Raw genomic sequence first — 108,957 nt, 5'->3', positions numbered from 1 at the left:
GGTCGACAGCCTGTACCAAGTGATCGTAGCGGCTGCGGCGCATGGTTCGGGCAGTGAGCAGAACGCTCTGATGCCGACCGTCCGTGCCACCGATTCACTTCGTGCCCCGCTAACCATCATCACGGCCGATGCGGGCTATCACAGCGAAGCCAACCTGCGCGAGCTGCACAACGCAGGCATTCCGGCGATGATTGCCGATGGCCTGATGCGCCGCCGCGATGAACGCTTCAAAGGACAGGAGAAGTACAAGAATAAACCCGATCCGCTTTACGACAAACGCGCAGCGCAGCAAACCAAGCGAGCAGGCCACTTCCGGCCGGACGACTTCCAGCTTGATGAGAGCACCAATACCTGCATCTGCCCAGCCGGGGAGCGCTTGTATAGCAACGGCACGAACTGCACCGTCAACGGCAGGCAGCACCACAAGTTCACCGGCGCCAAGCAAAGCGGCGTGCCATGTACGTTGCGGGATAAGTGCTTACGCCATCCGGAGCGAACTAAGGTTCGGCAGGTGGCGTTCTTCTGAAAGGGCCAGGCATCGCCACTTACCTACACACAGCGCATGCGGCAGGCCATCGATACGCCGCGCGGACGTGCCATATACAGCCAGCGCATGGCGACCGTGGAGCCGGTCTTTGCCAACCTGCGATTCAACAAGCGGCTCGACCGCTTCACCTTGCGGGGGCAGCCCAAGGTGAACACGCAATGGCAGCTTTACTGCCTGGTGCACAACATAGAAAAACTTGCGCGGAGTGGCTACGCGGTCTGAAAGGTAATTAGCAGGCTATTTCTCGCCTTTTCTTGCCTTAAATGCAGCGTTTGGGGCAAACTGCTGGAATGTTTAAAAAATCAACTGAGCTGAAACGAAGAATCAAGACTTGGGGCGCTGCTGTGCGCCAAATCGGGGTTTTTCTACAGCCTCGTTAGGTTCGTTATGAGTCTGCGCCCCATTGATCGGAAGCTGCTTGCCTCATTCATTGAATACGCGGCAAACGGAGTTGTAACGAACGCCGAGTGGAGCCGCTTCGCGGTCAATCACTATGTAGATAATTTGATGGAAGATGCCCGTGTAGAATGCGTTCGAATTTTTTGCGCCAACCCAGATCCACAGACGCTGGGGGTTGAAGATCGACAACGATTACACCAATTGGCGAGGCGGCTTCGTGATTCGACCTAACCTCCTAATCCAGCGGACGCCTGACGGCGCCGCTGATCATGCACGTTAGCCTATGACCCTTCACGAATTGGTCGAGAGACTTGCTGACCTTTCTGAGGATGCGACGTTATTCGTTGAGCGAATAGACGGGTCGTTCACTCCCTTGTCACGGGCTGCTCAAGTTGTCATCCCTGAAGAAATGACCGCTAAGCCTATTCGAGAGGTCGCGGCTCAACTAGCCCCGGGCCTTGAATACTTCTTGGAGGTTTTTATTATTCGAGAGGTACTAGAAGATTGGATTGAAAATACCGTTGGGAGCAGACCGTCGCTGGAACAGGCTCTTGAGAGAGTTATTTACTATGCTGAAAATGACGCCTAGCCAATTCCCTATTCTGGCTAACACAGCAGTCAGCTGGACTGCCTTCACGCTGCGCGTTCCGACAGCCAGTTACTTTGCACGTTATGCCCCGCTTTGACTTTGACATTGATGCGCGCTTCTGCCACTTCGCTTAGCTCTTGGCCCACCGTCAAATCGGCCAGCGTGACTTGCGGTGGCATTTGGGCCGCTGGCAGCGCCGCCTTATGCAGCAATGGTTGGCAGTTGCGGTATGCTGCTGTTCGCGTCGGCGCTATCGCGGACGCAATAGCAGTGGCGCTTTCGTGGCAAGTTCACGCGCGTCGCATAACATTTCGTTCGAGCGGACGCGCTAAAGCGCACCGCTCAACTCAACGTTGGGCGAACTAACATGCGCAGCGTCGATATATTCTTCAACCTATGTTTACTGGTCTTCTGCTTGTTGTTTGTGTTGAATTGGGGAGGACTGATTAGCTCGATCATTCTGCGTAGGACGTATTCCTTTGCGCCACCGTTCATTGCGGGATTCGCTGCATGCGTTGCGCTCGCGTTTCATTCGAATGATCTTTTCAGATCATTGTTTTGGGTTCCGCTGATCTTCGACCCAAGTATTGGCTTCGTGCTTGTTATGACACTATGGCAGTTTATTCGGGCTCGAAAGATATGATGATTGAGCGAGAATTGCCCAACATTGCAGTCAACTGGACTGCCTCCACGCTGCGCGTTCCGGCAGCTAGTTACTTGTCACGTTGGGCCCGACAAATATGAATCTTTCATTGAGACTACTTACTGCGGTCTTTTCTTTCCTTGTCGGGGTTAATGCCCTGGCTGATGAGTCTCGCCCAAGCGGGCCTTCGAAACCCACCCATTCTGAGTATTTTGTGTCTGTCGGGGCTGGTGTGATTCAGAATCGGGAGGACCCGACTTCGACTTTCGTAATCGCGTTGGCCCCGAATAAGCCTTTGCCACCAAATTCGACACTGCTCATTGAATTCGAAAATCCTTCAAATCCAGAGTCTCCTTTCGTGGTCGTAGACAAGCTTGACGAAAAAGGCGAGTTACATGCTCGGTCACCGAAGGTTGATCGCATTTATAACAAGCGTGCCTACCTCGTTCGAACGAAGTTGATTGGCGAAGGGCAGAAAATTCTCTCTATACATGACCAATGGATTTGGTTCGAGTTGCCGAAGGAATTGCGAAATGGCTATGCAACTAATATCGTTGACTAATTCGCCCAACCATTCCGTCAACCGGACCACTGCATCGCTACGTGCTGCAGCGTCCGGTTACGTCCAACGTTAGTCTCTCTATGCGCCGAAACATTCTTGCCGCTTTCATTGGATTAGCTTCCTTGGTAGCGTTTGCGTTTTGCTTCATCGAGAAAGTCGATGACGGATTTATCATCGTCGTCGGTCAGCACGTCGTAGACCCAATCGGAGAAATGCACGTTGCCGTGACCCGAATCAGTAGAGACTGCACTCGTGTATTGCGACGTCCTACGAACTCCCCCCTGGTCGAATCGTTGAAGAAGTTCATTGATGGAGAAACGGCGGACGAAAAATCCATTCCTCGTGCGGCATGGACGTCAGGGGATTGGATACTAATTGAGTCGGATTTCGTCAACCGTGAGCCCGCTATCATTCTGTTAAGACATGACGGCAAATCTCAATATTTAGTTACCGCCACCTACGGAGGTACGGCGGCTCCCTTTAATGATGTTCAGGCCATACATGAATACTTCCGCAAGTCGGCACCGGCCGCACCGGCACAACTGCTTTACTGTTACGAACCCGTCGGGGCACCTTTCAACAGTGCATTCGAATGACCATTTACTAACTGATAGAATGGCCTAACTTTGCAGTCCACTGGACTGCCTCCGTGCTGCGCACTCCGGCAGCCAGTGACTTTGAACGTTGGGCCGACAGCTAAATGTCAACGATTCTGAAGATTATTTTCGCCTTTGTGGGTGTGATTGCCTTGGTCGTCGCCGTTGGCGTCACTGGACTCTCGTTCTATCTTTGGCCGACCTCCGTTGGTGACGGCGCTATTGCTGTTACGCCGCAGACTATGGAGGCGCTAACTCGACTCCGCGGAGAACGGAAGTTCGTGGCGGATCAATCCAACCTATATTTTGGCGCCCCCAATGAGACCGTGCGCCTATCGGCGCAGCGCTCTGTAGACGTGCTCTTGGATTCACTGGTCTCGGAACTGCCGAAGAACCCAAAGCGCTCTATGGTCCTGGCAAAGTTCAAAGCTGCTATGGAATCATTTTCAGTTTCAGAGTCAGAGGAACGAGATCAGTTTCTGGTCTACTTGCAACGCATCATGAGAGTACTTGGCATGCCGAGCTCCGGTGAACTGATGAACGTCTGGCGCTACGGCTTTCCCTATGGCTGGTTTTTCTAAGCCCAACCATTCCGTCAACCGGACCTTCGCATCGCTGCGCGCTGCTACGGCCGGTTGCGTCCAACGTTCGGCGTATGGAACTCCACATCATTTACACTGAAACGGATATGCTCCTATCCAAGGTCCATTTCAATTCGTGGCGCGAGGTTCAGGACCAATATCCCGACTATCAGGCTTCGCTTGGCCCGTGGGCACCTGAGGCGGTGATTGATTATCTGGCGTTCGACTACCCAAATCTTGCTCCTTCGGCTGCTACGCAGGTAGCTGCAGTGCTTGCTGGCGAAAGCCCAATCCATGTGCTCACCTTCAAATGACGCAATTGGCCGAACAATTCATTCAACCGGACACGCTAAAGCGCGCCGGTTAATTCAAGCACGTTGGACCACGCGCTAATTTATGAATCGCACTTCGCCCACTTCGCTTCACGTTCGAGCCGCTGGCAAATCCGCCAGCCCGGCTCGCGGTGGCGCTTGGGCCGTCGGCAAATCGAATTCAGCATCAAGCGCTCGCTTTATCGGCTGGCCGCTTGCCGCCGCGCGCGCATTCGCGGACACGCTGGTGGCTTCGCATTCATTGCAAGTTCACGGGCTTGTCCAACCTTCCAGTCAACCGGATGGCTACGGCGCTGCGCGCTTCCGCCGCCGGTTACCAGCACGTTGACCATCGCTTTGAACATGATGCACGCTTCGACTCCTACGCTCGGCACCTGGGCCGCTGGCAAATCTGCCAGTGCGGCTGATGTCGGTGTTTGGGCCATCAGCTCCACGCAGTTCTGTGGCAGGGGCCAGCATACGAGGTTTGCCGCCGTTCGTGCGAGCGCGTTCGCGGACACGTTGTCGTCTGAGCCTTCGCGGCCAATTCACGCGCGTGGCCAACACTTCATTCAACCGGACGTTGGGCATTGATATAGAAAACAATACATGTCCGCAGCGATTAGGTATTTTTCGAAGCAACGCTTAGAGAGCGACAATGGATAACGTGGCTGTAATTGTTCTTGTTGTTGGTGGAATTGCGTACGCAGCTTACGCTATCCCTGTCATTTTCCAGTTCTTGGCATACTGCGAGCGTGTTGCCGCTGCCTCTGGCAGAACTAAAGAAAACGCCAGTTTGATTAATCAGGACGACGGAGGGCTCAACACGTTCCAGTGTGAGCAATTCTGTATGCTTCGAAGCGGCGAGTTTATGAATTTCGGCGACTCTGCACTCATCAATCTAGGTGCAATTGTTGCGCGAAAACTTAAAGTGTCATTCTGGGGTGCCGTGCTATTGATTCTTTCTGCGGCCGCCGCAGACATATGTGCAAAATGAGCCCAACCTTTCATTCCGGCGGAACGCCTGCGGTGCCCGCTGAATTCTCACGTTAGGGGACCCTATGCGCGGTACTGCTCTAAAATTTGCGTTGGTGTTTTTAATGTCCGCCTTGCCTTTTTCTTCCATGGGTTCAGTTCCACCCGAGATCGTTGAATTGACGCCGACGAATATGAAGTCTCTGGGCTTCGCTTATTCTTTATCTCGATCCGGCGAAAGCACTGAATTTGAACTGGAATTCCCGGCAGCAGTAGGTGCCAACTTGACGCCGCATTCTTCGCAACTGGAAACTAAGAGTTTGGGTGGCGAAACAATTCAGAACTCGACGCTCTGGGTAGGAACAGCGCATCGCTATGTGCAAAGCAAGTTCAAGCATACTCAGTTCGATATTTCGATTTCTGTGTTCTTTTGCAGGCAACCTGGATCGAACTCTTGTAAGGAGTTCCGGCTTAGTTCACTTTCAAAGCTCCCTCCGCGAGCTAAGCCCTAACACGGCAGTCAACTGGACTGCCTCCACGCTGCGCGTTACGGCAGCCAGTTGCTTTGTACGTTGGGCCAACAAACGATGAATCGGACACGAAAACTTTTTGCTGTTATAGCGATCGTATTTGCCTTCGCTACTTCGGCCGCAGAACCGTCTCGGCCGACTGGGCCAACGCGTCCGGTTCGTTCCGAATTCTTTGCGTCGCAGGTCGCAATGGTACTGGTCGAGCGGGACGCCTCTACTGCTATCTTTGCGCTAACACTGTCACTAGAAAAAGTATTGCCACCAAACTCATCTTTACAAGTTGAGTTCGAAGACCCTACGGCTCCAGATGCGTTGTTTGTGGTCTCTGGATCAGTTAACGAGAAAGGACTTTTGCTTGCACAATCCCCGAAATTCGAGGGACTTCGAAACAAGCGCGCGTACCTGGCGCGAACCAAAGTTCTGGGAGCAGACCAACAGGTGCTTTCGATTCATGACCAGTGGATTTGGTTCAATATGCCGAACGAACTGCGAAAATTTTATGCGACTAAAATCATCGACTAACTTGCCCAACAATTCCGTCAACCGGACCTCCATCGCTGCGCGCTGCTGTGGCCGGTTACGTCCAACGCAGGGCTAGCGAATGAGCGGTGACATTTTCTTTAGCAGTGGAGCTCTCCGGCTTGCCATGGACTTCGTTGAAGTCCATGAGCGGAGTGGTGCTGTACACGCGAAAATTCTCGTCGAGTACATTGGCCTTCGGCAACAGGCTAGTTGGCTACTTGACGGTGCTTGGATTGAGTATCCTGCGTTATCTGCTTTTGAAGAACAACTACGCGATGGCGAGGAAGCCACGCTAATTGATATGAGCGATTATGTCGTGCTTACGTTTTTCCGCGAGTCCTCAGTCGAACGACTGCTTATCAACCCACCTTCTAAAAGGTCGTCGACTGATGGTGCATTGATCTCGCTGGATTTGAAACTTGAAAGTGGAGCTATGCGATCGTTTAATAGTGCCTTGGCGGAGTTTCCAAAATGGTGGTGACTGCGGTCGAGAGTTTGTTGCCCAACCACTCAATCCAGCGGACGCCTGACGGCGCCTCTGAATAACGCGCGTTGGGCCGCATGCTTATACGCACTGCCTCAGTTCTCGCACTACCGTTGTTGATCTCTGCATGCGCAACGTCCACAACAGAGAGTGACTATTCCCTTCAATGGAAAAAAGACTCGGTGCGCCTTGTGGTGGTGGATGATGAGGGGAAGCCCGTTTCCGCCTTCGGCGGGAAATACTTTGGCGTTCCCGGGTATCTTTTCTTAGGGACAGAAGTTGCCTTTCATCCTGGCGTGAGGCGTATTAGTCATATCTGCCCTCGTCCACCTGGATCTATTGAGGTGCTTGATATTGCCCCCTCAGTTTCATTCGACTTCAAAGCGGGTCACAGCTATGAGCTTTCTTGCAGGGCAGGCCTACCCCACATCCGGGAGTTAAAATAATGCCCAATCATTCCGTCAACCGGACCTCCGCATCGCCACGCGCTGCTGCGGCCGGTTACGTCCAACGTTAGGCTGGAGGACTGTTTGGCTAACCTGGTTCAACTCTTGACTGTGGAAGATCATTTCTCTATTTCCGAAGCAGGTCTTACGCTCGTGCCGGATTTCTCCATGCCCCAAGGGACTGGGTGGAAGAAATTTAGCTTCATGGTGGTTGTTCGCGCTGTTGGAGCAGCGGATCGTCGATTTCGTGCTCTTGCGAGTCCCATGCACTTTCACGTTCGAGATCCGTCTGTTGCTAGGTCTGGTTGGCGGCTTCTTGTAGTGTTACCTTCCGCTACAATGAACGACGTTCCAATTGGAAGCACCGTTCTATGTGAGCCTCAAATCATTCAACGACTTTTTGCCGAAAATGGCCTAACAACTCATTCAACGCGGACGCGCACCGGTTAATTCAAGAACGTTAGAGCACATGCAGCATCTCCTTCGCATCCTCGCGCTTGTAGTCATCACTGTCGTCGCGTTTGTCGCGAATGCATACGCACAGGATTACTGGGCAGGTTATCTATTTCCCCGAGTTTATCCGCGCCCTTACTTGGAGATGGTCAGTGCAGCAATCGTCGGCGCGGTTGTAGCGGCTATCGTTGCGGCCTTGCCGTTGGCGATGCTTTTTCGGACGAAGGCGTGGCTCGCCGGGCTATTTGTTGCGCTTCCGGTCATCACACTGCGTACACACGAAATTGTAACTAGCGACAATCAGACGCAACAATCAGTTGTCGACATGGCTTGGGTGGAAATGCTTTCGTACACATTTCTAATCGTTTGTGCCGTCTTGCTGGTATCGCACCGAATGCGAAAGGACAGTTGTGCGCTCTAACATTCCGATTCAGTGGACGGCTGACGGCGCCGCTGATCAATCACGTTCGGCTTAGGAAGAGATCTTGGACGCACAACCTAAACACATTTCGCTAGAGGGCTTAAGCGAGGCGGAACAAATACAGTGCATGTTTCCAAGCGCACCTGATTGGGAGACTGTTCCTGACGAGGTCTTGCTCGAACTCGTTCGAACTTATTTCCAAGAGCCTTCATGTGCCACCTCTGCGTTAGGTTACCTTTGGCGGCGAAATCATCCGGCCGCACGAGAATTGGCGTTATGGCTTCTTTCTGAAGAAAATGCCGATCAATGGCTGAAAGAGAGTGCGCGAGAGTATCTTGAGGAATCCGACGATGAGCGATAATTTATTGGTCCAACAATCCACTCCAGCGGACGCGCACACTAATGCCACAGCCTCTGTCAATCAACGAAGCGCTTGATCGAATCGACGAACTTGCGGGTTCCGACATCTGTGTTCGAGGTATTCTGTCTTTTGAGTTCGAAGACGTCTCGATTACACATCTGCCGCGCGCCGAGCGGCGCGAAGGCGAAATGTCTTCGATTTGGATTTCGACTGGCGATGGCTCTCTCGGTTTCGATCAAGAAGTCTGCAAATCTCTGAGCGGCAAGGTCGTAGTTGTAGAAGGTATGCTGCTCAAACCCGCGCCGCCATTTGAAGGTTGTGGTCATATGTGTTTGTGGCCAGCGGAGATTCTGGCTCACACACTGGAGCGGGAATGAAGGTAAATGCTTAAGCAACCGGACGGCTTCCGCGCTGCGCGCTGTAGACCGGTATCGCAAACATTAGGCGCAGGACTCATGGAAAAGTACAAAAATCTGAGCGGCAACTCTGGCGTTACCTTTTATGAGATGTCCCGCGACGCCATCACCGTTCAATTCAATGACGGCTGGAAGTACCTCTACACGGCACAAAGTGCTGGCGGGGAAAACGTAGGTAAAATGCACCGTCTTGCCACTGCTGGACGAGGTCTCGGCACGTTTATTAGCCAGACAGTACGCGAGAAGTATGCACGGAAATGGCACTAACGATCCAATGCCTAACCTTCCAATCGACTATGAGCAATTTCTCGCACTGCACGGGCCTTTCGAGGTCTTCGTTCGTGGTGACAACGAGCCCGGGGGTATGTGGCCCTTGGGATGCTGGAAGAAATCCCCGGCAATAATGTCGACATCGAAATCAACAAGAACGCGGTGGGCTTCCTGGCGTTCGCCGGGGATGATGGTAGTGAGATCTTGGCCAATCGCTCCACCGGACGGCCTTCGTCGACCGGGGAGCTTCAACCTTAAAATTCTATGATGCACTTGCTGAATGTGGCATTTTGCTGGGATTGAAGCGCGTTGGGAATCGATATGAACGAAGCTTGGGAGCAGTTAATTGCTGGGGCTGTCATTTTCGCGGTTTGCGTTGCCTTCGGGCTGAAAAGAAAGATTGAATGGGAAGGTGGCACGGACACCAATGCGAGTGAACACCCCATCTTATTTTGGTCGTTCGTTATCGGCTTTGGTTGCGCAGGCGCTGTCGCCGCCGCAATGGGTATCTTCGTATTGCTTGGCACGCGCCACGGCTAACTTATGGCTCAACCCAGCAATCACTGACCTGAAAGGAAAACACATGGCCAAGTATCTGATCTCCTTTCCCAGCGCGGCGATGGTCGTGCCAGACAGCGAATTCGAAGCAGTCGGCCGCGACGCGCATGCCGTGATCGACGAGGCGAAGGCCGCGGGGGTTTATGTCTTCGCGGGGGGCATCGACGAAAGCGTGCCGCCCGTTCTCGTCTCGGCCAACGGCCTGGTCTCGGAAGGCGGCTATCCTTGGGCGCCCGTTCTTGACGGTGGATTTACCGTACTTGAACTGCCGTCGCGCGAAGATGCAGTCGCGTGGGCCGCGCGCATTGCGAAAGCGTGCCGGTGCGAGCAGGAGTTACGCGTCTTCAGCTTCGACCCGCGGGCCTGACTGCGGTACCGAAATGACCCTGTCTAAGCTATGTCTTTGATGATCCGATCAATTTGAACCTTTTGCGCCCATCTATGAAAGTGCTCGATCACGAACCCCAATGCTGGTTCTTGTTGGAAGATGAGGGGAGTCTGCTCCTTGACGCTAACTGCAACCACAGCTTTATTGGCTACGACTTCCTGCTCCGTTTGAATTCTGAGGAGCTCGCCCAGTACAAGACCAAAGGACATGACTACCTATCCTGGCTGGCGGACGACATCCAGAACTCTGCGCCGATTCTCGCCGCCAGCACATCGAAATATAAGGACCGCAATCTTTCGGAAGCGTATTCGGGACGGGTATTGGCAGCTATCCGCGCCTGGAGAGGAGAATAAGTGCACTCTGCTTCGCTTGATCATTCTGCCAATGGGAGATGTGCGCAAAATCGAATAGCTCAATAATTGATGTATATTTGCCAACCATCGCAGTCGCCTTCGATGTGCCGCTGCGTGTCGACTATCTCAATTGTTAGACCTTTGGGAGCTATCAACAAATGAAGACAATCCTCGCAGTTTCCGCAGCATTGCACTTCTCGGCCGCATCGGCTGTTACCAGCGAAATCCCTACTGTCCTGGCTCACCCGATATTCGGACAACCGTTCGCATGTACCGAACATTGGCAAGGGAACGTCAAGGAATTGGGCGATTCCCTCGGCACGGATTGCGTGATCCAGCAATTGGTCGAGGACCATGGCCGCACCTGGATGCGTTCCTACAAGCGAGACGGAAGCCGCAATGAGGACTGGTATGTCTGGGACAAGGAGGTGCTTTCGCCGTGTTCCTGCGAAGTTCAAAAAACCGGCGAGAATCCAACGCCCAACCGGCCGGGAGTCTTGGGGAAACCGCCCGCATCATATGTGGAGCTGAAAAGAGATGACGGCGTGACTTTCGTCCTGGCGCACGTTGCGAAGCTTGCCGTAAAGCCCGGCGATAAAGTCGAAAGCGGCCAGGTCATCGCGCGCGTGGGAAACAACGGATATTCGCGCCATCCCCACATTCACATGGGTGCATACAAAGGTAATGAACCGATGCAGATTCACTTCGACCAGGTTGCCATGGGAAGACTGTTCGAGAAATGAGGATAGCGCCCAACACAGTGTCGTAAAATCCTTCGGCGCTGCTGATGCCATTGCTCGCGGCGAGAAAAATAATCCATAAACATAAGGAGATCAAATGAAACGAGTTACTGGTGTCGGCGGTATTTTCTTCAAGGCCAAAGATGCCCCAGCGCTGCGGGCTTGGTACAAGCAGCACCTGAGCGTTGACGTTCAGTCCTGGGGCGGCGCTGCCTTTGACTGGACCGATGACGAAGGCAAGCCGGTTGCCGGCACAACTGCATGGTGCATCAATTCGCAAGAGAGCGACCACTTTGCGCCAAGCACGTCCTCGTTCATGGTGAACTACCGGGTCGCCGATCTGCACGGCCTGGTCAAAGCCCTGCGCGAAGAAGGCTGCAACGTCCTCGATAAAATCGAAGAATCCGAATACGGCAAGTTCGCCTGGGTTGTCGATCCAGAGGGGAACAAAGTCGAACTCTGGGAACCACCTGCCGGTCAGTGACCGCGACATTTGTTGAGGTAATCTGCTTTGGAAAGCATCGGTCTTATCGCATTTTTGGGTACGGTCTCCACCGTTGCGCTTGGAATCCTGTCGATTTTCAGGCGGTGGCGCCCTTACGCCTCATTCGTACTGGGCGCTTCGGTGCTGGTCGGCCTTTCAGTAGCGAGGCAGGTCACTGAAGGTAAAACCAGCGTCCTGGAAGTCTGGGTGACGTGCTTCTTCATCATGCTGGGTGTCCAGGTTTTGTTGGCGCCGGTGGCTCTCGTGACATTCCTCTTCACGCAAAACAAAAATCCATAAAGTTCCCCGGCCTTTAATACAGGCCAGGGCAAGCGCCATGTTTTCTGCCGACTCCATCTACGTCCAGGTTTTTTCCAATCGATTCGTCGTAAAGAATGTCGATACCGATCATTCGATAGTCGTTGATCGCAACCTTGAGTTTGCGTCGCCGCGCATGCTCATCGCGGACTTCACCATGGCGCAGCATCAGTTGAAGGCAGCGGTCAAGTCGCTGCGCCGGGGCGTCTTCGCACCTGCTCCCCAGATTCTGATTCATCCAATGGAGCAAATTGAAGGCGGGGTCACGCAAGTTGAATACCGCGTGTTTGTCGAACTGGCGCTGGGTGCAGGCGCCGCCAAGGCAGGCGTTCACGTTGGGCCGATTCTGTCGGGCGATGCCATCAAGCTCGCTATTCGTGAGTACAACAATGGCAAACGTTGAAATCCAGGAGGCATCATGACTGTTAAGCGTATGGATAACGTTGGGATTGTGGTGGAAGACCTCGATGCGGCGATTGAGTTCTTCGTCGAGCTTGGGCTCAGGCTCGAAGGACGCGCGCCGATTGAAGGCGACTGGGCAGGCAAAGTCACGGGCCTGCCTGGCATGCGCGTGGAAATTGCCATGATGCGGACCCCCGATGGCCACAGCAGGCTTGAGCTGTCGCGCTTCCTTGCGCCGCAGGTGGCTGCCGATCATCGCACCGCGCCAGTAAACTCGCTGGGCTATCTGCGTGTCATGTTCGCAGTCGAGGATATCGACGCAACCTTGACCCGCCTCGCCAAGCTCGGTGCGCAATTGGTTGGCGAAGTGGTCGACTATCAGAACATTTACCGGCTCTGCTATATCCGCGGCCCCGAGGGGATTCTCATCGGCCTGGCGCAAGAACTTTCACACTGAAAAACCAAAAGATGGATGACGTCACGAGAAAGGAAATCCTGTCGCTGGGCCGAGCCGCTCACGACTTGACCGAGCAGTCGTATCAACAGAATTTCGCTAAACGGGGCGAGGCGGAATGGGCTGAGAAGCAGCGAATCCTGCTGGCCGACATGGCCCTTCATTTATTGCAGACCGCGTTGAAGGATGGCGAATTTTCGGAAGATGGACTGAAGAGAAATCTGTTCTCGATCCTGACCATTTCAGACCAATTTATTCAAGGGCATGAGCTCAAGGCTATTGCGGAAAAACTGTATTCGTCATGCTAAGTAAATTTCGCCTCAGTCTTTTAGCGGCAGCCCTGCCCTTCGCGGCTAATGCAGCCGCGACGCCGACTCCGCAAGTTGCGGCAGTGAGCAGGCTTTACGAAGCCTTCGCTTACGAGGCGGTGGTGAACTATCCTCTCGCTCCCGGGTTTATCGACGAGTCGAAAGAAGTACTGCTGCGCTATATCACCCCGGAACTGTACGAACTGATTCATCGCGACCGGCTCTGCACGATGACCAAGCATGAGATTTGCCGGCTTGATTTTTTGCCTTTATGGGGCAATCAGGATCCCATGGGAACGGAGGTGGCATTCGAACCAGGAGCGTCGGCCAATACCGTTATTGCGCACATGCGCATTGGCGACGCTTCGCACCAGCTCACATACACTCTGGTGCAGACCAATGCCGGCTGGCGCGTCGACAATATCGCTTATGATGAATGGCACACGAACCTGAAGAAGATCCTCGGCTCAAAGTAACGACGAAGGGAGAAATCATGAATAAGTGGATCGCCTCCGCGGCATTAATGCTTGCTCTGCCTTCGGCCAGTATGGCCGCGCAGCCTTCCCTGAAAGAGCAGATTGTAGGTACCTGGACCTACGTTTCCGTCGACCTCATTCGCGCTGATGGAACACGCGAGGCTCTTTTCGGACCTGATCCCCAGGGGCAGGCGAGCTTTGACGCAAATGGCCGCTACATCCTGATGACTTCCCGCGCAGGCCAAGCCAGGTTCGCCTCCAGTAATCGCATGGAGGCCACACCGGAGGAAAGCAAAGCCGTCGTGCAAGCGACGATCGCGCACTTCGGCAGCTACTCGGTCGACGAGGCGAATCAAACTATTACCTTCCATATTCAGACCAGTACTTTCCCCAACTGGAATGGCACGGAGCAGAAGCGCCCATTTACCATCTCAGCAGACGAACTGCGATGGAAAACGCCGGCATCAACTGGCGGCGGTACCGCTGAGGTGGTATTGAAACGAGCAAGATAATGGAGACCCTGATGGTAAGAAAACTCATTGCTTTGGCCGTGATCAGTTTGTCGCTGGGCGCTTGCGACATGGTCGCCGCAGTCAAGGATGGAATGGCGCAATCGGAAGCAGCAGCGGAGTCCATCGAGAAGCAAGTCGGCGTGAAGCCGCAAGTTGGGTTCAGCTACCACAATGGCTCGTTCACCGCGGCGACTATTCAGTTCCCATCCATCCCGTCGGCGAGCCTGCCCGAAGTCGAAAAAATTACACGCAAGGCGGTGTTGGATTCCTTTAAAGGCGAGCCCGAAAACCTGGTGGTCTCGTTTGTGTTCAAAAAGAACGGCTCTTGAAAATGGACAGGCCAGAAGACGCGGCTGCAGCATTCCAGGCAGCCTGGAATGCGCATGACATGGCGGCACTTGGCGCCTTGATCGATAAGGATGCAACGTTCGTCAACCGCTTCGGCCACTATGTGCGCGGCGTTGATGAAATCGTGGCGCTTCACGTCCCGATCCATGAAACGATTTATCGCGACTCAACGCTTGAGAATGAGCTGATTGATGTCGACCATATCGCGGAAGGCGCGGCCGTCATTCATTTCTGGAGCCGACTCTCCGCCGGAACCGCCCATCCGGCAGGCCCGCATCAAGTCGATACCATGATCCTCGCGGTGCTGACGAAAAAAGACGGCAGCTGGCGCATTCGAGCATTGGAAAACGTCACGCTGTCAAATCCCCGCACCGGTGCGGCGATGCTGCGCGACCTGGGCCGGCCATGAATGATCAAGTCTCAAAAGCCCTCGCTGCGCGCGAACCGCTTTTTCATCGTCCGGAGTTTGGAACTTCGCGTGCCGATTTCGAAGCAATGATGGCGCCTGAATTCTGGGAAATCGGCGCTTCCGGAGCCCGTTATAGCAAAGCGTTCGTCCTCGACGCACTGGCGGAGCGGCATGCCAGGCCGGTTGCCGAATCCTATGTGCTGACCAGCTTCGCCTGCCAGGAACTCTCTCCAAACCTGTACCTGGCCACATATCGCCTCGATCAAGGTGGGCGCCACAGCCAACGTTCGACCATCTGGCGTTACAGCGGCGATGCCTGGCAGGCGGTCTTTCACCAGGGGACTTTGATCGCAGGTTAAAGATTGCTCCGTGTTATTATTTTTTCAAATAGTTGGTAGCCGAGGAGACGGAATGGATAAAGCAGGTTTTTGGAAGATCATCGACAAGTCGCGCATGGAAGCGGATGGCGATCCTGAGGAGCAGCTGGAAATTCTTGGCGAACTTTTGCAAGAGCTGCCGCCTGACGAAATCGTCTCCTTCGACCGCTATTTATGTGAATACCACGCAGGTGCGGATCATTGGGATCTCTGGGGTGCGGCATACATCATCGGCGGCGGCTGTTCCGACGATGGCTTTATGGACTTCCGCGGTTGGCTGATTTCCCGTGGCGAGAAAGCGTATGAAGCGGCAATGGCCGATCCGGAGTCGCTGGTCAATGTCATCAATGATCACGATGGCGAATGCCAGGTGGAAGGCTACCAGTACATCGCCTCACAGGTATGGGAGAAGAAGACGGGAAAGTCGGAATTCCCATCGCATGACCTGCCACGGGGAATGGACACTGCGGGCACGCAGTGGGATGAAGAAGACCTGGCAACGAAGTTCCCCAAGCTGAGCAAAAAGTTTGCTTGATCGGGCTGGTCCGCCGAAACACAGATTGATGGAGTCACCTTAAATGAATGACGTGGTCTCGCCCAAACATATTGCTGCCAGCCTCACGGAACACTGGTCGCCGCGCGTGGTGGCGGAGCTTGACGACTCATTCGTCAAAGTGGCCAAGGTCCTTGGCTCGCTCGCATGGCACAGCCATGACAATGAGGATGAACTTTTCTTCATCCTCAAAGGCTCCCTGGCGATCGAGATGGAAGACAGGACGGTTGTTCTGAATGAGGGCGACACGTTCGTCGTTCCGAAAGGCGTCAGGCACAACCCTGTCGCGAACGAAGAGTGTCTCATCATGCTGATAGAACGAAAGTCGACCCTGCACACCGGCACTGAGGTGACCGCAAAAACACGCAGCCTCGCCGATCAATTGCGACCAGTTTGACCATCCCTCATGACAGAGACATCCATGCCGCAGCCATTTACCTTCATGACCCAGTATTTCTGGGTATTGTGCCTGGCGTTCGGCGCCATCAATTACCTCAGGGTACGTCGGGCCCTGCCAGCGGAGCCCAGCAGCGAGGTCAGCGGCTATGTGAAAAAGTTCGCGATTGGCGTGAACCTGCCGTGGCTTGTCATGGGTGTAGGGCAACTCACCGGCTACACGCCGAACGTCTGGTATTACTTCCGGCCTCAGGATGGCAATCCGTTTGTCATCGCCTGGCTGGCAACCGTCTTCGCTGCTTCTTATTTCTACGCCTGGTGGGTTCTCTTCGCCGGTGGCGCCGAAAAAGTCCGCGACTTGCATCTCTCGCTCATGCTCGGACATTACTCCGGGTCGCGGCAGCCGTTGTGGGCGATCAAGCTGTTTGCGGCAATCGGGGTCATGTTCCCGGTTTGGGTCTACGTCGCGATGTCGATGGACGCACCACTGCCAAAGTTTTAAGTGGATGACGAATTTGAACGCCTGACAAAATACGACCTGCACCTCTTGGCTGATCGCCCTGGAGCAGGTCCAGGCAGCGCACAAGGAAGGAGTGTCGAGCATGACTTCAACCGTCGGGCCGTTCCTGGCCACTGAGACTTACCTCCACCTCGGCCCCGAAGGGACTGCAATCCCGCTCGAGGTCGATGAATCATTCTGGGAAAAGCTGACCACAGGCGGCTTCAATCACCTGGGCCCCGGTCCGCTGGTGTCGACTTACGATTTCAATGAAGACTGGGCAAGCTGGGAGCAGCATCCGGCGGGCGAAGAAATGGTGTTCCTGGTCTCCGGGGCCATGGAATTCGTCCTCGAGACCAACGATGGCGAGCGGAAAATCGCGCTGACGCGGCCCGGCCAGTTCCTGCTCGTGCCGCGCGCAACCTGGCACACCGCCAACGTTGCGGAATCAGCCAGGGTGCTGTTCATCACGCCCGGCGAAGGGACCAGCCACCGCCCTAGGTCTTGAGCTTGTCTGCGTAAGTCTTGCGGAACTTGGCCACCTTGGGCGCCACCACAAAGGCGCAATAGCCCTGCAGGGGATGTTGGGCGAAGTAGTTCTGGTGGTAGTCTTCGGCCTTGTAGAACGGCGCGGCCGGCGCCAGTTCGGTGACGATCGGCGCATCCCACACATGGGCCATTTCGGCGATCACTTGCCGCGCAGTGGCTTCCTGTTCGGGAGTCTCATAGAAGATCACGGAGCGGTACTGGGTGCCGACATCGTTGCCTTGCCGGTTCAGGGTGGTCGGGTCGTGAATGGTGAAGAAGATCACCAGCAGGTCGCGGTAGCTGATTTGAGCCGGGTCGAACTCCAGCCGCACCACTTCCGCGTGGCCGGTTTCGCCGGTACAGACCTGTTCATACGTGGGATTGGGCTGAGCGCCCCCCGTGTAACCGGATTCCACCTTGGTCACACCTTTGACCTCCAGATACACCGCCTCGGTGCACCAGAAGCATCCACCGCCCAGGATTGCTACTTCAGCCATATCGCCCTCCTCACGTACCGGAAGTATTACTGTAGCGCAAATCGGCAGTCACTGCTCAAAAAGTGCCGCCTTAGCTAAAATCCCCGTCGCTTTCGCCAAAGGTTAGACTATCGTTCTTTGGCATAATCTCTTTGAAACAAACAGGTCCCGCATGAATACCAGCTCCCCACGCGCCACCTCGCGCGAATTCGATAGTGCCCATTTTCGCCAGGCGCTGTCGCAATTTGCCACCGGTGTCACCGTGATCACCACGCGGCTTGCTGATGGCAGTTTCCGCGGCTTGACGGCCAGTTCCTTCAATTCCGTCTCGCTGAACCCGCCATTGGTGCTGTGGAGCCTGGGCACTGGCGCCAACAGCCTGCCCATTTTCAGCGGTAACTCGCACTATGTGATCAATGTGCTGAGCGCCGACCAGGCCCACCTGGCCAAGCTGTTTTCGACCCGTACCGAAGACCCTTTCGGCACCGTCGAATATGAGCTGTCGCGCACCGGCCAGCCGATCCTGAAGGGTTGCACGGCGTGGTTTGAATGCCACAACCGTAGCCGCTACCCGGAGGGCGACCACGTGATTTTCGTGGGCGAGGTCGAGCATTGCGAGTTTGCCGGGAACGCGCCGCTGGTTTTCCACGGCGGCCAGTTCAAGGGCCTGTTGAAATGATTGATTTTTTATAAAGAGAGACGAAATGAGCAAAGCCGCATTCCACTGGGACGATCCCCTGCTGCTGAACGACCAGCTGACCGACGAAGAGCGCATGGTGCGCGACGCCGCCGCGGCTTACTGCCAGGACAAGCTGCAGCCACGCATCCTGGAAGCTTTCCGCCACGAGCAGATGGACACCTCCATCTTCCGCGAAATGGGCGAACTGGGCCTGCTGGGTCCAACCATCCCGGAACAATACGGCGGCCCTGGCCTGAACTACGTCGCTTACGGCCTGATCGCACGCGAAGTGGAACGTGTCGACTCCGGCTACCGCTCGATGATGTCGGTGCAGTCCTCCCTGGTGATGGTGCCGATTTATGAATTCGGTACCGAAGCCCAGAAACAAAAATACCTGCCCAAGCTGGCCACCGGCGAGTGGATCGGCTGCTTCGGCCTGACCGAGCCAAACCACGGCTCCGACCCTGGCTCGATGATCACCCGCGCCAAGAAGGTGCCGGGCGGTTACTCGCTGACCGGCTCGAAGATGTGGATCACCAACTCCCCAGTGGCCGACGTGTTCGTGGTGTGGGCCAAGGACGATGAAGGTGCGATCCGCGGCTTCGTGCTGGAAAAAGGCATGAAAGGCTTGTCCGCACCAGCGATTCACGGCAAGTTCGGCCTGCGCGCTTCGATCACCGGCGAAATCGTGATGGACGAAGTGTTCTGCCCTGAAGAAAACGCCTTCCCGGACGTGCGCGGCCTGAAGGGTCCATTCACCTGCCTGAATTCGGCCCGCTACGGCATCGCGTGGGGCGCGCTGGGCGCCGCGGAAGCCTGCTGGCACACCGCACGCCAGTACACCCTGGACCGCAAGCAGTTCGGCCGCCCACTGGCCGCCAACCAGCTGGTGCAGAAAAAGCTGGCCGACATGCAGACCGAAATCACCCTCGGCCTGCAAGGCTGCCTGCGCCTGGGCCGCATGAAGGACGAAGGCACTGCCGCCGTCGAAATCACCTCCATCATGAAGCGCAACTCCTGCGGCAAGTCGCTGGACATCGCCCGCGTGGCGCGCGATATGCTGGGCGGCAACGGCATTTCCGACGAATTCGGCATCATCCGCCACATGGTGAACCTGGAAGTGGTCAACACCTACGAAGGCACGCACGACATCCACGCCCTGATCCTGGGCCGCGCGATGACCGGCATCCAGGCCTTCCAATAACAAAAAGGGGTACGTCCCCTTTTTCGAAAAAGGGGACGTACCCCTTTTTTCCAGAGGCCCCGCCGCGTGCGGGGCTTTTTAATGCGTGCTAGCATGCTTGCCGATCCCCACCTCAGCGGAGACTCAGCATGCCTCAAGATAGCGTTCCAACCTTGTACGAATGGCTTGGCGGCAGCGATGCGCTGAACAAGCTCACCACCCGGTTCTACCAGCACGTGAAAGCCGATGCCCTGCTCGGCGAAGTCTTCGCCCATATGGGCGATCATCACCCGGCGCATGTTGCGGCCTTCCTCGGCGAAGTGCTGGGCGGGCCAACCGCGTATTCCGAGGCCCACGGCGGCCATGCGCACATGATCCGCCAGCACCTGAACCGCCACCTGTCGCAAGAGCAGCGCCGCCGCTGGGTAGCGCTGCTGCTGGAGACGGCCGATGAACTAGGCATGCCGGACGATCCGGAATTCCGTTCGGCCCTGGTGGGCTACCTGGAATGGGGGTCGCGCCTGGCGGTCATCAACTCCCAGCCCGGCGCCAGCGTCGAAGAAGAGCAGCCCATGCCCAAGTGGGGCTGGGGCGAAGTCAAGGGGCCTTACGTTCCTTAGCCAGCGGGCGTAGGTAGTTCAGCAGGCTGACCAGCACCTTGCCCGGTTCTTCCCACGGCATCATGTGGGCCGAATGCTCGAACCATACGCTTTGCTTGTATGGCGCCTTCAGTTGCGCCATCCATTTCACGACGGGCTCGGTAGGCGTGGTGTAGTCGTGGCGGCCCAGGAACATCACCACCGGGATCGGGAATTTCTTCACCTTGGTGAAATCGACTTCGGTCCACTCCTGCAGCACGGCGCCGAGCGTCAGCTGGTTGCCTTCGTCAATCGCCTCCCAGTCCGACTGGTTGTATTCGGGCGATAGCATGGGTGCACGGAAGAAGTACACCGAGTCGTTTTTGTACGCACTCAAGCCACCGTAGTATTGCGGCCATTTGCGGGCCACAATGATGCGCTCGCGCGTGATCGGCTGGTCGCCTGGATATGGCGCGATGGTTGCCATCTCCTTCAATGCTTCGGTGTTGTTGTGCAGCTTGGCCTGCTCGACGCCGAAGTCGTAGCTGATACGCTCGTTCTCGCGCATATTGGCAATCTGGCCGATGCCGACGTAGGCATGGAACAGGTCCGGACGTTTCAGCACGGCGCGCGTAGAGACGATGGTGCCCCAGCTGTGGCCAATAATGATCAGCTTGTCCTTGTGGTACTTGGCGCGCAGGTGCTCCGCCACCTCGATCGCGTCGTCGACGAATCGGTCGATACGCAGCGTGCCTTCTATTGCCTGCTTGTCGTTGGCGCGCAAGGTCTTGCCGACCGCGCGCTGGTCGTAATGGGCGACGGTGAAGTATTCCTCGATGGGACGCTGCCATTGCCATGTCGTTGGCATCAATGGCGAAGCCGGGCCGCCGTGCACGAACAGGATCATGGGATTGGCCTTGTCCTGGCCGCGCACATTGATCCACTGCTCGATGCCGCCGATGGTGGCTTTGTAGGTGTCCTGTACCCCTTCCGGCGCGACGATATGCGTCAGGTCTTCGACCATGGCGCGCGCGCGTTGGCAGGGTTGGGAGTCGGCGCAGTTTTGCGCCAGGGCGGATGTGCCGATACACAGGGCTGCGAGGCCCAGCCAGACTGATTTCATGCGGGTTCCTTGCGACAGTTGGTTTGCGAAATGAGCACCGATCATAGTGCAAATTTTGCATCCGTGCTGGAAAGAAAAAAGCCGCCTTGCGGCGGCTTTTGCAATGTTCGGAAGCGGCTTAGAAGCGGTAACCGACGGACAGGCTGACTGCCAGTGGATCAAGCTTGATGTCCAGCGTCTGCCCGGTGGAGAAGTGGGCGCGGGTCTTGAGCTTGGTCTTCACCACGTTCAGGTCGGCGTAGAAGCGTTCCGACAGCTTGGCGGTCGCGCCCAGCACCACGCTGCCTGCGCTCTTGGAATCCAGGCTATAAGTCACCGGAGCGCCGCCCGTATTCAGGATCGCGGTCAGCTGCGCCGAACCAGTCTCCTTGCGGAAGTAAGCATAGGTATAGCCGATGCCTGCGTACGGACGCACGATGGCGTTCGGCTCGCAGAAACGGTATTGCGCGAAGATGGTCGGCGGCAGCGCTTCAGCGGTACCCAGCTTGCCGGTGCCCTGGATGGTGCCGGCGCCGTACAGGGTGTGCTTGTACGGAGCGCCCAGCATCAGCTCGGTGCCGATATGGTCGGTGAACATATAGCCCACGCTGAAGATCGGCTTGGTGTCGGATCCAACTTCGGCCTTCACGCCTGGCTTGGAAGGCGCGGTAACGTCGCCCGAAGTCACGTCCGGTGAAATGCGGTTGACGCCGACTTTGGCCAGCCACTCGCCCTGCGATTGCGCGGAGGCGCCCGATGCTGCGCCCAGCGCGGCCGCGACGGCCAGCAGCTTGATAGCGCTGTTGATACGTTTAGTCATTGTTTATCCTTTTTCTGTAATTACATCCAGCCCTTGGCGATCAGGCGTTCCGAGATGTAGCGCGCCGCCTGCAGGCCCAGGTACGGAGTCGGGTGCACGGAGTCTGCAAACGCATAGTGGCTGACGTCGCCGGCCACGAGGTTGGTGGCGTTGCAGCCCAGCGAGTTGCCCAGCGGGTTCTTGGCCGGGGTGAAGTCGCAAGCAGGATCGGAGCTGTTGGTCAGGCCGTAGATGCCAGGGTTGGTCGCCTGGTCGTGGGTCAGGGTGTAGGCGTCGATCAGCAGCACTTTGCTTTCGCTGCCCAGACCGGCGGTCAGCGTGTCGTTGAATGCTTTCACCGCTGCGTTGATCACGCTGCGGCCAGCATCGGTGGTGGCGCGGCCGGCAGGCGTGGTCGCGACGTCCGGCATGCCGACCACGGTAACGAAGTTGGCGCCATTGCCGATCAGCTGGGTCTTGACGGTGGAGACGATCTGGCTGGCGGCGGTTGCCACGGCTTGCACTACGCCCGGCGCGTTCGCGGCGAAGTAATCGGTGCCTGCCTTGGTGCCGGCTGCGGAAGCATCCGCCTGCGCTTTGACAACCATCGGGCCATACACTGCCGGCGACGAAGCGGCGGTATTACCTGCCAGTACGGCAGCAGTGACCGCAGCGGTGACCACGGTTTGATCGGTGCTGCCAGGACGCGCCGCTTCGGTCGCCATGGCGATGCTGATCGATTGGACGGCGGTAGCCGGGTTGGTCGCACCGGCGGCCAGCTGGGTGGCCAGGCTGGTCACAAAGGCAGTCTTGCCTGCCGCGGTACCGGCAGCAGTGGCTGCATCGCCGAGCTGCTGCATGCCGACCAGCAGGTCGTTATTACCGGTGAGCACGAAGATGATCTCATCGCCCTTGAACTTGCCGCCCACTGCTGCCAGGTGGTTCGCCACCTGGGTGGTAAATGGATAGGTCAGCGCGCCAAGCGGGCTGCCGGTGAGCTTGTTGCCGATGCCAACCGGGTTGCTGACGCGCGAGCCGCCCTGGCCGTAGCCGTAGCAGCCGGTGTGGACTTGCACTGGCACGCTGAAGCCCTTGGTGGCATCGCCATCCAGGCCGGTGACGGCTGCACATGGTGCGGGCAGGCCCAGCTGGGCTGCAATCAGTTCAGGCCAGATCTTGCCGGTCAGGGTAGGATTCACCGCGGTGTTGTCGCCGTTGATGGTGAAGCGGCCGCCGCCAATGGCTGCCACCGTGCCGACCTTGTAGGTGCCGACGTCCACCAGGCTGTCGCCAAAGATCACTTCGGCGGAATATTTGGTTTTCGGGGTTTGATCGCCGGGGCGCGGGTCGCTGCCGCCGCAACCGGCAATAACGGCTGCTGCCATGACCGTCAAGGCAAGTTTGAAATGACGCATTGTGTCTCCAGGGGGTTGTTTTCTTGTAGGCTTTGCGAACGCGCGTGCTATTCGCAGCCAAACTAATATGCCAGTTTAGGCAAGCTTGATACAAGGAGAAATTTGTAAAAACAACAGCCTTGCACCGAAGCGGCGCGAGACTGTAGCAGCGGCGCATCAGGTGTGCAAGTTATTGCTTGTCGGCAGCTGCTGTGGTCACCGCGCGGCCGACGCCTCCGGCCGCATCAACGCATCGAAATAGCTGCGCGCAGCCAGCAGGCAAGGGGCGCCAGCCAGGCGGGCGTGATAGCTCTCCATCATGACTTCGTCGACGCTGCGGCCGCTCTTCTCGGCCTCTTCGCGCGCCTTTTTCATGCTCTCTTCGCGTATCAGGACGAAGCTGTGGCGGGCGTTCGTGAACTGGTCGTGCGCGTCCTGCTGTTCCAGGTCCACCAGGGTCGGCGCCGCGCCGTGCTGGCGGAAGTATTCGGCCGCTGCGGTGGCGTTGAAGAAGGGGACGGACGGGTCCTTGCTGCCGCCACAGAGCAGCAAGGGGCTGTGCGGCGTGTAGTTGCGCAAGTCATTCTTCAGCATCCATTTGCGCAAGTTGTTGGCAGGGGCGCAGTCGCCGTCGTCGCAGGGGTGCTCGGCCACGTCTTCCAGGTAGGCGTTGCGGTAGCTGGTGCGCACCAGGTGAGGATTGCTGAAATAGGCCGAGGCGCCGCTGCCCTGCGGCTGCGAGTCGAGCGCAAAGATGGCGCGCTTGGGCAGCTTGCCCTGCTTGAACAAATCGCCGCGCGTTGTGTTCGATGGGAACAGGGATTCGATGCCGCTGGCGTACTGCATTTCATACAGTTCGTCCGGCTTGCTGTAGATCGCGGCGCCGGCGCGCTGGGCGGAGGTGGCGATCAGCGGCAGGTAGATCGTGATGCCCGCATTGGGCTGGCCGCCGAAGACGACGTCGGAAAAGCGCGCCATGGCATACGGGCCCGATAGCCCGGCGGCGGCCGTGACGTGGAATTCATCGCCCTGCTGCATCGCGCGCTGCGTGGCCAGCGTGACGTGGCCGCCTTGCGAATAGCCGGCCAGGAACAACTGGGGTCCCGCTTGCACTTTCAGGCGCGCCATCGCGGCGCGGGCGGCGCGCATGGCATCCATCATGTCGGCCGATTGCTGCTCGGCGTTCAGGTACGGGTGGTAAGGCAGCGAGGAACCGTCGTAACCGGCGTAATTGGGCGCTACCACGATATAGCCCTGCGCCGTGAACAGGGCAGCCACCAGCTTGGCTTCGCCGCGCAGGCGGGCCATATTGTGGTCCTTGGCGGTCGAGGTGCCGTGGGCGTACAGCAGCACTGGGCGCGGCCCTTGGCACTCCGGGTCGTCGCCGGAAGGCAGGATCAGCGCGGTGCTGGCGTCGGTCGGTTCGCCGCCGCCGCCGATGGTGCTGTAGCGCAGGCTGTAGGTGGTGATGGTGCAGCGCGGCTTGCCGGCGGCCTCCGCCAGCGAGCTGCCGGCTTTCTGCAGCACTTCGGCCAGCATGGCCGGTTCAATGTGTTTGGAGATACTGAAGGGGCCCGTGTCGATGCGCGACAGGTTGGGTCCTGACAGCAGTGTACCGCGTTCGGTGAAGGCAAGCCGGGAGCGCACAAGGGCTCCCGATTCAGCGCCGCCGGTGGCCAATGCACCGGGAAGCAGCAGCGCGGTGGCGACAACAAGCCCTCCCACGCTGCGTGCGATGTGTGCCGTGATGCGGGACATGGCTGCCTCCTCGCTTGCGCAGGAGGCGGGTTGCCCCGCTGCGGTTACGACCTCAGGAAACGCTCAATAATGCCGGTCGAGCCGAAGGCAGCGCGGCGCAGGCGGTCATTGACGCCCAGCCAGGCATCATCGGCCGGCGGCGCTTCGACCAGGATCACGTCAACCTGCTCCAGGTCCATTGCGCGCAACGCGGCATACACACCATAAGCATACCCCTTTGGCTCGGCAGGGAGCGCTACATTTGCTTGAGTCAGCGCAAACGGCGTGTAATGGATCAGGGCTGCACTACGCCCTCGCAGCTTGAGCTCCGCAAGGACTTTTTCGATGTCGCCAGTGGGCAACAGTGCCACCGGGGCCTTGGGCGCGTAATGCGATTCCAGCGTGCCGGATGCGCGCGGCGCGGCCTGGTCAGGCTGGCGCGGCATGGCGCCGATCACGCCGGCGATCTGCTGCGCGGTGATGTGGCCGGGGCGCAGCAGCACCGGGCCGTGCGTGGCCAGGCGCGACATGTCGAGGATGGTCGATTCGATGCCGACCTGGCTGGAACCGCCATCGAGCACGGAGTCGATCACATTGCCCTGCCCTACTTCGTCGTGGAACTCGTCGCGCACGTGCTGCGCGGTGGTCGGGCTGACGTTGCCGAACTTGTTGGCGGAAGGCGCTGCAACGCCGCCCTTGCCGCCCTTGAATGCCTGCAGCAGCTGCATCGCCACCGGATGCGATGGGCAGCGGATGCCGACCGTGTCCTGCCCGCCGGAGACGGCGTCCGGGATGTGGGCGTTGCGCTTGAGGATCAGGGTCAATGGGCCGGGCCAGAAATGGCTGGCCAGCGCACGTGCTTCCGGTGCAACCTCGGTGGTCCAGTAATCGAGGTCGGCGCCGGGCGCGATGTGCACGATCACGGGATGGTCTTGCGGACGGCCTTTGGCGGCGTAGATCTTTGCCACTGCGGCCGGATTTTCTGCGTCCGCACCGAGGCCGTAAACGGTCTCGGTGGGAAATGCGACCAGCGCGCCCGCTTCCAGCGCCGCAGCCGCAGCGGCGATGTCGGCAGGCGCGGCCGCGGCTGCGGCAAGGGCGCGTGTTGATGCGTCGGTCATGCTGCGATCCCGAGGATGGCGCAAGCGGCGTTGAGGTGCTGCTGCGCTTCCGCCAGCGTCGGGGCGACGAAGGTCAGGTGGCCCATCTTGCGCGCACGGCGCGGTTCTTCCTTGCCGTACAGGTGCAGGTTGGCGCCTGGCAGCGCCAGCACCTTGTCCCACGCCGGTTCGCGCACATCGTCGCCTTCGCCTTCGTACCAGATGTCGCCCAGGATGTTCAGCATGACGGCCGGCGAATGCTGGCGCACATCGCCCAGCGGCAGGCCGGCCATGGCGCGCACCTGCTGTGCGAACTGGCTGGTGACGCAGGCGTCGATGGTGTAGTGCCCGCTGTTGTGCGGGCGCGGCGCCATCTCGTTCACGACCAGCGAACCGTCCGCCAGCACGAAGAACTCAATGCACAGCACGCCCACATAGCCCAGCTCCGCCACGATCGCTTGCGCGGCGCGCTGCGCTTTGGCGGCGCAGTCCGCGGTGATGTTCGGGCCGGGTACGGTGGTCGTGAACAGGATGCCGTCGCGGTGCACGTTTTCGGCGATCGGGTAGACGACCGATGCGCCATCCGCGCCGCGTGCCGTCAGCACCGACACTTCGTACGCCAGCGGCAGCATCTTCTCCAGCAGGCAGGTGACCTTGCCCATGGATTCATACGCTGCGCGCACGTCTTCGCGCGACTTCACGCGCACCTGGCCTTTACCGTCGTAACCCATGCGCACCGTCTTCAGGATGCCCGGCAGCAGCTCATCGCCGATGGCGTCGATGGCGGCGTCGCTGTCGATCACTTTGTGCGGCGCCGGCATCACGCCGGATTTGGCGGCGCTGGCGACGAAGAAGCTCTTTTCCGCGATGCGGTCCTGCGCCACGGACACCCCGTGTGCATTCGGCGCCACGAAGACCGATTGCGCCAGGCGCGACAGGCTGTCGGCCGGGACGTTCTCGAATTCGGTGGTGACGGCCACGCATTGTGCAGCCAGTGCATCGAGGCCGGGGGCATCGCTGTAGCCGGCGTTGATCAGGCGATTGGCCGCCTGCCCGGCCGGGCAGTCAGCGGCCGGCTCCAGCACGGCCACGTTGTAGCCCATGCTCTGCGCGGCGTGCGCGAACATGCGGCCAAGCTGGCCGCCGCCCATCACGCCCAGCCACGCTGGAGGATTCTTCACATTACTCATACAGGCAAAACCATTGCTTTAGCGGCCGCGGTTTGCGACACACGGAACTCTTCCAGCTTTGCAGCCAGCGCGTCGTCGGTGGTGGCGATGATCGCCACAGCCGTCAGGCCCGCGTTGGCAGCGCCCGCCTCGCCGATGGCGAAGGTCGACACCGGCACGCCCTTCGGCATCTGCACGATGGACAGCAGCGAGTCTTCACCGCGCAGGTACTTGGACGGCACGGGCACGCCCAGCACCGGCACGATGGTCATGGCAGCGACCATGCCCGGCAGGTGGGCCGCGCCGCCGGCGCCGGCGATGATGGCGCGCAGGCCGCGAGCACGGGCGCTCTTGGCGTAGGCATACATCTCGTCCGGCATGCGATGGGCGGAGATCACTTGCGCTTCATACGGCACGCCGAACTGCTTCAGCATGTCGACGGCGTTCTTCATCACGTCCCAATCCGAGGACGAGCCCATGATGATGCCGACCAGTGGTTTGTTGTCCGACATGGCTTATACCTTCAGCTTTTCGCCGGTCAGGCGTTCGATGGCTTCGAAGTACTTGGCCTGGGTCTTTTCGATCACTTCGGCTGGCAGGGCCGGTGCCGGCGGGGTCTTCTGCCAGTCGGTCAGGGTTTCCAGGTAGTCGCGCACGAACTGTTTGTCGTAGGACGGTGGCGAGATGCCAGGACGGTAGGAGTCAGCCGGCCAGAAGCGCGAGGAATCGGCGGTCAGTACTTCATCCATCAGGTGCAGGACGCCATTGTCGTCCAGGCCGAATTCGAACTTGGTGTCGGCGATGATGATGCCCTTGGTCGCCGCGTAGTCGGCGGCCGTGGTGTACAGCTTGATCGCGACGTCGCGGATCTTGGCGGCCAGTTCGGCGCCGATTTTCTTTTCCATCTCTTCGAAGGAGATGTTTTCATCGTGTTCGCCCAGGTCGGCCTTGGCGGCCGGGGTGAAGATTGGCTGCGGCAGCTTGTCCGCTTGCTGCAGGCCTTCCGGCAGCTTGATGCCGCAGATGGAGCCAGTGGCCTGGTAGTCTTTCCAGCCGGAGCCGATGATGTAGCCGCGTACCACCGCTTCCACCAGGATCGGCTTCAGGCGCTTCGCCACAACGGCGCGGCCTTTGACCTGCTCTACTTCGTCCTGAGCCACCACGGACTCTGGCGTGACGCCGGTCAGGTGGTTAGGGACGATGTGGCCCAGTTTCTCGAACCAGAAGTCCGACATCTGGTTCAGGACCATGCCTTTGCCGGGGATCGGTTCGTTCATCACGACGTCGAACGCGGACAGGCGGTCGGTGGTGACGATCAGGATCTTGTCGGTGCCGACGGCGTAGTTGTCGCGCACTTTACCGTGGCCCAGCAGGGGGAGGGATTTGATGGAGGATTTGTACAGGCTGTTCATGGCGGGGGTACTTTGAGATTTTTTAGACCCGGTAAACCTGGGTCTGACCCAAGGGTCAGACCCTGTTCACGCGGCAGTCGCAGGCCGTGGGTCTGACCCTTGGGTCTGACCCAGCCTTGCCGGGTTTTATTACTTAACGATCTGGGCCAGCTCACCGGCCTTGTAACGCTCAGCCATCTTCTCCAGCGGAATTGGCTTGATCAGCGACGCGCGGCCTTCGCAGCCGAACGACAGGAAGCGTGCCTTCACCACTTCTTCCGCAGCAGCGCGAGCTGGCTTCAGGAAGTCGCGCGGGTCGAACTTCGATGGGTTTTCGAACATGAACTTGCGCACGGCAGCGGTCATGGCCAGGCGGATATCGGTGTCGATATTGATCTTGCGCACGCCGTGACGGATGCCTTCCTGGATTTCTTCGACAGGCACGCCGTAGGTTTCCTTCATGTCACCGCCGAATTCGCGGATGATGGCCAGCAGTTCCTGCGGTACCGAGGAAGAACCGTGCATCACCAGGTGGGTGTTAGGAATGCGGGCGTGGATTTCCTTGATGCGGTCGATCGCCAGGATGTCGCCGGTTGGCTTGCGGGTGAACTTGTAGGCGCCGTGCGAGGTGCCGATCGCGATGGCCAGCGCGTCGCACTGGGTCTTCTGCACGAAATCGGCAGCTTGCGCCACGTCGGTCAGCAGCATTTCGCGGGTCATGGTGCCTTCCGCGCCGTGGCCGTCTTCCTTGTCGCCCTTCATGGTTTCCAGGGAGCCCAGCACGCCCAGTTCCGCTTCCACGGTCACGCCGATGGAGTGGGAGAACTTCACCACCTCTTTGGACACTTCCACGTTGTACTCGTAGGAAGCGACGGACTTGCCGTCAGCCATCAGGGAACCGTCCATCATCACGGACGAGAAGCCCGACTTGATCGCAGCCATGCAGACTGCCGGCGACTGGCCGTGGTCCTGGTGCATGACGACTGGAATGTGCGGATAGGCTTCGATCGCTGCGTCGATCAGGTGACGCAGGAAGGCTTCGCCAGCGTATTTGCGGGCGCCAGCCGAAGCTTGCATGATCACTGGTGCGTTGACGGCGTCGGCGGCAGCCATGATGGCCTGCACTTGTTCCAGGTTGTTGACGTTGAAAGCTGGGATGCCGTAGCCGTGTTCAGCGGCGTGGTCCAGCAGTTGGCGCATGGATACGAGGGACATGGTAGAACTCCAATAACAATAAAGAAATCGTTAAGGCCTTTGCCACCTTATGAGCGGCAAAAGCAGCGCATATCGTTTAACGTGCCGAGTCGGCGCGGTGTGTGAACTCACCTACTTTCACGATACGCAGCGCATTCGTGCCGCCCACCTTGCCCATCGGCGCACCCCAGGTAACCACAATCATATCGCCCTTCTGGGCAATACCCTGTTTTACGAGGAGGTCTTCTGCGGCGCGCAGCACGACGTCGGTCGGTGCATCCTGCATCAGCTGGTGGGTGCAAACGTTGCGGTACAAGGCCAGCTTGCGCTGGGTGGTGGTGCTCGGCGTGAGCGCAATAATCGGGGTGTCGATGTTGTGGCGGCTCATCCACAGCGCGGTGGAGCCGGATTCGGTCAGGGCCACAATCGCTTTCACGCGCAGGTGGTGCGCGGTGAACAGGGCGCCATAGGCGATCGACTGGTCGATGCGGGTGAAGCGGGCGTTCAGGAAGTCCGCATCGAGCTTGTTGTATTCGGATTGCTCGGCTTCGGTACAGATGGCCGCCATCATTTCCACAGTTTCCACTGGGTATTTACCGGAGGCGGTTTCTGCCGAAGTCATCACGGCATCGGTGCCGTCCAGCACGGCGTTCGCCACGTCGGAGACTTCGGCGCGGGTCGGCACGGCGTTGAAGATCATCGACTCCATCATCTGGGTCGCGGTGATGGCGATCTTGTTCGACTCGCGCGCCATGCGGATCATGCGCTTTTGCAGCGCAGGCACGGCGGCATTGCCTACCTCGACAGCCAGGTCGCCGCGGGCCACCATGATGCCGTCGGAGGCGTTCAGGATTTCCTGCAGGGCAGGAATCGCTTCCGCGCGCTCGATCTTGGCAATCATCATCGGCTTGAAGCCGAACGGTTCGCCAGCGATGTTCGCCAGCTGGCGCGCCATTTCCATATCGGTGGCGTTTTTCGGGAACGAGATCGCCAGGTAATCGGCCTGGAAGGACATCGCGGTCTTGATGTCTTCCATGTCCTTGGCGGTCAGCGCCGGCGCGGTCAGGCCGCCGCCCTGGCGGTTGATGCCCTTGTTGTTGGACAGCTCGCCGCCGATCTTGGTGGTGGTGTAGATTTCGCTGCCGACAATCTTGTCCACGGTCAGCACGATCAGGCCGTCATTCAGCAGCAGCACGTCGCCGGCTTTGACGTCGGTCGGCAGGCTCTTGTAGTCCAGGCCCACGCGCTCCTGGTTGCCCAGTTCGCCGTTTTCGCCCCACTTGGCGTCGAGGATGAACTTGTCGCCCTTGGCCAGTTCGATCTTGTTGTTCTCGAACTTGCCGATACGGATCTTCGGACCTTGCATGTCGGCCATGATCGCCACTTCCTTGCCGCATTCCGCCGCCGCTTTCCGCACCAGGGCCGCGCGGTCGATATGGTCTTGCGCCTTGCCATGGGAGAAGTTCAGGCGGACCACGTCAACGCCTGCCTTGATCATTTGGATCAGGATATTCAGGTCGGTCGATGCTGGGCCGATCGTTGCGACAATCTTGGTACCACGTGCCATGAAGATTCCTTCGTGTGAGCTTTAAAAAGTTCAAAAGGCGCCTTGCGGGCGCCTTTTACCGTGTTACTGGGCGCGCTGCGCCAGGATCTCCACTGCTGGCAGGGTCTTACCTTCCAGGAATTCCAGGAAGGCGCCGCCGCCGGTGGAGATGTACCCGATTTTGTCGGTGATCTGGTATTTCGCAATCGCGGCCAGGGTGTCGCCACCGCCCGCGATCGAAAAACCTTTGGAGTTGGCGATCGCCATGGCCAGGGTCTTGGTGCCCTCGCCGAACTGGTCGAATTCGAACACGCCGACCGGGCCGTTCCAGACGATGGTGCCGGCTTCGGCGATCTGGGCTGCCAGCTTGGCCGAGGTCTTGGGACCGATGTCCAGGATCATGTCGTCGTCGGCCACATCAGCCACGGCCTTCACGGTAGCGGCGGCGGTTGGCGAGAATTCCTTCGCGCACACCACGTCTTCCGGAATCGGCACGGTGGCGCCGCGGGCGGCCATCAGGTCGATGATGGCCTTGGCTTCGGACACCAGGTCCGCTTCCGCCAGCGACTTGCCGATCTTCAGGCCGGCAGCCAGCATGAAGGTGTTGGCGATGCCGCCGCCGACGATCAGGTTGTCCACCTTGTCGGCCAGCGATTTCAGGATCGACAGCTTGGTCGATACTTTGGAGCCGGCCACGATAGCCAGCAGCGGACGGGCCGGCGCGCCCAGGGCCTTGCCCAGCGCATCCAGCTCAGCGGCCAGCAGCGGGCCGGCGCAAGCGATCGGCGCGAACTTGGCGATGCCGTGGGTGGTCGCTTCGGCGCGGTGGGCGGTGCCAAAGGCATCGTTCACGTACACGTCGCACAGCTTGGCCATCTTCTGGGCCAGCTCGTCGGAATTCTTCTTTTCGCCCTTGTTGACGCGGCAGTTTTCCAGCAGCACGACCTGGCCCTGCGCCACTTCCACGCCGTCCACCCAGTTCTGCTTCAGTTCAACGGGCTGGCCCAGCAGCTCGGACATGCGCTTGGCGATTGGCGCCAGGCTGTCTTCAGGCTTGAATTCGCCTTCGGTCGGACGGCCCAGGTGGGAGGTAACCATGACTTTGGCGCCGGCTTGCAGGGCCATTTTGATCGCTGGAATCGAGGCGCGAATGCGGGTATCTTCGGTGATATTGCCCGCATCATCCTGCGGCACGTTCAGATCTGCACGGATAAAGACGCGCTTACCTTGCAGGGCGTTTTGCGCTACCAGGTCTTCCAGGCGGTTGAATTTCAGCATGGTTACTCAGGGGTCACTGTTGGAAAGACCGCTATTTTACCTTAAGCCGGGGCCCCTTAGCCGCTTGTTAAGGATAGGAAAAGCCGATATTTTATTGCCAATCAAGAAACATTGATTTTGCTCAATCACGTGCCGGGCGCTTCGGGACTACAATAGATTCCATGAACAAGCCGCTCGAACAAATTGCCGCAGCAGCGCTCCAACTACCTCCCGAAGAAAGGGAAGCACTTTTGGAAATGCTGATTGCCAGTCTACCTCTGGAACCGGGCTATGACGAAGCCTGGGGCAAGGAACTGGATCGCCGAGTGGCAGCGTTTGAAGACGGCAGCGCAGAATTGGTTGCCGGCGAAATCGTGTTTGCCCGCCTGCAGTCCAATTTGAAGTGAAATACTTCTTTGTTGCAGCGGCGGAAGATGAGCTGCGACAAGCGCATAATTTCTACGCAAAGCACACCGGCCATGTGATTAGCGAAGCTTTTGCGCAAGAAGCAAAACGAATCGTTGAACTGATTGCGGCCAATCCAAAACTCGGTACTTCGCTAGGTCCCAGATTCCGCGCTTACCCACTGCGGAATTTTCCCTTCAAAATAATTTACCAGATACTCCCCGACCATGTGCGGGTCATGGCAATCGCCCATACGAGCAGACGGCCAGGATTTTGGCGAAGCCGGGGCTAACAAGCTTTTCGCAAATCTGCCAGGCCGTGGCCAGAGAGCTGCCGGACGCAGCGCGCCATGTGGCTCGGGTGGGCGAAGCCAGCTTCGAGGGCGATCTCGGTATTGGTGAGTTTCCCTTCCAGGAAAAGCTGGCGGGCGCGTTCGACGCGGCGGGCCATGACGAAGCGGTGCACCGGCATGCCGGCGGCCTGGCGGAACAATTCCTTGAAATGGGAGACGCTGAAGCCGGCCACGGCGGCCAGCTCGGCCAGCGTCAGGTCCTGGTCAAGGTTGGCTTCGATATAGTCCTCGACCGCACGCAGCTGCCAGGCGGGCAAGGCCCGCACCGGGGCCGCGGCAGGACGGCGGGACGCCAGCGTTTGCAGCGCCAGCAAGCGCGCGGCCAGTGCACTGGCCAGGCTGTCGGCAAAAATGCGTCCGCCGGGATGATTGTCGAGCTCTTCGGCCTGCATCATCCAGCCGATGCGTTCGATTTGCGGATCCCGAATGTGGATAGCCGGCGCCAGCTCGGGGCCCAGCCGCATATGTTCGGCCGTATCGTTCATCAGGGATGGGTTCAGGCGCAGCAGCAGCGAGGTGGCCGGCGCCGTCAATGTCCAGCGCGTGCTTGAACCAGCGGGGACAACGCAGAACTGGCCATGCAGGCGCGTGCCTTGCCGCTCATAACGCCCGGCGCGGTAGCTGACCGGCACCGGCGCGCCAAGGTGCAGGCAGAGCACGTGGCGGCCATCGAGCGGCGAGTCAAAGCGCCCGACCGGCACGGGCGAGGTCAATACATCCAGCAGCGGCACCGCGTCCCGCTCCGGGTAACACGAAGGTCTGGTAGTCATGGCAGTCGCTTTCGCGCGAGCGGTCGTCGAGTGGGCTCGCAGGAAATAGGAGAGTGCGCCAATTTGCCCGGCCGCGCAATCAAAAAATCAGCCGATTGTGCTCGCCGCCGGCCGATTATGCGCGCAATAGGGGTGCGGCGCCGATAGCATCGATCCCACCAAATGCCACCCAACGGAGATCGCATTGAAACGTCGAAACTTCCTCACCCTGACTGGCGCCATGCTCGCCGCCAGCGCCGCCCCGCGCCTTTCCATCGCCGCGCCCGGCGCATCGCCGTCAGCAGCACTGACCGATGTCGCCAACTTCCGTGCGGCACGCCGATTTGCCGAACTGCCCTTCGGCCGCATCGCCTACGTCGAGCGCGGCGTCGGCCCCAAAACAGCGCTGTTCCTGCATGGCGCGCCACTGAACAGCTTCCAATGGCGCGGCGCAATTGAGCGCCTGTCGCCATACCGCCGCTGCATTGCGCCCGATTTCATGGGGCTGGGATATTCCGAAGTCCCCGCCGGGCAGTCACTGGCAGCCAGCGCGCAAGCTGACATGCTGGCCGCCCTGCTCGACAAACTCGGCGCCGGCACTGTGGACATCATCGCCAGCGACAGCGGCGGCGCGGTCGCCCAACTCTTCCTGCTGCGCTATCCACAGCGCGTGCGCAGCATGATGCTGACCAACTGCGACATCGAGCCGCACAGCCCACCCAAGGAAATCGCTCCGGTGCTTGAAATGGCGCGCAAGGGCACGCTGGCCGACGACACCGCAAAATGGCTGACCGACAAAGCCATGGCGCGCGCCACCTTTGGCGCCGCCGTCTTCCACAACCCCGCGCAACTGACCGACGAAATCATCGAGTACTACGCTGCGCCGTTGGTCAGCTCACCGCTGCGGCGCACGCAGTACCATGAGTTCCACAATGCCTTGTCCCCCAACCCGTTGGCCGGCATCGAGTCGCAACTGCGTCGCAGCACGGTGCCAGTGCGCATGGTCTGGGGCGCGAGCGACACCATCTTCACCATCGCCGATGCACGCTACCTCGATCAGTTGTTCCCGCGCTCGCAAGGCATCCGCGCCATCCCTGAAGGCAAGCTCTTCTTCCAGGAAGAATTCCCCGACATCATTGCCGAGGAAGCGCGCAAGCTGTGGCAGGTCTAGTAGCGGATTTCGAGGTTATGCCCGTCCGGGTCCTCGAAATAGCAAGCCAGCGCCAGCCCGCGCGCACCGTATTGGGGTTGGGGCTGGCCGCCGCTGCGGTCCATATGGTTGCCGCCAAACGGAATGTGCCGCTCGCGCAGCTGCACCATCACGCGCTCGAAGTGTTCGGGGTCAACGCGGAAAGCCAGGTGCAGGTGCTCGCTTGGCGGCTCCGCCAGCAAATCCAGCGTAAAGCCCTCATTCACCCGCACCACTTCAAACGGCCCCGCCCTGCCCTCGTGCCTGAATCCCAGCACGTCTTCATAAAACCGAATCGACCTCGCCGGATCGCTCACCCGCAAGATCATGTGGTCAAGTTCCGTCATCGCATCTCCTGCCCTGCCGGGCCAAAAGTTTGTGACCGCTCAATGTACCTCAGGAAAGCAGTAAGCGCAGCGCCGTAAAACATGCCATGCCGAACACGATCGTCTCGAGCATGCTGCGGCGGACAAGGTAGTAGGCGATCGAAACGACGCCTGCAATCAGTTTGTAGTTGTGGAAGCTGAATTCCACTGTGCCCTGCGGATCCATCACCAGGTCGGGGCCAATGATGGCGGCCAGCGCACACACCGGCGCATAGCGCAGCATCCCCTGCACGCGGGTCGGGATCGTAATGTGGCCACCAATCACCCAGAACGAAGAACGCGTGAGTGCAGTAGCGCAAGCCATGGCGGCGATGGTCAGCCAGATTTCAAGATCAGACATTGGCCGCCTTTCGTCGTTCGATTTGTCCCTCAACCACCATTGCGGTCACCATGCCCACAACCACGCCCGCCAGCAGGCCAAGTTTGTAAGGCAGGGCGTGCGCCAGCACTGCGGTCACGGCGGCTGCCAGCGCGCCAACCAGGGCGGGACGGGTGGCCACCATCGGCACGGCGAGGCAGACAATCGCGAGCGTGCCGGCAAACCCCAGCCCCCATTCCGGTGGCACTGCGCTGCCCAGGAAAATACCGGCGATCGAGCCGCCCTGCCAGGCGATCCAGTTCGGGTACAGCAGGCCGCGCAAATAGGAGAGCTTGCCCTCTTCCGGCTTTTCGCTTGGGAAGCGTTGCAGATAGAGGGCGGTCGTCAGGTCGCCGGTACCGTAACCGTAGAAGAAGCGGCGCAGCAGCGACAGCTTGGCAAAGTGCGGCGCCAGCAAGGCGGCAAAGATCACGAAGCGCAGGTTGACCACGACCGAGGTGACGAAGATCACCCAGATCGGCGCGGCAGCCGCGATCAGTGGCAGCGCGGCAAGTTGGGCCGATCCGGCAAACACCACCAGCGTCATGCCCAGCGCCTGCATCACGCTAAGGCCCGACTTGACCATCGCCACGCCGACCACCATGCCCCAGGCGGCAATGCCAAACAGGGGCGGCATGCCGTCTTTCAGGCCGGCGCGCCAGGAAGGTTCGTGGTGAGCCGCGACGTCGGGCTCGCTCAAGGGATGACTCATGTGGGATCTTTGCCACGGCTGCACCGGCCGCTGCATGGGAAAGCCGACATTCTACCGACGAATGCTTCTCGTTGCCCGGATGGATTAAAATCTTGGTTTTTGATCTCGCGGAGTGTTATAAAATGAGCAACGCCACCCAGCCAGTAGAACTCGATGGTAAAGACCTGCCGGCCTACTGCCCGAATCCAGCCATGCCGCTGTGGTCTTCGCACCCGCGCGTGTTCCTGGACTTCAAGCATGGTGAAGCGAAGTGCCCATATTGCGGTACCCAGTATAAGCTGAAGCCTGGTACCGAAGTCGGCCACCATTAATCACACCGAACCGGAGCCCGGATGGCAGCGCGTAAACACCAGAATGGCAGTGCGGCGGAAGTCGAAGCCGCGTTTTACGATGCCTTGAACCGGGCCGACCTGGAAGCCCTGATGGCGCTGTGGGCCGACGACGAGGAAATCGTCTGCGTCCATCCCGGCGGCCCGCGCCTGATCGGCCACCGCGCCATCCGCGAATCCTGGAGTGCACTTTTGGAACACGGCGGGTTGCAAATTCGCCCTTCCCAGCTGCATGAGACACACAACCTGATGAGTTCGGTGCATACTGTCATCGAGGGCGTCACAGCGGCAAGCGGCGAGCCGGCGCACCTGATTGCGACCAATGTGTACGTTAAGACACCGAAAGGTTGGCGCATTGTGTTGCATCATGTGTCTGTAGCGCCGGGACCAGTTCCCGTCGATCCGCGCGCTCAAATTCTGCACTGAAAAAGGGGGATCGGGCCCGCTGGGACGATCCCAGCCGCGCCATGAATTACACTGCCCCGTTCTGGCTGCCTAGCGGCCATTTGCAGACCATCTATCCGGCTACTTGCATAGCCAAGCCGGACGTACGTTTCCGCCGTGAACGCTGGCATACGCCGGATGCCGATTTCATCGATGTCGATTTCGTTGACGGCCACCCCGGCAAGCCTTTCGTGGTGCTGTTCCATGGACTGGAAGGCTCGTCCGACAGCCATTACGCGCGCGCCCTGATGGCGGAAATCAAGCGCCGCGGCTGGTCCGGCGCCGTACCGCATTTCCGCGGCTGCTCCGGCGAACCGAACCTGGCGCCGCGCTTTTACCACTCAGGCGATTCCGGTGAACTGGACTGGATCATCCGCCGCCTGCATCCGCACGCGAGCGGCAAGTTCTACGCTTGCGGCGTTTCGCTGGGCGGCAATGTCCTGCTGCGCTGGCTGGGCGAGTCGCAGCACCAGGCCGAGTTTGTCGACGCGGCCTGCGCGGTGTCGGCGCCGCTCGACCTGGCGCAAGGCGGCAATGCCTTGTCGCGTGGCCTGAGCCGCCTGTACACGCGCATGTTCCTGCAGACGCTGAAGCCGAAATGCGTGGCCAAGCTGCAGCAATTCCCCGGCCTGTTCGACCTCGATGCCCTGATGGCGGCGCAAGATTTGCACGCCTTCGATAATGTGGTGACGGCGCCGCTGCACGGCTACCGCGATGCGGACGATTACTGGGACCGCGCCAGCGCCAAGCACGTCCTGACCGATATCACGGTGCCGACCCTGGTGCTGAACGCGCAGAACGATCCCTTCATGCCGGGCGAGTACCTGCCGCGCAAAGCCTCGCGCCAGGTGGTGCTGGACTATCCAGAGGAAGGCGGCCATGTCGGTTTTGCCACCGGGCGCCTGCCGGGCAGCCTGGACTGGCTGCCGCTGCGCATGCTGAACTTCCTCACTGCGAAAGAAATGACCGAGATGGCCGAGGCTTGAGCGATGGATGAAATAGTCAAACAGGCGATGGCCAAGTGGCCCAACGTGCCGCATTGCTACGGCTGGCTGGCGCTCGATGCGCGCGGCAACTGGCGCATGCGCGATGAGCGCGCGCAGCATTTCAACGAGGCGGGGGACAAGCTGACCAATCCTGCGCTGGTGGGCTTCATCACGCGCAATTACCAGAGTGATGAACGTGGTTGCTGGTACTTCCAGAATGGTCCACAGCGCGTGTACCTGAACCTGGAGGCTACACCGTTCATTGCACGCACCGATCCGCTCCACGGCTTTGTACTGCACACCGGAGCGCCGCTGGGCGAGGTGGATGCGGCCTGGCTGACGGAGGCGGGCGAGCTTCTGCTGCGCAGCGGCGACGTGCTGGCCCAGCTGGATGACCGAGACTTCGCCCAAGTGCTGCCGCAACTGGAGCTCAACGGCCGTCCCGTCGGCGATAATGCCCTGCTGGCATGGCTCGATGCTGCGGCAAGCGATCCCGCAGGACTGTCGCCGCTGACCTTGCGCGTTGGCGCCCGCAGCGTGCCACTAGCTGCCATGTCGCGCGACAGGGTCCCGGCTGCATTCCGTTTCCAGCGCTTCCCCCAACCTGAAGGAGCATGATGACGCAATGCCCTTTCCGTCCACTCGCGTTCGCAATCCTGCTGGGCGCTACAAACGCGGCGTTGGCATCTTCGCCGATCATTCCCCTGCCGATCGACATGGAGGCGCAGGCAGTGCAACTCAATGCACTGTGCCTGAGAAAGGCTCCAGACCTGAATCCTCCCTATCTGAAGACTTTCAACCAATGGAAGGAAAGGATAGGGCCGTATTATGCGAAGTACCAGCAGTGGCTTTATGATTCATCAACCAAATTAGCGCAACCGGGTGTCGACCTCAAAGCGAAAACGGAAGAATTGCAGCGCGAACAGTTCGCTTATCTCGAATCCCACGACGCAGAGGCGCGTGAACTTTGTCAGCAGATGGTCCAGTTCCTGGCGGATCCAAAATATGACGCGGAGCTGAAAAAGCGCGTGGAAGAGCCCTTCAAATAATTCAGTCCTTGTCCTTCTTCTTGTCGCCCAACTCCTCGCGGCGCTTGGCTTGCAGCTCGCGCTCGCGGGCATCGATCACCGACTGGTCGTAGTAAGTTGCGTCGGGCGCCTTGCGCGCCAGCGCCAGCTGGTCCAGGGCTGCGAGCGTTCCTCCCAGCAGGACATACGATTCCGCCAGCGAGATATGCTGCAGGGCGATCTTGCCCTGCTTGGCGTATGCCTGCGCCATGTAGTCATGCAGCTCCGGCTCGCGGCGGTACATCTGCAGCTGGTCGCGCAGGAAGCGCGTCGCCTCCTCGTACTTGCCGCCCTTGATCATGGCGTCCGCATACTGCCACACCAGGCCACGCGACAAGGGGAAGCGGCCCTGCGCCTGCTTGGCTTCTTCGATGGCTGCGGCGATCACTTCCGGCTTGTCTTCCTGCGCCAGCTTGATCTCCAGCGACATGTACGCCAGCGCAGACTCGCTGGTGCCAAGCGGGATCGGATTGCTGAAAGCGCCCGCTGGAGGCGGTTTTTCGATGGTGTTGCGCGCCTTGTCCAGCCAATCCTTGGCAGCCTTGAACTCGGAGCGCTTGAGCGCGACCATGGCCATGCCGTACTGGCCTGCGGCCACATTCTGCCGGCCAGGCTGCTGGATCTGGTTCTTGAAGACGTTCTCCGTTTCCAGCAAGCCCGGAGTGCTCTCGTCCTGCAGCACACGGGCCCGCGCGCGGATCAGGTGGAAGTCCATATTGTCGACGCGCTGGCTGTATTTCTGCTCGCGGATGCGGGCCTGGATATCGGCGATGCGTTCGGTGGTGAGCGGGTGGGTCATCAGCCACGGCGGCACCACGTCGCTGTACATGCGCGTGCTGTTCTGCATGCGCTGGAAGAAGGACACCATGCCGCTGGCGTCATAGCCCGCAGCATTCATGATCTGGAAGCCGATGCGGTCTGCCTCGCGCTCCGCATCGCGGCCGAAATTCAATTGGCGCTGGATGGCCAGGCCCTGCCCGCCCATGAACACGCCGATCGCCGCGTCGGGACTGGACTTGGCGGCCAGCGCCGCCAGCAGCATCGCCGCCAGCGGAATCAGGGCGTCATTCTTTTGCGCACCCAGTTGGCGCGCGATATGGCGCTGCGCCACGTGGCCGATTTCGTGTGACAGGACAGAGGCCAGCTCCGACTCGGTCTGCGCCGCCAGCAGCAGCTGGGAGTGCACGCCGATATAGCCACCCGGCAGCGCGAAGGCATTCAGGTTCTTGTCGCGGATGGCGAAGAAGTAGTACTCAAGGTTTGCATCGCCGCGCGCGCCGGGACGCGCGTCCACCAGCTTGGTGCCGAAGGTGTTCAGGTAGTCGATGATGGGCGGATCATCCAGATAGTCATGATCGAAGCGCAGGCTTTGCATGATCTGCTCGCCCAAGCGCTTTTCCATCACCGGGGACATGTCCTCGCGCGACGCATCGCCCAGCGTCGGCAGCTCGGATTGCTGCGCCTGCCCCGCCGGCGCGGCCAGCAGCAGGCCCGTTACCAGTGCCGCCAGCAGTGGACGGCGAAAATGTAGTGCATTCACAGTGCTATCATACCCGTTCAACAAGAGACTACGCGATGACCGATCACCTCACACATTTCGACGCTGCCGGACAGGCACATATGGTCGATGTCGGCGCCAAGGCCGAAACCCACCGTATTGCCGTCGCCAACGGCAGTATCCGCATGAAGCCGGAAACGCTGGCGCTCATTCTATCGGGAACCGCCAAGAAAGGGGACGTTCTCGGCATCGCCCGTATTGCCGCCATCATGGCTTCCAAGCGCACCGCCGACCTGGTCCCCCTGTGCCATCCCCTGGCCCTGACCCGCGTCGCCGTGGACTTTACCACCGATGAAGCCAGCAGCGCCGTTCATTGCCGTGCCCAGGTGGAAACTTACGGTAAAACCGGCGTGGAAATGGAAGCGCTGACCGCGGTACAGGTCGGCCTGCTCACCGTGTACGATATGTGCAAGGCGGTTGATCGCGGCATGGTGATGACCGATATCCGCGTGACGGAGAAAGCGGGCGGCAAGTCCGGCGACTGGAAAGCATGAAGCGCCGCCGCGCGGCTGCAGGCTTGTGTCTTGTCTTGCTGCTCGCGGCCTGCGACCGCCACGGCGGCAGCCCGGCCAACCCAGTGGCCGCCGTGGCAAATACTGAATGGCACCGCAAGGACCTCAATGCGCACATAGCGCGCTGGCTGGCGGTCTCGCCCCTGCCTTCCGGCATGATGGAGGCGGGGTTTGACCGCACATGGCATCCGCTGAAACAGGGCGTGGGCGACCTTACCCTGCACAGCCGCGTGGTGTACACCATGCTGGTCGGCTATGAGGCGACAGGCGACGCACGCTACCTGGATGCGGCAAAGCGCGGCACGGATTTCCTCCTCGCGTCTTTCCAGGACCCGGTGAACGGCGGTTTTTACGAGATCGTCGATGCACAAGGCACGCCGCGCAGCATGGGCAAGAACGCCTACGGACACGCGTTCGCCCTGCTCGCACTGGCGCACGCTGCGCGCGTGACGGGCGAACCGAAATACAAGGCGGCCGCACTGCAGGCCTGGCAGGATATCCGGCGCGGACTGCGCGAACCGGGCGGCGGCTTGCGCGGCTCGGCGCCGCGCGACTTTGCCCCGACGCCGCTCGGCACGCATTCGCAAAATCCGGTCATGCATATGTTTGAAGCCCTGCTGGCATTGATCGATGCCACCGGCGACCCGCAAGTGCTGGCCGACGCGCGCGAAATGGGCGACTTTGTGGTGAACCAGCTGATGGTCGGCCTGCCCGACGGGGGCGCCTATATTCCAGAATGGTTCGACGCGCAGTGGAAGCCGCTGCAGAATGGCGATGGCTTTACCGACCTGGGTCACCAGTTCGAATGGAGCCACCTGCTGCGCAGTGCGGAAAAGCGTGGCCTGCCTGCAGTGTATTCCGGCGTGGCGGACCGCTTGCTGAAGTTTGCCGTGGCGAACGGCTATGACGAACAGGAAGGCGGCATCTTCAACCGCATGTCGCCAATGGGCGATGTGGACCGCAACAAATTCTGGTGGCAGCAAGCGGAAGGCATGAAGGCTTTCCTTGCTGCGGCGGAGCGGCCGGAGATGGCGCGCCGCTACCGCGATACGCTGGACCTGGTGGACAAGGAATTCCTGGACCGCGAAAACGGCGGCTGGTTATTCGGCTCCAAAGAAACCTGCGCCCACGGCAGCTGCAGCGCCCAGCAGCCGGATCCCTATCACCTGGTCAGCCTGGACTGGCTGGTCCTGTCATCAAAATAAGTGTTGGCACCTGACATTTATGTACAATGAGCAATTGCTCATAACTAGACAATAACGACGATGGCGGGCGAAAGCAAATTGCAGGAATATGCGTTTGAACAGATGAACCTGCAGGTGGGCGGCCGCATCCAGCTGATCACCCATCGTACCTTGCGCCCCATGCAGCACTTTTCCACCGTGATTGGCTGGGTGCGCGATGAGTACATGATCGTCAGAATCCCCATGGAGAACAACGGCCCGATCGCCATCACCGAAGGCGACAAGCTGACGGTGCGCGTGTTCTCCGGCGTAAACGTGTGTTCGTTCTCGACCGTCGTGCAGCGTGTCTTCCTGCGGCCGCTGATGTATGCCCATGTGAGCTTCCCCACCGAGATCCAGGGCACCAGCCTGCGCGCGGCAATGCGGGTGAAGGTCGAGATCCCGGCCAAGATGATACGTGACGATGGCAACCACGCCTCGGTCTTCATCGTGAACCTGAGCGTGTCCGGCGCGCTGATCGAATCGGCCCAGCCCCTGAGCCGTGAAGGCGAAACGGTGCAGCTGGACTTCACGCTGCTGGCGCCGCCGGACGACCGGCAAGTGCGCATCCATACGCCGGCGCTGGTGCGTAATGCCAGCATGGCGCAGTCACAGAAGGAAGGGAAAGATGTGTTCAGCTACGGCGTACAGTTCACAGGCCTTGACCCGGCCCACTTCACCTTGCTGCAGAACCTGACTTACGAGGCCATGCTGGCCGACCGCCAGAAAATCGTTTAAAGGCCAACCGGCCAAAATAAAAAAACCGGGCCGCAGCCCGGTTTTTATCATGCCCAATTCCTATTAGGAGGCTGGGTTGTTTTTGGTGACTGCTGCTGCCAGCGTAGCCGAAGTGATAGTGGTGGTAGCAGTCCATTTCATGGTGCTGTCACCGGCGGTCAGGGAAGGATGGAATTTGATGGTCTTACCGTCAGCGGTGGTCGCAATGCCAGTGCCAAGGGTCAGGGTGATATCGCCACCAGAGACGGCAACCGAAGCAACTTCCTTGGTTGGCTTGAAGTCGGCGTCTTTTGGAATGCCGTTGGTATCGCTGGTGCAATCGGTAGTCGAACCGCCTGCTTCCTGGGCGCACAGTGCAACTGCGGTCTTCAGCGCGTCAGCGGCGGAAATTGCGTTGGCAATCTTGGCTTTGGCGGTGTAGTCCGAGTAAGCTGGGATTGCGACTGCAGCCAGGATACCGATAATTGCCACGACGATCATCAGTTCGATCAGGGTGAAGCCGGCTTGTGCTTGTTGCTTGATTTGTTTCATCGATTTCATTTTGATACTCCTCCTGGTGAGAGACTAAGAATTAAGTGCCACACCAGGATATTAGCAACCGCCGTGCCATATCAACTTGGCAACAAAAACCCTTGGAAATTGTCATTAATTGTCACTTTCCGCGGCTGAGTTGACGTTTTTGGTCAGTCGGCCGGGAATTTTTTGTCAGTGCCGAAAATCGCATCTGACTTTTTTCGTCAGCAGCAGCCAAGAAACCAAAAAGCGTCAGGCCGGCAGGCGGAATGCCATCAAAATACCGCTGAGATCGAGGATGTCGCCAGCCTTCAGGCGCTGGGGCTGGCGCGGCATCGGATCGCCGTTCAGCAGAGGGGATTTGTCGCCTTCGACGTGGGCGGCGGAATAGCCTTCGACGGCGCGGGCAATCACAACGACCTGTACGCCTGGTCGGCCAAGGCTGGTAACCGGCTTGGTCAGGGTAAGCGTTTTTCCGGCGTTGGTGCCGTTGAGTACTTCGATATGGCCGAGCGGCAGGTCCGCTGGCGGCGCGACTTCGGCGAACTGAGTGGCCGGGGCGGCCTGGACAGGCTGGGCCGGCTGCGGAGCGCGGGGCCGTTGCGGCGGTACCGGCATGGCCGGAACGGTGGCGGCGGCAGCGGCCAGGGGACGGATGCCGTCGGTGACGAATTCGAGGTGGTACTTGGCCATCTTGATCACGTCCTTGTTTTGCAGGAAGTGTTTGCCGATGCGGTGGCCGTTCACAAATGTACCGTTGGTGCTTTGCAGATCTTCCAGGAAGGAGTCGTCCAGGATGGTAGTGACGACGGCGTGCTCGCCGCTCACTGCCGGGTGATTCAGGACAATATCGTTATGCTTGTGGCGGCCGACGGTCATGCGCTCCTTGGTGAGCTGCACCGTCTGTTCAATGATGCCTTCCCGCATGACGAGTAGTTTTGCCAAATCGATATCTCCGGTTTAAACAAAAACGGGGAGCCGAGGCTCCCCGTTATCTTACCGCTAATATTACAGCATTGCCTTCAGCAGGCGGGCCATTTCGGATGGGTTCTTGGTAACCTTGATACCGCAGGCTTCCATGATTTCCAGCTTGGCTTGTGCAGTGTCAGCGCCGCCAGAGATCAGCGCGCCGGCGTGGCCCATGCGCTTGCCTGGAGGAGCGGTCACACCGGCGATGAAGCCAACCACTGGCTTCTTCATGTTGTCCTTGATCCAACGGGCTGCGTTGGCTTCGTCAGGACCGCCGATTTCGCCGATCATGATCACAGCGTCGGTGTCAGGATCGTCGTTGAACATGCGCATCACGTCGATGTGCTTCAGGCCGTTGATCGGGTCGCCGCCGATACCAACTGCGGAAGACTGGCCCAGGCCCAGAGCGGTCAGCTGGCCGACTGCTTCATAGGTCAGGGTGCCGGAGCGGGAAACCACGCCGATACGGCCCTTCTTGTGGATGTGGCCAGGCATGATGCCGATCTTGATTTCGTCTGGAGTGATCAGGCCTGGGCAGTTAGGGCCCAGCAGCAGGGTCTTGGAACCTGCTTTAGCCATGCGGTCTTTCACTTCCATCATGTCGCGGACTGGGATGCCTTCGGTAATGCAGATGGCCAGGTCCAGTTCAGCTTCCACGGCTTCCCAGATCGCAGCGGCTGCGCCTGCTGGTGGAACGTAGATCACGGAAACGGTCGCGCCGGTTTCCGAAGCTGCTTCCTTGACGGATGCGTAGATTGGGATGCCTTCGAAATCTTCGCCGGCTTTCTTCGGGTTCACGCCAGCAACGAAAGCTTCACGGCCGTTCGCGTAGTCGCGGCACATGCGGGTGTGGAACTGGCCGGTCTTGCCGGTGATGCCCTGGGTGATGACTTTGGTGTCTTTATTGATCAGGATAGACATAGTGATTCCTTAATTATTTACCGGCAGCGGCAGCGACAACGCTCTTGGCTGCATCTTCCATGGTGTCAGCGGAGATGATTGGCAGGCCGGAGTCGGCCAGCATCTTCTTGCCCAGGTCTTCGTTGGTGCCCTTCATGCGGACGACCAGCGGTACTTGCAGGGACACAGCCTTGGAGGCGGTGATCACGCCTTCGGCGATCACGTCGCAGCGCATGATGCCGCCGAAGATGTTGACCAGGATGGCTTTCAGGCCTGGGTTCTTCAGCATGATCTTGAACGCTTCGGTGACTTTCTCGGCAGTTGCGCCGCCGCCCACGTCCAGGAAGTTGGCTGGCTCGCCGCCGAACAGCTTGATGGTGTCCATGGTGGCCATGGCCAGGCCGGCGCCGTTCACCAGGCAGCCGATGTTGCCGTCCAGGGAGATGTAGGCCAGGTCGAATTTCGATGCTTCGACTTCAGCTGGATCTTCTTCGTCCAGGTCGCGGTAAGCAACGATCTCTGGGTGACGGAACAGGGCGTTGGCGTCGAAGTTGAACTTGGCGTCCAGTGCGATGACCTTGCCGGAACCGGTCAGGATCAGCGGGTTGATTTCGGCCAGCGAGGCATCGGTTTCCCAGTAGGCTTTGTACAGGCCCTTCAGGTTGGTGACGGCGTCGGCGATCGAACCTTCCGGCACGCCGATCTTGGCGGCGATGCCAGCGGCTTCCGCGTCGGTCAGGCCGACGGCTGGATCGATAGCGATCGAGTGGATTTTTTCCGGGTGCGATTCAGCGACTTCTTCGATGTCCATTCCGCCTTCGGAGGAAGCCATCAGGACTACGCGCTGGGTCACGCGGTCGGTCACCAGGGAAACGTACAGTTCCTTCTTGATGTCGGCGCCTTCTTCGATCAGCAGGCGGCGGACTTTCTGGCCTTCAGGGCCGGTCTGGTGGGTCACCAGCTGCATGCCCATGATCTGGTCAGCGAATTCCTTGACCTGTTCCATGGTCTTGGCCACTTTCACGCCGCCGCCTTTACCACGGCCACCAGCATGGATCTGTGCCTTCACGACCCATACTGGGCCGCCCAGGGTTTCAGCAGCTTTCACTGCTTCTTCCACGGTCATGCACGGAATGCCGCGCGGTACGGTCACTCCGAACTTCCGGAGGATTTCTTTGCCTTGATACTCATGGATTTTCATGCTGGCTTTCCCTTCTTTCGAATACCTGTAAGTTTGGTTAGATGTATTTTGTACAGCACCTAGGCTGCGTCCGTCTTGTTGACGTACCAGCGTGGGTAGAACTCGGCAACTGCCCCGCCATCGGTCCTGAGGGCGTGGCACTTGTCAAGTTGGAACGGTTTTTCTGTCGCGGTGCTGGAGCGCTCGTTCACTGGCCAGACATCGTTGGCAAAGGCTTGCACGGCTGCCGTCGGCAGCACCAGGGCCAATTCTGTCAGGTGGGTACAGCCTTGTACACCAGCCAGCCTTTCCTTGACCGCATGGCGAAAACCCTTCATCAGGTTCAGGCCGATCAAGGCTTTGTAGGCTGGACCAATCGTGTTGCAATGGCCAGGATAAGGAACGGCGTCCGAACTTGCTTCGGCATCGACGATGGTCAGCTGCTTATCGACGGTCACGCGCAGCCATAGGTCGTGCAGGGCTTCATTGCCCTTGCGCGGGCCCGATGCCAGCATGGTGTCGAATGTTTTGATGTCCGTGATATGGGCGTCAAGATCCCACAGGCCATCCTCGCGTGAATACGCATGGATGTCTATGGCGCGCGTGTGCCGCAGCGCTCGTCGGGAGACAGGATTTGACAGGGACATAAGACCGATGCCACTCAAAAGTGGCCAAAATTATAAGCAGCTAATCAGTACGCCGCAGCTTCTACGGACAACCACCGCACCCGCGGTGCTGCATAAAACTATCGAAGTGTAGCATACCTGCCCGGGCTTCAGAATTCCTCGTCGGGCATGGTGCCCTTCATGGCGGTGCGGATGGCTTTTTGCGAGAAGCCGCGCGCCATCAGGAAGCGCAGCTGTTTCTGGCGGCCTTCGGGGTCTGCGGCGACTTCGCCGAATTTGCGGCGCCAGACTTCGCAGCAGCGTTCGACCTCGTCTTCCTTGAGCGATTCTTTGACTTCGGCCAGCATCTCGCCGCCGATGCCGTGGTGCTGCAGTTCGGCCACGATGCGGCTGTTGCCGTAACGGGCGGCGCGGCGATGCACCAGGTTTTCGGAGAAGCGCTCTTCAGAGAGCCATTTGTTTTGCTCGAGGAAGTTGAGCAGGGCTTCGACGTCGTCGCCCTCTTCCGCGTGGCGTTGCAGCTTGCGGGCGAGTTCGAGGCGGCTGTGCTCGCGCTGGCTGAGCAGGCGCAATGCACGGGCTTTGAGGGTAGGTTTGGGGAGGGGCATGCTTTCCTAGACCCGGTAAACCTGGGTCTGACCCAAGGGTCAGACCCCGAGTGTGCCGAAGTCCCTGGCCGTAGAATTGACAGGGTCAGACCCTTGGGTCAGACCCCGAATTACCGGGTTTAGTCAACCGCGCGCAGCTTCGGCGCCTCATCGCCATCATCAGTGACCGCAGGCAGCTCACGCACGCCCAGCGCTGCACGCACCTTGTTCTCGATTTCGCGCGCCAGTGCCGGGCGCTCTTTCAGGAACTGGCGGGCGTTGTCCTTGCCCTGGCCGATACGGTCGCCGCCGTAGCTGTACCAGGAACCCGACTTCTCAACGATCTTGGCTTCCACGCCGAGGTCGATGATCTCGCCTTCGCGCGAAGTGCCTTCGCCATACAGGATGTCGAAGTGGGCTTCCTTGAACGGCGGCGCAATCTTGTTCTTGACCACTTTCACCTTGGTCTCGTTACCAATCACCTCATCGCCCGACTTGATCGAGCCGGTACGGCGGATGTCCAGGCGCACGGAGGCGTAGAACTTCAGCGCGTTACCGCCGGTGGTGGTTTCCGGCGAGCCGAACATCACGCCGATCTTCATACGGATCTGGTTAATGAAGATGACCAGGGTATTGGTGCGGTTGATGGTGCCGGTCAGCTTGCGCAGCGCCTGGGACATCAGGCGGGCTTGCAGGCCTGGCAGGGAATCGCCCATATCGCCTTCAATTTCAGCTTTCGGGGTCAGCGCGGCAACCGAGTCGACCACGATCAGGTCCACGGAACCCGAGCGCACCAGCGCATCGCAGATTTCCAGGGCCTGTTCGCCGGTGTCCGGCTGGGAGATCAGCAGTTCGTGCAGGTTGACGCCCAGTTTTTGGGCATAGACCACGTCCAGCGCGTGTTCCGCGTCGATGAAGGCGCAGGTGCCGCCCATTTTCTGCATTTCAGCGATGGCTTGCAGGGTCAGGGTGGTTTTACCGGAGGATTCAGGACCGTAGATTTCCACCACACGGCCGCGTGGCAAGCCGCCTACGCCCAGCGCGATGTCCAGGCCCAGGGAGCCGGTGGAGACAGTCTGCACTTCCTCGATCGGGGCCGATGCGTCCATGCGCATCACGGAGCCTTTGCCAAACTGCTTTTCAATCTGGGCCAGTGCGGCCGCCAGGGCCTTGGCTTTTTCCGATGCAGGTACTACGCCTTTTTTGTCGTCCATGATGTTCTTTCGCGCTAGATAAATATTGGGTCACTACGGTGTACAGGTGGTACTGTATAAAATTACAGTGCTTTTGACAAGCCCCTTTTTGCAATCTTTGCGATTTCTCAAACTTGTAGAGTACAGTTAGCCTATGCGTATCCTATTAGCCGAAGATGACAGCGTCCTCGCGGACGGCCTGACGCGCTCGCTGCGCCAGTCCGGCTATGCGATCGACTGCGTAAAAAACGGGCAGGAAGCCGACACGGCCCTGTCCACCCAGGAATTCGACCTGCTGATCCTGGACCTGGGCCTGCCCAAGATGTCCGGCCTGGAAGTGCTGCGCCGCCTGCGCGCGCGCGGCTCACTGCTGCCGGTGCTGATCCTGACTGCCGCCGATTCGGTCGAGCAGCGCGTGAACGGCCTCGACCTGGGCGCCGACGATTACATGGCCAAGCCTTTCGCGCTGTCCGAACTGGAAGCGCGGGTGCGGGCGCTGACCCGGCGCGGCCAAGGCGGCGGCTCCACCGTGGTGAAGCACGGCCCCCTCACCTACGACCAGGTGGGGCGCAGCGCCTATATTAATGAGCAGATGCTGGATTTGTCGGCGCGCGAACTGGGCCTGCTGGAAATCCTGCTGGCGCGCACCGGCCGCCTGGTCTCCAAGGAACAGCTGGTCGACCACCTGTGCGAATGGGGCGAGGAAGTAAGCAACAACGCCATCGAGGTCTATGTGCACCGCCTGCGCAAGAAGATTGAAGTGGGCGGCATCCGCATCGCCACTGTGCGCGGGCTGGGCTACTGCCTCGAGAAATTCAACCCGCCCGCCCCGCCGGCCGCCAAGTGAACGGCGAGCAGAAGGCCGCCGACTGGGACCACGCCCCGGCCGCCGAAGAGAACGAGATCCAGCACTCGCTGTTCGGCGAGATCCTCGACTGGATGCTCGCTCCCCTGCTCCTGCTGTGGCCTATGAGTATCGCCATCACCTATCTGGTGGCGAAGTCGATCGCCAACCAGCCTTTCGACCATGCGCTGGAAGACACCGTCACCGTGCTCACGCAGCAGGTACGCGAAGTGGGCGGCGTGATTCCCCGCCTGCCCGGCCCGGCGCGCGACATCCTGCGCGCCGATGACGTGGACAATATCTATTACCAGATCACCAGCCCGTCCGGCAGCCATGTGGACGGCGACCGCGACCTGCCGCCGCCCGTCATGCCGGATCCGGAAACCCAGGAAATCCGTTCCGGCGCCGTTCTGTTCCGCAGCGCCAGCCTGCATGGCACGCCGATACGCATCGCCTACACCTGGGTCAACCTGGAAGAGAGCAAGACCCGGCCGCAGCGCTGGGCCCTGGTGCAGGTGGCCGAAACGCTGGAAAAGCGCGCCAAGCTGGCCAATGAAATCATCAAGGGCGTGATCCTGCCGCAGTTCATCATCCTGCCCATCGTGCTGGCCCTGGTATGGTTTGCGCTGTCGCGCGGCCTGCTGCCGCTGCGCGAACTGCAGGAGCGTATCCGCGCCCGGCCTTCGGACGATTTGAGCCCGATCCCGCCGCGCCAGGTGCCGGAGGAAATCACGCCGCTGGTCAAGTCGCTCAATGAAATGCTGGAGCGGCTGAAGCTGTCGATCGATATGCAAAAGCGCTTCATCGCCGATGCCGCGCACCAGATGAAAACCCCGCTGGCCGGCATGCGCACGCAATCGGAACTGGCGCTGCGCCAGACCGACCAGGCCGAGGTGCACCGTTCACTCGAGCAGCTGGCCAAGTCCTCGGAAGCGGCGACGCGCCTGGTCAACCAGCTGCTGGCGCTGGCGCGTGCCGAAAACCAGCCGCAGGCCGGCACCGCCATGCAGCCGCTGGAACTGGGCGAGCTGGCGCGCGGCACAGTGCACGACTGGGTGCAGGCTTCGTTCAGCGCCGGCATCGACCTGGGTTACGAGCCGGCCGCCTTCGACGTGCCGATTTCGGGCAACGCCGTGATGCTGCGCGAAATGCTGTCCAACCTGATCGACAATGCGCTGCGCTACACGCCGCGCGGCAGCGCGGTCACCGTGCGCGTGCGCAGCACCGAAGACAAGGCCTTGCTCGAGGTGGAAGACAACGGTCCCGGCATCCCGGCGGCGGAACGGGGACAGGTGTTCGAGCGCTTCTACCGCATCCTGGGCAGCAATACCGAAGGCTCGGGCCTGGGCCTGGCCATCGTGCGCGAAGTGGCGCAGCAGCACGGCGCGGAAGTCGACCTGTTCGCCAACCCGCGCGCCACCGATCCCAAACACCCAGGCTGCCTGTTCCGCGTCAGCTTCCCGCTGCGCGCGCCGGATACACCGCCCGAAGAAGAAGAGGTACCGCATTTTGGATAAGCTGGAGCGCCATTGGCGCCGCGTACGCCGCATGACCGGCTGGCTGCTGGCCATCTGGCTGCTGTCGACGTTCAGCATCATCTTCTTCGCGCGCGAGTTGAGCGGGCTGACCATCTTCGGCTGGCCGCTGTCGTTTTACCTTGCCGCGCAAGGTGCATCCCTGATCTACCTGGCCATCATCGCCGTCTACGCGTGGCGCATGCGCGTCCTTGAACGCCGCTATCGCGAAGAGGAAGCGGCATGAGGACGCCACTTTTCAGGAAGCTGCAGCGCTACTACACCATCTTCACCGGCTGCTTCGCCATGTTCCTGCTCGCCCTGTCGATGCTGGAAAAAGAAGGCATGCCGCGCCTGTGGATCGGCTACCTGTTCATGTTCGCCACCATCATCCTGTATGCGGCGATCGGCGTAATCAGCCGCACCTCCAATGTGGCGGAGTATTACGTGGCTGGGCGGCGCGTGCCGGCGCTGTTCAACGGCATGGCGACAGCGGCCGACTGGATTTCGGCCGCAAGCTTCATCTCGCTGGCGGGCGGCCTGTACCTGCACGGCTTCGACGGCCTGGCCTACATCATGGGCTGGACCGGCGGCTACTGCCTGGTGGCGCTGCTGATCGGGCCTTACCTGCGCAAGTTCGGGCAATACACCATTCCCGACTTTTTCGCGGCACGCTACGGCGGCCATTTCGATGGACGCGCGGTGCGCATGATGGCGGTTGGCGCCACCATCGTCGTTTCCTTTACCTATGTGGTGGCGCAGATTTATGCGGTGGGGCTGATTGCCTCGCGCTTTACGGGCGTTGATTTTTCGGTCGGCATCTTCCTAGGGTTGGCGTCGATCCTGGTGTGCTCCTTCCTGGGCGGCATGCGCGCCATTACCTGGACCCAGGTGGCGCAGTACATCATCATACTGGTGGCTTTCCTGATGCCCGCCATATGGCTGGCGGTCAAGCATGCCGGCAATCCGGTGCCGCAGGTAGCTTACGGCAAACTGCTGTCCAAGCTCAGTGAGCGCGAAAACCAGCTGGCGCACGACGAGAAAGAGGCCGAGGTGCGCGAAGTCTTCCTGCAGCGTGCCGAGGATTACGGTGTACGCCTGCACGGCTTGCCCGCCTCCTGGGATTCGGGCAGGCTGGAAGCGCAGCACAACCTGGACGTGGTCAAGCAGGGCAACGGCTCATTGCTGGAAATCCGCGCCGCGGAGCGGGCGCTGGCCGATTATCCGAAGACCGTGGAAGACGCGGCGGCACTATGGACGGCGCAGCGCGACGCCAACCTTGCACGCGGCCAGGAGCCGGTCAAGCACGCCGAGCCCTTCCCGGGCGCCAACCGCGAACAGTCGGACCAGAAGCGCAACAACTTCCTGGCGCTGGTGTTCTGCCTGATGGTGGGCACGGCGGCGCTGCCGCACATCCTGATGCGCTCCTACACCACGCCATCGGTGCGCGAAACGCGCAACTCTGTTTTCTGGACCTTGTTCTTCATCCTGCTGGTCTACCTGACCATTCCCGCGCTGGCGGTGCTGGTCAAATACGATATCTACAACTCGCTGGTGGGCAGCGATTTCGCGCATTTACCGACCTGGCTCTCGTACTGGGCTAACGTCGATAAGGTCAACCCGCTGCTGTCGATCAGCGATATCAACCACGACGGCATCGTGCAGCTGGCCGAGATCCAGATCGATGGCGACGTGCTGGTGCTGGCTACGCCCGAAATCGCCGGGCTGCCCTATGTGGTGTCGGGCCTGGTGGCGGCAGGCGGGCTGGCGGCGGCGCTGTCCACTGCCGACGGCTTGCTGCTGGCGATCTCCAACGCGCTGTCGCATGATGTGTACTACAAGATCGTCGACCCGCAGGCGTCGACCCAGAAGCGGGTGACGATTTCCAAGCTGCTCCTGCTGGCAGTGGCCTTCATTGCCGCCTATGCGGCATCGACCAAGCCGGGCGACATCCTGTCGCTGGTGGGCGCAGCCTTCTCGCTCGCCGCTTCAACGCTGTTCCCGGCGCTGGTGGCAGGCGTGTTCTGGCAGCGCGCGAATCACCAGGGAGCCATGGCGGCCATGGTGGCGGGCTTCTTCACCTGCCTGTATTACATGCTGCACGCGAACCCGGTACTTGGCGGCAGCGTCAGCGGCCAGTGGTTCGGCATCGCCGCCAATTCAGCCGGTGTGTTCGGCGTGCCGGCGGGTCTGGCGGCCTTGGTCGTGGTCAGTTTGCTGACGCCAGCGCCCAACGAGCGCACCTTGTCGCTGGTGCGGCACATCCGGACGCCGGAACAAGGGAAGTGACAGTGCTCGCGCATTTCGGCGATGGGATGTCGCGACCACGCCACACAAGGGCACGGGAAAAAGCCAATGTGACATTTGGCGAGATTTAAATCTTGCCACTACAGTAACATGCATTTCCCGTGAAACCTTTATTCCTCGCCTTTCGCAAGCACAAGGACACCCATGATCAAGTATTTACTGGCCGGACTGGCCACCGTGGCCGGTCTGGCCGACGCTGCGCCACCAGCCCAGCACTTCTTCGAATCGCCGCACTACAAAGAAGTAATGATCTCGCCGAGCGGCCGCTACTTGGCTTTGCGCGTCGGCGACAACGAAGCCAGGGATTCGCTGGCTGTGGTTGATACCGAAACGCTGCAAATCGTCAGCGGGAAACGGGTGAACAACTACGACATCGGCAACATCCGCTGGGTCAACGATGAGCGCCTTGTATATTCCGTGCTGGACAACAGGACCAAATGGGGCGACTGGAATTATGCGCCGGGGCTCTACGCCTTCAGCCGCGACGGTAAGGAAACACGCCAGCTGGTTGATCACGAATGGGCAAAATCGGATCTTGGCACGCTGATCAAGTCTCGACTTGAGCCATGGAATACCTACCTGATGGAGCAGGATGGCGGGCAGGATTCCAACTTCATCTACCTCAGGCGTCTGATCTGGACGAAAAAGGCTGGGTATGACCTTGAGCGTACCGAACTGATCAAGCTTGATACAGTGAACGGCCAATCAAGCACATTGTCCCATCCCGGCACGGCGCAAGGCTGGATGCTGGACGCGAAGGGCATCCCGGCAATCATGGTCTCTTCGAAAGACAACGTCGAAACCATCCATTACCGCAACGCGAGCGGCGAATGGCGCGACGTCGCAACACAAACCGCGTATGGCGTTAACGAGGAAGGCATCTCGCCGATCGGTTTCTATGACGATAAGCGCCTGCTAGTCATGACCCGCACGTCGGGCGACAAAGCCGCGTTGTACCTGATGGACCTGGCCACTGGCAAGGTCGATCCTGAGCCATTGGTGGCATTGGCGGACTTCGACTTCAACGGCGGCGTGGTCTATTCCAATAATCGGATGGTCGGCATCCATTACCAGGCCGATGCTTGGTCAAGCGCTTGGTTCGACCCGGCGCTGCAAGCGGCCCAGAAAGAGGTAGACCGGAAACTGACTGGCCTGATCAACATCATCACCCCGCCGACGCATCCGGAAACCAGTTGGATGCTTGTAGCCAGCTACTCGGACCGTCAGCCAATTTTTTATTCCCTGTACAACAGCAAGACCCATGAAATCAAAGGCATTGGTGGCAGGCACCCCGACATCAAGGCTAGCGAAATGGGCCGCCAGGATATGATCAAATATCGCGCCCGCGACGGCATGGATATCCCCGCTTGGCTGACGATGCCGGCCAAGGGCGGCAAGAAGTTACCGATGGTGGTGCTGGTACACGGCGGCCCCTATGTGCGCGGCAATTCGTGGGGCTGGGACGTCGCAGGCCAGTTCCTCGCCTCGCGTGGTTACGTCGTGCTGGAACCTGAATTCCGCGGTACCACGGGCTATGGCTTCAAATTGTTCAAAGCAGGATTGAAACAATGGGGCCTGAAGATGCAGGACGATATTGCCGACAGCGTCAAATGGGCGGTGGACAAGGGTATCGCCGACCCTGATCGTGTCTGCATCATGGGTGCAAGCTATGGTGGCTATGCGACTTTGATGGGCCTGGTCAACGATCCGGGCTTGTACCGCTGCGGCATTGCGTATGCTGCGGTTACCGATATACCGCTGCTGTATGACAGTGGCATGGCCGTCCTGTCCGAAGTAAGCCCTGATTACAAGACCTACGGTATGCCAACCCTGGTGGGTGAGCCGGAAAAAGACGCCGCACAATTCGACGCGACCTCTCCGCTGAAACAAGCCGCGCGTATCAAACGGCCATTGCTGCTCGCGCACGGCACCGATGATATCCGCGTTCCTTACCCTCACTTCATCAAGATGCGCAGCGCACTGCAAGAAGCCAAAGCCAATGTCGAATTCGTCGAATATGTGGGTGAAGGCCACGAATGGAGCACGCTGAAAACCCGCCTGGACTTCTGGGGCCGAGTCGAAAAGTTCCTCGACAAGAATATTGGACAAAATGCCCATCAATAAGGTCAGCGGAATGTTGCTGACAGCATTGTTCATGCTGTCAGCATTTGGAGCGGAAACACAACAGGACTCACCAGCTAAGCCGCAACCAGCGCCGGTATCTGCCTATTTTGCAAATCCTGACTTTGTACAGGCAGCGCTTTCGCCCAGCGGCAAATACCTGGCTGCGATCGTCAGCCACGAGACCGAGCATGACCGCCTGATCGTCATCGACCTTGAGACGCTGAAGTCCAATGTGGCAGCGCACTTTGCACTGGATGATGTCAGCCAATTCCAATGGGTGAATGACGAGCGCCTCGTTCTAGCTGCCGGGAATAAGAATATTCCGGAGGGCGCGATTCAAGCTGAGTCGGGTCTGTTTGCCGTCAATCGGGACGGGAGCAAGCCGATTCAGCTTGCGGCGCGAGGCCGGATAGCTCGGGGGAAATTGCCCCTCAATACTTACTTGCTTAAGCAGACCGGGGCACAGGACTCCGACTTTATTTATATCGAAAATCGAAACTTTGACAAAGAGGACGGAAGATTCACCGGAACAGTCGACCTTAAGAAGCTGAACGTCGTCACAGGTTTGGCCGAATGGGCAAATATTCCGAAAGCAGACCCTACCGGCTGGGTGCTTGACCAACATGGCGAACCACGTATCGCACTCACCCGCAATCAGGGCAACACGATTCCCTATTTACAAAGGGAGCCGGGTAAATGGGAAATACTGGTTGCGACAGGCCCGGACAACAAGCCGTGGGCCGTGCGGCCGCTGACATTCGCCAGCGATAATTTGCTCTATGTCACCAGCCCGCTAGATGACAAGGCAATGGTCAGGGCTCTAGACCTTGCCACCATGAAGCTTGGTGAACCTTTGATTGAACTTGATGGCTATGACTTTGACGGCGAATTATTCATCCGTGATGGCAAACTGGCCGGAATGCGATACTCCACCGAAGGTGATGGCAATATGTGGTTTGATGCCGAGCTTAAAGCCACCCAGGCGGACATCGACAAGCTGTTGCCGAATACTGTCAACTTGCTAATGCTGGCAAAGAAAGCCAACAGCAACAATGTTCTCGTATATTCCTACTCCGACCGCCATCCGCCAGCCTACTACGCATATCGCAGGAATAGCCACCAGTTGGTCAAAGTGGGCCAGCAATTTCCCGAAATCGATCCGGCCAAGCAAGCAAGTCAGAAAATGGTCGCCTATAGCGCTCGGGACGGCATGCGTATCCCTGCGCTGCTCACCCTGCCACCAACGCAGGCAACGACAAAGGCCCCGATGGTCGTTCTGGTTCATGGCGGGCCTTACGTTCGCGGCAGCAAATGGGGTTGGAATTCCGAATCCCAATTCCTTGCGTCAAGAGGTTACGTCGTACTGGAGCCGTTCTTCCGTGGTACCACGGGCTTCGGAGCTAAGCACTTCGAGGCCGGCTGGAAGCAATGGGGCCTGAAGATGCAGGACGATCTCGCCGATGGAGCGCGCTGGGCCGTGGAAAACGGCTATGCCGACCGCCGCCGAATCTGTATTGCAGGGGGAAGCTATGGCGGTTACGCAGCATTGATGGGAATCCTGAACGACCCCGACCTTTTCCAATGCGCAGTCGATTTCGCAGGCGTGACCGACTTCGAGTTGTTTTACAACGGCCACTGGCTTTACACCTCGGACATGACAGCCGAAGCGAAGGAATATGGTTTGCCGGTTCTTGTAGGAAACTTGGAAAAGGATGCCGCACAACTCAAAGCAACTTCCCCGCTCGAGCAAGTGGAACGAATCAGGCGACCGATCCTGATGGGTCACGGCGACGCTGATCACCGCGTGCCGATCTTGCACAGCAAGCGATTTTTGCGGGAGGTTCGCGTACATAACAGAAAAGTTGAATTTGCTGAATACGACGATGAGGGCCATGGCCTGAAGCTGGCCAAGAACCGCATCGATTTCTGGACCCGGGTGGAACGCTTCCTGGACCGTAATATCGGCAAAGACTCTCCAAAGCAATTGCCTTACAACGAATGAAAACACTCTCCCTCACCCTCACTATCGCGATGGGGCTGGCCGCTGCGCCGGCCGCCATCGCGGCAGTGGCTCCGCCACCGGTGGAAGCCTTTTTTGAAAACCCTGCCTTCAGCGGCGCCCTTATTTCCCCGGACGGCAAATACCTGGCCGCCAAGATCGGCGCCAAAGGCAAGCGCAATATGCTGGCCGTGGTCGACCTGGCCACGAAGAAAGCGCAAATCGTGGCGCACTTCAGCGACACCGATATCGGCAATGTGCAATGGGTGAATGCGCAGCGCCTGCTGTTCGATACCGCCGACCGTGAGGCGGCACAGGGCGATGCGGACTACGCGCCCGGCCTGTATGCGGTGGACTGCGATGGCGGCCGCTTCAAGCAACTGGCTTCGCGCATGGGTGAAGGCCTGAAGAAGAGTTCGGCGCAGCGCGATATGCTGCCGTGGCACACGGCCATGCTGCCGCAGACCGGTCCGCAGGACTCGGACTGGGTCTACGTAAACGACCAGGCGGTTGACAATCGCGGCATCATTGAACACGTCAGGCTGCTGCGCGTGAATACCGTCACCGGCCGCACGCAGTCGGTCGAGCGGCCTGGCGACGTCCAGTTCTGGCTACTGGACCAGGAAGGCCGCCCGCGCCTTGCCAGCATGATCGACAAGGACGAGGTCAGCATCAAGGTGCGCGACAATGAAAGCGCACCATGGCGTAACCTTGCCACCTTCAAAGCCTTCGGCCTGACCCACGGCGTCATGAGGCCAGTGGCCTTTGGCGGCGGCGACACCTTGTATGTCGAGGCCCAGCATGGCGCCGACAAGCGCTCCATCTACCGCGTCGACCTGGCCAGCGGCAAGATGGATGAGCAACCCCTCATTACGCTGGAAGGCTATGACTTTACTGGCCGCCTGGTGGTACGTGATGGCAAGCTGGCAGGCGTGCATTACCTGCAGGATGGCGAGGGCACGCAATGGTTCGACCCTGCATTGCAGGCGCTGCAGGCCGATATCGACAAGACGCTGCCGCAGACCGTCAACATGCTCGAGCTTCCGGCCGATGCCAAGGCCAGTAATGTGCTGGTGCGCGCCTTCTCCGACGTTCGTCCAACCAGCTACTACGTCTACGACCGCAGTGCAAAAACCCTGAGCAAGGTCGGCGACACCTATCCCGCCATCGATCCTGAACTGATGGGCCATCAGGAACAGGTGCGCATCAAGGCGCGCGACGGCATGGAATTGCCAGTCATGCTCACGCTGCCGGCGCAGAAAGCTGCGCAAAAGCTGCCCATGGTGGTGCTGGTGCATGGCGGCCCCTACCTGCGCGGCACGCGCTGGGCATGGAACCCTGAGGTGCAATTCCTTGCCTCGCGTGGATACGCCGTCCTGCAACCGGAATTCCGCGGCAGCGCGGGTTATGGCCAGCGTCTTTTGGTCGCCGGCTGGCAGCAGTGGGGCCTGACCATGCAGGACGATATCGCCGATGCGACCAAATGGGCCATTGCGAAAGGCTATGCCGATCCAAAGCGCATCTGTATCGCTGGCGCCAGCTATGGCGGCTATGCCACGCTGATGGGCCTGGTCAACAATCCCGAGCTGTACCGCTGCGGGGTTGAGTGGGCAGGCGTCACCGACATCAATCTTCTGTTCAGCGGGCATTGGATGTACCGCGACGATTCCAGCGTCACTTACCGCCGCTACGGCATGCCGGTGATGATCGGCGATCCGGAAAAGGACGCAGCGCGCTTCAAGGCCACCTCGCCGGTCGAACAGGCCGACCGCATCAGGCAACCGCTGCTGATGGCCCACGGCGGCGCCGACATGCGTGTGCCGCTGGTGCATGGCCTGAAAATGCGCGACGCCGTGCAGCGCAATAACAAGCAGGTGGAATGGATCGAGTATGCGCAGGAGGGCCACGGCTGGTACCTGCCGTCCAGCCGCATCGACTTCTGGAACCGGGTCGAGACCTTCTTGCAACGTAATATTGGAAAAGAATAACCGTGATCAAACCCTTTCTGATTTCGCTGCTGGGCTTCAGCAGCATGGCCCAGGCCGCAGTACCGCTACAAAACTTCTTTGCGGCGTCCCAGTTCAAACAGGCGGAAATTTCTCCCAGCGGTCGCTACCTGGCGCTAAGGATCGGCAACGACAAGCTGCGCGACGGCATGGTCGTGCTCGACAGTGAGACGGGCGCCCCAGTTGGCGGGACGCGCCTCGACGGCCTCGATGTCGGCCAAATCCGCTGGGTCAACGACAATCGCCTTGTGCACACCGTGGTGGACCACAGCCTGGGTCCTGGCGATATGCGCTTTGCCCCCGGCCTGTATGCCATCGACCGCGACGGCAAGAACCGCCGCCAGCTGGTGCAGCAGGCTGCCTATATGTCCAGCACGGGCACCCAGATCACCCACCGGATCGAACCGTGGAACACTTACTTGATGAGTGACCTGGGCGCCCAGGATTCGGAATCGCTTTACCTGCTGCGCCCCGTGTGGGATGAGGACAGCTACGCTTTACTGCGCATGGACCTGATCCAGCTGAACACCTCGACTGGACTGTCGCGCTTCGTTGCGCGTCCCGCGGCGCCGAGCGACTGGATGCTTGACCAGAAGGGTCAGCCCAGCGTCATGGTGTCCGAAAAGGACGGCCAGGAAACGGTGCATTATCGCGATCCGGCCAACGGAGAATGGCGCGAACTGGCCAGGTTTAAGTCCTATGGTGACGGAGGCGATATCACGCCGGCAGGGTTCATCGATGACAAGCGCATGCTGGTCAGGGCGCGCTTGAAGGGCGACAAGGCGGCGCTGCATGTGCTGGACCTGGCCAGCGGCAAGGTCGATCCGGAGCCTTTGGTATCGCTGGGCGACTTCGATTTCAGCGGCGGCATGGTGTATTCGAACAAGCGCTTGCTGGGCGTACACTATGTGGGCGATGCGCGCGGCACTATCTGGTTCGATGCCAACATGAAGGCCGTCCAGGCTGAAGTGGACAAGAAGCTGCCGGGATTAATCAACATCATCACGCCCCCCGTTGCGCCGGAAGTACCGTGGGTGCTGGTTGCGAGCTATTCTGACCGCCAGCCGGAAACCTACTCGCTGTTCAATAGCAAGACCAATGCGTTGAAGGTGATCGGCATCAGCCATCCGGACATCAAGCCGGCGGAAATGGGCAACCAGGAGCTGGTGAAAATCAAGGCACGCGACGGCCTGGACCTGCCGGCCTGGCTCACACTGCCGGCCAAGGGTGGCAAGCAGTCGCCGTTGGTGGTGGTGATCCACGGCGGCCCCTACATGCGCGGCACCGAATGGGGCTGGTCGCCCGAATCGCAGTTCCTGGCCTCGCGCGGCTACGCAGTGCTGGAGCCGGAATTCCGCGGCAGCACCGGCTATGGCAATGGCCTGTTCAAGGCCGGCATGAAGCAGTGGGGCCTTGCGATGCAGGACGATATCGCCGACAGCGTGAAATGGGCTGTGGCGCAGGGCTACGCCGATCCGCGCCGGGTCTGCCTTCTGGGCGGAAGCTATGGCGGCTATTCCACGCTGATGGGCCTGGTCCGGGATCCGGAGCTGTACCGCTGCGGCGTGGCCTATGCCGCCGTGACTGATATTCCACTGCTGCTGGATAACGGCATGTCCTGGGCTACCGACCTGCCGGACGACTACCGCAAATTCGGCGTCCCTGTGCTGCTGGGCGACGTAAAGGCCGATGCCGAACGCTTTAACGCCACTTCTCCGCTGAAGCAGGCTGCGCGCATCAAGCGTCCGCTGCTGCTGGCGCATGGCAGCGACGACCGCCGTGTACCGCGCGAGCATTTCGGCAAGATGCGCAGCGCGCTGGAAGCCAGCCATGCCGACGTGGAATACATCGAGTACGCGGGCGAAGGCCATGGCTGGAGCACCACCGAGCACCGCCTGGACTTCTGGAGCCGGGTTGAAAAATTCCTCGACAAGCATATCGGCGCAGGGGCAAAAACGGAGTAAGCTGGCGGCTCGTCCATTCACTTACCTGAAGGAGGCAGCGCCATGTCGTCTGGCAAGATCCTGGTCGCACAAGGGGGCGGTCCGACCGCCGTGATCAACCAGTCGCTGGTGGGCGTGGTGCTGGAGGCGCGCCGCTTCCGCAACGTCACGCGCATCTATGGCGCGCTGCACGGCGTGCGCGGCATCGTCGACGAGAACTTTGTCGACCTGACGCAGGAGACCAGCCATAACCTGGAACTGGTCGCCGCCACGCCCTCGTCCGCCCTCGGCTCCACGCGCGACAAGCCGGACCTGAAGTACTGCGAAGACATCTTCAAAGTGCTGCGGGCGCACGAGATCGAGCACTTCTTCTACATCGGCGGCAACGATTCGTCAGACACGGTGCGCATCGTGTCCGAGCAGGCGCGCGCCGCCGGCTATCCGCTGCGCGCCATCCATATCCCCAAAACCATCGACAACGACCTGGTAGGCAACGACCACACGCCGGGATTCCCGTCCGCAGCGCGCTTCGTTGCGCAGGCCTTCGCCGGCGCCAACCTGGATAACGCATCGCTGCCGGGTGTGTACGTGGGCGTGGTGATGGGCCGCCATGCCGGCTTCCTGACGGCCGCCTCCGCCTTGGGCAAGAAATTCCCGGAGGATGGACCGCACCTGATCTACTTGCCGGAGCGCGTCTTCTCCGTCGAGCGCTTCCTGGCGGATGTGAAGGATACATACGCGCGCTATGGGCGCTGCGTGGTGGCGGTGTCCGAAGGCATCCACGACGCATCGGGCGAACCGATCGCTACCCTGCTGGCGAAGGAAGTGGAGCGCGATGCGCATGGCAATGTGCAGCTGTCCGGCACCGGCGCGCTGGCCGATCTGCTGTGCGACGAGATCAAGGACAAGCTGGGCATCAAGCGCGTGCGCGGCGACACCTTCGGCTACCTGCAGCGCTCCTTCATCGGCTGCGTGTCGGACGTGGACCAGCGCGAAGCGCGTGAAGTGGGCGAGAAGGCCGTGCAATTTGCCATGTGGGGCGACCGCGATGGCTCGGTGGCGATCAAGCGCACCGGCTTCTACTCAGTCGACTACGAGCTGCTACCGCTGGAAGCCGTGGCAGGCAAGACACGCACCATGGAAGATGAGTTCATCGACGAAAAGGGAACCGGCGTGACCGACGCCTTCCGCATGTACCTGCGGCCCCTGCTCGGTTCCGGCATGCCGGACGCATACCGCCTGCGGCCGGCGCCGGTACCGAAGATCCTCAAGCGCTAGAACAGCGCAGGCAATTCCGCTGCCAGGAAGTCGGACAGGACACGGACCTTGGTTTGCAGGTGGCGGTTGCCTGGATAGACAATGTAGGCAACGCGCGGCTGCAATTGCCAGGCCGGCAGCACACGTTCCAGCGCGCCTTGCGCCAGCAGGGGGCGGGCGATGAAGGACGGCAGCGAGCCGATGCCTTGCCCGGCCGCCAGCATCTGCCCCAGCATCAGGCTGTTGTCCAGCCACATGCGCACTGGAAGCTCGATTTCGCAGACGCCATCCACACCCTCCAGCCGCCACAGGCCCGGCGTTTCAGCGAGGCGGAAAGCCAGCGCGCGTTGCGCCAGCAAGTCGGATGGCTTCTGCGGCGTGCCGTGCTGGCGCAGGTAAGCCGGCGACGCGCAAAGCCATTGTTCCACTTTGCCGGCGGCGCGCACCACCAGCGTGGAATCGGGCAGCGTGGTGCGCACGCGCAGCGACAAGTCGAAGCCTTCCGCCACCACATCCAGCAAACGGTCCGCCATGGTGAGTTCAACATCGATCTCAGGATATTGATCCATGAAGCGCGCCAGCAAAGGGGATAGCACCGACAGGCTGAGCGACATGGGAGCGTTGATGCGCACGCGGCCTTTCATCGCGGCCTGTTCGCCGCTGGTGCTGCGTTCGAGTTCATCGAGTTCGTCGAGCAGGCGGCAGCATTCCTGGTAATAGGCGCGGCCGGTGTCGGTCAGCCTCATGGTGCGCGTGGTGCGCAGCAGGAGTGCGGCATGCATGCTTTGCTCCAGCCAGCGCACCTGCTTGCCGACAGCAGCCGGGGTCAGGCCCAGCTCCTCCGCTGCCTTGCTGAAGCTTGCCCGGTCGACTACGCGTCGAAACCCATGCATGGCCGCCAGCTTGTCCATTCGATCCTCCCAGTAAATAGTATTTATCCAGAATGCTGGATTATCTTATCAGCATAATCAAATAAGCTGGCTTCACTGACATTTCTTACTAAGGAGCCAACATGAAACTCGCCAACGCTTTTGCCGCCCTGCTGCTGTCCGCCAACGCCATGGCCGCCGATCCGGGCACCAGCCCGTGGGGGCCGCAAGACGAAATCGGCCGCCTGAACCTGGTCACCCCGGCCTCCAGCGCGGCCATCCTGTCGCGCATCGGCGGCGGCCGTGCCTATGACCTGTCGGTGGACTATTTCGTCGGCATGCCAAGCTGGCAGGCGGCCGGCGATCCGCCTTACCTGATGTGGATGACTCATACCCCGCACGGCAACGAACTGTCGGACCCGATGGGGACGGGCAAGGCGATGAACCAGCACGTCAGCTATTCGGGCAGCGCCATTTCGATGTACTCGCACATGGGCACCCACATCGACGCGCTGAACCACTTCGGACTGAACGGCAAGATCTGGAACGGCTTCAAGGTCTCGGAGCATCTGGGCGACCGTGGCTGGAACGTGGCCGGCGCGGAAAAGCTGCCGCCGATCGTGGCGCGCGGGGTGCTGATCGACGTCGCGGCATCCAAAGGCGTGCCTATGCTGCCGGATAATTACCGCGTCACCGGCAAGGACCTGTCCGAAGCGCTGGCGCGCCAGAAGGTGTCGCTGCAAAAAGGCGACGTGGTGCTGATCCGCACGGGCCGCATGCAGCACTTTGAGAAAGCCCAGGCCTTCATGCAGAATCCTCCTGGCATGGGATTGGATGCCGCACGCTTCCTGGTGGAGCAGAATGGCGCGATGGTGGTGGGAGCGGATAACCTCAGCTTCGAAACCTTCCCTTCCGAGTCCAAGGACAACTACATCCCTGTGCACACCTACCTGCTGGCCGAGCACGGGGTGCCGATCATGGAGCTGGTCAACCTGGAAGATCTGGCGCGCGACAAGGTGTATGAGTTTGCCTTTATCGGCGCCTCGCTCAAATTGCGCGGTGCCGATGCGGCGCCAATGCGGCCTATCGCGCTGCCGCTGCGCTGATCAATCCTGGTGGACATCGCGGTAGGCCAGCATGTCCACCAGCCGCTCCTCCCTGCTGGCGTCGAAGCCGCAAGTCGATTCGAATTTTTCCGGGTTCTCGTAAGTGCCGAACAACATGTCCCACCACACGATGTCGCCGTAGTTGTTCTTGTGGCGGCCACGCTGGTGGTGGATACGGTGCATTTCCGGGCGCTGGAAGAACCAGCCAACCCAGCGCGGTGTCGTGACGCTGGTGTGATAGAAAAACTCACCGAGCGCCGTGCAGAGGGTGTAGACCGCGCCCGCTTGCGGCGACAGGCCAAGGAAAGTATAAACCAGCAGGCTGCCGATGATTGAGTTGACCACCATCTCACCGGGGTGCTTGTAGAAAGAGGTGATCACTTCGATGCGCTGCGGGCTGTGATGGATCTGGTGGAACAGCCGCCAAAGCAAGTCCGACTCGTGGCGCATGCGGTGCCACCAATAGAACACGAAGGTGGCGATGAAGTAGGCCAGCAGGCCGCCAGCGCTGGCGCCCATGTGGTCCGAAAGGTGGAGCAGCGAGGCTTGCGAAGCCCAACGCTCCCAGGTGAACCCGGCCAGCAGGACGACGCCGAGCTGCACGGCGTTGATGGCCAGTACGCGAACCGGCCAGGTGCGGACGCGCGGCAGTTTCCAGCCGGGGCGCAGGCGCTCGAGGACAAAACACACGGCGAATACGGCAAAAATTGTGGGCAGCATGGCGGGACCTCCTGTTCTTGTGTGGCGGATATCTTCGCGCCACGCCCGTGCGCAGGCCAAACAATATCGCCCTGGTATCGATTATCGATACTGGCCGCATATAGGGCAGGTTCTCGCCTGTTAGCGGCTTAGCATGACGCTTCTTTCAACAAGGAGACGAGCATGAAAAAGCTGATCGGGGCGCTGATGCTGGCGGCAAATGGCGTGGCTGGGACAGCGGGCGCCGCACCCGCTCCGGCCGACATCGAACGTGCGCGGCACGCGTTTGATTTCCTGCATGGCGATTGGTCGGTGCAGAACAGACGCCAGTCTGATTACGCCAATCCCGACAGCCCTTGGGAGACTTTCCGCGCCAGCAATCTTGTGCATGCGCTGCCAGCGGGCATTGGCAACTACGACGAGTATCGGCCGCTGGGCGGCTGGCGCCCGGGTTTTGTGGCGATGACGCTGCGCGTATTCGATCCCGTCACCGCTCGCTGGAGCATCTACTGGCTGACCAACCGCGACGGCGGCCTCGATCCTGCCACCGGCATGTTGCTGCCGCCGGTAGTGGGCCGCTTCGATGCCGACGGCGTGGGCCGCTTTGAAGGCGAGGAAGTCTATCAAGGCCGCCTCGCCCGCGTACGTTTCACCTGGACCCGCGTCAGCGAGCGCGAGGCCCGCTGGGAGCAGGCCTATTCCTGGGATGACGGCAGCAGCTGGCAAACCAACTGGATCATGGAGTTCACGCGGAAATAGGCTGTGCGGCAGCCTGGCCGCGCCACACACGCATGCCAAGTGCCGCAACCATGTACAGAGTGGCCACGCTCCAGAAGATATGCTCCAGTGGCAGCCATGCCATGGCCAGGCCGCCCGCTGCAGCGCCAAGCAGCGCGCCTGCCTTGGCGGCGCTGTTGCCGGCGCCCAGCACGCGCCCTTGCTGCGCGTCGCAGGTTTCCTGGGACAGCAGCCCGTAAAACACTGGCAGCAACGCGGCCATCGCAATGCCCCAGGCCAGTCGTACGGCCAGCACCAGCGCGATGCTGCGGCCGATTGCCTGCAGCGCGACGATGCCCGCGCACGCCCAGCATATCCACTCGATCCTTTGCAGCACCCACGCGCGCGGCTTGTCCCTGAATTGTTTCGCCCAGAACGGTGCGAACAGGCACAAGCCGGCGGCGGTCGCACCGTAGCACAGGCCCGTCAGCCATGGCGCTGCATGCAGGACCTGTTCGGCATACAGGCTGAAGAAACCTTGCGGCATCATCTTGCCCGCCTGTACCAGGACAATGCCCGCAAGAAGTCCGGCCACCACGCCGCGCAGCCCAGCGGCTTCGCCCAATGCGTCATTATTCACGGCAACGGACTGTGGCGCCAAGCCGCTCGAAGCGCGCGAAGCGGCTGGCGATGCAGCGCGGGATGAGAGGCCATCCAGATTGCCTTCCCGCCTTTCTGCGGGAAGTACGCGCGCGGCGCAGGCCGCACATGCCAGGCATATGGCGGCGGCAATGGCGTTGACTGCGGCAAAGCCGAAGGCGGAGTAGGCCAATCCACCGGCCAGCGGGCCAAGCATGGAGCCGAGCGCGGTAGCGACCTGCAGGCGCGCCATCAGGGCGCCGCGTTCGGCGCGCGCCACGATGCCGGCGCCGTAGGCTTGGGCGGCGGCGATGAAGCCAGCCAGCGCGCCTTGCAGCAGGCGCACTGCCAGCACCACAGTGGCGCTGCCGGCGAACGCCAGCCAGAGCTGGGTGGCGGCCAGCGCCAGCAAGGCGCGCAGCAGCATCGGCTTGTGGCCGACGCGGTCGCCAATGCGTCCCCACACTGGCGTGAACAGCATCGCCGTCACCAGCGGGCCAGCGTAAGCGACTGCGCTGGCGACTGCCAGTCCACCCGGGGCATCGCCGAGCGCGCGCAGTTGCAGCGGCCAGAATGGCCCGCTCATTTCCATCGCGCCCATCGACAGCAGCTGGATGGCGAATAGCCAGCGCAGCGCCGCCATCAGCGCAGCGCCTCGCGCAGCGGGTTCGGCATGCTGCCCAGAGCGTCGTCCGAGCTGTCGCTCAGGCGCATGCGCAGGAAGGACTTGGCGGGCCAGTCCCCTTCCAGCAGCGCGGCGCGTTCCTGCGCCCAGCGGGACGGATCGGCGTGGCCACGCAGGTCGTCGAAAGCGGTGGAGAGCTCGCGCGCGAAGATACACCAGAACAGGTCTTCGTCGCAGGCGTAGCTGCGTGCCAGCAGCAATGCCAGTTCAGAGACGTGGCAAAGCAGCACCGCGTGCAGCAGCTTGTCGCGCACGATGCCTGCGTCGTCGAACAGGGTATGGCCGGGACGATGTGCCTGCAATGTGTGGCCGCTGCGTTCCAGCGTCGGCCGGTGGATGCGGATATCGCCGAAGTCGCGCACCAGCAGTTGCGCGGGGCGGAAGTTCTGATCGAGCACGATGAAGCTGTTTTGCTGGTGCGCTTCGAACGCGACGCCGTACAGCAGATAGGCCGACAGCACGGCGCGCAGCGCAGTGGCCGCGTACTGGCGGAAGAATTCCTGTGCGCCGGCGGCATCATCGCTGCTGCACAGGGCGACCGCTTCGGTCATCAGTGGGCGGCCGCTGAACGGCGATTCCGCGAACAATGCGCCGACCGGGACGGCCATAGCGCCCGGCGCCACGCAAGCGGCGGGGTTGGCGCGGTATAGCGCAGCGAGGTGCCGGGCGCGGTCATCATCGTCGTCGAGCAGGTGAATGCCGCATTGCTCCGGCACGATAGCCAGGGAGCCGCCGAAGCCTCCTTCACTGGCGATGATGGCAGACAGCAGGCGCGAAACGCGCGGCCCCATCACAGCCGATTTGGGCGAGACGGTACGCTGCACGCTGGTGAGGCGCAACGAGACGGGAAGCTTCAAGTGCGGCAGCTGCGATGAGCCATACGGCACCACGGTGCGGAAAGACATGGTCGGCGTGGCCGGCATTTCGGCGTCGAGCAGCAGGAGGTCGCCGTCCGCGATCTCCTGCGCGAAGCGTTGCGGCAGCTGGCGGCTGGCCTGGTAGGGATGGAGCGGCAAAGGCAGCCAGCCTTCGTGCGGCAGTCCACGCGCCTGCATCGCGGCGAGCCAGGCTTGCCAGGCTTGCGGGTAGGTGCGCCCGAACCAGCTGCGATAGTCTTCGCCTTCCGCGGCGAAGGCCACATGGGCCTTGCTGGTGCGCAGGGCGGCCAGCGGCACGCGCAACTGGGCCTGGAATTCGGGCGACAGCGCCATCACTTCCGCAGCATCCAGCCCAAGCTTGGTCTTGTAGTTTGGGTGCCAGGGATGGCCAAGCGTGCCCCATTGCTCCAGCAGCAGCGGCGCATTGGCGTGACGGGAGGCACGCAGCGCAGCGAGGAAGTGCTGGTGGCGCTCGCGCAGGTTGGCGGACAGTTCATCCGCCCAGCCGCTGCGATAGGCCAGGCACAGCGCGTCGTTGGCGGTGCTGTTTTCCAGCTCGATGGAAAGGCGCTGCAGGTCCCCGGCGGCAGGAGGGCCGGGCAGCGAAGGCGCCACGCCTGCCAGCAACGCCGAGGGCGAGTCAAGAAGTTGCGGCGGGCGGCCCGGCTGCATCAGGGAGATGGCGCCATCCAGCTGCAGGTTGCCGATGCGGCCCAGGCGCAAGCCTTCAAAGCGCAACATGGCGCGCTGGCCCCACAGGGGCAGCCAGCTGGCGTGATGATCGTGGATCAAATGTCCCGGTTCCAGCAATTGTTCGCGGAACAGGGCTTGGAGAGTGCGCTGCAAACCACGCTGCCTGGCATTGTGCTGGGTAGGGTCAGCGGCGATCGGTTTCAGTCGCGCATTCATGGTTGGTCCTCTTGGTTAAGGGAACCGCATCCTAGCGTAAACGCGAATGATTCTCAATTGCGTTTCAATCGTGCTTGAGAAAAATCAAACCGGGCATGATTGCCAAATAAAAAACGGAGCCGCTGGGGCTCCGTTCTTCGAAAAAAGGGGTACGTCCCCTTTTTTTTCCGAAAAAGGGGACGTACCCCTTTTTCCTTATACGACGATGGTCTGGTGTTCGCCTTCCGCGCGGGCGCGGATCTTGCCGATGCGGGACACGGTCTCGCCGGCCGCGGTCAGCTGGGCTACGGCTGCGTCGGCGTTTTCTGCGGACACGATCACGGTCATGCCGATACCGCAGTTGAAGACGCGGTGCATTTCTGCGTCGGCTACGCCGCCATGCTGCTGCAGCCATTTGAACAGCGGTGGCATGGTCCAGGACTTGCCATCCAGTTCGGCGGTCAGGTTATCGGCCAGCACGCGCGGGATGTTTTCGACCAGGCCGCCGCCAGTGATGTGCACCAGGCCTTTGACTTCCATCGACTCCATCAGCGCCAGCAGCGGCTTGACGTAGATGCGGGTTGGCTCCATCAGCACGTCGGCCAGCTTGCGGCCGTGGAAGTCGGCTTCCAGGTCTGGCTTGGCCACTTCGATGATCTTGCGCACCAGGGAGTAACCGTTGGAGTGGGCGCCCGAGGAGGCCAGGCCCAGCACCACGTCGCCCGGCTGGATCTTGGAACCGTCGATCAGCTTGGATTTTTCAACCGCGCCGACTGCGAAGCCGGCCAGGTCGTATTCGCCGTCCGGGTACATGGATGGCATTTCTGCGGTTTCGCCGCCAATCAGCGCGCAGCCGGAGATTTCGCAACCCTTGGCGATGCCCTTGATTACGTCGGTGGCGGTAGCAACATTCAGCTTGCCGCAGGCGAAGTAGTCGAGGAAGAACAGCGGCTCGGCGCCCTGCACCAGGATGTCGTTCACGCTCATGGCCACCAGGTCGATGCCCACGGTGTCGTGGCGGTTCAGCTCAAACGCCAGTTTCAGCTTGGTGCCGACGCCGTCGGTACCGGAAACCAGCACCGGCTCCTTGTATTTCTTGCTGATCTCGAACAGCGCGCCGAAGCCGCCGATGCCGCCCATCACGCCTTCGCGCATGGTGCGCTTGGCGAATGGCTTGATCGCTTCAACTAGGGCGTCGCCGGCGTCGATATCGACACCTGCGTCACGGTAGGACAGGGAAACATTCGAAGGTTGGCTCATGGTGTTTAACGCAACAGGCGGTAGAATAGAAAGCGGTGGCCGTTTTTACGGCAAGTCCGCTATTTTAGCAGTTTTGACCCCGCTTTTTATTCCGTTAACCGCCTTTTTTCACCGCAAAAAGCCCTTCCCAATGCCCTTCCCACTCTCGGCAGATCAAAAACAAACGCTATTCTGGGTAGCGGTCTGGGCGGCATTTTTCTTCCTGCTCTGGGTCCTGGGACCGGTTTTAACGCCTTTCATGGCGGCGGCCATCATCGCCTATGCCTTGAATCCCGCGGTCGACAAGCTATGCCGCCTGCGCCTGTTCCGGCGCTGGGAGATGCCGCGCGCGCTGGCGGTGGCCATCGTCATCGTGCTGTTTGGGGCCGTGGCGTCGACTTTGCTGCTGATCGTGGTGCCTGTGCTGCAAAAGGAGATCCCGCTGCTGCAGGCGGCGATCCCCGCTTTCCTGGCCAAGCTGAATGACACCCTGAGTCCGCGCCTGCACCAGCTGGGCTTGGACTTCACGCTCGATGGCGCCACCATCAAGGCGCTGGCGGCGGAAAAAATGGCCGAAAGCGGCGACCAGATCTGGGCTGCAGTGCTCAATTCCGTGCGCACCGGCGGCAGCGCCGTCATTGGCTGGGTGGCTACGCTGGTGCTGATCCCGGTGGTGCTGTTCTACTTCCTGCTGGACTGGCATAAGCTGCTGGCGCATATCGCCGGCGCCGTGCCGCGCCGCTTTATCGAGCCCACCATGGCCATGGCCAGCGAGGCGGACCAGCTGCTGGCCCAGTACCTGCGCGGCCAGCTGCTGGTGATGCTGGTGTTGGCAATTTATTATTCCTCCGCCCTGACGGTCGCCGGTTTCGACGTGGCGCTGCCGGTCGGCATCCTGACCGGGGTGCTGGTGTTCATCCCTTACCTTGGCTTCGGCCTGGGGCTGCTGCTGGCGCTGATGGCGGCGGTGCTGCAATTCTCAGACTGGAGCGGGCTGGCGGCGGTGGCTGTCATCTACGGCGTGGGGCAGGTGCTGGAAGGTTTCTTCCTCACGCCACGCCTGGTGGGCGAGCGTATCGGCCTCGACCCGCTGGCCGTGATTTTCGCCCTGATGGCCTTCGGCCAGCTGTTCGGCTTCGTCGGCGTGCTGCTCGCTTTGCCCGCTTCCGCCCTCTTGATGGTGGGATTTAGGCATCTGCGCCGCCACTACCTGCGCAGCAGCTTTTATAATGCGTAGTGTGAAGATCGATTACGTTAGCAAAAAGTCCACAATACCGGGACAAGTCCAATGAAACAGCTGGTGCTTGACCTGGGTGCGGAGCCGGTGTGCACCCTCGAGTCTTTCGAGGTGGGCCGCAATGCGGAGGTGGCGGCGCTGATGCGCCAGTTCGCCGAACGCAGCTCCCGCGAGCATTTCGCCTACCTGTGGGGGGAAATTGGCGCAGGCAAGTCGCACCTGCTGAAGGCGCTCGCCTCGAGCGAACGCGCCCGCTATATTTCGCCGTTTTCGATCGAAACCGAGTTCCTGTATTCGCCGGACGTGGACCTGTACCTGCTGGACGACTGCGAAAAGCTGTCGCCGGTGGCCCAGATCGATGCCTTCGCCCTGTTCAACGAGATCCGCGCCAACAACGCCTTCATGGTGAGCGCGGGCTCGGTCGCCCCGGCCGTGCTGCCGGTGCGCGAGGATTTACGGACGCGCATGGGCTGGGGCCTGGTGTACCAGATCCATGGCCTGACCGACGACGAAAAGCTTGCAACGCTGACGCAAATGGCGGAAGCGCGCGGCTTGATCCTCTCGCCCGGTGTGCTACCTTACCTGCTGTCGCACTTCCAGCGCGACATGGTATCGCTGTCCTCGATGCTCGACTCGCTCGACCAGTATTCCCTGGAAACCAAACGCCCGATTACCCTGCCCCTGCTGCGCGAATGGCTGCAGGAGGAAGCGAAAGAATGATGAAACTCGCCCTGTTCGACCTTGACCATACGCTGCTGCCGATCGATTCCGATTTCGAGTGGGGCGAATTCCTGTGCCGCGTGGGCGCCGTCGATGCCGCGCAATTCAAGCGCCGCAACGAAGAATTCTTCGCCCAGTACCAGGCGGGCACCCTGGACCCGGTGGAATACCTGGAATTTTCGCTCGGAACCCTGGCTTCCTTCGAGCCTGAGCGCCTGGCCGAACTGCAGCAGCAGTACATGACCGAAGTGGTGATGCCGAATATCCGCCCTGCCGCGCGCGCGCTGCTGCAAAAGCATCTCGACGCGGGCGATCTGGTGGCGATCGTCACGGCGACCAACCACTTTGTGGTGGCGCCGATCGCCCAGGCCTTCGGCGTGGAGCACCTGATTGCCGCGATGCCGGAGCGCGATGCCGCCGGCCGCATCACCGGCAAGCTGCTCGGCACGCCGACCCAGGGCGAAGGCAAGATCGTGCACACCAAGGCCTGGCTGGAGAAATTGGGCCATTCGCTGGACAGCTTCGAAAGCGTCCACTTCTACAGCGATTCCCACAACGACCTGCCGCTGCTGTCGATCGTCAGCCATCCGATTGCGACCAACCCGAACGCCAAGCTGTCCGAACACGCGACCGCGCAAGGCTGGCCATCTATTCACCTGTTCAATGATTAAGAAATTCATCCGCAAGATCCTGGGCGTCAAGAACGCGCGTCCCAGCAACGAACCCGTTGTACTGGGCCCGAAGGAGCACGGCATTGATCCGCGCATGGTGTCCAATAACGCCATCCGCGTCACCAGCACGCTGCAGGAAGCGGGCTTTGAAGCCTTCGTGGTGGGCGGCGCCGTGCGCGACCTGCTGCTGGGGGTAAAGCCGAAAGACTTCGACGTCGCCACCAATGCCACGCCGGAGCAGGTCAAGCGCCTGTTCCGCCGCGCCTTCATCATCGGCCGCCGCTTCCAGATCGTGCACGTGATGTTTGGCCAGGACCTGCTGGAAGTGACCACCTTCCGCGGCACCGCCACCGACAATGCACCAAAGGACGAGCATGGCCGCGTGCTGCGCGATAACACCTTCGGCTCCCAGGCGGAAGACGCGGAACGGCGCGACTTCACCATCAACGCCATGTATTACAACCCTGCGACGCAGGAAGTGCTGGACTACCACGGCGGCATTGAAGACATCCGCGCCAAGACGCTGCGCATCATCGGCCAGCCGGAAGCGCGCTACCGCGAAGATCCGGTGCGCATGCTGCGCGTGGTGCGCTTTGCGGCCAAGCTGAATTTCTCCATCGAACGTTCGACTGCTGCACCGATCGGCGTGATGGCGCCGCTGATCGACAACGTGCCTGCGGCACGCGTGTTCGACGAAATGCTCAAGCTGCTGACCTCCGGCCAGGCCCTGGCCTGCCTGCAGCAGCTGCGCAAGGAAGGCTTGCACCATGGCCTGCTGCCAATGCTGGACGTGGTGCTGGAGCAGCCGATGGGCACCAAGTTCGTGACGCTGGCGCTGGACTCCACCGACAAGCGCGTCATGGCCGGCAAGACCGTGTCGCCGGGCTTCCTGTTCGCCTCCCTGCTGTGGCACCAGGTACTGGAGAAGTGGCAGGCTTACCAGGCTTCGGGCGAGTTCCCGATTCCTGCACTGCATATGGCGGCGGACGAAGTGCTGGAGTCGCAGACCGAGAAGCTGGCCATCCAGCGCAAGATCGGTTCCGACATGCGCGACATCTGGGCCATGCAGCCGCGCTTTGAGCGCCGCAACGGTAAGAATCCATACAAGCTGCTGGAGCATCTGCGCTTCCGCGCCGGCTACGACTTCCTGCTGCTGCGCTGCGCTTCCGGCGAGATCGACCGTGAACTGGGCGACTGGTGGACGGCGTTCTACGAGGGTGACGAGAGCATGCGCGCCGAGCTGGTGTCGGCCGCGTCGTCCGGCAGCGGCAAGAAGAAGAAACCCGCTCCGCGCCGCGGCCGCAAGGATGCCGACGCTGGCGCTGAAGGCGGCGCCGACCTGGCCGCCGCAAACCACGACGCCGATGAGGGCGACGAGGCCGACGATGACGATTTCCTGAATCCTCGTCCGGAAGGTGAAGCGCCGGCACGCAAGCGCCGCCGGCGTCCGCGCCGTGGCCGCCGCAGCGGCGGCGGTGGCAATGCGCCTGCCGGCGAAGCTTGATGGCGGTTACGGCCTATATCGGCATCGGCGCCAACCTGGGCGACGCGCGGGCCAATGTGCTCGATGCCTTCGAGCGCCTGCGCAAGCTGCCGGGCGTTACGCTGGAGGCGGTGTCTTCGCTGTATCGCACGGCGCCGATTGACTCCTCGGGCGACGATTACATCAATGCGGTTGCTCGCCTGAGCACCTCACTGCCGGCGCAGGCATTGCTGGAGGCCTTGTTCGCTATCGAACAGGCGCATGGCCGCGAGCGGCCTTACTTCAACGCGCCGCGCACTCTGGACCTGGATTTGCTGCTGTATGGCGATGAGCAGATTGCTACGGACACCTTGACCGTGCCGCATCCACGCATGCATCTGCGCGCGTTTGTGCTGATGCCGCTGCTGGAGCTGGCGCCGGAAGTGGTGCTTCCGGGCCTTAGCCGCGCGGCCGATTTCGCGCCGGCGGTTGCCGACCAAGGTATCATCCGCCTCTAACACTGTCTGCTCAACCGTTAGCAGCGAGATCATTCAGGGTCTGCCCCTTGGGTCTGACGGGACGGCCATCCGGCTGGTTTACCGGGTTTCAGATCACATCCTCTATTTTCCGCAGTTAGAATATCGTTTTCCGAATTTGAGGACATACCATGTCTGGCAACCTGCAAAACCCCTACCCGGCGCCCACCCGCGCCGTTCCAACCAAGGCAGTCACGATCCCATCGATCAACGCCCTGAAGGCAGCCGGCGATAAGATCACCATGCTGACCTGCTACGACGCCAGCTTCGCGTCCATGATGGACAGCTGCGGCGTGGAAGTGCTGCTGATCGGCGATTCCCTGGGCATGGTTTGCAACGGCCACCAGTCGACCCTGCCGGTCACCGTGCAGGAAGTCGCCTACCACACCGCTGCCGTCGCTCGCGGCGCCAAGAATGCGCTGATCCTGGCCGACATGCCCTTCGGCTCCTACGCCACGCCGGAATCGGCCTTCAACAACGCGGTGCAGCTGGTCCAGGCTGGCGCGCACATGGTGAAGATCGAGGGCGGCGCCTGGGTGGCTGAAACCGTGCGCTTCCTGGTCGAACGTTCGATCCCTGTCTGTGCGCACCTGGGCCTGACCCCGCAATCGGTGCACACCCTGGGCGGCTACAAGGTGCAAGGCAAGACGGTCGAAAGCGCGGAACTGCTGAAGCAGGACGCGCTGAAGCTGCAGGCGGCCGGCGCCGCGATGGTGGTGCTGGAAGCGATCCCTACCGCACTGGGCAAGGAAGTGACCGATATGCTGTCGATGCCCACCATCGGCATTGGGGCCGGTCCTGATTGCTCGGGCCAGGTGCTGGTCATGCACGATATGCTGGGTGTATTCCCAGGCCGTAAAGCGCGCTTCGTGAAGAACTTCATGGAGGGCCAGACTTCGATCCAGGCTGCGGTGTCGGCCTATGTCGATGCCGTCAAGGGCGGCACCTTCCCGGCGCTTGAACACTGCTTCTGAGGCATGAGTACTCCGCTCGACGACGACGAGTACGACCGCCTCGACGACCTGCTGGCCGAAATGGGCCCGCAGAGCATGGATGTCGCGAAGCTGGAAGGCTTCCTGACCGCGCTGGTGGTTGGCCCGGCCGAGGTGGCGCCGGAACGATGGCTGCCTGAAGTCTGGGGCGGCGCGCCCGGCAATGACGAAGCCGCAGCGCTGGCCATACGCCATCACGACTACATGCGCCTGTGGATGCAGAAAGATCCAGGCAGCTTTGAGCCAATTTACGAATGCGGTGGGACTTGGACGGCAGAGGCCTGGTGCGAAGGATTCACGGCCGGCGTAGCCCTCGCGGCAGAAGCCTGGGCGCCGCTGCGCGCCCAGCAGCCTGCCTTGCTGGTGCCGTTCCAGCCGCCGGTGAACGCCGCCAAGGTAACCCCGTCCGTCATCAAGATCAACGCCTTCTTCCACGCGCCGCAACCCAAGGTGGAAAAGGCTGGCCGAAACGATCCTTGTCCTTGCGGCAGCGGCAAGAAGTTCAAGAAGTGCTGCGGCGCTTGAGGGCCTAGACCTGGATCCAGGTCGTCTTCAACTCGGTATATTTGTCGAAGGCGTGCAGCGACTTGTCGCGGCCATTGCCTGACTGCTTGTAGCCGCCAAACGGCACCGTGATGTCGTCGCCATCGTACTGGTTGACGTGCACGGTGCCCGCTTTCAGCGCCCGCGAAGTGCGGATCGCCTTCGAGATGTCCGAAGTCCATACCGCCGCGTGCAGTCCGTATGGCGTGTCGTTTGCCTGCTTCACCGCTTCATCCATGTCAGTGAACGACAGTACCGAGAGCACCGGTCCGAAAATCTCTTCGCGCGCAATCTTCATGGTGTTCTGCACACCGTCGAACAGCGTAGGCTCCACATAGAAACCGCCGGTCTCCTTGCGCACGGCATTGCCACCGGCGAGCAGTTTGCCCCCTTCTTCCCGGCCGGAGTCGATATAGCCCATCACAGTCTTCATCTGGATGGAATCGACAATCGCGCCCATCACGGTTTTCTCGTCGAGCGGGTCGCCGGGCGCATAGTCCGGCACCATGGCCAGCGCCTTCTCCAGGAACTTGTCCTTGATCGATTCTTCGACAAACAGGCGCGATGGTGCGTTGCAGCTCTCGCCCTGGTTGAAGTAGATCGAACCCACGGCAGCGGCCACCGCCGCGTCGAGGTCGGGGCAATCGGCGCAGACGATATTGGCCGACTTGCCGCCCAGCTCCATCCATGCGCGCTTCAGGTTCGACTGCCCCGCCATCTGGATGATCTGCTTGCCGGTGCGGGTGGAACCGGTGAAACCGATGCAGTCGACGTCCATATGCAGGGCCAGCGCGGCGCCCGCCTCGTTGCCGTAGCCGGGCAGCACATTGAACACGCCCGCAGGAATACCCGCCTCGAACGCCAGCTCCGCCAGCCGCAGCGCGGACAGCGGCGACTTTTCGGAAGGCTTGAGTACGACGCTGTTGCCGGCTGCCAGCGCCGGCGCGATCTTCCAGGCTGCCATCAGCAGCGGATAATTCCACGGCACGATGGCCGCCACCACGCCGACCGGCTCGCGTGTAATCAGGGCCAGCGAATTGGCCGGCGTTGGTGCGATTTCTCCATACACCTTGTCGATCGCCTCGCCATACCAGCGGATGCAGTTGGCGGCCAGTGAAACATCGACCACCAGGCTGTATTTGATCGGCTTGCCCATATCCAGCGTTTCCAGCAGCGCCAATTCTTCCTTGTGCTGCATCATCAGGTCGGCGAACTTCTGCAGCACGCGCTTGCGCTGCGCCGGCGCCTGGCCCGCCCAGCGCCCGCCCTCGAAAGCGCGGCGCGCCATGGCCACAGCGTGGTCGACGTCAGCCGCATCACAGCGCGCCGTCTGCGACAGGTAACGGCCGTCGATGGGCGACAGGTTGTCGAACTTGCGTTCAGCGCGCGACCAGGTCCGCTCGCCATTGATGAAGGCGCGGCCGTCGAGGGTCAGCGCCTTGGCGCGGTCATGCCAGTTGATCGTTTCCTTCGCCATGGCTCACATCCATCCTCTCTGCTTCAGGTCTGCATAGGTATCGTCAAGGCAGCGCCGGATCAGGGCAACCATTTCGTCGATCTGCCCGCGCGTCATGATGAGCGGCGGTGCAATGATCATGCGGTCGCCAACGGCGCGCATGATCATGCCATTATTGAACATATAGCCCCGGCACACCATGCCAACTTCCAGCTTCGGATCGAAGTATTCGTGGCCGTGGATCGTTGGTCCCTTGCGCCGCACCAGGTTTAGGCCGGCAACGAAGCCGCAACTGTTCGCATAGCCCACCAGCGGATGATCGGACAGCGTGGCGAAGCGTTGCGCCAGGTATGGCCCGGTATCTTCGCGCACCCGCTGCACTATTTTTTCTTCCTCGAGGATGCGGATGGACTCGAGCGCGGCCGCGCAAGCCACCGGGTGCCCTGAATACGTGAAGCCATGAGCGAACTCGCCGCCCTGCCCGATCAACACCTCCGCCACCCGTTCACCAACCAGCACGCCGCCCAGCGGTATGTAGCCCGAAGTGACGCCCTTGGCGAAGGTGATCAGGTCCGGTTTGATGCCGAACAGCTCACTGGCAAACATCTGCCCTGTGCGGCCAAAGCCGGTGATGACCTCGTCGGCGATGATGAGGATGCCGTATTTGTCGCAGATGCGCTGGATCTCCGGCCAATAGGTGCTCGGCGGGATCACGACGCCGCCGGCGCCCTGGATTGGTTCGCCGATGAAGGCAGCCACCTTTTCCGGTCCGACGTCGAGGATCTTCTCTTCCAGCCACGATGCGGCCTCGATGCCGAATTCGTCTTCGCTCATGCCGCGCCCAGCTTCCAGGTAGTTCGGCTGGCGGATATGCACGATGCCCGGGATCGGCAAGCCGCCCTGCGCATGCATGCCCTCCATGCCGCCCAGCGAAGCGCCAGCCATGGTGCTGCCGTGGTAGGCGTTGAAGCGGCTGATGATGGTGTGACGCTGCGGCTGGCCTTTCAAGTCCCAATAGCGGCGCACCATGCGCACATTGGTGTCGTTCGCCTCCGAGCCGGACCCGGTGAAGAACACATGCTCGAAGCCCGGCGGTGCAATGCGCGCCAGCTTTTCGGCCAGCTTCACTGCCGGCACGTTGGTGGTGTTGAAGAAGCTGTTGTAGAACGGCAGCGTTTCCATCTGTTCGAACACCGCTTTGGAGATGCTGTGCCGGCCGTAGCCCAGGTTCACGCACCACAGGCCCGACATGCCGTCCAAAATCTTCTTGCCTTCGGAATCCCACAAGTAGATGCCCTCGCCGCGCACCATCACGCGCACGCCGCGCTCGCCGAGCGCCTTGTGATCGGTGAATGGATGCAGGTAATGCGCGTGGTCGCTCGCCTGCATTGTCTTGGTATCGTCCATGATCGCCTCCTCAAACGTGCAGCAGCAGGTGCTCACGCTCCCACGGGCTGATGACGGTCATGAACTCCTGGTGCTCCAGGTCCTTGATTGCGGCATACACGTCGATGAACCTTTCACCCAGCACGAAGCGCAGCTTGTCTTCGCTGCGCAGCACTTTCAGCGCCTCCGGCAACCCTTGCGGCAACTCGTACTTCATTTCGTAAGCGCTGCCGGTCGTGGGCGCGGTTGGCTCCAGCGCTTCAGTCATGCCAAGGTAGCCGCAAGCCAGTGTCACCGCCAGTGCAAGATAGGGATTGGCGTCGGCGCCGATGATGCGGTTTTCCACGCGCCTGTCCTGCACGCCCGATTCCGGCACACGGAAGCCGACGGTGCGATTGTCCATGCCCCACTGGATGTTGATCGGTGCGGCAGTATGGCGCACCAGGCGGCGATATGAATTCACATAAGGCGCGACTATCGCGAGGGCGCTCGGCATATAGCGCTGCAGGCCGCCGATATAGGCTTTGAACAGCTGCGATGGTGAACCATCCTTGTTGCTGAAGATGTTCCAGCCGTGTTGATCCACCACGCTCTGGTGGATGTGCATCGCCGATCCGGGCTCGCCCGCCATGGGCTTGGCCATGAAGGTGGCGTACATATGATGCTTCAACGCCGCTTCACGCAAGGTGCGCTTGAAGAAGAACACCTTGTCCGCCAAGCCCAGCGGCTCGCCGTGCAGGAAGTTGATCTCCATCTGGCCTGCGCCGATCTCGTGGATCAGTGTGTCGACGTCGAGGCCCATCATGTCGCAGTAGTCGTAGATGTCCTCGAACAGCGGGTCGAACTCGTTCACCGCATCGATGCTGTAGACCTGGCGGCTGGTTTCGGCACGGCCGCTGCGGCCGATGGGCGCCTTCAGCGGGAGGTCGGGATCGGAATTCTTGTCGGTCAGGTAGAACTCCAGTTCCGGCGCGACAATCGGGCACCAGCCCTTGTCTTCGTACAGCTTGAGCACGCGGCGCAGCACGGAGCGCGGCGCAAAATCAACCAGCCTGCCATCGCTGAAATAGCAGTCGTGGATCACTTGCGCAGTCGGGTCGGCGGCCCATGGCACCATGGTGATGGTAGTCGGGTCAGCCTTCAGGATCATATCGCGGTCAGTGCTGGAAATGGCGCGGTCGTAGGCGTCATCCTCAGTCGGGTAATTGCCGGTGACGGTCATGCCAAGCACCGCTTCAGGAATGCGCATGCCGCGCTCCTGGGTGAACTTTCCGCGCGGGAGAATTTTGCCGCGCGCGACGCCGGTCAGGTCGGGGACCAGGCATTCGATTTCGGTGACTCGCTTTTCATTGAGCCACTCGTCCATATCGGTATAACTGAAATTTTCGCGGATTGCCATAGCTTCCTCTCAGGTAGTTTAGAAACAGCACTACTGAAGGAAAGCTACCTAAGGGATGCGGTCCCTGTGCACGCGGCAGGCTAGTCCAAAGGCGCTGAACAAGCGCATGGAATCGTGGTTCTCTTCCACCCGCCATTCGGGGTGCCATTGCACGGCCAGTGCAAATGCGGCAGCCCCCGCGATGGAATAGGCTTCGACCAGGCCATCGTCGGAGCGTGCTTCAACGTGGAGTCCCGGCGCCAGCCGGTCGAGGCCTTGCCCATGCAAGGAGTTCACTTGTATCTCACTAGCACCATCAAGAATATGGGCCAGCAAACCGCCCTTTTCCAGTTGGACGCGGTGGGCCGCGGCGTATTGCTGCTCCAGCGATTGCGCCTTGTCTTCACGGTGGTCGAAGAAGCCGGGCACCGTATGCACCGCCTGGTGCAGCGTGCCGCCCAGGGCCACGTTCACTTCCTGGAAGCCGCGGCAAATGGCCAGCAGCGGAATACCGTGCTGCAGCGCGGCGCGGATCAAGGGCAAGGTGGTTGCATCGCGCGCCGGATCCTCCGGCAGCGATGGGTCGAGCGTTTCCTGGCCATACAGGCAGGCCTGCACATTGGAGGCAGCACCAGTGAGCATGATGCCGTCCGCAAGAGCGAGCAGGCTTTCAATATCGGTGTTGTCGCCCAGTGGAGGGACCAACAACGGCTGGCAGCGCGCTCCCACAGCTACCGCATCAACGTATTTGTTTTGTGCGGCGTAGCTGGGATGGGAGCCGGTTTTCTGGCTGCAGGCGGGGACCAGTACGATGGGGCGGCGCATTTTAGTTTTTTCGGTAACTATCAGTGTGCAGCTTGATCTTATTCCCAATTTGCGTAAGTGGCAACCGTGCAGCGCGATACCCGGTATACTGGATTTTTAGTTTGGAGGTGAATCATGCTGACCCTGAAAGATCCCAGCCTTCTGCGCCAACAGTGTTTTATCGCTGGCCAATGGTGCGATGCCGACGGGGGCGCAACGATCAGCGTCACCAATCCCGCCACTGGCGAAGTATTAGGCACCGTGCCGAAAATGGGCGCAGCAGAAACGCGCCGGGCCATCGAGGCAGCGAATGCCGCATGGCCTGAATGGCGCAAGAAGCCGGCCAAGACGCGCGCTGCCATTCTGCGCAAATGGAATGACCTCATCCTGGCGAATGCCGACGACCTGGCCGCGCTGATGACCGCCGAACAAGGCAAGCCGCTGGCTGAATCCAAAGGCGAAATCGCCTACGCTGCATCATTCATCGAATGGTTTGGCGAAGAAGCCAAGCGCGTTGCCGGCGAAACCCTGGCGTCGCCGTGGCCCGACAAACGCGTCGTCGTGACGCGCGAACCGATCGGCGTCTGCGCCGCCATCACGCCTTGGAACTTCCCTGCCGCGATGATCACGCGTAAAGCCGGTCCCGCATTGGCAGCAGGCTGCCCGATGGTGGTCAAGCCGGCGGAACTGACGCCTTTCTCCGCATTGGCGCTGGCCGTGCTGGCGGAACGCGCGGGCGTTCCGGCAGGCGTATTCAGCGTGATTACTGGCGCCTCGCGCGAAATCGGCGGTGAGATGACCTCCAATCCCGTCGTGCGCAAACTGAGTTTCACCGGCTCCACCGCAGTGGGCCGGCTGCTGATGGAGCAGTGCGCGCCGACGATCAAAAAGCTGTCGCTGGAACTGGGCGGCAATGCCCCCTTCATCGTTTTCGACGATGCCGACCTGGATGCAGCAGTGGAAGGCGCCATCGCATCCAAGTACCGCAACGCCGGCCAGACCTGCGTATGCGCCAACCGCATCTACGTGCAGGACGGCGTGTACGACAGCTTCGCATCCAGGCTGGTGGAAGCGGTGCGCAAGCTCAAAGTCGGCAACGGCGCCGATGACGGCGTCACGCAAGGCCCGCTGATCGAGGAGAAGGCTGTCGTCAAAGTGGAAGAGCACATCGCGGATGCACTCGGCAAAGGTGCGCAGCTGCTGTTAGGCGGCAAGCGCCATGAGCTCGGGCACAGCTTCTTCCAGCCTACGGTCCTGGCAAACGTGGATGCCGGCATGCTTGTCGCGCATGAAGAGACTTTCGGTCCACTCGCCCCACTGTTCCGGTTCAAGAGTGACGAGGAAGCAGTGGCACTGGCCAACGACACCGAGTTCGGCCTCGCGGCCTATTTCTACTCGCGCGATATCGGCCGCATCTGGCGCGTGGCGGAAGGACTGGAGAGCGGCATGGTTGGCGTGAACACTGGCCTGATTTCGACCGAGATCGCCCCATTCGGCGGCGTGAAGCAATCAGGTCTGGGCCGCGAAGGCTCGACACATGGTATCGAAGACTACCTGGTCATCAAATACATCTGCATGGGCGGTATCTAGAGATCCGCTTTCGTCAAGGCAGACGACCATGCGACGCACTGGAGGAGTTCTCGGAGGCCAGCTTCGGCCGCGGCACCCTGTTCCGCAGGTGAAGTGCTGCGCACCTTGAACGTTCCCTTTTCCAGGAACACAATCAGTAATTGAGAACTCAGCTTCTGCCGGAGTCCAGCGACAGTGTCTGCAAACTCAAACGTGATTAAAGACGCATCGTATTTCTTACCCTGCGATTCAAGAGTGATAGCGCGTCGATTCGCGACATATGCGTCTTGATGGGCATTCAATACCTCGGATTCTTCGGCCCGTAGCTGGACGGAAGTATCCTTCAGGCGCGGATAAAAGAATAGCGTCACCGCGTTTTGCAGCGTGCCGCCATAACTCTGATATGCAACTGAGTAGTCCGTCAGCGCTGGCGCATAGGCCCTGATTGTAGCGCGGCGATAACCGGCGCATTCCGCGGGAAATTTTTCCCACTGCGCGAAATCTGCAATTTCGGTGGGATACCTGGTCAATTCCTGGCCGGCCGCACCCAGTGAAACGGTGGCCAAGCCGAAACACACCACTAATGGGAAAAGACGTTTAAGCATTTGGAGCTTCGCATCCTGTCGATGGCTGGGCAAATTGGCAATATATCATGGTGAATCAATTGCCAAAATGGACCATGTGTTCGACGTGCACCTTGATCTCGCCATTCAGGCTGGCGAATTCCTTGCGCAATTCGCGCGCCGATTCGTCGCCGATGCCTTCAACGGTAATACAGTGGTCGTAATGGCCGCCACGGCGCGAGATCACCCATTTTTCGATCGTCGCGTTTGAGTTTTTCAGGATCGAATCAAGCTGGCCGGCGACAGGCTCATTTGCGCCCAGCGAGAGATGGAAGGTGTGCGTGAGGCGGAACTGGTCGCGCCATGCGCTGAGGTCTTGGGCTGGGGTGTAGGACGCTTGAATGCTCATGGTTTTCTCCTGAACTCTTGGCTCGATTCGGAGCAATCCATGTGCGCCCGCTTCGTTGCCGTTAATAGGCCGCATCGCCGTGATGGCTTCCACCTTGCCCGGGTAGGCAGGTTGGCGTCGGATAAAACCGACTCTTGATGCAATTTATTCAAGATACCGGCTTGCTGAACAAGTCCGATATACAGAACAGTACGTTCAATATAACGGAAATTTTTTAAGCACGCAACAGGCCCGTAATTTGATATCAGACATGCAACAGCAGGTGCTCGCGTTCCCAAGGGCTGATGACGCGCATGAATTCCTGGTGTTCGAGGTCTTTCACGGCGGCGTAGACGTCGATGAAGCGTTCGCCCAGCACTTGGTGCAGTTTTTCTTCGGAGCGTAGCGCGCGCAGAGCTTCGGGCAGGCCTTGCGGCAGCTCGTAAGCCATGTCGTAGGCGCTGCCTGCCGTGGGGTCGGTGGGTTCGACCTGTTCTGTCATGCCGAGGTAGCCGCAGGCCAGGGTCACCGCTAAAGCGAGGTAGGGATTGGCGTCGGCGCCGATGATGCGGTTCTCCACGCGGCGGTCCTGCACACCCGATTCCGGTACACGGAAGCCGACGGTGCGGTTGTCCATGCCCCACTGGACATTGATCGGCGCAGCCGTGTGCCGTACCAGCCGGCGGTAGGAATTCACATAGGGCGCGGCGATCGCCAGCGCAGCAGGCATGAAGCGCTGCAGTCCGCCGATGTAGTACTTGAACAGCTGCGACGGGGCGCCGTCTTCATCGCTGAAGATGTTCTTCCGCGTGCGGCAATCGAGCACGCTCTGGTGCACGTGCATCGCGGAGCCGGGTTCGCCGGCCATGGGCTTGGCCATGAAGGTGGCGTACATGTGGTGCTTGATGGCTGCTTCGCGCAAGGTGCGCTTGAAATAGAAAACATTGTCGGCGAGTCCCAGCGGCTCGCCGTGCAGGAAGTTGATCTCCATCTGCCCGGCGCCGATCTCGTGGATCAGTGTGTCGACGTCGAGGCCCATGATGTCGCAGTAGTCGTAGATGTCCTCGAACAGCGGATCGAACTCGTTGACGGCGTCGATGCTGTAGACCTGGCGGCTGGTTTCGGCGCGGCCGCTGCGGCCGATGGGCGCCTTCAGCGGCAAGTCCGGATCGGAGTTCTTGTCGGTCAGGTAGAACTCCAGTTCCGGCGCGACAATCGGGCACCAGCCCTTGTCTTCGTACAGCTTGAGCACGCGGCGCAGCACGGAGCGCGGCGCAAAATCAACCAGCCTGCCATCGCTGAAATAGCAGTCGTGGATCACTTGCGCGGTCGGGTCGGCGGCCCATGGCACCATGGTGATGGTGGTGGGGTCAGCCTTCAGGATCATGTCGCGGTCGGTGGGAGAGATGGCGCGGTCGTAGGCGGCATCGTCCTGAGGGGAGTTGCCGGTAACCGTCATGCCGAGTACCGCTTCCGGGATGCGCATGCCCCGTTCGTCGGTAAATTTCGCCCTCGGCACGATCTTGCCGCGCGCGACGCCGGTCAGGTCCGGCACCAGACATTCCACTTCGGTGACTCGTTTTTCGTTGAGCCACTCATCCATGTCCGTGTAGGTAAAGTTGTCACGGATGCTCATGATGCGCTCCCATGACAACTCTACCACAGGCAGGTTTTACGCGATTTCCTCCACACGCACTTCGCTCAGCAGTTTCTTCAGCTCCGGTACGCAAGAGCCGCAATTGCCGCCGGCTTTCACGCAGGCTGTGATCTGTGCCGGCGTGGTCAGGTTCTGCTCGCGGATCGCATTGCAGATAGTGTTGCGGCCTACGCCAAAGCAGGAGCAGACCGTCGGGCCGGTGTCGGCGCCTGCCGCGATCGGACGCCCCGCCAGCAGGGCTGCCCGGTCGGCGATCTCCAGCAGCGGCTTGTCGAACAGGCTGGCCAGCCATTGGCGCGTAGGCAGATCGGGACGCGCCGAGATGAAGATGCACTGTGCAATGCGGTCGTCGACCAGGTGCACGGCACGGAAGACGCCAGAAGTGCGGTCGGAGTACTCGAGCCAGTCGGCGTCGTCGTCCTCAATGCCGAGCAGCTGGCGCGCCCATTGTCCGAAGTCGCTGATGGCGTTGCGGCCAGCCAGCTCGTAGCGCTGGAAATCCTTGCCTTGCACCTTGGTCCAGTAGGCGAGCGCATCCAGCTGCAGTGCGCCGCGGCTGAGGATGAAACCGTGCCATTTGACCGGGAAGCGGTCGACGATCACCGGCGTGTGCTTGAATTCCGGTTCGCCGGAGACTGGATCGACCACCGGGTTCACCACGGCGCCAACACGGGCATCCGATGCGGTCTGGTTATTCCAGTGAATCGGCACGAAGGCGCTGCCGCGAGCGATGCCGCCGCCATGCTGCACGCGGGCGATCACGCTGCCCCATTGGCTTGTCACGCGCGCCAGCTCGCCTTCCTTGACACCGCACAGCAGGGCATCTTGCGGGTGCATGTCGATGAAGGATTCCGGCACGTGGTCGGCCAGCTTGGGTGCGCGGCCGGTACGGGTCATGGTATGCCAGTGGTCGCGTACGCGGCCCGTGTTGAGGGTGATCGGGTATTCCACGTCCGGCAGGTTGGCTGGAGAGCGCGGCACGGTGGCCACGAAACGCGCGCGGCCATCGGCGTGTGAGAAGCGGCCGTCGGCGAAGGGATGGCCAGCACCATGCGCCGCAACGCCGGCTGCGGACGCCGGGGCCGGCCATTGCGTCGGCAGCAGCGCGTCATAGGCGGATTCGCCGAGCGTGGCCAGGGCGCCGATGTCAAAGGCGCGCGGCAATTCGGCGGGGCCGTTGCGGAAGGCGCTCAGGCGGGCGTGTTCGGTGAAGATTTCGGCGGCGCTGGAATAGCCAAAGCCGTCGTAGCCCATGCGCAGCGCGAACTGCGACAGGATCAGCCAATCGGCCCTCGCCTCGCCCGGCGCCGGCAGGAAGGGGCGCTGGCGCGAGATGCGGCGCTCGGAGTTGGTGACCGTGCCATCCTTCTCGCCCCATGCCAGGGCCGGCAGCAAAACGTCGGCATAGGCATTGGTGTCGGTGTCGCGCACGACATCGGAGACGACCACCAGCTCGCAGCGCTCCAGCGCGCGGCGCACCTGGTCGGCGTTCGGCAGGCTGACAACCGGGTTGGTGGCGATCACCCACACCGCTTTCACCTTGCCGGCTTCGATTGCCTCGAACAGGTCGACCGCCTTCAAGCCCGGTCGCGATGCGATGCGCGGCGATTCCCAGAACGTTTGCACGGCATCGCGATGGGCAGCGTTATCCAGGTCCAGGTGCGCAGCGAGCATGTTCGCCAGCCCGCCCACTTCGCGGCCGCCCATGGCGTTCGGCTGGCCGGTGATCGAGAACGGGCCCATGCCCTGCTTGCCGATGCGACCGCCGATCAGGTGGCAGTTGATGATGCTGTTCACCTTGTCCGTGCCTGCGCTGGACTGGTTCACACCCATCGAGAAGCCGGTGATCACTTTCGCGGTAGCGGCGAAGGATTCGTAGAACTCCATCAGGTCCTGCAGGTTCAGGCGGCAGGCGCGCGCCACCTCTTCCGGCGTCAGCGTGGCGGCGGCCAGCGCGTCCTCCAGGCCATTGGTGTGGGCGGCAACGAATGCGGCGTCGACGGCGCCAATGCGGGACAGGTAGGCCAGCAGGCCGTTGAACAGCCAGACGTCGGTGCCCGGCTTGATCGGCAGGTGCAGGTCGGCCAGTTCGCAGGTAGCGGTGCGGCGCGGATCGATCACCACGATCTTCATGCCGGGACGCGCTTCCTTCGCCCGCGTCAGGCGCTGGAACAGGATCGGGTGGCACCAGGCCAGGTTGGAGCCGACCAGGACGACCATGTCGGCATGGTCGATGTCCTCGTAATTGACCGGCACCACGTCTTCGCCGAAGGCGCGTTTGTGGCCGGCCACGGCGGACGACATGCACAGGCGCGAGTTGGTGTCGATGTTGGCGCTGCCGATATAACCTTTGACCAGCTTGTTGGCGACGTAATAGTCTTCGGTCAGCAACTGCCCGGAGACATAGAAGGCCACGGCATCCGGGCCGTGCTCGTCGATGATGGCGCGCCATTTGTCCGCCACGTGGTCGAGCGCCTCCCCCCATGCCACGCGCTGCAGCGAGCCATCGCCGCCGCGCTCGCGCATCATCGGATACAGCAGGCGTCCTTCAAGGCCGATCGTCTCGCCGAGAGCCGAGCCCTTCACGCACAAGCGCCCCTGGTTGGCGGGATGCGCGGCGTCGCCGGCAATATCAAACCCGCCATCGCCACGCGGCGTCGCTGTGACACCGCAACCCACACCACAATAGGCGCACGTCGTCTTAATCATGTTCTCACGCAGCCTGCGCGCAAAGCGCCTGCCCAAACAAAAGATGGTTGCGCATCGACGAGATGTCGGTGCGGTTCTGGATCAGGTCGAAGTACCACGGCCCGTCCTGCACGTCGCCATACAGCACGGCGCCGGTGACCCGGCCGCCGTCGAGCACCAGGCGCTTGTAGACGCCGCGGCGCGGATCGCGCAGCACCAGGTCTTCGCTGCCTTCGCCACCGATAAAGTCGCCGACCGAGTACAGGTCTACTCCGGTTACCTTGAGGCGGGTCGGGGTGGCTTGCTGCACGTAGCGGCGGTGCCCTGCGCCTGCCAGGTGGGCGGCGCAGACACGCGCCTGCTCCCAGATCGGCGCCACCAGGCCGAAGGTGGCGCGGCGGTGCTGCACACATTCGCCGACCGCGTAGATGCGCGGATCGAAACTTTGCAGGGTGTCGTCCACCACGATGGCGCGCTCGCAATGCAGGCCGCTGCGGCGGGCCAGTTCGATATTGGGGCGCACGCCGGCGGTCATCACCACCAGGTCGGCGGGAATCTCGCTGCCGTCGGCAAAGCGCACGGCGCTCACGCGGTCGGTGCCGACGATCTCGCTGGTCTGCGCTTCCATGCGGAACACCAGGCCCTTGGCTTCCAGCGCCTTTTGCAGCAGCTGCGCCGCCGGCTTGTCGAGCTGCTGGTTCATCAGCGAGTCCGTCACGTGCACCACGGTGACGTGCATGCCCTGGCGCTGCAGGCCGTTGGCTGCTTCCAGGCCAAGCAGGCCGCCGCCGATCACCACCGCGTGGCGATGGTTGCGTGCCGCTTCCAGCATCGATTCAACGTCCTGGATATCGCGGAAAGCCAGCACGCCCGGCAGCTGGTGGCCCGGTACCGGAATGATGAAGGGACGCGAGCCGGTGGCGATCAGCAGGCGGTCATAGCGCACTTCCAGGCCGGAACGGGCGCGCACCAGGCGGCGCTTGCGGTCGATGTACTCGACCGGGTCGCCCGCATGCAGGGTGATGCGGTTCTGCTCATACCACTCGCGCGTGTTGAGCATGATGTCGTCGACCGTCTTCTCGCCCGCCAGCACCGGCGACAACAGGATGCGGTTGTAGTTGCCGTGCGGCTCGGCGCCGAAAACGGTGATGTCGTACATGTCACGATCGAGCTTGAGCAGCTCCTCGACCGTGCGCATGCCGGCCATGCCGTTGCCGATGACGACCAGGGCGGGCTTCATGCCCCGACCCAGACCTTTCCGCCTTCGATGCGCGCGGGCCAGGTTGGCACGGAATGTTCCGGCGCTTCCAGGCATTCGCCGGTTTGCAGGTCGAAATGGTGCTTGTAGATGGGCGAGGCGACCACCAGGCGTTCGCCCAGGTTGCCGACCAGGCCGCGCGACAGCACGGACGCTTCCGCATTCGGATCGTAATTACCAATCGCGAAGACGCGGCTTTCCGCGCCGTCGTTCATGCGGAACACAGCGACCTGCTGGCCTTGCAGCAGGGCGCAGACGCCGGTGTTGGGGACGATTTCTTCGACGCCGCAAACGGCGGTCCAGGCGGAGGCTTGGGTATCACGGTGCATGGTCTCTCTCCTCAGGCGATGGCTTTGATCGGGATGGTCTTGCGTTCTTCCACGGTGGCGGGACGGATCTGGCCGCGCTCCTCCATGAAGACAACGTTGCTGTCTGCTTCCGGGCTGTTGACGAAGTGGCGGAAGCGGGCGCGCGTTTCTGGATTGTTGACGGCTTCTTTCCATTCGCAGGCGTAGGTATCGACCACACGCTGCATGTCTTCTTCCATCTCTGCGTTGATGCCCAGCTTGTCCTTGATGATCACGTCCTTCAGGTAATCCAGGCCGCCCTCCAGGTTTTCACGCCAGGTGCTGGTGCGCTGCAGGCGGTCGGCGGTGCGGCTGTAGAACATGAGGAAGCGGTCGATGTAGGCCACCAGGGTTGCCTTGTCCAGGTCGGAAGCCAGCAGCTCGGCATGGCGCGGCTTCATGCCGCCGTTGCCGCACACGTACAGGTTCCAGCCTTTTTCGGTGGCGATGATGCCGACGTCCTTGCCCTGCGCTTCGGCGCACTCGCGGGTGCAGCCGGACACGCCGAACTTGATCTTGTGCGGGGTGCGCAGGCCCTTGTAGCGGTTTTCCAGTTCGATGGCCAGGCCGACCGAATCATCCACGCCGTAACGGCACCAGGTCGAGCCGACGCAGGACTTCACAGTGCGCAGTGACTTGCCGTAAGCGTGCCCGGTTTCGAAGCCGGCGGCAATCAGCTCTTCCCAGATGGCCGGCAGCTGCTCGACGCGTGCGCCGAACAGGTCGACGCGCTGGCCGCCGGTGATCTTGGTGTACAGGCCGTACTTCTTGGCGACCTGGCCGACGGCGATCAAGCCTTCCGGGGTGACTTCGCCACCCGGCATGCGCGGCACCACCGAGTAGGTGCCGTCTTTCTGGATATTGCCCAGGAAGTAGTCGTTCGAGTCCTGCAGGCTGGCGTGTTCCTTCTTCAGTACGAAGTCGTTCCAGCAGGTGGCGAAGATGCTTGCCGCCAGCGGCTTGCAGACGTCGCAGCCCAGGCCTTTGCCATGGCGTGCCAGCAGGTCTTCGAAGGACTTGATCTGGCCGACGCGGATCAGGTGGAACAGCTCCTGGCGCGAGTGCGGGAAGTGCTCGCAGACGTGGTTGTTCACGTCCATGCCCTGCTTCTTCATCTCCGCCTTCATGATGGTGGTCACCAGCGGCACGCAGCCGCCGCAGGAAGTGCCGGCGTTGCAGCATTTCTTGATGGCGCCGATGCTGGTGGCGCCACTGGCCACTGCAGCGCAGATGGCGCCCTTGCTGACGTCGTTGCAGGAGCAGATCTGGGCCGAATCCGGCAGCGAATCCGCGCCCAGGCCTGGCTTGGCGGCGCCGTCGGACTGCGGCAGGATCAGGAATTCCGGCGCTTCCGGCAATTCGATCTTGTTCAGCATCATTTGCAGCAGCGTGCCGTATTCGCCGGCATCGCCCACCATCACGCCGCCCAGCAGGAACTTGCCGCAGTCGGAAACCACGATCTTCTTGTACACCTGCTTGCGTTCGTCGGTGAACTGGTAGCTGCGCGCGCCCTCCGCCTTGGCATGCGGGTCGCCGATGCTGGCCACGTCCACGCCCATCAGCTTCAGTTTGGTGCTCATGTCGGCGCCGCCGAATTCGGCGGTGGCGTCGCCGCTGATATGGCGCGCGGTGACGCGGGCCATGTCGTAGCCTGGCGCCACCAGGCCGTATACCTGGCCGTTCCACAGCGCGCACTCGCCGATCGCGTACACGTCCGGGTCGCTGGTCTGGCAGTGATTGTTGATCGCAATGCCGCCGCGCGGGCCGACTTCCAGGCCGCATTCGCGCGCCAGGTAGTCGCGTGGGCGGATGCCGGCGGAGAACACGATCATGTCGGTGTCGAGCGAAGTACCGTCGGCGAACATCATGCGGTGGGTGCCGCTTTCACCGGCCACGATGGCGGTGGTGTTCTTGCCGGTGTGGACGGTCACGCCCAGGTCTTCGATTTTCTGGCGCAGCACACGGCCGCCGCCATCATCGACCTGCACCGCCATCAGGCGCGGTGCGAATTCAACGACGTGGGTTTCCAGGCCCAGGTCCTTCAGCGCCTTGGCGCATTCCAGGCCAAGCAGGCCGCCGCCGATCACCACGCCGGTCTTGGAGCGCGCGCCGCATTCCTGCATGGCTTCCAGGTCTTCGATGGTGCGGTAGACGAAGCAGTCCTTGCGGTCCTTGCCTTCGATCTGCGGCACGAACGGGAAGGAGCCGGTGGCGATCACCAGCTTGTCATAAGGGAGCACTTCACCGCTATTGGTGGTCACGGTGTGGGCGGCGCGGTCGATGGTGACGGCGCGGCCGTTCAACTTGAGCACCATGTCGTCGCGCTCGAAGAAGCCGGCTTCCACCAGCGACAATTCCTCTGCGCTCTTGCCGCTGAAGAATTCCGACAGGTGCACGCGGTCATATGCCGGACGCGGTTCCTCGCACAGGATGGTGACTTGGGCGCTGCCAGCAGGCAGGGACTTCAGGAACTGGTGGCCAACCATGCCGTGGCCGATGACGACGATCTTTTTCATGCTGCTGCTCCTGCGATTTTGTTTTCTTCTACGGTAGTGGCGCTGAAGCGTGCGGCCAGTGCGCACAGGGCCGAGGCGGCAACCATCACGCCAAGGATGCTCAGGGTCTGCTGGGTGTTGCCGACGGCCTTCAGCAGGAAACCCGCGGCAACCGCGCCCACGTTGCCGCCGGCGCCGATGATGCCGGCCACGCCGCCCAAGGCGCGCTTGTCGACGAAAGGCACCAGCGCATACGTTGCGCCGCAAGCCATGTGGGTGAACAGGCCGAATACCAGCATCGAGGCAACGGCGTAAGCCACGCTGCCGGCATGCGAGAACATCAGCAGGCCGAAGCCTTCGCCGATCATCATCACGAACAACAGGGTGACGCGGCTATTCAGGCTGCCGCGGTATGCCACCTTGTCGGACACGTAGCCGCCCAGCGCACGGGCAAACAGCGCCAGCAGGCCGAAACTGCCCGCTGCCAGGCCGGCCTGCGGCAAGGACAGCTTGAAGGTGTCGACGTAATACGTGGCGGCGATGTTGTGGATGAAGATCTCCACGCCGAAGCAGGCGCCGTAGGTGACGAACAGCAGCCATACGCGATAGTTGGCAGCAGCCAGCTTGAAGCTTTCCCAGCCGCCCTTCTTGCCGCCTTCCAGTGCGACGCCGGCGGCGCGCAGGTCGGCGTAGTTGCCGTCCGGGCAGTCCTGGGTGAAGCGGTAGTAGACGAAGGCCATGACCAGCATCAGCACGCCCGGCACCACCAGCGCTGCGCGCCATCCCATGGTCTCGTTCACGCCCAGCATGACCATGGCGGCCATGATCATCGGCATGGTGGACTGCACCACACCACCGCCCGCATTGCCCCAGCCGGCAGCCGCCGCATTCGCTGTGCCGACCACGTTCGGCGCGAACATGACGGAGGTGTGGTATTGGGTGATCACGAAACTTGCGCCGACTGCGCCGATCAAGAGGCGGAAGAACAGGAAGCTCTCGTAGGTCTGTGCAGCGGCTACGCCCAGCACAGGAAGTGCACCGAGCAGCAGCAAGCCGGTATAGGCCTTGCGCGGACCGTAGCGGTCGCACAGCGGGCCAATCACCAGGCGCACGATGATGGTGATCGCAACAGCGGCGATATTGATGTTGGCAATTTGCGCCGGGGTCAGGCCGAATTCGCCCTTAATCACCGGCATCAGCGGGGCGCAGGCGAACCATGCGAAGAAGCAGACGAAGAACGCCATCCAGGTGAGGTGGAAGGCACGCATCTGCGGCGTAGAGAACGAAAACAGTTTGATGCTGGTCGCTTTGTTGGCCATGTCGTTATCCCTGAAAACAAAAAGGCGTCCGCACAGCCGCACCTATCGAAGGTTGCGCTGCGCGGACGCCGTTGTCCGGTTTTGCCGATCCTCCGTTAGACCGACCCTTTACCTATGCTTTGCAAGAGCTGTGCCAGCCCTTTTGTGGGGGAAAAACGGCGCGCCCGCGCCTGCGGAGGGGGATTTTCGCCATCTGCCGGTGCACCGCGCCCAAGAATGGTGCACCGCAATAGCGCACGCGCTGGTGCAGCGCTCAGGCGTTGGCTGCCTGCAGCGCGGCCTTGACCATGTCGTCTATTTCCGTCGTGATAGTCGACAGAACGCCGGCCACCACCGCGAATTCACGTCCGGCGTGGCCGGCGCGCGCCGCCACCACCCGGGCATTGAAGGTGACCATCTTGGCCTGGCGGGCAATGGTCTCGATTTCCGTGATCACCCCGCGCAATTGCTTCTTCATCAGGATGGCGTGCTTTTTGGACTGCTCTTCATAGATGGCGGTGATCTGGTTCAGCACCGCCAGCACAGGCGTGGCCGTGGCAACCAGCTGGTCCAGCGCTGCACCGGGCTTGCCGCTGTCCAGCGCGCGCTGCGCCAGGTCGATGAAGGCGGCAATCTGGCGCGCGCCGTCGGAGCGGCCATGGTAGGCGTCCTGCAGTTCGGGGCAGAAGATGCCGGGCAGCGCATCGCTGCCATTGACCAGCGTGTGGTGGGCTTCGCGGAACAGCTTGAGCGCATCGCGCGCCGTTTCTGCGGCGCCTTCCTGGCCCTGGGCTGCCAGCACCGCGTACAGCACCAGCCTTTGCGAGGTAAACCGGCGTCGGCCGGACAGGTTGATCAATGCTCCAAATACTTCGCCCGACAAGGGCTTGGCCGGCTCCTGCATGGATTCTCCTTCGCTACATGTGGATGTCGAAGGACCCTGCATAACGCTCGGGGTCCTTGCCATCCCAGGTGGTTCCGTCCATCAGCACTGAACTGCGCAAGGTGCTGGCGGGGATTGGAGTCTCCGTTATTTCCGCCGCCTCTTTATAGAGTGCGGTCTGGTGAACCTTGAGCGCCACGCCAAGGTAGTCCGGCGAGGCCTTCAGCAAGCCCCAGCGCTTTTGCTGGGTCATGAACCACATGCCGTCCGACAGGTAGGGGAAGTTGGCCGCGCCTTCGTGGTGGAAACGCATGCTGTGCGCGTCCTCCCAGCTGCGGCCCATGCCGTCTTCGTAGTGGCCGAGGATGCGCTGCCAGATCACGTCCTTGCCCGTGTTGACGTATTGGACGGCGGAGATGATTTCCGCCATGGCCATGCGGTTGGCAGCGCTGGCGTCGATCCAGCGGCTCGCTTCCAGCACGGCGGCCACCATGGCGCGCGCGGTGTTGGGGTTGCGGCGCACGAAGTCGGCGGTCGTCGCCAGCACCTTTTCCGGATGGTCGGGCCAGATTTGCTGGCTGGTGGCGATGGTCACGCCAACGCCGTCCATCACAGCGCGGTGGTTCCACGGCTCACCGGCACAGAAGCCGTCCATATGCCCGGCAGCCAGGTTGCTGGCCATCTGCGATGGCGGCACGGTCAGCACGCGCGCTTCGCGCAAGGGATGCACGCCGTGGGCAGCCAACCAGTAGTACAGCCACATGGCGTGCGTGCCGGTCGGGAAAGTCTGGGCCCAGCGTAGCTCGCGCGCGTGCGACAGGGCCGCCACGGCAGCGCCGTCGCGCACGCCCTCGTCCACCAGGCGGCGCGAGAGGGTGATGGCCTGGCCATTGCGATTCAAATTCATCAAGATTGCCAGGTCGCGCCGCGCCGATCCGATGCCGAGATGGGTTGCATAGACAAGGCCGTACAACGCATGGGCGGCATCCAGTTCGCCGGTCAGCAGCTTGTCGCGCACACCGGCCCAGGAAGTCTCCTTGCTCAAGACGATGCGGATGCCGTGCTTGCGGTCCAGCCCCAGTACGGACGCCATCACCAGCGACGCGCAATCGGTCAGCGGGTTGAAGCCAATCCTGACGATGTCTTTTTCAATCTGCATACTTCACTCCTGCCGGCGGCGCACCACAACGGTGCATCAGCCGAGCAAATCCTCCGCGTCCAGGATGCGCTGCGCCAATTCGGCCAGCTTCAGGTTCTTGTTCATGGCCATGGTGCGCAGCTTCTGGAAAGCCTGGTCTTCCGTCAGGCCCTGGCGCGCCATGAAAATGCCCTTGGCGCGGTCGATCAGCTTGCGCTCGGCCAGCTTCAGGCGGGTGCCTTCCAGCTCGTCCAGCAGCTTCTTTTCGCGCTTGAAGCGCACCAGCGCCACGTCCAGCACAGGCTTGATGCGCTCGGGCTGCAAACCCGCCACCACATAGGCGGAAACCCCCGCCGCCATTGCCGCTTCCATGGAATCAGCCTTATCGTCTTCGGTGAACATGACGATGGGGCGGCGCTCGTCTCGGGTGGCGATCACGATGTGTTCGAGCACGTCGCGCGCATCCGATTCGGCATCGACGATGATCATGTCCGGCTGCAGGCGCGCGATGTGTTCGGGCAGGTGGAAATCGGCCGCCAGCGAGGCGACCAGCTCATAGCCTGCTTCCGCCAAACCGGCGTGCAAGGCCTGTGCGCGTGCCTCACTTTCGTGCGGCGGATGAATCAAAACGATGCGTAAATTACGGCTCATACCCACCCAGTTGCAAGAACCGCGCCAGCTTTCGCGTTACTATTCGGTCATGAACCGAACGATTGCTCCTCTGCACCTGGCGCTGGCCGCCTTTGTCCTGATTGTGCTGGCCTGGTCCGGCTTTGCTCCCTATGACCGCGCCACCTGGTGGATGGAAGTGGCGCCGGCCCTGGTGGCCCTGCCGCTGATGGCCGCAACTTACCGCAGCTACCGCATGACCGACTTGCTGTACGCGCTGATCGCCGTGCATTGCGTGATCCTGATGGTGGGCGGCGCCTACACCTATGCCCGCGTGCCGCTCGGCTTCGATTTGCAGCACTGGTTCGGGCTGTCGCGTAATCCTTACGACAAGATTGGCCATTTCGCACAAGGATTCGTGCCGGCCATGGTGGCGCGCGAAATCCTGCTGCGCGGGGCTTACCTCAAGCGGGGCAAGATGCTGGCCTTTATCGTGATCTGCATTGTGATGGCGATCAGCGCGAGCTATGAGCTGATTGAATGGGGCGCGGCGCTGGCGATGGGCCAGGGCGCCGACGAATTCCTCGGTACCCAGGGCGATCCGTGGGATACCCAGTCCGACATGTTCATGGCGCTGCTGGGCGGCATGGCGGCGCTGCTGACGCTGACGCGCTTGCACGATCGCCAGTTGGCCAGGCGCTAGCGTGCTGGCCTCGATTGTCCCGGTGATCCTGCTCATCCTGCTGGGCGTGGCGATCCGCCGTGCCCACTGGATGCCGGACGACTTTTTCCCTTCGCTGGAAAAATTCTCGTATTACATCGCCTTTCCGGCGTTGCTGTTCACTGGCATTGCGAAGCTGGATTTCCATGGCCGCTTGGTAGGCGAACTGGCGCTGGCTACATTACTGCCGACACTCATCGTCGTCGGCCTTGCGTTGCTGGCGCTATTGTTCTGGCGCGAACTGCCCGATGCCAGCCGGTCATCCGTCGTGCAAGGTGCGATGCGCCCGAACAGTTACTTTGGCATTGCCGTCTCTGCGCTCTTCTTCCCGCAGCAAACGGCGGCCCTGGTCATGTTGGCATTGGCCTTATGCCTGCCGGTGGTGAACCTGCTCTCGGTCCTGGCGCTTTCCTGGTGGAGCGGTAGAAAGGCTGACCTGGCCACGGTGGCGAAAACACTGGCCGCCAACCCCATTATCCTGTCCACGCTGGCGGGCATCGCTGCCAGCCTGCTTGGCCTGTCGCTGCCGGCTCCCGTGCTGAATACCCTGGACATCCTGGCCAAGTCGGCGCTCGCGCTCGGGCTGGTGTGTGTCGGCAGCGGGCTGGTATTTTCGCTGGACGGCTTGCGGCCCGCCGCGCTTGCCCTGGCCTCCTTCCTCAAGCTGCTCGTGCTTCCCGTGGTGGCATCGCGCGTCTGTGTGGCTTTCGGGGTCTCGGAACCCGTCGCGCTGGCGGCTTGCTTCTATTGCGCGCTGCCGACTGCGCCCAATGCCTACATCATGGCGCGCCAGCTGGGCGGGGATGCACGGTTGATGGCGACAATGATTACGCTCCAGACGCTGCTGGCTGCGGCGACCATCCCCTTGAGCCGTCTTCTTAGCTAAGGAGGCGCTTTGCCTCAAGAAGGGCGTCGATGATGGCTTGCCGCGCCTCGGCGCGCGCTTCACTGCTGGGAACGCGCAGTGCGTAGGCGGGATGGTAGGTGGCGACAATCCAGCGCCCGCCGCGTTCGACGGGCTGTCCCATATAGTCTTTCAGGGTAACGCTGCCGCTTTGCAGGACGGACTTCAGGGCGGTCGCGCCAAGGGCCACGATGACATCCGGCCCTACACTTTCCAGTTCGGCTTCGAGCCAGTAGTGGCAGGCCGCGACTTCCTTCTGCGCTGGCGTCTTGTGCATACGCCGCTTGCCGCGCGGCTCCCACTTGAAGTGCTTGACCGCGTTAGTGATGTAGACCTGGCGGCGGTCGATGCCAGCCGCCTCCAGCGCAGCGTCGAGCAGGTCGCCGGCCGGGCCGACAAAGGGTTTGCCGGCCAGATCTTCCTGGTCGCCAGGCTGCTCGCCGACCAGCATCAGCTTCGCACGGCGCGCGCCCTGCCCGCCCACCGGCTGCGTGGCGTTGCGCCACAGGTCGCAGCGGCGGCACTCATCCAGCGTGGATGGCTGTTGCGCGTCGGGCTTCTCTTTCATCAGCCCATTGTACGAAGCGCTGGACCATGCGGCGCACGATGTATTGAAGGCTAATCTTTCTTGCCCGTTAACTCATGCGCACCGTCGCGGAAGGCGTGGCCGATATCGCGGGTCACATTCCGCGTCCCGTGCCCGATCGCTCGGGTCCCGTCGCGGAAACCGTGGCCGATTGCTTTCGTCGTTTTCTTGGTCGTATGTCCGACTGCCTTGGCCGCCTTCTTGGTGGCAGCGACCGGGTGCACGCCGCCGGAGCCTTTATCAGCCGGTTCGTCGGCAGCAATCGCCGACATTGCAAACAGGGACATGGCGATCCCCAGGACGGTCCCAAGTGCTTTGTGTTGCAAACGTGTTGAAGTCATGTTCATTCCCCGAATTGTTGCGAATTCGAATTATCTTAACCCATCAGGCGGGGCGGCCGGTCAGCGCGAAGGCGCGGGTGCGTTTGAGGAATTCGTTGAACTGGGTGGCGTGGTCGGGGAAGCGTTCCTGGCCCTCGATGAAGATCGCTTCGGCTTCGTCGAGGTGGCCGAGCTTCATCAGGCATTCGCCTTTGCAGAAAAAGGCGGACATGCCTTCGGGATTGATGTAGAGCGATTCCTCAAGGTCGCGCAGCGCTTTCTCGTGCAGGCCCAACTCCATGAAGGCGAAGGCGCGCTTGTCCAGCGCATCCGTGTAGGCGGGATAGAGTTCGATCGCCTTGCTGTATTCGTTGATCGCTTCGATGCTTCGGCCTTCCGCCGCATGCACGCCGGCGCGCGCAAAATGCTCGTCGGCCTTGCGCATGATCGCGTCGACGTCCTGCCCGGTCAGGCGCACATACAGTTCGAAATCCATGTACTTCAAGCCTTGCAGCTCACGCGCAGATGCCGGCAGGTTGCCGGCCAGTTCCCACCCATCAGCCAGCGAAGCTGCTGCGCGTGGCGTATGCGCCATGCGGACAACTGCTTGCGCCAGCGATTCCAGCGTCGGCTTGCGCTGTACCGGTTCGTAAGTCAGGCAATGCGCGGTTGCACCGTCCACGGCAATGACTTTGAGTGTGGTCCAGGCCTGGCCGTCAGGCTGCGGCTGGACGAGCACATCGCCCGCCTTGACGACGAGTTGCTGGCAAGGCCGGAATTTTCCTGCTGCCCTGGCGTGCGGATTGCCGAGCGAAGCGAAAAAGTTGGAAATCGATTTGAGCATGCACGGAAGTGTACATGCTTTTTTGGCAGCAATAAAAAAGCCCGCGGTTGCGGGCTTCCTGGCTTACTGGGCCTTGGCGTATTCCGCCAGTCGGGCGTCGAGACAGGGCTGCAAATCAGCCGGGGAGCTGATGTTCATGCCCAGGTCGTGCAGCAGGCCGTCCTTCAGGCCGTACACGAAACCGTGCACGGTGAGTTCCTGGCCGCGGTCCCATGCGTCCTGCACGATGGTGGTCTGGCAGACGTTCATCACCTGCTCCACTACGTTCAGTTCGCACAGGCGCTCGCTCTTCTTGCTGACGTCGTCCAGGGCGGCGCCGAGGTAGCGCTCGTGCTTTTGCGCGACGTCCTGCACGTGGCGCAGCCAGTTGTCGACCAGGCCCACGCGGCCGCCGGTCAGCGCCGTGTGCACGCCCTTGCAGCCGTAGTGGCCCACGATGATCACGTGCTTGACCTTCAGCACTTCGATCGAGAACTGCAGCACCGACAGGGAATTCAGGTCCGAGTGCACCACCACGTTGGCGATGTTACGGTGGACGAACACTTTACCTGGCGGCAGTCCAAGCAGTTCGTTCGCAGGTACGCGCGAATCGGAGCAGCCGATCCACAGGTACTCAGGGCCAACCTTGGACAGGTCGTGGAAGTATTCCGGGTCCTTGGCGATTTTCGCCTCGGCCCATTTACGGTTGTTTTCAAGAAGGTGCTTCAGTACGTCGTCGCTCATATTTTCACTCGAAGAAGTCTTTGACCTTGTCCATGAAGGACTTGGTCTGTGGGCTATGCTTCGCACCACCCTCGGTGGTGGAACGCTCGAATTCGCGCAGCAGTTCTTTCTGCTTGTCGGTCAGCTTGACCGGGGTCTCAACGGCGACATGGCAGAACAGGTCGCCCGGATAGCCGGAACGAACGCCCTTGATGCCCTTGCCCTTGAGGCGGAAAGTCTTGCCGGACTGGGTGCCGTCCGGAATGGTGAATGATACCTTACCATCGAGCGTCGGCACTTCGATCTCGCCGCCCAGCGCCGCCTTGGCGAAGCTGATCGGCATTTCGCAGTGCAGGTCGTCGCCTTCGCGCTGGAACACCGGATGCGGCTTGATGTGGATCTCCACATACAGGTCGCCCGGCGGGCCGCCGTTGGTGCCTGGCTCGCCGTTGCCGGTGGAGCGGATGCGCATGCCGTTGTCGATGCCGACCGGGATCTTCACTTCCAGCGTCTTGTTGCGCTTGATGCGGCCTGCGCCGGAGCACGATGGGCATGGCTCGGGAATGATCTTGCCGGTGCCGTGGCATTTCGGACAGGTCTGCTGGATGCTGAAGAAGCCCTGCTGCATGCGCACCTGGCCGTGGCCGCCGCAGGTGCCGCAGGTGACCGGCTGGGTGCCCGGCTTGGCGCCGGAACCGTGGCAGGTATCGCACTTGTCCCAGCTCGGCACGCGGATCGTGGTGTCGAAGCCGTGGGCAGCCTGCTCCAGGGTGATTTCCAGGTTGTAGCGCAAGTCGGCGCCGCGATACACCTGCGGGCCGGAGGAACGGCCGCGGCCGCCGCCGCCGAAAATATCGCCGAAGATGTCGCCGAAGGCGTCGCCAAAGCCGCCGAAGCCGCCGCCGCCGCCCGCCCCCATATTCGGGTCAACGCCAGCGTGACCGTAACGGTCGTACGCTTCGCGTTTTTCCGGGTTGGTCAGCATCTCGTAGGCCTCTTTGACCTCCTTGAACTTTTCCTCAGCCTCTTTGTTATCCGGATTGCGGTCCGGATGATATTTCATCGCCAGCTTGCGATAGGCTTTCTTGATTTCGTCTTCGGACGAGTTCTTAGCGACCCCGAGGATCTCGTAAAAATCACGCTTTGCCATGGTGTACCAATTTATGCGAAAAAGCCGAGCGAGCCCCTGGTGGATGCTCGGCTCGGCAGGTCAGTGTGTTGACCGGATTTGAAGCTTACTTGTTGTCTTTGACTTCCTTGAAGTCGGCGTCGACCACGTCGTCCTGGGCTGGCTTGGACTCGGACTGAGCACCTGCACCAGCTTCGGCACCGGCGGCGCCTTGCTGCGCCTGCATGTCAGCGTACATCTTCTCGCCCAGCTTCTGCGAAGCTTCGGACAGCGCTGCCACTTTGGCGTCGATCGCTGCCTTGTCGCCGTCCTTGATGGAGGCTTCCAGTGCGGTGATCGCAGCTTCGATCTTCTCTTTTTCGCCGGCTTCCAGCTTGTCGCCGTACTCGGTCAGCGACTTGCGGGTGCTGTGCACCAGCGCGTCGGCCTGGTTGCGGGACTCGGCCAGTTCCTTCAGCTTCTTGTCTTCTTCCGCGTTCAGTTCCGCATCCTTCACCATCTTCTGGATTTCCTCTTCGGACAGGCCGGAGTTCGCCTTGATGGTGATCTTGTTTTCCTTGCCGGTGGCCTTGTCTTTCGCGCCCACGTGCAGGATGCCGTTGGCGTCGATGTCGAAGGTCACTTCGATCTGCGGCGTGCCGCGTGCTGCCGGTGGAATGCCTTCCAGGTTGAATTCGCCCAGCGCCTTGTTGCCGGCGGCGATTTCGCGTTCACCCTGGTACACCTTGATGGTCACGGCCGGCTGGTTGTCGTCGGCGGTCGAGAACACTTGCGAGAACTTGGTAGGAATCGTGGTGTTCTTGTGGATCATCTTGGTCATCACACCGCCCAGGGTTTCGATACCCAGGGACAGCGGGGTCACGTCCAGCAGCAGCAGGTCCTTGCGGTCGCCCGACAGCACTGCACCCTGGATCGCGGCGCCTACAGCCACTGCTTCGTCAGGGTTCACGTCTTTACGTGGATCCTTGCCGAAGAACTCTTTCACTTTTTCCTGCACCTTAGGCATACGGGTCATGCCGCCGACCAGGATGATGTCGTCGATGTCGGACACTTTCACGCCGGCGTCCTTGATCGCGGTGCGGCAAGGCTCGATGGTGGCGGTGATCAGTTCCTCAACCAGGGACTCCAGCTTGGCGCGGGTCATCTTCAGGTTCAGGTGGACTGGAGCGCCGTTCGCCATGGCGATGTAAGGCTCGTTGATTTCGGTCTGCTGCGAGGACGACAGTTCGATCTTCGCGCGCTCGGCCGATGCCTTGATACGCTGCAGGGCGATTGGATCCTTCTTCAGGTCCAGGCCGTTGATCTTCTTGAACTCTTCGATGATGTAGTCGATCACGCGCTGGTCGAAGTCTTCGCCGCCCAGGAAGGTGTCGCCGTTGGTCGACAGCACTTCGAACTGCTTCTCGCCGTCCACGTCCGCGATTTCGATGATCGAGATGTCGAAGGTACCGCCACCCAGGTCATACACGGCGATCTTGCGGTCGCCCTTGTCGGTCTTGTCCAGGCCGAATGCCAGTGCGGCTGCGGTAGGCTCGTTGATGATGCGCTTGACGTCCAGGCCCGCGATACGGCCGGCGTCCTTGGTCGCCTGGCGCTGCGAGTCGTTGAAGTAAGCAGGCACGGTGATGACGGCCTCGGTGACTTCTTCACCCAGGTAGTCTTCGGCGGTCTTCTTCATCTTGCGCAGCACTTCTGCGGAGATCTGCGGCGGAGCCAGTTTCTTGTCGCGCACGCCGATCCAGGCGTCGCCGTTGTCGGCCTTGGTGATCTCGTAAGGCATCAGGGCGATGTCCTTCTGCACTTCCTTCTCCGAGAACTTGCGGCCGATCAGGCGCTTCACCGCGAACAGGGTGTTCTTCGGGTTGGTTACGGCCTGGCGCTTGGCAGGTGCGCCAACCAGGATTTCGCCGTCTTCTTGGTAGGCGATGATGGAAGGGGTGGTACGCGCGCCTTCCGCATTCTCGATGACCTTCGGCGTGCCATTTTCCATGATGGCGACGCAGGAGTTGGTGGTGCCCAGGTCAATACCGATAATTTTGCCCATGATTTGTTCTTCCTTGTGTACTAAGTTTTGAATGCTTCTTATATGTGGAATTTATGTTTCTTTTCAAGTGCTTACTTTGGCTGGGCAGCCGTCACGATGGCGGGACGCAGCAGGCGGTCCGCAATCATGTAACCCTTTTGCAGCACTGCTACAACGGTGTTCGCTTCCTGCTCGGCAGGCACCATGGCCACAGCCTGGTGCTTGTTCGGATCGAGCTTTTCGCCCACCGCCGGCATGACTTCCACCAGGCGGTTGCGCTCGAAGGCGGAATTCAGCTGTTTCAGGGTCATTTCGACGCCTTCCTTCAGCGATTCCAGGGTCGGGTTTTCGACTTTCAGGGCCATTTCAAGGCTGTCCTTCACCGGCACCATGGCCTCGGCGAAGCTTTCAACGGCGAATTTGTGCGCCTTGGAGACGTCTTCCTGCGCGCGGCGGCGGATGTTCTCGCTCTCGGCTTTGGCGCGCATGAACGCGTCGTGCATTTCGGCCAGTTTCGCCTCGGTCTGGGACAGCTGCGCTTCCAGGTCGGACATTGCTGGCGCTTCGGCCGAAGTCGTTTGCTCTTCTGCCTGGACCACTTCTGGGTTCTGGCTTGGCTGGTTTTCCTGGTCTTGCATCTAAAAGACTCCTACAAAATCAAATTTAATCAATAACGCCAGCAAGATTTGGGGCTTTCCCCTATCTTTTCAAGGGGTATTCTGCCCCTCTGTGCAAAGGCCCGGCGCACGCCGGTGGGAGCATGTTGTAACAGCAGAGTTACAATTTTTACAAAGCTCGGAGATACGTAAACCGGGGTTTTGACTAAGATGAATCTATGCGGTGCCTGGACACCGCGTTCCCTCGGAGCGCATCATGAAGTTGCCATTTATTACAGCATCGATCATCGCGTGGAGCTTCCTTGCAACTGCGGTGATCGTCTTCAGCGAACTCTTTCCCTAGCCGGTTATTTTAGCAGGTTAGCACTCAACACCCGCAAGTGCTAACAACTGCCTACCTGCGCAGCTTGCGCATGGACGACATGGTTGGCCAGCCGATCATGTGTTGCTCGGCAACCTCGGTCAGCGCGGAAATCCAGGCCGGATGGCTGTTCAGGCAAGGGATGTAGTTGAATTCCTTGCCGCCGTTGGCCTTGAACTCATGCCTTACTTCCATTGCAATTTCTTCCAGGGTTTCCAGGCAATCGCTGGTAAAGCCCGGGCAGATGACGTCCAGCTTGCGCACCCCATCTTTTGCCAATTGCGCCACAGTCGGCGCAGTGTAGGGCTGCAGCCACTCGGCCTTGCCAAAGCGGGACTGGAAGGTGACCAGGTAGTCGTTTTCATTCAGGCGCAGCTTTTCGGCTAACAGGCGTGCCGTTTCCATGCATTCGCGCTGGTAGGTGTCGCCCAGGTCGATGGTGCGTTTGGGCACGCCATGGAAGCTCATCAGCAGCTTTTCGCCGCGTCCGTTGGTTTCCCAATGGGCGAGGACAGTTTTCTTCAGCGCATTCACATAGCCATCGTGGTCGTGATAGTCACGCACGAAGCGCAACTCGGGGATGTTGCGCACCTTCTTGTAGTGGTCGAACACGGCGTCGCTGACCGAGGCAGTGGTGGTACCCGAATATTGTGGGTAGGCCGGCAGGATCAGGATGCGGTCATGGCCGTCGGCCTTGAGCTTGCCCAGGACTTCCGGCAGCGATGGCGAGCCGTAGCGCATGGCCATCGCCACCGTCACGTCATTGTGGCCCCGCTCACCGAGCAGCCCGCGCAGCAGCTTGGCCTGCGCCTGCGTGTGGAACTTCAGCGGAGAGCCGTCGCTGGTCCAGATCGCAGCATATTTTTGCGCCGACTGCTTGGAGCGGAACGGCAGGATGATGCCGTTCAGGATGAACCACCAGATCGCCTTTGGAATCTCGACTACGCGCGGATCGGACAGGAACTCCTTCAGGTAGCGGCGCACGGCGCCGGGAGTTGGCGCGTCAGGGGTACCGAGATTGACCAGCACGACGGCGGTTCTGGAGACGGAGCCTGGCTGGAGAGCGGGTTCTTTGGCGAACGGCATTCGTGGATACTTTTTGTTATTCGTGGGCGCGCCATTATAAACCGGCAATGCGAATCGAACGCTGAGTCATCCTGCAATTCGCCAGGCAGGATGCGACAAGCGGTCAATAAAATACCTTGCAAGCACTTCCACCTTCGCGGGCCTGCTCTTCAATGATGGGGTAACGAAATACAATCCGCCGGTTTCCATCGCCCAGTTGGGCAGAATGACTTCCAACCGTCCATCTCGCACATATTCCGCCGCAATAAACTCCGGCAGTTCGGCAACCGCCAGGCCCGCAAGGATGGTGGGGATCATGGCGTTGGAGTTGGTCACGCGCAAACGTCCTTGCGGCGCGATGCTTTCTTCCTTGCCTGTCTTGTCAGTGAGCCGCCACACATCATTGCGCGCCCGGTAGGCATAGCCAAGGCAATCCTTCTGATTCAGCTCTTTCGGGTGCTCAGGCCTGCCATGCTTTTCGAGGTAGCTCGGCGCGGCGACGATGACTCTTGAAACAGGGCACAGCTTCCTTGCCACCAGCGAAGAATCCGGCAGTACCGCTATGCGCAGCGCTGCATCGAAGCCTTCTCCCACCAGGTCGACAGTTGCATCGGATAAATGCAGGTCGATCGACACGTCCGGATAAGCGGACAGGAAATCCGGCAATAGTGGCGCCACCCACTGCAAGCCGAACGACATCGGCACGGCAAGCCTGATCAAACCGCGCGGCTGAACCGACAATTCCCTTGCCACGCCTTCTACCTCTTCCGCATCTCGATAAATGCGCGTGGCGCTCTCCGCAATGGTGCGGCCAAACTCCGTCAAGGCCAGCTGGCGTGACGTCCGGTTGAAAAGGCGCGCACCCAGGCGCTCCTCCAGGCGCCCCACTGCGCGGGACACGGTAGCAACGGATACATCCATTGCCCTCGCGGCAGCCGCAAAGGAACGCTCTTCGACCACTTTGGCAAACATGGCCAGCCCTTCGAAATCAGGAATCTTCGACATCTACAAATATGCAATGATAGTTTTCAATTATTGCTATTTTAAAACAGCCTTCGACTCGATAAGCTTGTTTTCGCCAACTGAGCAAAACAACTCTCAAGCAACTTCGTAAGGAGCACTACCATGTCGCAGAAACTCAATGGAAAAATCGCACTGGTCACCGGCGGCACCTCCGGCATCGGCCTGGCAACCGCCAAACGCTTTGCCAGCGAAGGCGCGCATGTCTTCATCACCGGCCGCCGTGAGAAGGAATTGGCCGCAGCCGTTGCAGCTGTTGCAGCCGTCGGCAATGCCACCGGCATCCGCATCGATTCATCGAATCTTTCGGAACTGGACACGCTTTTCAAGCAAATCGGGGAAAGCAAGGGACGTATCGATGTCCTGTTCGCGAATGCCGGCGGCGGCTCCATGCTGCCCTTAGGCGAGATCACCGAAGAACAGTTCGACGACACCTTCGGCCGCAACGTCAAAGGCGTGCTCTTCACCGTTCAAAAAGCCTTGCCGCTTCTCGCCAACGGCGCATCGGTCATCCTGACCGGATCGTCTGCAGGGCATACCGGCACTGCGGCGTTCAGTGTCTATGCGGCGTCCAAAGCTGCCGTACGCGCCTTTACCCGTAACTGGATTCTGGACGTAAAGGATCGCAATATCCGTTTCAATACGATCAGCCCAGGTCCTGTCAAAACGCCCGGCCTGGTAGATCTGGCAGGTCCAGACGCGGCGCAACAACAGGGTTTGCTGGACTACCTGGCGTCCCAAGTCCCAATGGGACGCGTTGCGGATCCCGATGAAATTGCAAAAGCCGCAGTCTTCCTCGCATCCGACGACGCGAGCTATGTCAACGGCATTGACTTCGCGGTGGACGGCGGCTTGGCCCAAGTCTGATCTCGCCCACTTAACCGACGAGCGCCAACGGCGGCCACAACGCGTGGGATGCTGTTGGCGCGAAAGGACTCCAAATGAAAACCCCAGCCGATCTGCTTAAGCAGTATCTGTCTTCCATCCGCAATCCCTCTGCTGCAGCTGCGCTTTTTGCGGAAGACGGCGTGCTTGAACTTCCTTATCTGGCGTCTTTAGGGATCCCACCTCAAGCCCAAGGCC

The 108,957-nt window shown here is 60.8% G+C and carries 125 protein-coding genes, 1 pseudogene and 1 riboswitch (2 of these 127 cut by a window edge); of the genes and pseudogenes, 71 read left to right on the top strand and 55 right to left on the bottom strand.

What is annotated here, in order from left to right; genetic code table 11:
- From GM658_RS29320 to GM658_RS28880, 3 genes and pseudogenes are all read left to right on the top strand, one after another.
- Positions 1-526, top strand: a pseudogene (locus tag GM658_RS29320) (IS1182 family transposase) (its annotated part extends 8 nt beyond the left edge of the window); the annotation flags it as partial.
- A gap of 36 nt (positions 527-562) precedes the next feature.
- Positions 563-769, top strand: coding sequence for a transposase (locus GM658_RS29315; RefSeq protein WP_229416900.1), 207 nt, complete (start codon positions 563-565; stop codon positions 767-769).
- A gap of 460 nt (positions 770-1,229) precedes the next feature.
- Entirely contained in the window at positions 1,230-1,535 is a 306-nt protein-coding gene (locus GM658_RS28880; protein WP_170298799.1) for a hypothetical protein, read from the top strand.
- A 44-nt stretch (positions 1,536-1,579) separates the two neighbouring features.
- On the opposite strand, the gene GM658_RS29535 is transcribed toward GM658_RS28880, so the two are convergent.
- Positions 1,580-1,714: a hypothetical protein gene (locus tag GM658_RS29535; protein WP_267874977.1), complete on the bottom strand. Its 135-nt coding sequence runs from the start codon at positions 1,712-1,714 to the stop codon at positions 1,580-1,582.
- Between the two features lie 561 nt (positions 1,715-2,275).
- On the opposite strand from GM658_RS29535, the gene GM658_RS14275 reads away from it, so the two are divergent.
- The 11 genes from GM658_RS14275 to GM658_RS14225 all read left to right on the top strand — a co-directional run bounded on the left by GM658_RS14275 (position 2,276) and on the right by GM658_RS14225 (position 8,420).
- Positions 2,276-2,740, top strand: a complete 465-nt coding sequence (locus tag GM658_RS14275) for a hypothetical protein (protein WP_170298798.1) — start codon at positions 2,276-2,278, stop codon at positions 2,738-2,740.
- Positions 2,741-2,820: 80 nt separating this feature from the next.
- Positions 2,821-3,336: a hypothetical protein gene (locus tag GM658_RS14270; protein WP_170298797.1), complete on the top strand. Its 516-nt coding sequence runs from the start codon at positions 2,821-2,823 to the stop codon at positions 3,334-3,336.
- A 104-nt stretch (positions 3,337-3,440) separates the two neighbouring features.
- Positions 3,441-3,917 (top strand): DUF4844 domain-containing protein, encoded by a 477-nt coding sequence (locus GM658_RS14265; protein ID WP_155454716.1) that lies wholly within the window; start codon positions 3,441-3,443, stop codon positions 3,915-3,917.
- A gap of 74 nt (positions 3,918-3,991) precedes the next feature.
- On the top strand, positions 3,992-4,231 hold the full coding sequence (locus GM658_RS14260) for a hypothetical protein (RefSeq protein WP_155454715.1): 240 nt from the start codon (positions 3,992-3,994) through the stop codon (positions 4,229-4,231).
- A gap of 275 nt (positions 4,232-4,506) precedes the next feature.
- Entirely contained in the window at positions 4,507-4,656 is a 150-nt protein-coding gene (locus tag GM658_RS14255; protein ID WP_155454714.1) for a hypothetical protein, read from the top strand.
- A 230-nt stretch (positions 4,657-4,886) separates the two neighbouring features.
- Complete coding sequence (locus GM658_RS14250) at positions 4,887-5,225, top strand: hypothetical protein (RefSeq protein ID WP_155454713.1); 339 nt, start codon at positions 4,887-4,889, stop codon at positions 5,223-5,225.
- Positions 5,226-5,289: 64 nt separating this feature from the next.
- On the top strand, positions 5,290-5,715 hold the full coding sequence (locus GM658_RS14245) for a hypothetical protein (protein ID WP_155454712.1): 426 nt from the start codon (positions 5,290-5,292) through the stop codon (positions 5,713-5,715).
- 207 nt (positions 5,716-5,922) lie between these two features.
- Positions 5,923-6,255, top strand: a complete 333-nt coding sequence (locus GM658_RS14240; RefSeq protein WP_155454711.1) for a hypothetical protein — start codon at positions 5,923-5,925, stop codon at positions 6,253-6,255.
- A gap of 124 nt (positions 6,256-6,379) precedes the next feature.
- On the top strand, positions 6,380-6,736 hold the full coding sequence (locus tag GM658_RS14235; protein WP_155454710.1) for a hypothetical protein: 357 nt from the start codon (positions 6,380-6,382) through the stop codon (positions 6,734-6,736).
- A 918-nt stretch (positions 6,737-7,654) separates the two neighbouring features.
- Positions 7,655-8,059: a hypothetical protein gene (locus GM658_RS14230; RefSeq protein ID WP_155454709.1), complete on the top strand. Its 405-nt coding sequence runs from the start codon at positions 7,655-7,657 to the stop codon at positions 8,057-8,059.
- Between the two features lie 64 nt (positions 8,060-8,123).
- On the top strand, positions 8,124-8,420 hold the full coding sequence (locus GM658_RS14225; RefSeq protein ID WP_155454708.1) for a hypothetical protein: 297 nt from the start codon (positions 8,124-8,126) through the stop codon (positions 8,418-8,420).
- A gap of 56 nt (positions 8,421-8,476) precedes the next feature.
- On the opposite strand, the gene GM658_RS14220 is transcribed toward GM658_RS14225, so the two are convergent.
- Positions 8,477-8,746 carry a hypothetical protein gene (locus tag GM658_RS14220; RefSeq protein ID WP_155454707.1) on the bottom strand — a complete coding sequence of 90 codons (270 nt, stop codon included), beginning with the start codon at positions 8,744-8,746 and terminating at the stop codon, positions 8,477-8,479.
- Positions 8,747-8,875: 129 nt separating this feature from the next.
- Between GM658_RS14220 and GM658_RS14215 the strand changes: the two genes are divergently transcribed.
- The 20 genes from GM658_RS14215 to GM658_RS14120 all read left to right on the top strand — a co-directional run bounded on the left by GM658_RS14215 (position 8,876) and on the right by GM658_RS14120 (position 17,189).
- Entirely contained in the window at positions 8,876-9,103 is a 228-nt protein-coding gene (locus GM658_RS14215) for a hypothetical protein (protein WP_155454706.1), read from the top strand.
- Positions 9,104-9,214: 111 nt separating this feature from the next.
- Complete coding sequence (locus GM658_RS14210) at positions 9,215-9,364, top strand: hypothetical protein (protein ID WP_155454705.1); 150 nt, start codon at positions 9,215-9,217, stop codon at positions 9,362-9,364.
- 63 nt (positions 9,365-9,427) lie between these two features.
- Positions 9,428-9,646: a hypothetical protein gene (locus GM658_RS14205; protein WP_155454704.1), complete on the top strand. Its 219-nt coding sequence runs from the start codon at positions 9,428-9,430 to the stop codon at positions 9,644-9,646.
- Between the two features lie 43 nt (positions 9,647-9,689).
- Positions 9,690-10,031: a YciI family protein gene (locus tag GM658_RS14200; protein ID WP_155454703.1), complete on the top strand. Its 342-nt coding sequence runs from the start codon at positions 9,690-9,692 to the stop codon at positions 10,029-10,031.
- 74 nt (positions 10,032-10,105) lie between these two features.
- On the top strand, positions 10,106-10,405 hold the full coding sequence (locus GM658_RS14195; protein ID WP_155454702.1) for a hypothetical protein: 300 nt from the start codon (positions 10,106-10,108) through the stop codon (positions 10,403-10,405).
- A 158-nt stretch (positions 10,406-10,563) separates the two neighbouring features.
- On the top strand, positions 10,564-11,148 hold the full coding sequence (locus tag GM658_RS14190; RefSeq protein WP_155454701.1) for a M23 family metallopeptidase: 585 nt from the start codon (positions 10,564-10,566) through the stop codon (positions 11,146-11,148).
- 94 nt (positions 11,149-11,242) lie between these two features.
- On the top strand, positions 11,243-11,629 hold the full coding sequence (locus GM658_RS14185; RefSeq protein WP_155454700.1) for a VOC family protein: 387 nt from the start codon (positions 11,243-11,245) through the stop codon (positions 11,627-11,629).
- A 27-nt stretch (positions 11,630-11,656) separates the two neighbouring features.
- Positions 11,657-11,929, top strand: coding sequence for a hypothetical protein (locus tag GM658_RS14180; protein WP_155454699.1), 273 nt, complete (start codon positions 11,657-11,659; stop codon positions 11,927-11,929).
- A 37-nt stretch (positions 11,930-11,966) separates the two neighbouring features.
- Entirely contained in the window at positions 11,967-12,350 is a 384-nt protein-coding gene (locus GM658_RS14175) for a hypothetical protein (RefSeq protein WP_155454698.1), read from the top strand.
- A 15-nt stretch (positions 12,351-12,365) separates the two neighbouring features.
- On the top strand, positions 12,366-12,806 hold the full coding sequence (locus tag GM658_RS14170; protein WP_155454697.1) for a VOC family protein: 441 nt from the start codon (positions 12,366-12,368) through the stop codon (positions 12,804-12,806).
- Positions 12,807-12,817: 11 nt separating this feature from the next.
- On the top strand, positions 12,818-13,111 hold the full coding sequence (locus GM658_RS14165) for a hypothetical protein (RefSeq protein WP_155454696.1): 294 nt from the start codon (positions 12,818-12,820) through the stop codon (positions 13,109-13,111).
- Positions 13,105-13,587 carry a hypothetical protein gene (locus GM658_RS14160; protein ID WP_155454695.1) on the top strand — a complete coding sequence of 161 codons (483 nt, stop codon included), beginning with the start codon at positions 13,105-13,107 and terminating at the stop codon, positions 13,585-13,587. Before GM658_RS14165 ends, GM658_RS14160 begins: the two co-directional genes overlap by 7 nt.
- A 17-nt stretch (positions 13,588-13,604) precedes the next feature.
- Positions 13,605-14,099, top strand: coding sequence for a lipocalin-like domain-containing protein (locus tag GM658_RS14155; protein ID WP_155454694.1), 495 nt, complete (start codon positions 13,605-13,607; stop codon positions 14,097-14,099).
- On the top strand, positions 14,099-14,428 hold the full coding sequence (locus GM658_RS14150; RefSeq protein ID WP_155454693.1) for a hypothetical protein: 330 nt from the start codon (positions 14,099-14,101) through the stop codon (positions 14,426-14,428). Before GM658_RS14155 ends, GM658_RS14150 begins: the two co-directional genes overlap by 1 nt.
- 2 nt (positions 14,429-14,430) lie before the next feature.
- Complete coding sequence (locus GM658_RS14145) at positions 14,431-14,856, top strand: SgcJ/EcaC family oxidoreductase (RefSeq protein ID WP_155454758.1); 426 nt, start codon at positions 14,431-14,433, stop codon at positions 14,854-14,856.
- Entirely contained in the window at positions 14,853-15,215 is a 363-nt protein-coding gene (locus GM658_RS14140) for a nuclear transport factor 2 family protein (protein WP_155454692.1), read from the top strand. The genes GM658_RS14145 and GM658_RS14140 overlap by 4 nt, the downstream gene beginning before the upstream one ends.
- Positions 15,216-15,267: 52 nt before the next feature.
- Positions 15,268-15,768, top strand: a complete 501-nt coding sequence (locus GM658_RS14135; RefSeq protein WP_155454691.1) for a DUF4240 domain-containing protein — start codon at positions 15,268-15,270, stop codon at positions 15,766-15,768.
- A 43-nt stretch (positions 15,769-15,811) separates the two neighbouring features.
- Positions 15,812-16,183: a cupin domain-containing protein gene (locus tag GM658_RS14130; RefSeq protein WP_155454690.1), complete on the top strand. Its 372-nt coding sequence runs from the start codon at positions 15,812-15,814 to the stop codon at positions 16,181-16,183.
- Positions 16,184-16,207: 24 nt separating this feature from the next.
- Positions 16,208-16,684, top strand: coding sequence for a hypothetical protein (locus GM658_RS14125; RefSeq protein WP_155454689.1), 477 nt, complete (start codon positions 16,208-16,210; stop codon positions 16,682-16,684).
- Positions 16,685-16,784: 100 nt separating this feature from the next.
- Positions 16,785-17,189 (top strand): cupin domain-containing protein, encoded by a 405-nt coding sequence (locus tag GM658_RS14120; protein WP_155454688.1) that lies wholly within the window; start codon positions 16,785-16,787, stop codon positions 17,187-17,189.
- On the opposite strand, the gene msrA is transcribed toward GM658_RS14120, so the two are convergent.
- A complete protein-coding gene (gene msrA, locus GM658_RS14115; RefSeq protein ID WP_155454687.1) occupies positions 17,179-17,706 on the bottom strand; it encodes a peptide-methionine (S)-S-oxide reductase MsrA in 528 nt (175 codons plus the stop codon). The two genes, GM658_RS14120 and msrA, sit on opposite strands and share 11 nt — an antisense overlap.
- Before the next feature lie 151 nt (positions 17,707-17,857).
- Here msrA and GM658_RS14110 point away from each other — a divergent pair, with 151 nt between their 5' ends.
- The 3 genes from GM658_RS14110 to GM658_RS14100 all read left to right on the top strand — a co-directional run bounded on the left by GM658_RS14110 (position 17,858) and on the right by GM658_RS14100 (position 20,167).
- The gene (locus GM658_RS14110; RefSeq protein ID WP_155454686.1) at positions 17,858-18,364 is read left to right on the top strand and encodes a flavin reductase family protein; all 507 of its coding nucleotides are present in this window, start codon (positions 17,858-17,860) and stop codon (positions 18,362-18,364) included.
- A gap of 25 nt (positions 18,365-18,389) precedes the next feature.
- Entirely contained in the window at positions 18,390-19,568 is a 1,179-nt protein-coding gene (locus GM658_RS14105) for an acyl-CoA dehydrogenase (RefSeq protein WP_155454685.1), read from the top strand.
- A gap of 128 nt (positions 19,569-19,696) precedes the next feature.
- Positions 19,697-20,167 carry a group II truncated hemoglobin gene (locus GM658_RS14100; RefSeq protein WP_155454684.1) on the top strand — a complete coding sequence of 157 codons (471 nt, stop codon included), beginning with the start codon at positions 19,697-19,699 and terminating at the stop codon, positions 20,165-20,167.
- Here the strand turns inward: GM658_RS14100 and GM658_RS14095 are convergent.
- The 11 genes from GM658_RS14095 to GM658_RS14045 all read right to left on the bottom strand — a co-directional run bounded on the left by GM658_RS14095 (position 20,145) and on the right by GM658_RS14045 (position 32,835).
- Positions 20,145-21,248 (bottom strand): alpha/beta fold hydrolase, encoded by a 1,104-nt coding sequence (locus tag GM658_RS14095; RefSeq protein WP_155454683.1) that lies wholly within the window; start codon positions 21,246-21,248, stop codon positions 20,145-20,147. The two genes, GM658_RS14100 and GM658_RS14095, sit on opposite strands and share 23 nt — an antisense overlap.
- A gap of 118 nt (positions 21,249-21,366) precedes the next feature.
- Positions 21,367-22,047: an OmpW/AlkL family protein gene (locus GM658_RS14090; protein WP_155454682.1), complete on the bottom strand. Its 681-nt coding sequence runs from the start codon at positions 22,045-22,047 to the stop codon at positions 21,367-21,369.
- Between the two features lie 20 nt (positions 22,048-22,067).
- Entirely contained in the window at positions 22,068-23,441 is a 1,374-nt protein-coding gene (locus tag GM658_RS14085) for an SGNH/GDSL hydrolase family protein (protein ID WP_155454681.1), read from the bottom strand.
- A 195-nt stretch (positions 23,442-23,636) separates the two neighbouring features.
- Positions 23,637-25,178 (bottom strand): alpha/beta hydrolase family protein, encoded by a 1,542-nt coding sequence (locus tag GM658_RS14080; RefSeq protein WP_155454680.1) that lies wholly within the window; start codon positions 25,176-25,178, stop codon positions 23,637-23,639.
- 44 nt (positions 25,179-25,222) lie between these two features.
- Entirely contained in the window at positions 25,223-26,278 is a 1,056-nt protein-coding gene (locus GM658_RS14075; protein ID WP_155454679.1) for an L-threonylcarbamoyladenylate synthase, read from the bottom strand.
- A complete protein-coding gene (locus tag GM658_RS14070; protein ID WP_155454678.1) occupies positions 26,275-27,447 on the bottom strand; it encodes a 5-(carboxyamino)imidazole ribonucleotide synthase in 1,173 nt (390 codons plus the stop codon). Before GM658_RS14070 ends, GM658_RS14075 begins: the two co-directional genes overlap by 4 nt.
- Positions 27,444-27,938: a 5-(carboxyamino)imidazole ribonucleotide mutase gene (gene purE, locus GM658_RS14065; RefSeq protein ID WP_155454677.1), complete on the bottom strand. Its 495-nt coding sequence runs from the start codon at positions 27,936-27,938 to the stop codon at positions 27,444-27,446. Before purE ends, GM658_RS14070 begins: the two co-directional genes overlap by 4 nt.
- Before the next feature lie 3 nt (positions 27,939-27,941).
- Positions 27,942-28,838, bottom strand: coding sequence for a phosphoribosylaminoimidazolesuccinocarboxamide synthase (locus GM658_RS14060; RefSeq protein ID WP_155454676.1), 897 nt, complete (start codon positions 28,836-28,838; stop codon positions 27,942-27,944).
- A 129-nt stretch (positions 28,839-28,967) separates the two neighbouring features.
- On the bottom strand, positions 28,968-30,032 hold the full coding sequence (fba, locus tag GM658_RS14055; RefSeq protein ID WP_155454675.1) for a class II fructose-bisphosphate aldolase: 1,065 nt from the start codon (positions 30,030-30,032) through the stop codon (positions 28,968-28,970).
- Between the two features lie 76 nt (positions 30,033-30,108).
- The gene (pyk, locus tag GM658_RS14050; protein WP_155454674.1) at positions 30,109-31,578 is read right to left on the bottom strand and encodes a pyruvate kinase; all 1,470 of its coding nucleotides are present in this window, start codon (positions 31,576-31,578) and stop codon (positions 30,109-30,111) included.
- Positions 31,579-31,641: 63 nt separating this feature from the next.
- Positions 31,642-32,835 carry a phosphoglycerate kinase gene (locus GM658_RS14045; protein WP_155454673.1) on the bottom strand — a complete coding sequence of 398 codons (1,194 nt, stop codon included), beginning with the start codon at positions 32,833-32,835 and terminating at the stop codon, positions 31,642-31,644.
- Positions 32,836-32,996: 161 nt separating this feature from the next.
- On the opposite strand from GM658_RS14045, the gene GM658_RS14040 reads away from it, so the two are divergent.
- Complete coding sequence (locus tag GM658_RS14040; protein WP_155454672.1) at positions 32,997-33,221, top strand: addiction module protein; 225 nt, start codon at positions 32,997-32,999, stop codon at positions 33,219-33,221.
- Positions 33,218-33,511 carry a type II toxin-antitoxin system RelE/ParE family toxin gene (locus tag GM658_RS14035; protein WP_155454671.1) on the top strand — a complete coding sequence of 98 codons (294 nt, stop codon included), beginning with the start codon at positions 33,218-33,220 and terminating at the stop codon, positions 33,509-33,511. The genes GM658_RS14040 and GM658_RS14035 overlap by 4 nt, the downstream gene beginning before the upstream one ends.
- On the opposite strand, the gene GM658_RS14030 is transcribed toward GM658_RS14035, so the two are convergent.
- Entirely contained in the window at positions 33,508-34,341 is an 834-nt protein-coding gene (locus tag GM658_RS14030; RefSeq protein WP_155454670.1) for a helix-turn-helix domain-containing protein, read from the bottom strand. The two genes, GM658_RS14035 and GM658_RS14030, sit on opposite strands and share 4 nt — an antisense overlap.
- 184 nt (positions 34,342-34,525) lie before the next feature.
- Between GM658_RS14030 and GM658_RS14025 the strand changes: the two genes are divergently transcribed.
- Entirely contained in the window at positions 34,526-35,491 is a 966-nt protein-coding gene (locus GM658_RS14025; RefSeq protein ID WP_211841864.1) for an alpha/beta fold hydrolase, read from the top strand.
- Here GM658_RS14025 and GM658_RS14020 read toward each other — a convergent pair.
- The 3 genes from GM658_RS14020 to GM658_RS14010 are packed head-to-tail and all read right to left on the bottom strand — an operon-like array spanning position 35,488 to position 36,965.
- Positions 35,488-35,856 carry a VOC family protein gene (locus GM658_RS14020; protein ID WP_155454669.1) on the bottom strand — a complete coding sequence of 123 codons (369 nt, stop codon included), beginning with the start codon at positions 35,854-35,856 and terminating at the stop codon, positions 35,488-35,490. The genes GM658_RS14025 and GM658_RS14020 overlap by 4 nt on opposite strands.
- Positions 35,857-35,905: 49 nt before the next feature.
- On the bottom strand, positions 35,906-36,235 hold the full coding sequence (locus tag GM658_RS14015) for an AzlD domain-containing protein (RefSeq protein WP_155454668.1): 330 nt from the start codon (positions 36,233-36,235) through the stop codon (positions 35,906-35,908).
- Positions 36,228-36,965 (bottom strand): AzlC family ABC transporter permease, encoded by a 738-nt coding sequence (locus GM658_RS14010; protein WP_155454667.1) that lies wholly within the window; start codon positions 36,963-36,965, stop codon positions 36,228-36,230. Before GM658_RS14010 ends, GM658_RS14015 begins: the two co-directional genes overlap by 8 nt.
- A 122-nt stretch (positions 36,966-37,087) precedes the next feature.
- Here GM658_RS14010 and GM658_RS14005 point away from each other — a divergent pair, with 122 nt between their 5' ends.
- The 5 genes from GM658_RS14005 to GM658_RS13985 are packed head-to-tail and all read left to right on the top strand — an operon-like array spanning position 37,088 to position 39,773.
- A complete protein-coding gene (locus GM658_RS14005; RefSeq protein WP_155454666.1) occupies positions 37,088-37,276 on the top strand; it encodes a zinc-finger domain-containing protein in 189 nt (62 codons plus the stop codon).
- Positions 37,277-37,297: 21 nt separating this feature from the next.
- Positions 37,298-37,720, top strand: coding sequence for a YybH family protein (locus GM658_RS14000; protein ID WP_155454665.1), 423 nt, complete (start codon positions 37,298-37,300; stop codon positions 37,718-37,720).
- A 41-nt stretch (positions 37,721-37,761) separates the two neighbouring features.
- Positions 37,762-38,724, top strand: a complete 963-nt coding sequence (locus GM658_RS13995) for a YheT family hydrolase (RefSeq protein WP_155454664.1) — start codon at positions 37,762-37,764, stop codon at positions 38,722-38,724.
- A gap of 3 nt (positions 38,725-38,727) precedes the next feature.
- Positions 38,728-39,342 (top strand): DUF2946 family protein, encoded by a 615-nt coding sequence (locus tag GM658_RS13990; protein ID WP_155454663.1) that lies wholly within the window; start codon positions 38,728-38,730, stop codon positions 39,340-39,342.
- A complete protein-coding gene (locus tag GM658_RS13985) occupies positions 39,339-39,773 on the top strand; it encodes a hypothetical protein (RefSeq protein ID WP_155454662.1) in 435 nt (144 codons plus the stop codon). Before GM658_RS13990 ends, GM658_RS13985 begins: the two co-directional genes overlap by 4 nt.
- A gap of 1 nt (position 39,774) precedes the next feature.
- Here the strand turns inward: GM658_RS13985 and GM658_RS13980 are convergent, their stop codons facing one another.
- Positions 39,775-41,331, bottom strand: coding sequence for a beta-barrel assembly-enhancing protease (locus tag GM658_RS13980; RefSeq protein WP_371865107.1), 1,557 nt, complete (start codon positions 41,329-41,331; stop codon positions 39,775-39,777).
- Positions 41,332-41,366: 35 nt separating this feature from the next.
- Here GM658_RS13980 and moaC point away from each other — a divergent pair, with 35 nt between their 5' ends.
- Genes moaC through GM658_RS13965 form a run of 3 tightly spaced genes read left to right on the top strand, consistent with a single transcriptional unit; the run spans position 41,367 to position 43,822 of the window.
- Positions 41,367-41,843: a cyclic pyranopterin monophosphate synthase MoaC gene (gene moaC, locus GM658_RS13975; RefSeq protein WP_155454661.1), complete on the top strand. Its 477-nt coding sequence runs from the start codon at positions 41,367-41,369 to the stop codon at positions 41,841-41,843.
- Positions 41,840-43,066: an AGE family epimerase/isomerase gene (locus GM658_RS13970; RefSeq protein ID WP_155454660.1), complete on the top strand. Its 1,227-nt coding sequence runs from the start codon at positions 41,840-41,842 to the stop codon at positions 43,064-43,066. Before moaC ends, GM658_RS13970 begins: the two co-directional genes overlap by 4 nt.
- Before the next feature lie 60 nt (positions 43,067-43,126).
- On the top strand, positions 43,127-43,822 hold the full coding sequence (locus GM658_RS13965; protein ID WP_155454659.1) for a flagellar brake protein: 696 nt from the start codon (positions 43,127-43,129) through the stop codon (positions 43,820-43,822).
- Positions 43,823-43,885: 63 nt separating this feature from the next.
- Here GM658_RS13965 and GM658_RS13960 read toward each other — a convergent pair whose 3' ends face one another.
- From GM658_RS13960 to recA, 7 genes are all read right to left on the bottom strand, one after another.
- On the bottom strand, positions 43,886-44,362 hold the full coding sequence (locus tag GM658_RS13960; RefSeq protein WP_155454658.1) for a pilin: 477 nt from the start codon (positions 44,360-44,362) through the stop codon (positions 43,886-43,888).
- A 225-nt stretch (positions 44,363-44,587) separates the two neighbouring features.
- Positions 44,588-45,280 carry an FHA domain-containing protein gene (locus GM658_RS13955; protein WP_229416899.1) on the bottom strand — a complete coding sequence of 231 codons (693 nt, stop codon included), beginning with the start codon at positions 45,278-45,280 and terminating at the stop codon, positions 44,588-44,590.
- A gap of 63 nt (positions 45,281-45,343) precedes the next feature.
- Positions 45,344-46,225 (bottom strand): succinate--CoA ligase subunit alpha, encoded by an 882-nt coding sequence (sucD, locus tag GM658_RS13950; protein ID WP_155454657.1) that lies wholly within the window; start codon positions 46,223-46,225, stop codon positions 45,344-45,346.
- A 13-nt stretch (positions 46,226-46,238) separates the two neighbouring features.
- Positions 46,239-47,405, bottom strand: a complete 1,167-nt coding sequence (sucC, locus tag GM658_RS13945; RefSeq protein ID WP_155454656.1) for an ADP-forming succinate--CoA ligase subunit beta — start codon at positions 47,403-47,405, stop codon at positions 46,239-46,241.
- A gap of 59 nt (positions 47,406-47,464) precedes the next feature.
- On the bottom strand, positions 47,465-48,031 hold the full coding sequence (locus tag GM658_RS13940; protein WP_155454655.1) for a DUF2889 domain-containing protein: 567 nt from the start codon (positions 48,029-48,031) through the stop codon (positions 47,465-47,467).
- A gap of 128 nt (positions 48,032-48,159) precedes the next feature.
- Positions 48,160-48,618, bottom strand: a complete 459-nt coding sequence (gene recX, locus GM658_RS13935; protein WP_155454654.1) for a recombination regulator RecX — start codon at positions 48,616-48,618, stop codon at positions 48,160-48,162.
- 119 nt (positions 48,619-48,737) lie between these two features.
- Entirely contained in the window at positions 48,738-49,811 is a 1,074-nt protein-coding gene (gene recA / locus GM658_RS13930) for a recombinase RecA (protein ID WP_155454653.1), read from the bottom strand.
- Between the two features lie 133 nt (positions 49,812-49,944).
- On the opposite strand from recA, the gene GM658_RS13925 reads away from it, so the two are divergent.
- The 9 genes from GM658_RS13925 to GM658_RS13885 all read left to right on the top strand — a co-directional run bounded on the left by GM658_RS13925 (position 49,945) and on the right by GM658_RS13885 (position 63,805).
- Entirely contained in the window at positions 49,945-50,637 is a 693-nt protein-coding gene (locus tag GM658_RS13925) for a response regulator (RefSeq protein ID WP_155454652.1), read from the top strand.
- Positions 50,634-52,151, top strand: a complete 1,518-nt coding sequence (locus GM658_RS29310; RefSeq protein ID WP_155454651.1) for a sensor histidine kinase — start codon at positions 50,634-50,636, stop codon at positions 52,149-52,151. Before GM658_RS13925 ends, GM658_RS29310 begins: the two co-directional genes overlap by 4 nt.
- Positions 52,144-52,395: a DUF4212 domain-containing protein gene (locus GM658_RS29305; protein ID WP_229416898.1), complete on the top strand. Its 252-nt coding sequence runs from the start codon at positions 52,144-52,146 to the stop codon at positions 52,393-52,395. Before GM658_RS29310 ends, GM658_RS29305 begins: the two co-directional genes overlap by 8 nt.
- Positions 52,392-54,437 (top strand): sodium:solute symporter family protein, encoded by a 2,046-nt coding sequence (locus GM658_RS13910; RefSeq protein ID WP_155454649.1) that lies wholly within the window; start codon positions 52,392-52,394, stop codon positions 54,435-54,437. Before GM658_RS29305 ends, GM658_RS13910 begins: the two co-directional genes overlap by 4 nt.
- 162 nt (positions 54,438-54,599) lie before the next feature.
- Positions 54,600-56,579, top strand: coding sequence for an alpha/beta hydrolase family protein (locus GM658_RS13905; protein WP_155454648.1), 1,980 nt, complete (start codon positions 54,600-54,602; stop codon positions 56,577-56,579).
- Complete coding sequence (locus GM658_RS13900; RefSeq protein WP_155454647.1) at positions 56,566-58,581, top strand: alpha/beta hydrolase family protein; 2,016 nt, start codon at positions 56,566-56,568, stop codon at positions 58,579-58,581. Before GM658_RS13905 ends, GM658_RS13900 begins: the two co-directional genes overlap by 14 nt.
- Entirely contained in the window at positions 58,578-60,566 is a 1,989-nt protein-coding gene (locus GM658_RS13895; RefSeq protein ID WP_155454646.1) for an alpha/beta hydrolase family protein, read from the top strand. Before GM658_RS13900 ends, GM658_RS13895 begins: the two co-directional genes overlap by 4 nt.
- A gap of 2 nt (positions 60,567-60,568) precedes the next feature.
- Positions 60,569-62,548, top strand: a complete 1,980-nt coding sequence (locus GM658_RS29665; RefSeq protein WP_155454645.1) for an alpha/beta hydrolase family protein — start codon at positions 60,569-60,571, stop codon at positions 62,546-62,548.
- A gap of 42 nt (positions 62,549-62,590) precedes the next feature.
- Positions 62,591-63,805: a 6-phosphofructokinase gene (locus GM658_RS13885; protein ID WP_155454644.1), complete on the top strand. Its 1,215-nt coding sequence runs from the start codon at positions 62,591-62,593 to the stop codon at positions 63,803-63,805.
- On the opposite strand, the gene GM658_RS13880 is transcribed toward GM658_RS13885, so the two are convergent.
- Positions 63,802-64,695: a LysR family transcriptional regulator gene (locus GM658_RS13880; RefSeq protein ID WP_155454643.1), complete on the bottom strand. Its 894-nt coding sequence runs from the start codon at positions 64,693-64,695 to the stop codon at positions 63,802-63,804. The genes GM658_RS13885 and GM658_RS13880 overlap by 4 nt on opposite strands.
- 101 nt (positions 64,696-64,796) lie before the next feature.
- Between GM658_RS13880 and GM658_RS13875 the strand changes: the two genes are divergently transcribed.
- Positions 64,797-65,759: a cyclase family protein gene (locus GM658_RS13875; RefSeq protein ID WP_155454642.1), complete on the top strand. Its 963-nt coding sequence runs from the start codon at positions 64,797-64,799 to the stop codon at positions 65,757-65,759.
- On the opposite strand, the gene GM658_RS13870 is transcribed toward GM658_RS13875, so the two are convergent.
- Positions 65,760-66,479, bottom strand: coding sequence for a sterol desaturase family protein (locus GM658_RS13870; RefSeq protein WP_155454641.1), 720 nt, complete (start codon positions 66,477-66,479; stop codon positions 65,760-65,762).
- A gap of 162 nt (positions 66,480-66,641) precedes the next feature.
- Here GM658_RS13870 and GM658_RS13865 point away from each other — a divergent pair, with 162 nt between their 5' ends.
- Entirely contained in the window at positions 66,642-67,217 is a 576-nt protein-coding gene (locus GM658_RS13865; RefSeq protein WP_229416897.1) for a hypothetical protein, read from the top strand.
- Here GM658_RS13865 and GM658_RS13860 read toward each other — a convergent pair.
- From GM658_RS13860 to purM, 3 genes are all read right to left on the bottom strand, one after another.
- Complete coding sequence (locus GM658_RS13860; RefSeq protein ID WP_155454640.1) at positions 67,204-68,457, bottom strand: MFS transporter; 1,254 nt, start codon at positions 68,455-68,457, stop codon at positions 67,204-67,206. The two genes, GM658_RS13865 and GM658_RS13860, sit on opposite strands and share 14 nt — an antisense overlap.
- On the bottom strand, positions 68,457-70,286 hold the full coding sequence (locus GM658_RS13855; protein WP_155454639.1) for an IucA/IucC family protein: 1,830 nt from the start codon (positions 70,284-70,286) through the stop codon (positions 68,457-68,459). Before GM658_RS13855 ends, GM658_RS13860 begins: the two co-directional genes overlap by 1 nt.
- Positions 70,287-70,481: 195 nt before the next feature.
- Positions 70,482-71,525, bottom strand: a complete 1,044-nt coding sequence (gene purM, locus GM658_RS13850; RefSeq protein ID WP_155454638.1) for a phosphoribosylformylglycinamidine cyclo-ligase — start codon at positions 71,523-71,525, stop codon at positions 70,482-70,484.
- Between the two features lie 130 nt (positions 71,526-71,655).
- On the opposite strand from purM, the gene GM658_RS13845 reads away from it, so the two are divergent.
- The 7 genes from GM658_RS13845 (at position 71,656) to GM658_RS13815 (ending at position 77,647) form a co-directional block, all read left to right on the top strand.
- A complete protein-coding gene (locus GM658_RS13845) occupies positions 71,656-72,741 on the top strand; it encodes an AI-2E family transporter (protein ID WP_155454637.1) in 1,086 nt (361 codons plus the stop codon).
- Positions 72,742-72,792: 51 nt separating this feature from the next.
- On the top strand, positions 72,793-73,461 hold the full coding sequence (gene hda / locus GM658_RS13840; RefSeq protein WP_155454636.1) for a DnaA regulatory inactivator Hda: 669 nt from the start codon (positions 72,793-72,795) through the stop codon (positions 73,459-73,461).
- Positions 73,461-74,132: a histidinol-phosphatase gene (locus GM658_RS13835; RefSeq protein ID WP_155454753.1), complete on the top strand. Its 672-nt coding sequence runs from the start codon at positions 73,461-73,463 to the stop codon at positions 74,130-74,132. Before hda ends, GM658_RS13835 begins: the two co-directional genes overlap by 1 nt.
- Positions 74,125-75,636, top strand: coding sequence for a polynucleotide adenylyltransferase PcnB (gene pcnB, locus GM658_RS13830; protein WP_155454635.1), 1,512 nt, complete (start codon positions 74,125-74,127; stop codon positions 75,634-75,636). Before GM658_RS13835 ends, pcnB begins: the two co-directional genes overlap by 8 nt.
- Positions 75,636-76,112, top strand: a complete 477-nt coding sequence (gene folK, locus GM658_RS13825) for a 2-amino-4-hydroxy-6-hydroxymethyldihydropteridine diphosphokinase (RefSeq protein WP_155454634.1) — start codon at positions 75,636-75,638, stop codon at positions 76,110-76,112. The genes pcnB and folK overlap by 1 nt, the downstream gene beginning before the upstream one ends.
- Before the next feature lie 149 nt (positions 76,113-76,261).
- Positions 76,262-77,104 (top strand): 3-methyl-2-oxobutanoate hydroxymethyltransferase, encoded by an 843-nt coding sequence (gene panB / locus GM658_RS13820; RefSeq protein WP_155454633.1) that lies wholly within the window; start codon positions 76,262-76,264, stop codon positions 77,102-77,104.
- A gap of 3 nt (positions 77,105-77,107) precedes the next feature.
- The gene (locus GM658_RS13815) at positions 77,108-77,647 is read left to right on the top strand and encodes a UPF0149 family protein (protein ID WP_155454632.1); all 540 of its coding nucleotides are present in this window, start codon (positions 77,108-77,110) and stop codon (positions 77,645-77,647) included.
- A 4-nt stretch (positions 77,648-77,651) separates the two neighbouring features.
- Here the strand turns inward: GM658_RS13815 and GM658_RS13810 are convergent, their stop codons facing one another.
- From GM658_RS13810 to GM658_RS13795, 4 genes are read right to left on the bottom strand one after another with little or no spacing between them, the layout of a single operon-like run.
- Positions 77,652-79,142, bottom strand: coding sequence for an aldehyde dehydrogenase (locus GM658_RS13810; protein ID WP_155454631.1), 1,491 nt, complete (start codon positions 79,140-79,142; stop codon positions 77,652-77,654).
- A 3-nt stretch (positions 79,143-79,145) separates the two neighbouring features.
- Positions 79,146-80,528 (bottom strand): aspartate aminotransferase family protein, encoded by a 1,383-nt coding sequence (locus GM658_RS13805; protein WP_155454630.1) that lies wholly within the window; start codon positions 80,526-80,528, stop codon positions 79,146-79,148.
- A gap of 10 nt (positions 80,529-80,538) precedes the next feature.
- Entirely contained in the window at positions 80,539-81,906 is a 1,368-nt protein-coding gene (locus GM658_RS13800) for a glutamine synthetase family protein (protein WP_155454629.1), read from the bottom strand.
- 48 nt (positions 81,907-81,954) lie between these two features.
- On the bottom strand, positions 81,955-82,710 hold the full coding sequence (locus GM658_RS13795) for a gamma-glutamyl-gamma-aminobutyrate hydrolase family protein (protein ID WP_155454628.1): 756 nt from the start codon (positions 82,708-82,710) through the stop codon (positions 81,955-81,957).
- Between the two features lie 114 nt (positions 82,711-82,824).
- Between GM658_RS13795 and gabD the strand changes: the two genes are divergently transcribed.
- Positions 82,825-84,279 (top strand): NADP-dependent succinate-semialdehyde dehydrogenase, encoded by a 1,455-nt coding sequence (gene gabD, locus GM658_RS13790; protein ID WP_155454627.1) that lies wholly within the window; start codon positions 82,825-82,827, stop codon positions 84,277-84,279.
- Here the strand turns inward: gabD and GM658_RS13785 are convergent.
- The 11 genes from GM658_RS13785 to GM658_RS13735 form a co-directional block, all read right to left on the bottom strand.
- Positions 84,276-84,863: a hypothetical protein gene (locus GM658_RS13785; protein ID WP_155454626.1), complete on the bottom strand. Its 588-nt coding sequence runs from the start codon at positions 84,861-84,863 to the stop codon at positions 84,276-84,278. The genes gabD and GM658_RS13785 overlap by 4 nt on opposite strands.
- A 55-nt stretch (positions 84,864-84,918) precedes the next feature.
- Positions 84,919-85,230, bottom strand: a complete 312-nt coding sequence (locus tag GM658_RS13780) for a hypothetical protein (protein ID WP_155454625.1) — start codon at positions 85,228-85,230, stop codon at positions 84,919-84,921.
- Between the two features lie 41 nt (positions 85,231-85,271).
- Positions 85,272-85,376: riboswitch (SAM-I-IV-variant riboswitch) on the bottom strand.
- A gap of 98 nt (positions 85,377-85,474) precedes the next feature.
- On the bottom strand, positions 85,475-86,845 hold the full coding sequence (locus GM658_RS13775) for a glutamine synthetase family protein (RefSeq protein WP_155454624.1): 1,371 nt from the start codon (positions 86,843-86,845) through the stop codon (positions 85,475-85,477).
- A 36-nt stretch (positions 86,846-86,881) separates the two neighbouring features.
- Entirely contained in the window at positions 86,882-89,575 is a 2,694-nt protein-coding gene (locus GM658_RS13770) for a nitrate reductase (RefSeq protein ID WP_155454623.1), read from the bottom strand.
- 4 nt (positions 89,576-89,579) lie between these two features.
- Positions 89,580-90,794, bottom strand: coding sequence for an NAD(P)/FAD-dependent oxidoreductase (locus GM658_RS13765; RefSeq protein ID WP_211841863.1), 1,215 nt, complete (start codon positions 90,792-90,794; stop codon positions 89,580-89,582).
- Positions 90,791-91,141 (bottom strand): nitrite reductase small subunit NirD, encoded by a 351-nt coding sequence (gene nirD, locus GM658_RS13760; protein WP_155454621.1) that lies wholly within the window; start codon positions 91,139-91,141, stop codon positions 90,791-90,793. Before nirD ends, GM658_RS13765 begins: the two co-directional genes overlap by 4 nt.
- 11 nt (positions 91,142-91,152) lie before the next feature.
- Positions 91,153-93,675: a nitrite reductase large subunit NirB gene (gene nirB / locus GM658_RS13755; RefSeq protein ID WP_155454620.1), complete on the bottom strand. Its 2,523-nt coding sequence runs from the start codon at positions 93,673-93,675 to the stop codon at positions 91,153-91,155.
- Positions 93,672-94,973, bottom strand: a complete 1,302-nt coding sequence (locus tag GM658_RS13750) for an MFS transporter (RefSeq protein WP_155454619.1) — start codon at positions 94,971-94,973, stop codon at positions 93,672-93,674. Before GM658_RS13750 ends, nirB begins: the two co-directional genes overlap by 4 nt.
- Before the next feature lie 253 nt (positions 94,974-95,226).
- A complete protein-coding gene (locus GM658_RS13745; RefSeq protein WP_229416896.1) occupies positions 95,227-95,856 on the bottom strand; it encodes a methyl-accepting chemotaxis protein in 630 nt (209 codons plus the stop codon).
- Positions 95,857-95,869: 13 nt separating this feature from the next.
- On the bottom strand, positions 95,870-96,994 hold the full coding sequence (locus GM658_RS13740) for a CmpA/NrtA family ABC transporter substrate-binding protein (protein ID WP_155454617.1): 1,125 nt from the start codon (positions 96,992-96,994) through the stop codon (positions 95,870-95,872).
- Between the two features lie 36 nt (positions 96,995-97,030).
- Positions 97,031-97,624 carry an ANTAR domain-containing response regulator gene (locus tag GM658_RS13735; RefSeq protein WP_155454616.1) on the bottom strand — a complete coding sequence of 198 codons (594 nt, stop codon included), beginning with the start codon at positions 97,622-97,624 and terminating at the stop codon, positions 97,031-97,033.
- A 49-nt stretch (positions 97,625-97,673) separates the two neighbouring features.
- Here GM658_RS13735 and GM658_RS13730 point away from each other — a divergent pair, with 49 nt between their 5' ends.
- Together GM658_RS13730 and GM658_RS13725 are read left to right on the top strand one after the other, a co-directional pair.
- Positions 97,674-98,285: a DUF2238 domain-containing protein gene (locus GM658_RS13730; RefSeq protein ID WP_155454615.1), complete on the top strand. Its 612-nt coding sequence runs from the start codon at positions 97,674-97,676 to the stop codon at positions 98,283-98,285.
- 1 nt (position 98,286) lies between these two features.
- Positions 98,287-99,189 carry an AEC family transporter gene (locus GM658_RS13725; RefSeq protein WP_155454614.1) on the top strand — a complete coding sequence of 301 codons (903 nt, stop codon included), beginning with the start codon at positions 98,287-98,289 and terminating at the stop codon, positions 99,187-99,189.
- Here the strand turns inward: GM658_RS13725 and GM658_RS13720 are convergent.
- The 9 genes from GM658_RS13720 to GM658_RS13680 form a co-directional block, all read right to left on the bottom strand.
- Positions 99,182-99,775: a UdgX family uracil-DNA binding protein gene (locus GM658_RS13720; RefSeq protein ID WP_155454613.1), complete on the bottom strand. Its 594-nt coding sequence runs from the start codon at positions 99,773-99,775 to the stop codon at positions 99,182-99,184. The genes GM658_RS13725 and GM658_RS13720 overlap by 8 nt on opposite strands.
- 50 nt (positions 99,776-99,825) lie before the next feature.
- Positions 99,826-100,080: a hypothetical protein gene (locus GM658_RS13715; RefSeq protein ID WP_155454612.1), complete on the bottom strand. Its 255-nt coding sequence runs from the start codon at positions 100,078-100,080 to the stop codon at positions 99,826-99,828.
- A 97-nt stretch (positions 100,081-100,177) separates the two neighbouring features.
- Complete coding sequence (locus tag GM658_RS13710) at positions 100,178-100,957, bottom strand: tetratricopeptide repeat protein (protein WP_155454611.1); 780 nt, start codon at positions 100,955-100,957, stop codon at positions 100,178-100,180.
- Between the two features lie 63 nt (positions 100,958-101,020).
- Positions 101,021-101,680 carry a carbonic anhydrase gene (locus GM658_RS13705; RefSeq protein WP_155454610.1) on the bottom strand — a complete coding sequence of 220 codons (660 nt, stop codon included), beginning with the start codon at positions 101,678-101,680 and terminating at the stop codon, positions 101,021-101,023.
- Between the two features lie 4 nt (positions 101,681-101,684).
- Positions 101,685-102,809 (bottom strand): molecular chaperone DnaJ, encoded by a 1,125-nt coding sequence (gene dnaJ, locus GM658_RS13700; protein ID WP_155454609.1) that lies wholly within the window; start codon positions 102,807-102,809, stop codon positions 101,685-101,687.
- An 85-nt stretch (positions 102,810-102,894) separates the two neighbouring features.
- A complete protein-coding gene (gene dnaK / locus GM658_RS13695) occupies positions 102,895-104,832 on the bottom strand; it encodes a molecular chaperone DnaK (RefSeq protein WP_155454608.1) in 1,938 nt (645 codons plus the stop codon).
- A gap of 71 nt (positions 104,833-104,903) precedes the next feature.
- A complete protein-coding gene (gene grpE / locus GM658_RS13690) occupies positions 104,904-105,449 on the bottom strand; it encodes a nucleotide exchange factor GrpE (RefSeq protein ID WP_155454607.1) in 546 nt (181 codons plus the stop codon).
- 373 nt (positions 105,450-105,822) lie between these two features.
- Entirely contained in the window at positions 105,823-106,875 is a 1,053-nt protein-coding gene (gene hemH / locus GM658_RS13685) for a ferrochelatase (protein ID WP_155454606.1), read from the bottom strand.
- Positions 106,876-106,941: 66 nt separating this feature from the next.
- A complete protein-coding gene (locus GM658_RS13680; RefSeq protein WP_155454605.1) occupies positions 106,942-107,859 on the bottom strand; it encodes a LysR family transcriptional regulator in 918 nt (305 codons plus the stop codon).
- A gap of 120 nt (positions 107,860-107,979) precedes the next feature.
- Between GM658_RS13680 and GM658_RS13675 the strand changes: the two genes are divergently transcribed.
- Positions 107,980-108,741: an SDR family NAD(P)-dependent oxidoreductase gene (locus GM658_RS13675; protein ID WP_155454604.1), complete on the top strand. Its 762-nt coding sequence runs from the start codon at positions 107,980-107,982 to the stop codon at positions 108,739-108,741.
- 74 nt (positions 108,742-108,815) lie between these two features.
- On the top strand, positions 108,816-108,957 hold the 5' end (the start) of the coding sequence (locus GM658_RS13670; RefSeq protein WP_155454603.1) for a nuclear transport factor 2 family protein. It continues 263 nt past the right edge of the window; 142 of the gene's 405 nt are visible here — the first part of the coding sequence; its start codon is at positions 108,816-108,818; the stop codon falls past the right edge of the window.

The organism is Massilia eburnea (assembly GCF_009720745.1).
GTDB lineage: Bacteria > Pseudomonadota > Gammaproteobacteria > Burkholderiales > Burkholderiaceae_D > Rugamonas > Rugamonas eburnea.
This window is presented reverse-complemented; position numbering and strand designations above follow the sequence as displayed.

What these genes read in the sequence shown, in the direction of transcription:
- GM658_RS13855 (WP_155454639.1), bottom strand. Translation starts at nt 70,286, where the DNA reads ATGAATGCGCGACTGAAACCGATCGCCGCTGACCCTACCCAGCACAAT.
- GM658_RS14120 (WP_155454688.1), top strand. Translation starts at nt 16,785, where the DNA reads ATGACTTCAACCGTCGGGCCGTTCCTGGCCACTGAGACTTACCTCCAC.
- dnaJ (WP_155454609.1), bottom strand. Translation starts at nt 102,809, where the DNA reads ATGGCAAAGCGTGATTTTTACGAGATCCTCGGGGTCGCTAAGAACTCG.
- GM658_RS13940 (WP_155454655.1), bottom strand. Translation starts at nt 48,031, where the DNA reads ATGTCCCTGTCAAATCCTGTCTCCCGACGAGCGCTGCGGCACACGCGC.
- GM658_RS14040 (WP_155454672.1), top strand. Translation starts at nt 32,997, where the DNA reads ATGAACAAGCCGCTCGAACAAATTGCCGCAGCAGCGCTCCAACTACCT.
- GM658_RS14165 (WP_155454696.1), top strand. Translation starts at nt 12,818, where the DNA reads ATGGATGACGTCACGAGAAAGGAAATCCTGTCGCTGGGCCGAGCCGCT.
- pcnB (WP_155454635.1), top strand. Translation starts at nt 74,125, where the DNA reads ATGATTAAGAAATTCATCCGCAAGATCCTGGGCGTCAAGAACGCGCGT.
- GM658_RS13965 (WP_155454659.1), top strand. Translation starts at nt 43,127, where the DNA reads ATGGCGGGCGAAAGCAAATTGCAGGAATATGCGTTTGAACAGATGAAC.
- GM658_RS13775 (WP_155454624.1), bottom strand. Translation starts at nt 86,845, where the DNA reads ATGAGCATCCGTGACAACTTTACCTACACGGACATGGATGAGTGGCTC.
- GM658_RS14045 (WP_155454673.1), bottom strand. Translation starts at nt 32,835, where the DNA reads ATGCTGAAATTCAACCGCCTGGAAGACCTGGTAGCGCAAAACGCCCTG.
- GM658_RS29315 (WP_229416900.1), top strand. Translation starts at nt 563, where the DNA reads ATGCGGCAGGCCATCGATACGCCGCGCGGACGTGCCATATACAGCCAG.
- GM658_RS13985 (WP_155454662.1), top strand. Translation starts at nt 39,339, where the DNA reads ATGATGACGCAATGCCCTTTCCGTCCACTCGCGTTCGCAATCCTGCTG.
- GM658_RS14080 (WP_155454680.1), bottom strand. Translation starts at nt 25,178, where the DNA reads ATGTCCCGCATCACGGCACACATCGCACGCAGCGTGGGAGGGCTTGTT.
- GM658_RS13875 (WP_155454642.1), top strand. Translation starts at nt 64,797, where the DNA reads ATGAAACTCGCCAACGCTTTTGCCGCCCTGCTGCTGTCCGCCAACGCC.
- GM658_RS14010 (WP_155454667.1), bottom strand. Translation starts at nt 36,965, where the DNA reads ATGAGTCATCCCTTGAGCGAGCCCGACGTCGCGGCTCACCACGAACCT.
- purE (WP_155454677.1), bottom strand. Translation starts at nt 27,938, where the DNA reads ATGTCGGACAACAAACCACTGGTCGGCATCATCATGGGCTCGTCCTCG.
- GM658_RS13765 (WP_211841863.1), bottom strand. Translation starts at nt 90,794, where the DNA reads ATGAAGCCCGCCCTGGTCGTCATCGGCAACGGCATGGCCGGCATGCGC.
- GM658_RS14200 (WP_155454703.1), top strand. Translation starts at nt 9,690, where the DNA reads ATGGCCAAGTATCTGATCTCCTTTCCCAGCGCGGCGATGGTCGTGCCA.
- GM658_RS14015 (WP_155454668.1), bottom strand. Translation starts at nt 36,235, where the DNA reads ATGTCTGATCTTGAAATCTGGCTGACCATCGCCGCCATGGCTTGCGCT.
- GM658_RS14155 (WP_155454694.1), top strand. Translation starts at nt 13,605, where the DNA reads ATGAATAAGTGGATCGCCTCCGCGGCATTAATGCTTGCTCTGCCTTCG.
- recX (WP_155454654.1), bottom strand. Translation starts at nt 48,618, where the DNA reads ATGCCCCTCCCCAAACCTACCCTCAAAGCCCGTGCATTGCGCCTGCTC.
- GM658_RS14220 (WP_155454707.1), bottom strand. Translation starts at nt 8,746, where the DNA reads ATGACCACAACCTTCAAATGGCGGCGCGGGTTTGAGCAGCATACCTTC.
- GM658_RS13815 (WP_155454632.1), top strand. Translation starts at nt 77,108, where the DNA reads ATGAGTACTCCGCTCGACGACGACGAGTACGACCGCCTCGACGACCTG.
- GM658_RS14130 (WP_155454690.1), top strand. Translation starts at nt 15,812, where the DNA reads ATGAATGACGTGGTCTCGCCCAAACATATTGCTGCCAGCCTCACGGAA.
- GM658_RS13905 (WP_155454648.1), top strand. Translation starts at nt 54,600, where the DNA reads ATGATCAAGTATTTACTGGCCGGACTGGCCACCGTGGCCGGTCTGGCC.
- sucD (WP_155454657.1), bottom strand. Translation starts at nt 46,225, where the DNA reads ATGTCTATCCTGATCAATAAAGACACCAAAGTCATCACCCAGGGCATC.
- GM658_RS13990 (WP_155454663.1), top strand. Translation starts at nt 38,728, where the DNA reads ATGGATGAAATAGTCAAACAGGCGATGGCCAAGTGGCCCAACGTGCCG.
- panB (WP_155454633.1), top strand. Translation starts at nt 76,262, where the DNA reads ATGTCTGGCAACCTGCAAAACCCCTACCCGGCGCCCACCCGCGCCGTT.
- GM658_RS14000 (WP_155454665.1), top strand. Translation starts at nt 37,298, where the DNA reads ATGGCAGCGCGTAAACACCAGAATGGCAGTGCGGCGGAAGTCGAAGCC.
- GM658_RS14205 (WP_155454704.1), top strand. Translation starts at nt 9,428, where the DNA reads ATGAACGAAGCTTGGGAGCAGTTAATTGCTGGGGCTGTCATTTTCGCG.
- fba (WP_155454675.1), bottom strand. Translation starts at nt 30,032, where the DNA reads ATGTCCCTCGTATCCATGCGCCAACTGCTGGACCACGCCGCTGAACAC.
- GM658_RS13805 (WP_155454630.1), bottom strand. Translation starts at nt 80,528, where the DNA reads ATGGACGATACCAAGACAATGCAGGCGAGCGACCACGCGCATTACCTG.
- GM658_RS14210 (WP_155454705.1), top strand. Translation starts at nt 9,215, where the DNA reads ATGCTGGAAGAAATCCCCGGCAATAATGTCGACATCGAAATCAACAAG.
- GM658_RS13750 (WP_155454619.1), bottom strand. Translation starts at nt 94,973, where the DNA reads ATGGCCAACAAAGCGACCAGCATCAAACTGTTTTCGTTCTCTACGCCG.
- GM658_RS13795 (WP_155454628.1), bottom strand. Translation starts at nt 82,710, where the DNA reads ATGCGCCGCCCCATCGTACTGGTCCCCGCCTGCAGCCAGAAAACCGGC.
- GM658_RS13730 (WP_155454615.1), top strand. Translation starts at nt 97,674, where the DNA reads ATGAACCGAACGATTGCTCCTCTGCACCTGGCGCTGGCCGCCTTTGTC.
- purM (WP_155454638.1), bottom strand. Translation starts at nt 71,525, where the DNA reads ATGAGCCAACCTTCGAATGTTTCCCTGTCCTACCGTGACGCAGGTGTC.
- GM658_RS14095 (WP_155454683.1), bottom strand. Translation starts at nt 21,248, where the DNA reads ATGAAATCAGTCTGGCTGGGCCTCGCAGCCCTGTGTATCGGCACATCC.
- GM658_RS13735 (WP_155454616.1), bottom strand. Translation starts at nt 97,624, where the DNA reads ATGAGCCGTAATTTACGCATCGTTTTGATTCATCCGCCGCACGAAAGT.
- GM658_RS14145 (WP_155454758.1), top strand. Translation starts at nt 14,431, where the DNA reads ATGGACAGGCCAGAAGACGCGGCTGCAGCATTCCAGGCAGCCTGGAAT.
- GM658_RS14195 (WP_155454702.1), top strand. Translation starts at nt 10,106, where the DNA reads ATGAAAGTGCTCGATCACGAACCCCAATGCTGGTTCTTGTTGGAAGAT.
- GM658_RS14235 (WP_155454710.1), top strand. Translation starts at nt 6,380, where the DNA reads ATGGACTTCGTTGAAGTCCATGAGCGGAGTGGTGCTGTACACGCGAAA.
- GM658_RS14100 (WP_155454684.1), top strand. Translation starts at nt 19,697, where the DNA reads ATGCCTCAAGATAGCGTTCCAACCTTGTACGAATGGCTTGGCGGCAGC.
- GM658_RS13895 (WP_155454646.1), top strand. Translation starts at nt 58,578, where the DNA reads ATGAAAACACTCTCCCTCACCCTCACTATCGCGATGGGGCTGGCCGCT.
- GM658_RS13880 (WP_155454643.1), bottom strand. Translation starts at nt 64,695, where the DNA reads ATGGACAAGCTGGCGGCCATGCATGGGTTTCGACGCGTAGTCGACCGG.
- GM658_RS14230 (WP_155454709.1), top strand. Translation starts at nt 7,655, where the DNA reads ATGCAGCATCTCCTTCGCATCCTCGCGCTTGTAGTCATCACTGTCGTC.
- nirB (WP_155454620.1), bottom strand. Translation starts at nt 93,675, where the DNA reads ATGAAAAAGATCGTCGTCATCGGCCACGGCATGGTTGGCCACCAGTTC.
- GM658_RS13865 (WP_229416897.1), top strand. Translation starts at nt 66,642, where the DNA reads ATGAAAAAGCTGATCGGGGCGCTGATGCTGGCGGCAAATGGCGTGGCT.
- msrA (WP_155454687.1), bottom strand. Translation starts at nt 17,706, where the DNA reads ATGGCTGAAGTAGCAATCCTGGGCGGTGGATGCTTCTGGTGCACCGAG.
- GM658_RS14110 (WP_155454686.1), top strand. Translation starts at nt 17,858, where the DNA reads ATGAATACCAGCTCCCCACGCGCCACCTCGCGCGAATTCGATAGTGCC.
- gabD (WP_155454627.1), top strand. Translation starts at nt 82,825, where the DNA reads ATGCTGACCCTGAAAGATCCCAGCCTTCTGCGCCAACAGTGTTTTATC.
- GM658_RS14030 (WP_155454670.1), bottom strand. Translation starts at nt 34,341, where the DNA reads ATGACTACCAGACCTTCGTGTTACCCGGAGCGGGACGCGGTGCCGCTG.
- GM658_RS13745 (WP_229416896.1), bottom strand. Translation starts at nt 95,856, where the DNA reads ATGCAGGAGCCGGCCAAGCCCTTGTCGGGCGAAGTATTTGGAGCATTG.
- GM658_RS14090 (WP_155454682.1), bottom strand. Translation starts at nt 22,047, where the DNA reads ATGACTAAACGTATCAACAGCGCTATCAAGCTGCTGGCCGTCGCGGCC.
- GM658_RS13740 (WP_155454617.1), bottom strand. Translation starts at nt 96,994, where the DNA reads ATGCAGATTGAAAAAGACATCGTCAGGATTGGCTTCAACCCGCTGACC.
- GM658_RS14185 (WP_155454700.1), top strand. Translation starts at nt 11,243, where the DNA reads ATGAAACGAGTTACTGGTGTCGGCGGTATTTTCTTCAAGGCCAAAGAT.
- GM658_RS14075 (WP_155454679.1), bottom strand. Translation starts at nt 26,278, where the DNA reads ATGACCGACGCATCAACACGCGCCCTTGCCGCAGCCGCGGCCGCGCCT.
- GM658_RS14270 (WP_170298797.1), top strand. Translation starts at nt 2,821, where the DNA reads ATGCGCCGAAACATTCTTGCCGCTTTCATTGGATTAGCTTCCTTGGTA.
- GM658_RS13885 (WP_155454644.1), top strand. Translation starts at nt 62,591, where the DNA reads ATGTCGTCTGGCAAGATCCTGGTCGCACAAGGGGGCGGTCCGACCGCC.
- GM658_RS14190 (WP_155454701.1), top strand. Translation starts at nt 10,564, where the DNA reads ATGAAGACAATCCTCGCAGTTTCCGCAGCATTGCACTTCTCGGCCGCA.
- sucC (WP_155454656.1), bottom strand. Translation starts at nt 47,405, where the DNA reads ATGAAAATCCATGAGTATCAAGGCAAAGAAATCCTCCGGAAGTTCGGA.
- GM658_RS14175 (WP_155454698.1), top strand. Translation starts at nt 11,967, where the DNA reads ATGTTTTCTGCCGACTCCATCTACGTCCAGGTTTTTTCCAATCGATTC.
- GM658_RS14140 (WP_155454692.1), top strand. Translation starts at nt 14,853, where the DNA reads ATGAATGATCAAGTCTCAAAAGCCCTCGCTGCGCGCGAACCGCTTTTT.
- GM658_RS13715 (WP_155454612.1), bottom strand. Translation starts at nt 100,080, where the DNA reads ATGTCCCTGTTTGCAATGTCGGCGATTGCTGCCGACGAACCGGCTGAT.
- GM658_RS13675 (WP_155454604.1), top strand. Translation starts at nt 107,980, where the DNA reads ATGTCGCAGAAACTCAATGGAAAAATCGCACTGGTCACCGGCGGCACC.
- GM658_RS13720 (WP_155454613.1), bottom strand. Translation starts at nt 99,775, where the DNA reads ATGAAAGAGAAGCCCGACGCGCAACAGCCATCCACGCTGGATGAGTGC.
- GM658_RS14275 (WP_170298798.1), top strand. Translation starts at nt 2,276, where the DNA reads ATGAATCTTTCATTGAGACTACTTACTGCGGTCTTTTCTTTCCTTGTC.
- GM658_RS14150 (WP_155454693.1), top strand. Translation starts at nt 14,099, where the DNA reads ATGGAGACCCTGATGGTAAGAAAACTCATTGCTTTGGCCGTGATCAGT.
- GM658_RS14020 (WP_155454669.1), bottom strand. Translation starts at nt 35,856, where the DNA reads ATGACGGAACTTGACCACATGATCTTGCGGGTGAGCGATCCGGCGAGG.
- GM658_RS13910 (WP_155454649.1), top strand. Translation starts at nt 52,392, where the DNA reads ATGAGGACGCCACTTTTCAGGAAGCTGCAGCGCTACTACACCATCTTC.
- GM658_RS13860 (WP_155454640.1), bottom strand. Translation starts at nt 68,457, where the DNA reads ATGGCGGCGCTGCGCTGGCTATTCGCCATCCAGCTGCTGTCGATGGGC.
- GM658_RS14135 (WP_155454691.1), top strand. Translation starts at nt 15,268, where the DNA reads ATGGATAAAGCAGGTTTTTGGAAGATCATCGACAAGTCGCGCATGGAA.
- GM658_RS13785 (WP_155454626.1), bottom strand. Translation starts at nt 84,863, where the DNA reads ATGCTTAAACGTCTTTTCCCATTAGTGGTGTGTTTCGGCTTGGCCACC.
- GM658_RS13680 (WP_155454605.1), bottom strand. Translation starts at nt 107,859, where the DNA reads ATGTCGAAGATTCCTGATTTCGAAGGGCTGGCCATGTTTGCCAAAGTG.
- GM658_RS14125 (WP_155454689.1), top strand. Translation starts at nt 16,208, where the DNA reads ATGCCGCAGCCATTTACCTTCATGACCCAGTATTTCTGGGTATTGTGC.
- GM658_RS14070 (WP_155454678.1), bottom strand. Translation starts at nt 27,447, where the DNA reads ATGAGTAATGTGAAGAATCCTCCAGCGTGGCTGGGCGTGATGGGCGGC.
- GM658_RS28880 (WP_170298799.1), top strand. Translation starts at nt 1,230, where the DNA reads ATGACCCTTCACGAATTGGTCGAGAGACTTGCTGACCTTTCTGAGGAT.
- hda (WP_155454636.1), top strand. Translation starts at nt 72,793, where the DNA reads ATGAAACAGCTGGTGCTTGACCTGGGTGCGGAGCCGGTGTGCACCCTC.
- GM658_RS13960 (WP_155454658.1), bottom strand. Translation starts at nt 44,362, where the DNA reads ATGAAATCGATGAAACAAATCAAGCAACAAGCACAAGCCGGCTTCACC.
- GM658_RS13800 (WP_155454629.1), bottom strand. Translation starts at nt 81,906, where the DNA reads ATGGCAATCCGCGAAAATTTCAGTTATACCGATATGGACGAGTGGCTC.
- recA (WP_155454653.1), bottom strand. Translation starts at nt 49,811, where the DNA reads ATGGACGACAAAAAAGGCGTAGTACCTGCATCGGAAAAAGCCAAGGCC.
- GM658_RS14265 (WP_155454716.1), top strand. Translation starts at nt 3,441, where the DNA reads ATGTCAACGATTCTGAAGATTATTTTCGCCTTTGTGGGTGTGATTGCC.
- GM658_RS13925 (WP_155454652.1), top strand. Translation starts at nt 49,945, where the DNA reads ATGCGTATCCTATTAGCCGAAGATGACAGCGTCCTCGCGGACGGCCTG.
- GM658_RS13970 (WP_155454660.1), top strand. Translation starts at nt 41,840, where the DNA reads ATGAAGCGCCGCCGCGCGGCTGCAGGCTTGTGTCTTGTCTTGCTGCTC.
- GM658_RS13845 (WP_155454637.1), top strand. Translation starts at nt 71,656, where the DNA reads ATGCCCTTCCCACTCTCGGCAGATCAAAAACAAACGCTATTCTGGGTA.
- GM658_RS14260 (WP_155454715.1), top strand. Translation starts at nt 3,992, where the DNA reads ATGGAACTCCACATCATTTACACTGAAACGGATATGCTCCTATCCAAG.
- grpE (WP_155454607.1), bottom strand. Translation starts at nt 105,449, where the DNA reads ATGCAAGACCAGGAAAACCAGCCAAGCCAGAACCCAGAAGTGGTCCAG.
- GM658_RS13710 (WP_155454611.1), bottom strand. Translation starts at nt 100,957, where the DNA reads ATGCTCAAATCGATTTCCAACTTTTTCGCTTCGCTCGGCAATCCGCAC.
- GM658_RS14215 (WP_155454706.1), top strand. Translation starts at nt 8,876, where the DNA reads ATGGAAAAGTACAAAAATCTGAGCGGCAACTCTGGCGTTACCTTTTAT.
- GM658_RS14160 (WP_155454695.1), top strand. Translation starts at nt 13,105, where the DNA reads ATGCTAAGTAAATTTCGCCTCAGTCTTTTAGCGGCAGCCCTGCCCTTC.
- GM658_RS14105 (WP_155454685.1), top strand. Translation starts at nt 18,390, where the DNA reads ATGAGCAAAGCCGCATTCCACTGGGACGATCCCCTGCTGCTGAACGAC.
- GM658_RS14245 (WP_155454712.1), top strand. Translation starts at nt 5,290, where the DNA reads ATGCGCGGTACTGCTCTAAAATTTGCGTTGGTGTTTTTAATGTCCGCC.
- folK (WP_155454634.1), top strand. Translation starts at nt 75,636, where the DNA reads ATGGCGGTTACGGCCTATATCGGCATCGGCGCCAACCTGGGCGACGCG.
- GM658_RS14085 (WP_155454681.1), bottom strand. Translation starts at nt 23,441, where the DNA reads ATGCGTCATTTCAAACTTGCCTTGACGGTCATGGCAGCAGCCGTTATT.
- GM658_RS13835 (WP_155454753.1), top strand. Translation starts at nt 73,461, where the DNA reads ATGAAACTCGCCCTGTTCGACCTTGACCATACGCTGCTGCCGATCGAT.
- GM658_RS13870 (WP_155454641.1), bottom strand. Translation starts at nt 66,479, where the DNA reads ATGCTGCCCACAATTTTTGCCGTATTCGCCGTGTGTTTTGTCCTCGAG.
- GM658_RS13900 (WP_155454647.1), top strand. Translation starts at nt 56,566, where the DNA reads ATGCCCATCAATAAGGTCAGCGGAATGTTGCTGACAGCATTGTTCATG.
- GM658_RS13810 (WP_155454631.1), bottom strand. Translation starts at nt 79,142, where the DNA reads ATGGCGAAGGAAACGATCAACTGGCATGACCGCGCCAAGGCGCTGACC.
- GM658_RS14240 (WP_155454711.1), top strand. Translation starts at nt 5,923, where the DNA reads ATGGTACTGGTCGAGCGGGACGCCTCTACTGCTATCTTTGCGCTAACA.
- GM658_RS13995 (WP_155454664.1), top strand. Translation starts at nt 37,762, where the DNA reads ATGAATTACACTGCCCCGTTCTGGCTGCCTAGCGGCCATTTGCAGACC.
- dnaK (WP_155454608.1), bottom strand. Translation starts at nt 104,832, where the DNA reads ATGGGCAAAATTATCGGTATTGACCTGGGCACCACCAACTCCTGCGTC.
- hemH (WP_155454606.1), bottom strand. Translation starts at nt 106,875, where the DNA reads ATGCCGTTCGCCAAAGAACCCGCTCTCCAGCCAGGCTCCGTCTCCAGA.
- GM658_RS13705 (WP_155454610.1), bottom strand. Translation starts at nt 101,680, where the DNA reads ATGAGCGACGACGTACTGAAGCACCTTCTTGAAAACAACCGTAAATGG.
- GM658_RS13780 (WP_155454625.1), bottom strand. Translation starts at nt 85,230, where the DNA reads ATGAGCATTCAAGCGTCCTACACCCCAGCCCAAGACCTCAGCGCATGG.
- GM658_RS29535 (WP_267874977.1), bottom strand. Translation starts at nt 1,714, where the DNA reads ATGCCACCGCAAGTCACGCTGGCCGATTTGACGGTGGGCCAAGAGCTA.
- GM658_RS14060 (WP_155454676.1), bottom strand. Translation starts at nt 28,838, where the DNA reads ATGAACAGCCTGTACAAATCCTCCATCAAATCCCTCCCCCTGCTGGGC.
- nirD (WP_155454621.1), bottom strand. Translation starts at nt 91,141, where the DNA reads ATGCACCGTGATACCCAAGCCTCCGCCTGGACCGCCGTTTGCGGCGTC.
- GM658_RS14170 (WP_155454697.1), top strand. Translation starts at nt 12,366, where the DNA reads ATGACTGTTAAGCGTATGGATAACGTTGGGATTGTGGTGGAAGACCTC.
- moaC (WP_155454661.1), top strand. Translation starts at nt 41,367, where the DNA reads ATGACCGATCACCTCACACATTTCGACGCTGCCGGACAGGCACATATG.
- GM658_RS14005 (WP_155454666.1), top strand. Translation starts at nt 37,088, where the DNA reads ATGAGCAACGCCACCCAGCCAGTAGAACTCGATGGTAAAGACCTGCCG.
- pyk (WP_155454674.1), bottom strand. Translation starts at nt 31,578, where the DNA reads ATGGCACGTGGTACCAAGATTGTCGCAACGATCGGCCCAGCATCGACC.
- GM658_RS14250 (WP_155454713.1), top strand. Translation starts at nt 4,887, where the DNA reads ATGGATAACGTGGCTGTAATTGTTCTTGTTGTTGGTGGAATTGCGTAC.
- GM658_RS13770 (WP_155454623.1), bottom strand. Translation starts at nt 89,575, where the DNA reads ATGATTAAGACGACGTGCGCCTATTGTGGTGTGGGTTGCGGTGTCACA.